Origin of the sequence: Streptomyces sp. NPDC000348 (assembly GCF_042898795.1) — a bacterium.
Lineage (GTDB): Bacteria > Actinomycetota > Actinomycetes > Streptomycetales > Streptomycetaceae > Streptomyces.
The window spans coordinates 115,195-218,419 of the sequence record NZ_JBIAZD010000013.1; the positions used below are offsets into that span (position 1 = coordinate 115,195).

The window sequence follows — 103,225 nt, forward strand, 5'->3', positions numbered from 1 at the left end:
TCCCGAGGACAGGTGCAGGGTCTCGCCGTGGTCGAGCACGTGCGCGGTGTCGGGGGTGAGCCAGGGCTCGCCGGGGAGCCGGAAGCGCAGCGGCAGCCAGTTGGGGAGGTTGACCATGTCCTCGTTCTCGACGCGCCGTCCGGCGACGTCGGAGACGAGCCGGTTGTAGACGCCGGCCGCGTACGTGCCCGGGTAGTGCACCTCGTCCGCGGAACACTCCGGCAGTGCGCCCCGGGTGGCGAAGTATCCGTTGCCCAGGGTGCACAGCGACTCCCTCAGGCGCGCGTCGGCGGGGTCGTACCCCTCGTGCTCCCAGGTCCAGCCCGTCACTGCGACGCTCCTCCCGCCGACGGCCACCACGCGGCCCCGCGCCGCGGCGTTCCGTCCCGGAGCCGTCACCGGCGGCGAGGCCCCCGCCGGTCCCGGAGGGACGGCCGCCACGGCCGACCACCGGAGTACCCGTGGCGGGTGCCCGGCACACACGGACCGGCACAGCCGCCTACCGCTCCCCCACCGGCACGCGCCACAGCAGGGTGGTGCCCCCGTCGGCGGAGCCGGTGACGTCGAACGTGCCGCCCAGCCGTTCCGCGCGTTCGGCCATGTTGCGCAGCCCGCTGCGGCGGCCCCCGTCCGGAACGCCCACGCCGTTGTCCGCCACCGTCAGCCGTACCTCGCGTCCGTCGGTCTCGAGCACCACCTCGGCCCGGTCGGCGCGGGCGTGCCGGGCGATGTTGGTCAGCGCCTCGGAGAGCACGGCCACCAGGTGGTCGGCGACCTCCTTGGAGACGTGGGTGTCGATCAGGCCCTCCATCCGCACGCTCGGGGGGAAGCCCAGCACGGGTGCGGCCTCGCCGACCACCCGTACGACGCGGGCCCGCAGACCGGTTCCGCCGCCGCCCTCGTCGGCGGGCGAGCGCAGGCCGAAGATGGTCGACCGGATGATCTTGATGGTCTCGTCCAGGTCGTCCACGGCCCGCAGCACCCGCTCCGAGGCCCCCTTGTGCTCGATGAACCGGCCGGCGCTCTGCAGCGTCATGCCGGTGGCGAACAGCCGCTGGATCGCCAGATCGTGCAGATCGCGGGCGATCCGGTCGCGGTCCTCGAGCACGGCGATCTGCTCGGCGTCCTGGCGGCGTTCCGCCAGCTCCATCGCCACGGCCGCCTGGGCGGCGAAACCCCGCAGCGGTTCGATCTCCTCGTCCGTGAACGCGTTGCGGCCCGCGGCCCGCACCAGCAGGACGATGCCGCGCACGCCCTCGCCCGACCCGATGGGCACGGCGGCCGCCGGACCGAGGTCCGTGTACCGCTGGGGGCCCGGGAAGACCCGGTCGTCGTGCGCGATGTCCGCGCTGGTGACGGGAGCGGCGCTGGTGAAGGCGCGGCCCAGCAGGCTGTCGTCGACGGGCACGACGAGCCCGCGGTGGGTGTCCGCGCCCTGCCCGAGGGCCAGTTCCACGGTCAGTGAGTCGGTGCCGGCCATGGGCACCGCGACCACGGCGAGGGCGGCCCCGGTGATCTCCCGGGCGCGTTCCGCGATGAGCAGGAGCGCCGCGCCGCGTTCGCTGCCGGACATCAGTCCGTGGGTGATCTCGGCGTTGGCCCGCAGCCACCGCTCGCGCAGCCGGGACTCCTCGTACAGGCGGGCGTTGTCGATGGCGACGCCGGCCGCGACCGCGAGGGTGGACAGGACCGACTCGTCCTCCTCGTCGAAGTCCGCCCCGCCCCGCTTCTCGGTCAGGTACAGGTTGCCGAAGACCTGGTCGCGGACCCGGATGGGAACCCCGAGGAAGGTGTTCATGGGCGGGTGGTGGGGCGGGAATCCGTAGGAGGCGGGGTGGTCGGAGAGTTTCGCCATCCGCAGCGGCTCCGGATGGCGGATCAGCTCGCCGAGGATGCCGTGGCCCTCGGGGTAGTGGCCGATGCGGGCGATCTCCTCCTCGCTGACCCCGACGGTGTGGAAGGCGGACAGCCGCTTGCCGTCCGGGCCGATCACGCCCAGTGCCGCGTACTCCGCGTCGACCAGCGCCGCCGCGGCCTCCACGATGCTGTGCAGCACCTGCTCCAGGTCGAGTTCCCGGCCGACCGAGAGAACGGCCTCCAGCAGACTGCGCACCCGGTCGCGGGTGCCACGGGCCGCGTCGATCCGCGCCTGGAGCTCCTCCAGCAGCTCGTCGAGCCTCAGCTGCGGTAGCCGTACCCGGGCGTCCTCGTCCCGCTCGGAGCCTGCCACCCGTGTGCCTCCCGTCCCCTCGTCCGACGCCGTCGCCCGGCGGCCACCCGGTCGGCGCCCCGGTAACGGTCCGGCAAAGGTGACGGTACGGCATGGGCCGGGCGGCCGGACCGGCGGGGAGCACGGGTGGGCGGCCGGCCCGTCGTACCGGACGGGGCCGGCCGGCCCCGTCCCGCGGCCGCCCTGCGGGGCCGGAGGTCCCCTTCCGGCGGGACGACGGTCCCGCGTCGCCCCCGACGGCCTCCTTACCCATGGTAACGGGCAGGTCGGATTGCTATACAGGTGCTGCCGCCGGTCCGGATCCGCGGCCGATCCGCTTCCCCCGTCCCGCCCTTGGGAGACCTCATGCTGTCCGAAGAGTCCGCCGCAGTGCTGCGGGCCACCCTGCCCGCCGTGGCCGGGGCGCTCGACGAGATCACCACGCGTTTCTACGGCTCGATGTTCCGCGACCGGCCCGAGCTGCTGGACGGCCTGTTCAACCGGGGCAACCAGGCCAGTGGCGCCCAGCGCCGGGCGCTCGCCGGGTCCATAGCCGGTTTCGCCCAGGCGCTCCTCGCCGACCCGGACACCCGGCCGGACGCCCTGCTGTCCCGGATCGCCCACAAGCACGTGGCGGTCGGGATCACCGACGACCAGTACACGATCGTGCACAAGTACCTGTTCGGCGCCATCGCCGAGGTGCTGGGCGACGCGGTGACGCCCGAGGTCGCCGCAGCCTGGGACGAGGTGTACTGGCTGATGGCCGGCGCCCTCATCGCCCGGGAGGCGCGCCTGTACCACGACGCCGGCGTCGAAGCGGGCGACATCTGGCGCCCCTGGACGGTCGTGGAACGCCACGAGGAGACGGACGACGTGGTATCGTTCCTGCTGCGCCCCGCCGACGGCAGGCCCGCCCCGCCGGCCCGGGCGGGCCAGTACGTCAGCGTGAGACTGCGCATGCCCGACGGGGTGCACCAGCTGCGCCAGTACAGCCTGTCCTCGGACCCCGGGGACGAGCTGCGCCGCATCACCGTCAAACGGCTCGCGGGAGCGGACGGCGCACCGGACGGCGAGGTCTCCAACCTGCTGCACGAGCGGACCGGCACCGGTGACGAGCTCATACTGTCCGTGCCCGCCGGCGACGTGGCGCTCGACGAGGCCGACACGCCGCTGGTCCTGGTCTCGGCCGGCATCGGCTGCACCCCGGTGCTGGGCATGCTTGCCCGGCTGGCCGCCACCGGCTCCACCCGGCGGGTGCTCGTCCTGCACGCCGACGGCTCGCCCGCCGAGCACGCCCTGCGCACCGAGACCCGCGAGACGGTGGCCTCGCTGCCCGACGCGGAGGCGGTCTTCTGGTACGAGCGCCCCGGCCCCGAGGAGCCGGACGCCCGAAGCGGCCTGATGGACCTCGCGGGAATCGACGTACCGGCGGACGCGACGGTGTACCTGTGCGGCCCGCTGCCGTTCATGCGGGCCGTGCGCGGCCGGCTGCTCGACGCCGGGGTGCCCGCCCGCTCCATCCGCTACGAGGTCTTCGGTCCCGACCTGTGGCTCCCGGAGGCGGCCTGACCGCCGCGGGCCCTCCGCGCCCACGGCGGCGCGGAGGGCCCGCGGCGGCGGATCAGACCTCGAGCTCGGCCTCGATGCGGCGCAACTGGTGCCGCGCCATGGCCAGATTGGCCCGGCCGCCGTCGAGCACCAGGTACAGGAAGAGACCGTTCCCGCCGCGTCCCTTGAGCAGGCGGATGAGGTGGTACTGGCTGCTCAGGGTGATCAGGATGTCCTCGATCTCCTCGTTCAGCCCCAGGTGTTCCATGGTGCGCAGCTTGGACCGCACGACGTCGGTGTTGCCGGCGGCGGCGACCTCCAGGTTGAAGTCCTTGCCGCCGCCCAGCGTGCCGAGGGCCATGCCGCTGGTGTAGTCGACCAGTGCGACGGCCGTCGCGCCGTCGATGGAGCTGAGGCATTCCTTGAGCGAGGTCTCGGTGTTGGCCATGGGACGTGTCCTTTTCGGTCGTGATGGGTGATTCGGGCCGGCCGCCGGGTCGTGCGGAGGCGTCCGGCCGGAGGAGAGCCGGAGGAGAGCCGGGGGTCAGCCGCCGGGCTGGGGCCGGGGCCGGTGTGCGGGCCGCTGCGGGGTCCGCACCGGGAGGGTGCCGATGGGCCGGACCGGGTCCTGGGCCGGCCCGGGGGGCTCCGGGGCCGCCGGCCGGTCGGCGTGCCGCCCTCCGCCCGGGCCGATGCGGGTGTCCACCAGCTCCGCGATCCGGGCACCGCTGCGCCGCCCCTCCAGGTGCAGCCGGCCCACGTTGACCCGGTCGTCGGCGAGGAGGGTGAGGACGGCGGTGGTGCCGGCCGCGTAGGTCGCGATGTAGCCCCGGCTGCCGCGCACCAGGAGTTCGCGGAACTCCCCGCGGGCGGCGGCGTCCGCCATGCGGTAGGCGACGCCGAGCGCGGCGGCGGTGAGCGCGGCCAGCCCCTCCGGTTCGGTCTCCGGCACGTCGTGGGCGAGGACGAGTCCGTCGACGGTGGCCGCGAGGGAGCCCGCCAGCCGGGGTACGCGGGTGCGGAGCCGACGCAGTTCGTCCAGCACGTCGGTCTCGACGGCCATGAGCAGTCTCCTTTCGGCACGCTGTCGGCGCGCGCGGATCACAGTGCCTCCAAGGCGTCCAGGAGCCGTCTCAGCAGCGCTGCGTCGGGCTCGTCCCACGCCGCGCCGCCCGCGTCGGGGACGGCGTGGACGGGCGTGGCGGGCGGGGGTGGCGCGGGGGTGACCAGTCCGCCGGCGGCCAGGCGGCGCAGTTCGACGAGGGTGTGGAAGGTGCGGTGGGCGAGGGCCGCGGCGATCTGCGCGGCGGTGCGGGCGCCGTCGACCTGGGCGAGGGTACGGGCGCGGCGGGGCGGCAGTTCGGCGGGAGGGGCGCCGGGCACGCGGGTGAGCGGGGCGGTGTCGACGGCCGGGTCGGGCCAGATGCGGTGCAGCAGGTCGCGGCGGCGCCGTGACTCGCCGAGCACGGTCGCCACGGGTACGGGGCGGACCGCGCCGAGCCAGTGCGCGACTCCGGGGCGGAAGCGGAGCGTGGCGCCGTCGTGGGCGAGCGCGAAGTACGCCGCGTCGAACAGGGCGCCCAGATGGCACAGTTCCAGCGCTCCGGTGGTGAGGCGCCCGCTGTCCACCAGGTGGCGGCCGACGCGGTGCACCGCCCCCGCCCGTTCGACCGCGTCCCACCAGCCGGCCGGGGCGACGGCGCCGCTGCGGGTGAGCAGGTCGCCGAGGTCGGGGCTGTAGGCGGACTCGACGTGGACGACGCGTCCGGCCGAGAGGTAGAAGATCCCGGACTCCGTGGAGAGCGCCCCGGTGGCGTGGTCGGCCGCGAGGGTGCCGAGCAGCGCCGGCGCGGTTCCGTCGGTGCACGCCGTGGTCATCCGAGCACCAGCCGGTCCGCCATCTCGGCCAGCCGGATCCGGGCCAGGGCGAGGTTGCCGTCGGCGCGGTCGAGCCAGAGGTACAGGAACACCGTGCTGTCGAAGGTCGTGACGACGAAGCGCAGGAGGTGGTACGCGTCGGCGGTGGTGAGGATCAGGTCGTCGACGGGTGGTTCCCCGCCCGTCCCGGCCCGGCCGCCGCCGGGCGCGAGCGTGCCGCTCTCCATGGCCAGGCGGGCGAGTTCGGCGGTCTCCGCGGCCGTGGCCTCCGCGTCCCCAGCGGGCGCCTCGCCCACCGCCCCCAGGGCGAGGCCGCTGATCCAGTCGGCCACCAGGGCACCGCGCGCCCCCGGCAGACGCATGGCTTCCAGCAGGCTCTCGTCGATTCCGGGCACGCCGGATCCCCCTTCTCGCACGGCTGTACCGCGAACGTGACGCCGACGCTACGGTGTGTGCTCGATCGAGGTGAGGACTTTGGCGTTTTCCGGGGGAATATGCGACAGGGACGGTGCGCCCCTGGTAGGGTCCGGGCTTTTGCCGCCGGAACCGGAGCGGGGGGCGGCCGGGCGCGGGCGGGGGCGGCCCCGACGCGGATGACGGGCCGGCCCCGCCCGCGGGACCCGTGGTGGCGACGACCTCGCCACCGGGACCACGGGTGAACCGCCGTCACCCTGTGCGCGCCGCGCACACCCCGTGCGCGACACGCCGTCGGGCGGAGCCCCGGCTCAACCCTCCGGCCCGCCCCGACGATACTGGCAGGAGCACGCGCCCCCGTTCACGACTGGACCCATGCCGACCTCTTCCTCAGACCACTCCGCCGTCCCTCCCACCGTCTGGCTGGCCCGCGGCCGCCACACCGGCGCCACACCGGACACGGCGCTCCGGCACACCCTGCACTGGCTCAAGGCCGGCCAGGACATCGACGACTTCCTGGAACTCCCCGCCTCCGAGACCGCTCCCGACCTCGTGTTCGAGTCCCGGAGGCGGGTCGCCGGCGGGGTCACCGTGCGCGCCCGGCTGAGCCTCGCGCCCGGCACGGACGCGGGCCGGGACTGGACCCTGGTCGCCGAGGCGGAGCAGCCCTGGGACCCCTCCTGGCCGTCCCCGGCGGGCATGTTCTGGCCGTCGGAGCCGGACACCGGGTGGAACACCGACCCGGTGACGGGGCTGCGGCCGGGCGGGATCAATCCGCTCCCCGAGGACGACAAGGCCGTACGGCGGCTGCTGCGCGACTGCGCGCGCGACGCGTGGCACATCCATGTCGTCGTCCACGAGGCCATGACCACGGACGAGCGCGGCCGGGTGCCGCTCGCCCGCTGGCTGCCGCCGGGCCTGCGGGACCGGGTGGTGGAGCACCGGGCCACGCCCCAGCAGTCGCGGGTGGCGAACTGGGCGCTGCGGGAGTTCGGTGTGGAGGTTCCGCGCGGGGGCGCGGCGGTGCTGCCCGGCGGTCCGCCCCCGGAGGGCTACGACGCCGGCGCCTTCGCCGTACGCGCGGTGTTCCTGGACGGCACGGAACCGGTCGACCTCGTGGCGGCGGTGGCCCGGTACGACGCGCTGCCGCGCGCGCTGCCGGACGGGGCGCGGGAGGCGCTGACGGCGCTGCGGGAGGAGTGGCACCTGCTGACCACGGAGGAGGAACTCGCCCGCGAGCGGGCACTGGTGGCGATGTACGCCGAGGCGCTGGAGGCGATGACGAAATCCCGGGACCTCTACCGTGAGGCGGCGGAACGCGCCCACGAGGCGCTGACCGCGTACCGGGAGTCCGCCGAGTCCCCGGGCTCGGGGCAGTCCCCCGCGCCCCGGGTTCCGTCCCCCTCCCCCTCTCCCCTCCAGCACCTGACCCGCACGCTGGAACGCCTCAAGGCCGGCGCCAGGACGCGCCGCCCCACGGCCGGGGACCCGCCCGCGGAACACCGGCCGGCCGCGACGGACGGCTAGTCCTTCCGGAGCGGCGGGCCGCGGAGGGCGGGGGCGGGTCCCGCGGGCCGGGACGGGGTGGCCGGCGGGGCGTGGCGGGGCCACCTGGGCGATATGACCGGTTCGTCCGGGGAAGGCGACGGAGGGAAGGTGGCCGTGACCGGCCCACAGGGAGGGCCGATGACCATTTCCAGGCGTTCCACCGTCCGCCGCCACTCGGCTGAGCCACCCGGACGACCTGCGGCGATCCGGCGTTTCGCACGGATCCCGCGGGGCACCGGACGCGTGCGCGCATGGCCGGTCCCGGCCGCCATGGCGGCGCCGCGAGCGGGAATCCGCTCAGTGCAGGCTGTGTCGCGGCGGGGCCGCGGCACGGGTCACGGGAGGAGGGCGGTCCGTTGGAGACGACCACCGTGGTGCTCGTCGTCGCCGCGGTCCTCGCGGTCGCGGTGCTGGCCGGCGCCGTCGGCGTCCTGGTCCGACTGGTGCGCACACGGCGTGAGTTGCGTCACGCGGGGCTGCCCACGGGGCCCCGCTGGGTGTTCTGGGGCGCCGTCCTCTATCTGGTGCTGCCGGCCGATCTGCTGCCCGATCCGGTCTACCTGGACGACGTGGGCGTACTCCTGCTCGCTCTGCGCAGCGTGCAGGGTTCCTCCGGCGTCCGGGCTCCCGGAGCACGCCTCCGGCGGGGCGGCCGGCAACCCGCCGACGATTACGCTCCGTGAGGAAACCAACCACTCGTTCGATTCGTATAAGTCTCTGGAAGCCAAAAGAAGTCGGCGGACCAAGCGACGGCGCACCGTGGGCCGTTGCCTGCTCGGCGCAGCACCGACGAGGGAGAGACGATGCAACCGTTCGCGCTCAACTACGCACGTCCGGCGGTGGAGTTGGCCGTTGCCACTCCGTACGCCTATGACTCCGGACTGCAGTTGAACGTACTCGGCGACGGACGGATCGCGGCCTGCGATCACGCGCTGTTGCGCGAGGTGGGGACGACGACGTCCACCGCGGGCTCCAAGACCCACTTCGACGACTGAACGCGGACCGTAGACGATGACCGTCCTGATCCTCACCAGTGAGGAGGATGTGACCGCCGACATGGTGGTCGTCCATCTGAACGGCCGCGGGGTGCCGGTGGTGCGCCTCGATCCCGCCGATCTGACGGGCGGCGTCTCGCTGTCCGGCGAGTACGTCCACGGTCGCTTCCGCGGCCATCTGTCCACCGGTGGAAGGCTGGTGAGCATCGGCGGGCTGCGGTCCGTGTGGGTGCGCCGGCCCGGTGCACCGGCCGGCCGCGCGCCGCAGCCGTCCGCGTGGCTGACCGAGGAGGCGTCGCAGGCGCTCTACGGCATGCTGCGCGGCTGTGACGCGCGCTGGATGAACCATCCGGACGCGGCCCTGCGGGCCCGCCACAAGCCGTGGCAGCTGCGGCTGGCCCAGCGCTGCGGCCTGCCCGTGCCGGCCACAGTGATCACCACGTTCCCGCGCGCCGCGCGGGAGTTCGCGGAGCGCTTCCCGGACCTGGTGGTCAAACCGGTGTCGGGGGCACATCCGCAGGACCCGCCGCGGGCGGTGCCGACCAGCCGGGTGGCGCCGGACACGGACTTCTCCGCGGTCGCGTTCGGGCCGACGCTGCTGCAGCGGCGGATCGCCAAGCGGGCCGACATCAGGCTGACCGCGGTGGGCGAGCGGCTGCTGGCGGCCCGCAAGGCGACGCGGCCGGACGCGGATCCGGAGGAGGTGGACGTGCGTTTCGCCGCTCCCGGACCCCCCTGGGAGCCGGTCGAGGTCCCGGCGCGCACCGCCGATGCCGTACGCATGTATCTGCGCCGGTCCGGGCTGGCTTACGGGGCTTTCGACTTCGCCGAGGACGCCGACGGGACCTGGTGGTTCCTGGAATGCAACCAGTCGGGGCAGTTCGGGTTCGTGGAGGTGGAGACGGGGCAGCCGATCGCCCGGTCCATCGCCGAGTGGCTGTCCCGTCCCATTCCCGACGAGCCCGCCGAGCTCGACGAGGCGGGCAGCACGGTGCGGTGAGGGGACCGTCACCGCGCGGGGCTCAGTGCGACCGCGGCCCCGGCAGCAGGGCGGTGCGCTGCCAGCCGTTGCCCGGGGACTGGGGCCGGTCGAGGCCGGGGGCGTAACCGGGGGACTGCAGGGGCCGCATGACCAGCTCCAGCTCCCTGCTCACGCGTTCGGCCTCACGGCGCACCTGCGCGGGCACGTCGCCGCACTCCGCGATGAGTCGGTCGTAGATGGGGGAATCCTGGAACACCCGTCAACGTGCCTTTCTGCTCGTCGGCCCCGATGCGGGACGCGAGTGCAGAGTCTAGGCGGCCGATCGTGCCGAAGGGGGAATTCCCCGGTACAACGGCCCACAGAACGGATGCTCCGGAAGTGCGGCACGGATCGGGCACACCGGGCGGCCCGGCGGTCAGGCGCCCGTCGTCGAGCCGGGGCGGACGATCATCAGAACGGTGACGGTTGCCCACAGCAGGTTGAACACCCCCGTGAACATGGCGAGTTGCACCGTGCTCTGCCGGTCGGCGGGCCGTCCCCCGCCCAGCTGTCCGACGAGTTCGTCCTGCCGGGGCAGCACGAAGGCGAGCAGGACTCCGGCGGCGGCCGCGGTGAGGCCGATCGAGGTGACGAGCCACCCGTCGTCCAGGACGCCCATCGCCAGGGCGGTGGCGAGACCGAGGACGGGCACCGCGATCCCCACGCGGGCGTAGACCCGGCAGATGCGGTGGAGCAGCGCGACGGTGGCCACGGCCGTCGCGACGGGCCCGTCGCCCTCCGCCGGGACGGCACGGCGCGCGGCCGGCGGGAACATGCTGGCCGCGACGGTGACGGGACCGACGGCGACGATGGCGGCCAGGACGTGGAGGGACAGCAGGAGCTTGGTCACCGGGACTCTTTCCATGGTGGGGACGGCGGTGCCGGGCTCACGTTAGGGGCCCGCCGGGTGATCACCCAGGGGCTGGAACGACAGGATCCAACGGGTTCCCGCCAACCGCGTTCACCACGGCTCACGTGCGCCGCCTCCCCGAAGCCCCGGCTCCGGAGGGTGGCGGGAACCTGACTATCGTGGCGGTCATGCACTCCGTGGCGATTCTGGTTCTCGACGGGGTCGTGCCGTTCGACATGGCGGCACCCCTGCAGGTCTTCGACTGGACGCGGTTGCCGGACGGCCGGCGTCCCTACCGGGTCCGGCTGTGCGCCGAGCGGCCGGAGGTGGCCGCGGACGGCGGTTTCACCCTGCACGTCGAGCGCGGGCTCCAGGCGCTGGCGGACGCCGACACCGTCATCGTCCCGGGCCGCGCCGAGGGCGCGCCCCCTCCCTCGCCCGCCGTGCTCGCGGCGCTGCGGCGGGCCGCCGGGGCGGGCACCCGGATCGCCTCGGTGTGCGTGGGCGCGTTCGTGCTGGCGGAGGCCGGGCTGCTGGACGGACTGCGCGCCACCACGCACTGGGCGGCCGCCGGGCGGCTCGCCCGGGCCTTCCCTGACGTCGACGTGCAGCCGGACGTGCTCTACGTCGACAACGGGCAGATCCTCACCTCGGCCGGCGCGGCCGCCGCGCTCGACATGTGCCTGCACATGATCCGCCGGGACCTGGGCTCGGCCGTGGCCGCGAACGCCGCCCGGATGTCGGTGATGCCGCTGGAGCGGGAGGGCGGACAGGCCCAGTTCATCGTGCACGAGCACCCGCCCGTGCCCCGCGGGTCGGATCTGGAACCGCTGCTGGAGTGGATCGAGGACAACCTGGCGCACGAGGTCACCCTCGAGGCGATGGCGGCGCGCGCCGGCATGAGCGAGCGCACCTTCAGCCGCCGGTTCCGTGAGCAGACGGGCACCACGCCGTTGCAGTGGCTGCTGCGGGCGCGGGTGCGGCGAGCCCAGTACCTGCTGGAGAACAGCGACCACACGGTCGAGCGGATCGCCCGGCAGGCCGGGTTCGGTTCGGCCACGGCGTTCCGCGAGCGGTTCCGCAAGGTCGTGGGCACGACGCCGTACGCCTACCGCTCGGCGTTCGACGGACGCCGCGCCGCCACCGCGGGCAGCGGGTGAACGGGTGAGCGGCCCGGTGGCTCAGACGGCCAGGGGCAGGCCGCCCTCCCCGTCCTCCCCCGGGGCCCGGCCGGTGGCGGGCCGTTCCCCGTCGAGCAACGCGTCGGCCAGGGCGATGGCGTCATGGACGCGGGACGCCCCCGTCATCGCGCAGAGCGCGTCACTGACGTCGTCCAGTTCGCGCGCCGCCGCCGGCGAATGCCGTTCCGCCTGAGCTATCCGCAGCGTCGCGTACCGCGTGAGCAACCGTCTGACGACCTTGGGATCCGGTACGAGCACGAAGCGCCCCTCTCTGGTTTTCGCTGCGTATGCCCGGAACAGGCGGAAGCACGCACCTCATTCCCTCAGTCGACCGCGATTGGCCGAAAACCGTCGCACCCCGACCGGGTGGTCAGGCCACCTGACCGCTGTGCAGCGCCGAGTACGCCCCTCCCCGGCGCAGCAGCTCCTCGTGGGTGCCGATCTCCTGGATCCGGCCGTCCGCCATCACCACGATCCGGTCGGCGCCGCGCACGGTGGAGAGCCGGTGGGCCACCACGAAGGTGGTACGCCCGCGCAGCAGCCGGGCGAGGGCCTCCTGCACCAGCGCCTCCGAGCGGGTGTCCAGTGCCGAGGTCGCCTCGTCCAGCACCAGCACCTTCGGGTCCCGGATCAGCGCGCGGGCGATGGCGAGCCGCTGGCGCTGCCCGCCGGACAGCCGGGCGCCCCGCTCCCCGACGAGGGTGTCGAGGCCCTGGGGCAGCCGGTCGACGAACTCCAGCGCGTTGGCGTCGCGCAGCGCGGCCCGCACCGTCTCCTCGTCGGCGTCGTCCATGCCGTAGGCGACGTTCTCCCGGACCGTGCCGTCGAACAGGATCGACTCCTGGGGCACCACGGACAGGAAGCGCCGGTAGGTGCGCAGGTCGAGGCCGCTCATGTCGGTGCCGTCGAGCAGCAGCCGGCCGGAGGTCGGGCGGATGAAGCCGATGACCAGGTTGAGCACGGTGGACTTGCCCGCCCCGGAGGCGCCGACGAGCGCGATGGTCTCGCCCGGGGCGACATCGAGGGTGAAGTCGCGCACGGCGGGGCGCCCGTCGGTCTCGTACGCGTGGCCGACGCCCTCGAAGGTGATCGCGCCGCGCAGCCGGTCGACCTCCGCCTTGCCCTCGTTGTCCTCCAGCTCGGGGGCCTGGAGCACCTCGCCGACCGAGCGGACGGACTCCAGTCCCTTGGTGACGACCGGGGCCAGCCCCGCCAGCGTGGTCGTGGAGTTGGTGAGCGTGGTCAGGAAGGCGCTGAGCATCACGACGTCGCCGGCGGTGACGCCCCAGACGTCGTAGTACGAGATGAGGGCCGCGCCGGCCAGCACCATCACGCCGACGACGTTGAGGACGACCCAGGCCAGCGAGCCGAACCGGCCGTTGACCAGGTCGAGCCGGTTCCCGGAGGTGAGCAGCCGGTTCAGGGTGCCGTCCATCCGGCGCAGCGCCTTGCCCTCCAGGCCGTGGGCGCGGGTGACCGGGATGAGCCGGGTCATCTCGGTCACCCGGGAGGACAGCGTCTCCACCTCGTGGCGGAAGTGTTCGTTGTGCGTGCGCAGCCGGGACCTGAGCCGGGCGACGAGCAGGGCCGCGGCGGGCACGACGATCAGGAAGACGGGGAGGAACTCGGGGGTGCGGACGGCGATGATGACGAGCCCGCCGGTGAGCACGGTGAGCGCGCCGAGCCCGTTCTCCGCGGTCTGCTGCACCATCTGCTCGACGGTCTCCACGTCCCTCACGACCTTGGCCTGGAGCACACCGGCGCTGACCCGGGAGTGGTAGCCGATGGAGAGCTGCTGCATGCGGGTGCACAGCGCGGAGCGCAGGGCGGTGCCCATGCGGCGGACGCTGCCGTACAGCAGGCGGACGTACAGCACGTGCAGCGGGTAGTTGACCAGCAGGATGAACATGATGACGCCGGTGCTGGTCCACAGCCGGGATATCGGCTGGTGCTGCACGACGGTGTCGATGATGGACGCGGTGATCAGCGGCAGCAGCCAGACGGGGCTGTGCTTGACCGTGAAGACACCGACCGCGGCGGCGAGCCGGCCGCGGTCGGCGCGGAGCAGATAGGCGAGGGTGCGGATCGGGTGCTCGCCGCGGTAGCGGTGGTCGAGCGGTCTTTCCAGCGACGACGCCATGGGCGGTGGTCCTCCCCTGTGGATGTTCTCGGCAAGCGCTTTCTATACCCGCGCGCCAGGAGCGCACCAGGGCGCGCGGGGCCCGCCCGCGGCGTCCGGTGCCCGGGACGGGCGGGGTGGACTCAGACGGCGTCCAGCTCCGCGATCTCCTCGGCCGTCAGGACGAGGTCGGCGGCGCCCACCGAGTCACGGACCGACTCCGGCCGGCTCGCTCCCGGAATGGGGACGACGACCGGCGACCGGGCGAGCATCCAGGCCAGGCACACCTGGTACGCGCTCACCCCGTGCGCCCGGGCGATCCGCGCGAACGGGGCGTGGGCCGAGGCGAGTTCACCGGCCCGGGCGATGCCCCCGAAGGGGCTGTAGGGCAGGAACGCGATGCCCAGCTCCTCGCACAGGCGCAGCTCCGGCTCGCTCGAGCGGAAGGCCGGGGAGAACTTGTTCTGCACGGAGACCAGCCGGCCGCCGAGGATCTCGTCGGCCTGCCGGATCTGCTCCGGGTCGGCGTTGGAGACGCCCGCCGCACGGATCTTCCCCTCGTCCAGCAGCTCGCGCAGCGCGCCGACGGACTCGGCGTACGGGACGCGGGGGTCGGGCCGGTGGAACTGGTAGAGCCCGACGGCCTCCACGCCGAGCCGGCGCAGGGACGCCTCGCACGCCCTCTTCAGGTGTCCGGGGCTGCCGTCCTGCGTCCAGCTGCCGTCGCCGGGGCGCAGATGGCCGCCCTTGGTGGCCACCAGGACGTCGCCGCCCCGGTCGTGGGAGGCCAGGGCCTTGGCGATCAGGGTCTCGTTGTGGCCGACCTCGCCGGCGCGCAGGTGGTAGGAGTCCGCGGTGTCGATCAGGGTGACACCGGCGTCCAGCGCGGCGTGCAGGGTGGCCAGGGAGCGGGCCTCGTCCGGGCGCCCCTCGATCGACATGGGCATGGCGCCCAGTCCGACGGCACCGACCTCGACATCACCGATACGGCGGGTGTGCATGTGCGCGTGACCTCTTCCGGCTGTCGTCCCACGGTCTTGGAAAGCGCGTACCAGCCTGGTCCCCGCGCGGTCCGAAATCCAATAGAAGAAAGCGAACGCATTCAGCAGGCGGGGCGCTGAATCGGGGCCGCCGCCGCGCGGCGGGCACCGGGGCTCGGCGCCGGAGGGCCGGGCGCCCGCGCCTCCCGGCGCCCGGCCGTTGACAGGGCGTCCGGGCGGGGAACACCGTACTGACCGGAGCACGCCGGCGGGGCGTGCCGGGAGACCGGTCCGGCGGCGGTCGCCGCACCGGGAGAGGCGGCGGCATGCGGATCGGACTGCTCGGCACCGGACCCTGGGCGCGGGCGGCCCACGCCCCCGCGCTGAGCGGGCACCCGGACCTCGACCTCGTCGGCGTGTGGGGCCGCCGGCCCGACGCCGCCGAGGAGCTGGCCGATCTGCACGGCACCCGGCCGTACGACGACGTCGACGCGCTCCTCGCCGACGTGGACGCCGTCGCCGTCGCGCTGCCGCCCGCGGTGCAGGCGGAGCTGGCGGTGCGCGCGGCGCGGGCCGGGTGCCATCTGCTGCTCGACAAGCCGCTCGCGCCGACCGTCGCGCAGGGGCGCGCGGTGGTCGGCGCGGCCGAGGAGGCGGGGGTCGCCTCCGTGGTCTTCTTCACCACCCGCTTCCAGCCCGGGCCCCAGGCGTGGATCACCGAACAGGCCCGCGTGGGCGGCTGGTTCACCGGACGCGCGCAGTGGCTCGGGGCGGTGTTCACCTCCGACGGCGACCCCTTCGCCGCCTCTGAGTGGCGGCGGGAGAAGGGCGCCCTGTGGGACGTCGGCCCGCACGCCCTGTCCGTGCTGCTTCCGGTGCTCGGCGAACCGCGGCGGGTGACGGCGGCGGCGTACGGCCCCGGCGACACCGTCCATCTCGTCCTCGACCACGCGAGCGGCGCGTCGAGCAGCCTCACCCTGAGCCTGACCGCTCCCCCGGCCGCGGCCGGCGCCGTGGTCGAGCTCCGCGGCGCGGCGGGCGTCACCTCCCTCCCGGAAGCCTCCGAGGGCGCGGCCTTGGCGCTCACCCGGGCCGCCGACGCCCTCCTCGCCGCGGCCGGTACCGGGGTCCCCCACCCCTGCGACGCGGCGTTCGCGCTCCGGGTGACGGAGATCCTGGCCGCCGCGGAGGCCCGGCTGGAGGACGGGACCCGCTGACGGCGGGCCACTGCCGGGCGATTGCGGAACGGAGCCCTCCCGACGCGCTCCGTGGCTCCTTGGCCCGACCGGCTTAAGCGGCCCTTAAAGGCCGGTTAAGTGATCGTGGGGCCGTCGTCGATCACCGAAGAAACTCCAGGTCAGAGCGATTTCACGGACAAGTCGGACCGTTGGCGGGGGGCGCGGCCGTCCCTACCATCGATGCCGCGCGCCGGTTCCGACGTACCGCCTGAGAGCGCTCTCTCCAGGTCTCCCCCCACGTCGGCGGGCCGGCGCGGTCAGGAACCCGTACGAACCCCCTGGAGATCCCCCACATGACTCCCCGTCACCAGCGCGCCCTCGGCCGCCGCAAGGTCCTCCTCGCCCTCGGCGGAGCCGCCGTGGCCCTTCCCGCGGCGGCGGCGATCGCCCCGCACGCCCTCGCGGACCAGTCCGGCGGGCGGAAGGCCGGCGCGGCAGCGGCGGGGGCCCTGCCGCTGACGATCGTCAACAACAGCGGTTCCTTCGACGACGCGAACGTGCACCTCTACATCGTGGGGAACGCGGACGGCCGTCAGGTCCGGGTCACCCCGGAGGGCACCGTCGCCCCGGTCGCCGCCTCCGACAACGGCCCCGACGGCTTCACCGACTACGCGATCGGCCTGGCCGGCAGCGGCGGGACCGAGCTGTCCCTGCCGTACATGTCCGGCCGGATCTACGTCTCCCTCGGCGCGAAGCTCAAGTTCAAGGTCGTCACGGACGGCAACGGCAACCCGGCGCTGCAGTACCCGGCCGGCTGGGTCGCCTCCGACCCCAACTACGGCGTGCTGCACGACTGCGCCGAGTTCACGTACAACTCCTCGGGCATGTTCTGCAACACGACCATGGTCGACATGTTCAGCGTGCCGATGGGCATCCGGCTCACCGGCGCCAAGGACCAGACGACGGGCACCGTGCGCGAGGGCGGCCGCGCGGCGGCGTTCGCCGCCGTCAGGGAGGTGGAGGCGTTCTCCCGGCTCGTCGTGGACGACACCCGGATCATCGCCCCCGGCCACGGCCTGGACGCCGGTCTGTTCGCCCGGGACTACTTCGCCCCGTACATCGACGAGGTGTGGAGCACCTACACCGGCCGGGACCTCGAGGTGACCACCGACGCCGGTACCTTCACCGGCCGGGTGCGCGGCGGGAGGTTCACCTTCGACGGGCCCGCCCAGGTCTCCTTCGGCAAGCCCTCCACGCGGGACGTCCTCTTCTGCGACGGCGCCCTCGCCGCCCCCAACGACGGCACCACCGGCCCGGTCGCCGCCGTGCTGGGCGCAGGCTTCAACCGCTCGACGCTGCTCAGCCACCCGCGCCAGCCGACCGCCGACGCCTCGGTCTTCTACCGGACCGGGCTCACCAACCACTACTCCAGGGCCGTCCACACCGCCACCGAGGACGGCAGGGCGTACGGCTTCGCCTTCGACGACGTGGCCGACTTCGCCTCGTACATCCAGGACACGGCGCCCACGGGCCTGAGGCTGACGCTCACGCCCTTCTAGGCGGCCGGCGGAGCCAGGTTTCCCGCGGGCCGGGGAAGGTACCCCGGCATCCAGGAGGAGCGGCTCTTCACCGCGGTGCCGCGAGCGTTCCGGATGCACGGCGGGCTCCCGCGTTGAATGGTGGGACATCGGACCCGATGACAGCACCGGGGCCGCTCCAGCGATCCGGACCCGAGGAGCCAGAAGATGTCGACGTCCCAGCCCGATGCGTCCCGGCAGCCCGAGGACCGCGCCACCCCGGACAGCCTGCTCCACGCCCGCACCGGCACCGATGTGTCGCCGGAGGACATCGTCCTTGCCTCGGGCAAGGACCTCACCCCGCACAACCTCGAGTGGGCCAGGCGGAAGCTGGACGAGGAGGGGCCCGCCGCCCTGGACAAGATGCTGCCCTGAGCCCGCGCACACCCGTGCGCGGGCCGGCACGGCACCGCCGGCCCGGTGCGATCGCGCACCGGGCCGGCGGCGCCGTGCCGGGGGTCAGGTTCCGTCCCGCTCCTCCGGGAACGCCGTCTCGTCCTCCACGACGTGCATCGCGGCCTCCTCGGCGCCGGCCGCCCCCGCGTCGATGCCGACGTCCTCGGCGACGGACTCCTTGGTGGTGTCGGGGTGGGCGCCCTCGTCCGGGGCGACCAGGCGTCCGGCGCGGTCGGCGCCCGCCTCCGGGTCGACCGGTTCGCCCTCGCCGCCGGGGAGGTCGCCCACCTCGTCGCCGGCGGGCGCGGACGTGTCCGGCACCTCCTGGGCCAGCCGCTGGTCGAGGGTCTCCCCCTCGTGCTGCTCGGCGGCCGTGGTGCCGTACTTGGTGACGCCGAGCGGTTTCTCCGGCGGGGAGTAGCCCTCGTCGAGGGTGTCGTCGTAGGTCCGCTCGTCGAGGGCGTCCTGCATGTCGAGCGGCGCCGCGTCCTCCTGCTCCTCGTTGCTCCCGGTGGGCTGGTACGCGTCGTCCCCCATCGGCTCGGTGCCCATGTCTTCCTCCCTGTAGCGCTGCGTCGGCCCGTTCGTCCCGGGTGTCGGATCCGCGTTTCCCGTCAGGCGATCTCTAATCCCGCGAGGCCGGGCGGCGGGTGGGGTCACGGGCGTGTCCGGGCGGGGTGGCGGCGGCCGGCCGCGGCCCGCACCCCGCCCGCCGGGCCGTGCCCGGCGGCGTCGCGAGGCGCTTCCGGGGCACCCCACGAGGCCGCCGGAGAGCCCTCCGCTACCCGGCGCGCGGGACACCCGGCGGAGCGCCGGACCCGGGCGCCGGGGCGATGCGGACCTGGAGGTCGCCGAGCCGGTGGACGGGCCAGGATCGGGCGTACCCGGGCGGTGTGCCGCCGGGTCCGGTGAGGGCGGCGACCGGGACGCGGTCCGCGGTCCGCAGGATCTCCCCCTCCGTGGTGTTCTCGTTGTTCCCGGCGGTCGTGCCGGAGGAGCAGCCGGTGTAGTAGCCGATGGGGATCGCCTCGTGGCCGGTGATCAGACAGGGCGGGCGGACACCGAGCCGGTGCAGGCCGTCGGCGGTGCGGGCCCAGTCCCGGCGGCTGTCGGTGTTGCGGTCCACGGTGTGCACCAGGACGGCCAGCTGCACCGTGAGATGACCGGCCAGCCCGAGTGCGACCAGGGTCGCGGCGGCCGGCCGCCACTTTCCGCGCGGTGCCGTGACCAGGTACCACAGCGCGTCGGCGACCGGGATCGCGAGCAGGGCGTAGGCGGGCTGGAGGAAGCGGGGTGCCGCGTACTCGATCATGAACAGGTACGGCAGCGCGGCGGTCGTGGCGCAGGCCAGCGGCACCGCGGTGCGCAGGGTGCGGCGGGCCCGTACGGCGACGACCAGCCCGAGGACGGCGAGCAGCGGCAGGACGAACCACCACAGGGTGATCACCGGGTGGGGCATCGGGCCCGTGCACGGACGGCACAGGGCACGCCCGCCCAGGCTGCGCAGCTGGTCGTCGAGGGCGATGTCCAGGCCGAGCCCGCCCTGGACGCGGGAGGCCTCGGCGAGCCGCTCCCGCAGGCCGCCGAACGCGGTGTACGCCTCGACCACCCAGGGGACCCCTCCCGCCAGCAGACCGCCGGCGAGGGCGAGCAGTGACCGCCCGTGCCGGCCGGCCAGGGCGAGGACGAGGAGCGGGACCGTCACCCAGACGGCGTCGGTGGGCCGCATCCAGGCCATGAGCGCGGCCCCCGCCACCATTCCCCACAGGGGTCCGCCGGACGAGGGGTGCGCGCGGTGGCGCAGGAAGCAGCCGACCGCGGTCAGCGCGCCGATGGCCACCCAGTAGTTGGGCATGGCCTGGGGGCCGTAGAAGAGCGTCACCCACAGGGAGGCGAAGAAGGCGCCGGCGGTGACCAGGACCCGGGTGGGGAACAGGCCGCGCCAGGAGCACAGGGCCAGATGGAGGGCGAGGCCGGAGAGGAGGGCGAGGTGGACGCGCAGCAGCACGGTGGAACCGGACCAGGACGCGACGGGCGCCACCAGCAGGGACACCCCCCGGGAGCGCGGGGCGCTGAAGAAGGCGGCCGGGTGGTGGGAGGTGACCTGGCTGACGTAGACGATCTCGTCCCAGCCGAGGCCGAGCACGGGGCGGACCAGGGCGAGCTGGGCGAGGGTGAAGACGGCGGCGAGGACCGCGAGCGGGCGGGTGCCGCCGCTTCGCGGGAGGCCCGTTCCGGGCCGCCGCTCGCGCCGCCGCGTGCCGGTGAGAAGGGCACCGGTGCCGTCGGTCATCGTCCGTCCCTCATTCCCGCGTGTCATCGGGTCCCGGTTCCACGGGCCTGCGTTCTGAAGGACGGGTTCCAGGAAACCGGCGTTCCGGAGATCACGGACAACTTAACCCGCGTGCGACGGGCCCGCAGGACGGGATGCGGCCCCGCCCCGGGGCCCGCCGCCGGTCAGCGCGGGTGCGGGCCCCGGTGCGGGCTCCGGTGCGGGGGCTGCCCGGGTGCCGGGCGGTGCCGGGGCGGCGGGACGGGGCGCCCTGCGGGGACGCCCTCGCGCACGGTCAGCTCGGTGCCGTGGTGGCGGATGGTCAGCGGCGGGCCGGACCGCAGCGTGTACGTGGCCCGGTCCGCGGTGACCTCCACCCGCAGGGACCGGCCGAGGAACCGCAGGGTGAACGCCAGACGGCTCAGCCTCGACGGCAGCCGGGGGGCGAACCGGAGGCTGCCGTCGTCCCAGCGCATGCCGCCGAACCCGGCCACCAGAGCCGTCCAGGTACCGGCCAGGGAGGCGATGTGCAGCCCGTCCCGGGTGTTGTGCTCGAGGTCCGCGAGGTCCATCAGGGCGGCCTCGGCGGTGTAGGCGTGGGCCAGGTCCAGGTGGCCGGTGCGGGCGGCGAGGACGGCCTGGACGCAGGCCGACAGCGAGGAGTCCCGTACGGTCAGCGGCTCGTAGTAGGCGAAGTTGCGGGCGATCTGCTCCTCGCCGTGGACCTCGTCGAAGAAGGCGGCGCAGGTGTGCATCGCCAGCACCAGGTCCGCCTGCTTGATCACCTGTTTGCGGTAGAGGTCGAAGTAGGGGAAGTGGAGCATCAGCGGGTACTGGTCGGCGCGGGTGCCTGCGAAGTCCCAGCGCTGGTAGCGGGTGAAGCCCGCGTGCTGTTCGTGGACGCCGAGTTCGTCGTTGTAGGGAAGGTGCACGGCCTCGGCGGCGTCCCGCCAGCCGGCGCTCTCCTCCTCGTCGACGCCGAGGGCCGCCGCGGCGTCGGGGTGGCGCTTGCAGGCGTCGGCGGCGGCCAGCAGGTTCGCCCGGGCCATGAGGTTGGTGTACGTGTTGTCGTCGGCGACGGCGCTGTACTCGTCCGGTCCGGTGACGCCGTCGATGTGGAAGACGCCCCGGTCGTCGTGGTGGCCGAGGGAGCGCCAGAGGCGGGCGGTCTCCACCAGCAGCTCCACCCCGGTGTCGCGTTCGAAGCGTTCGTCGCCGGTGGCCTGGACGTAACGCACCACCGCGTCGGCGATGTCGGCGTTGACGTGGAAGGCGGCGGTGCCGGCCGGCCAGTAGGCGGAGCCCTCCGAGCCCTCGATGGTGCGCCAGGGGAACGCGGCCCCGCGCAGGCCGAGTTGGGTGGCGCGCTCGCGGGCGACGGGGAGGGTGCTCTGCCGCCAGCGCAGCGCCTCGGCGGCGGCGTCCGGCACGGTGCAGATCAGCAGGGGCAGCACGAAGACCTCGGTGTCCCAGAAGGCGTGGCCGTCGTAGCCGGAGCCGGTCAGTCCCTTGGCGGGTATCGCGCGCCGTTCGGCGCGGGCCCCGGCCTGCAGGACGTGGAAGAGGGCGAAGCGGACGGCCTGCTGGATCTCCTCGTCGCCGTCGACCTCGACGTCCGCCCGGGCCCAGAAGTCGTCGAGGTAGGCCCGCTGTTCGTCGAGGAGGCCCTGCCAGCCGCTGTGCGCGGCGGCCGCCAGCGCCGCCTCCACCTGGTCGCTCATGGCGGGCCGGGAGCGGGCGCCGGACCAGCCGTGGGCGACGAGCTTCTCCACCCGCAGCCGCTGGCCCGGCTCCAGGACGGAGGTGACGGTCAGCCGGGCCACGTCCACGTTGCTCTCGCAGCCGGTGGTGGTGCGTTCGGGGCCGTCGACGACGTGGTCGGCGGCCACCGCGACTCTCAGGCCGCTGCGCCGGGTGCGGTGCACCAGGCGGAGCCGGTGGTCCTTGGCGAGGTCCTCCTCCGGTTCCAGCGGGGACTTCAGGGCGCGGGCGGCACGCGGGTCGCCGTCCGGTCCGGGCAGGCTCTCGTTGGCGACCAGCTCGGACTGCACCACGACACGGGTGCGGCCGCCGACGGGCTCGACCTCGTAGGCGACGGCGGCGACGGCCCGCTGGGTGAGGGAGACGAGGCGGGTGGAGCGGACCCGGACCGTGGAGCCGGCCGGGGAGGTCCACTCGCAGACCCGCTCGAGGACGCCCCGGCGCAGGTCCAGGGTCCGCTCGTGGCTGACGAGCCGCCCGTAGCGCAGGTCGAACGGCTCGTCGTCGACCAGCAGGCGGATCACCTTGCCGTTGGTGACGTTGATGACCGTCTGGCCGGACTCCGGGTAGCCGTAGCCGGCTTCTGCGTAGGGCAGCGGGTGCAGTTCGTGGACGCCGTTGAGGTAGGAGCCGGGCAGGCCGTGCGGTTCGCCCTCGTCGAGGTTGCCGCGCCAGCCGACATGGCCGTTGGACAGGGCGAACACCGACTCGCTCTGCGCCAGGACGCCGAGGTCCAGGCTGTGTTCGCGCACGGTCCACGGGTCGACGGCGTACGCCCGCTGTGTGATCACTCGTCACCTCCGAGTTCGGCCAGGTCCGTCACGACCCGGTCGGCTCCGTGCGCGTACAGCGCGTCGGTCTGGCCCACCCGGTCAACGCCGACGACGTACCCGAAGTGCCCGGCGCGGCCCGCGTCCATGCCGGCCAGCGCGTCCTCGAACACGGCGGCCCGGGACGGCTCGACGCCGAGGTCCCGGGCGGCGGCGAGGAAGGTGTCGGGCCTCGGCTTCCCGGGCAGCCCGCGCTCGGCGGCGACCACACCGTCGACGCGGACGTCGAAGAGGTCCTCGGCGCCGATCGACCGCAGTACATCACGGCAGTTGGCGCTGGAGGAGACGATCGCGGTGCGCAGTCCGCGGGCGCGGACCGCGGCGAGGTAGCGCAGGGTGCCCTCGTACGCCTCCACGCCGTCGGTGCGGATCCTCGCCAGCAGCAGTTCGTTCTTGCGGTTGCCGAGGCCGTGCACGGTGCGGGCGTCGGGCGGGTCGCCGGGTTCGCCCTCGGGCAGTTCGATGCCGCGGGAGGCGAGGAAGGTGCGGACGCCGTCGGCGCGCGGCCGGCCGTCGACGTACTCGTCGTAGTCGCCGTCGGTGAAGGGCCGGAAGGCGTCGCCGTCCCGTTCGCGGAGGAAGGCGTCGAACATCTCCCTCCAGGCGGCCGCGTGGACGACGGCCGTCCTCGTGACGACGCCGTCGAGGTCGAAGAGGCAGGCGAGGATGTCATCGGGCAGACCCAGATCCGTCATACAGGAGACCGTTCCCCCTGCGGCGCCGGACAGTGAGTGGCGCGGGCCACACGGCGGCACGGCACGCGCGTGCCCGGTGGCACACTCGTGCGTGTGACACCGACCTTCGACGACCTCCTCCGCCGTGCCCGTGCCCTCCCGCGGGGCGGCCGGCGCGCGATCCTCGGCATCGCGGGCGGCCCGGGCTCGGGAAAGTCCACGCTCGCCGGGGAGCTGGTGCGGGAGCTGAACGGCACCGGGGAGCCGTGGGCCGCGCAGGTGCCGATGGACGGCTTCCACCTCGCCGACGCCGAACTGGACCGCCTCGGCCGCCGCGGCCGCAAGGGCGCCCCGGACACCTTCGACGCGGCCGGATACGCGGCGCTGCTGCGGCGGCTGCGCGAGGAGACGTACGACGACGTCGTGTACGCGCCCGGCTTCGAGCGGGTGCTGGAGCAGCCGGTCGCGGGCGCGCTCCCGGTGCCGCCGACGGCCCGGCTGGTGGTGACGGAGGGCAATTACCTGCTGCTGGACACCGGTGCCTGGGCGCGGGTCCGGCCGCAGCTCGACGAGGTGTGGTTCTGCGTCCTGGACGAGGAGGAGCGGCTGCGGCGGCTGATCGCCCGGCACGAGGAGTTCGGCAAGAGCCACGCGGAGGCGGTGGCGTGGGTCGAGCGCACGGACCGGCGCAACGCCGAGCTGGTCGCGTCGACGCGGGACAGGGCCGACCTGGTGGTCCGCCCACCGGAACGGGCTGGACGGGGTGCGGACCGGTGACGCAGGCTCTCCTTCCGTGATCAGAGAAGCCACCGTGCACGACGTCCCCGAGATCCGCGCGATGATCCGCGAACTCGCCGCCTACGAGAAGGCCGCCGATCAGGCCCGCGCCACCGAGGAACAGCTCCGCGAGGCCCTGTTCGGCGCGCGTCCCGCCGCGTCCGTCCTGATCGCCGAGGACGACGGCACCGGCGGCGTCGTGGGGTTCGCGCTGTGGTTCCCGCGCTTCTCGACCTGGACCGGTACGCGCGGGATGTACCTGGAGGACCTCTACGTCCGTCCGCACACCCGGGGCGCCGGACACGGCAAGGCGCTGCTGGCCGCCCTCGCGGCGATCTGCCGGGAGAACGGCTTCGAGCGCTTCGAATGGGTGGTGCTCGACTGGAACGAACCGGCGATCGCGTTCTACCAGTCGCTCGGCGCGGAGCTGCTGGAGGAGTGGACGGTGTGCCGGCTGACCGGTGGCCCGCTGGAGGCACTCGCCGCGCGGGCGGTCCGGCCCGTGGGCGGGGAGCCGGTGCGGGAGTAGGGACCCATGGGGTCCCGCGGCGGGCGTACCCGGTCCGGTCACCGGTGCCGGCCGCCGGACCGCGTCGGAGCGCGCGGTCCGGCGGCCGGTGTCGTGGTACCGCCTCCCGGCCGGCGGGGTCGGCCGCTCCCCCACGGTCCGCCGGCGCCGCCCCGCGCCGTCAGCCGGGCGTCGGCTGCGCCGCGCGCTGGAAGGCGTCGGCGCTCACGTGCGGCATCACGCTGCTCGCCACCCGGAAGCGGCCGTTGGGGACCTCGGCGGACCGGCGGACGTGCACGGCGAGCGGGCCCGCCCATTCGTAGCCGTGGCGCGCGGCGTGCCGGGCCAGCCGGTCGGTGAGCGCCTGTCCCACACGGCTGCCGCGGCGGGTCAGTTCCTCGTGGACGGGCTCGGCCAGCTCCACGTCGTAGGCGTTGGGGACCATCACCCGGCCCGCCCGGCACACCACGGCGTGGCTGTCGCACTCGCGCCGCAGCGCGTCGACGAGTTCGACCGGCTCCCGGCCGAACAGCCGCGCCCACAGCGCTTCCCATCGGTTCTCCAGGGCGTCTTCCAGCGCGCTCAGGGCGCTCATGCTCTCACCTGCTTGACGTGTGATCGGGGGGCGGGGGGCGGTTTAGTGTTCCCGGAAGTCGTCGGGCTTGATCTCGGCCTCCTCCAGCGCCTCGCGCAGCGTGCGGCCGGTGCCGCCCTGCTCGCGCGTCTCCTTGTCCTGCCGCTGCTCGACGTCCTGCCGCTGCTCGACGACGTCGTCGGTGTCCCGGGTCTTCGGCCGGTTCTCCTCGGGGACGGTCATGTCCGGTGGCTCCTGGTGTGTCAGGGGGTTTCTGCTTCGCTCTGTCGGCGGGTTCCCGCCGACGGCGCGGATATCCCCGGTGGGGCGCTCCGGTGTGCTCCGGCGAGCGGCCCGGTCGCCCCTGCGGGTGGGCTATGTTGAACCCTCGTGGGAGACGAAGGAGGCGCACCGGTGCGATCGCCGCAGCAGGCACGCGCACGGGCGGCCGCGATCACCTCGGGGAAGGCGGGCCCGGATCCGGAGGTGTCCCCGACGGCCCAGCTCCGCACGCTGTTCGACCGGCCCCGGCTCTCCCCCGGCCAGCGGCGCATCGCCCAGTACCTGATCGAGCACATCGCCGAGGCCGCGTTCCTGTCGATCACGGATCTCGCGGACCGGGCCGGGGTGAGCCAGCCCTCGGTGACCCGGTTCGCCTCGGCGGTCGGCTTCAGCGGTTACCCCGCGCTGCGGGAGAGGCTCCAGTCGATCACGCTCGGCGCCCGCTCCGGCGGTCCCGCCGAGGAGGTCCGGGGCAACGAACTGCAGGCGGCGGTGGACGCCGAGATCGAGAACCTGGAGAACCTGCGGCGGGACTTCGCCGACGCCGACCGGTTCATCGAGGTCGGCCGCCGGCTGTCCGCGTCCACTCCGCTCACCGTCCTCGGCCTGCGCATCTCCGTCTCGCTGGCCGAGTACTTCGCCTACGCCGCCCGCCGCATCCACCCGGACGTACGGCTCGTGACGCTGGGCGGCAGCGTCGCCTACGACGCGCTGCTGCAGTCCCGGGAGGCGGGTGGCACCTGGGTGCTGGCGTTCTCCATGCCGCGGCACGCCCAGGAGACCCTGACCGCGGTGCGGGTCGCCCGCAGCGCCGGACTGAAGGTCGCGCTGATCACCGATCTGGCGCTGGGCCCGATCGCGGACGAGGCCGACGTCACCTTCGCCACCGGCACCGGGTCACGGCTGGTGTTCGACTCCTACGCCGCCCCGGGCGTGATGTGCGCGGCGCTGCTGCAGGCCATGACGGACGCGGATCCGGAGCGGACGCAGGCCCGGCTCGACGAGTACGAGCACGTCGCCGACGAGCACCAGTTCTTCCTCAGGGACTGACCCCCCCCCGGGAGGCCGTCCCGCGGGAAACGTCCCGTCAAAGCACGCATGAATGTTTTCATACGTCTTGCAAACCAGATGGCATATATAAATACTGCTCACGGATCACGGCCCGGCCGCTCAGCACCGGGCCTCCGCACGGACACCCGAAGGCACCGGCTCCTACCCACTCCGGCGGCCGGGGTGTCCGGCCGGGCATCCCCTGCCCGGCCACCCGTGGCGGCCCCGGTCATCCCCTAGGCCGGGGCCGCCCCACTCCGTCGTCCACCCGCGCGACGCCGTACACCCGGAAGCGATGATCATGCCCCTGACGACCACGCGGCTCGGTCCCGACTGGCCCTGCCAGGTCAAGACCCCCGGCAGCTACGACTGGGAGCGCTCGGCGGCCAAGTGGCTGCGCGAGCTGGTGCCCGCGCGCTACGCGAGCTACCCGGCGTTCGTCCGGCACCCCGTCCTGCTGGCCCGGCACGCCCAGATCCAGGTCGAGCACGAGATCCGGGTGGCGCGCACCGCCCTGCAGACCGCCCGGGCCGACCTGCCCCGGGCCGGACTGCGCGAAGAGGTCATCGAGCACACGATCAAGCTCTACGCGGCCGAGGTCACGCAGCTCCAGCACATCGCCCGCAGCGTACGGGCGGTCAGCCGGGCCCTGGCCGAGTCGGGCCGCTGACCGCGCTCCCCACCGGGACCGCGTGCCGCGCCCCCTGATCCGGGCCGTCCGCGGATTCGGGGCGAACAAGCCGGTCAACGAACCGGGAGACGTGTGCAATGCTCATGGCGTGATGAGCGAGCCCATTGCCCCGGTGGGGTCCGGAGCCGCGCCGGACCTGATGGAACTGGCCAGGGTCGTCGCCCGGCAGCGCGCCGAGATGGACCGGCTGCGCGAGCAGGCCGCGACGTCGGCCGTCGTGGAGCGGGCCAAGGGCGTCGTGATGGCGCTGAGCCGGTGCTCCGCCGACGCCGCCGACGAGATCCTGCGCCGGCGGGCCGAGGCGGCCCGCCGCACCCTGCTGGAGGAGTGCTGGACCACCCTGGGGGAACGGGCGCCCGCCCGGACCGGTGAGCCGGCCGGGGACACCGGGGACGCGACGGCCGGGTTCCCCGAGGCCGACCCGCTCCCGGACGCCGTACGGGCGCTCTTCGCGGCGCTGCCGGTCCCGGCGATGCTGCTGACCCCGCTGCGCGGCCCGTCCGGCGGGACCGAGGACTTCCGCGTCGACGCCGTCACGGGGCGGGCGGCCGGCCTCCTGGGCGGCGCCGGGGGCGATCCGGCCGGGCGGCTGCTGCGGAGGGTACGGCCCGGCCTGGTGGACACACCGGTGTGGCGGGGCTGCCTGGAGGTCCTGGCCGGCGGGGGGACGTACGAGAGCGAGCCGTTCGTCCACCAGCAGGTCGCGGACGGCGTCACCGAGCCGGCCACATACTCCATACGGGTGGCCCGGCTGGAGGACGCGCTGGTCGTCACCTGGGTCCCGCACGCCTCCTCCGACCTGCAGGAGCAGCGGCTCGCCGACCTGCAGCGGCTGGGCAACCTCGGCTGGGCCAACTGGGACCTGACCACGTGCGAGGCGTCCTGGTCGTCCCAGGTCTTCGCGATCCTCGGCCGGGACCCGGCGGACGGGCCCGTCCGGCTCGCCGACCTCCCCGGACTCGCGGTGCCCGAGGACCGTTCCGCGCTGGGCGATGCCGTCGACGCCCTGATGCACGAGGGGCTGCCGCTGGACACCCCGTTCCGGGTCCGCGGCACGCGCGGCGTCCGGCATCTGCGGCTCGCCGCCGAGGCGGTGGCCGGCCCGCACGGCACGCCCGTCGAGGTGCACGGCTTCGTGCAGGACCTGACCGCGCGGCGGCGGGCCGAGCTCGCCCTGGTGGAGACCGAGCGGACCATCCTCACCCAGCACGACGTGCTCCAGGCCGAACGCTCCCTGGTCGCCCGGCTGCAGAACGCCCTGCTGCCGCTGCCCGAGGGGGCGGTCGACCTGGCCGGACTGCGCGTCGAGGTCGCCTACCTTCCCGCCCAGGCCGGCATACACGTCGGCGGCGACTGGTTCAGCGCCATCGAACTGCCCGACGGCGACGCCCTGTTCGTCATCGGTGACGTCGCCGGGCACGGGATCGGCGCCGTGGCCACCATGGCCCAGCTGCGGTTCACCGCCAAGGGCATGGTCATCACCGGCTCCTCGCTGACCGGCGCGCTCGCCGGGCTCAACACCCTGCTGCTGCACTCCCGGGACAGCCACGGCACCGCGACCATGGTGCTCGCCCGCTACCGGCCGGCGCAGCGGAGCCTGGTCTGGGCACAGGCGGGACACACCCCGCCCCTGCTGGTGCGCGACGGCGAGGTGACCTATCTGCGCCGGCCCGGCGGCATGCTGCTCGGCGGAACCACCGCGCCGCGTTTCGAGGAGGCCGAGTGCCGTCTCGAACCGGGTGACCGGGTCCTGCTGTACACCGACGGTCTGGTGGAGCGGCCCCCGGAGAACATCGACGTGGGCCTCGGGCGTCTCGCCGAGGCCGTGGCGGCCCACCCCGGCGACGGCGCCGGGTCCCTGGAGACCCTGCTGGAGGCGATGCTGGAGGGCGAGCGCCGCGACGACGTGTGCGTGCTGGACATCCGGGTGCCGAAGGAGCGGTAGCCACCGGGTCAGCCGCCCGGCCGGCCGGTGCGGGACTCCAGCGCGCGGCGGGTGTCGTCGCCGTGGACGCCGGTCTCGTCGCCCCGGATGCCGTACCGGAGCCGGAAGCGGGCGACGGCTGCGGAGAGGGCGGCGTCGTAGCGGCCGTCGGTGGTGCCGGACCGGTGGACGTCCGGGACGCGCAGCAGCCGCTCCTGGAGTTCGGTCACCTCGGGGCCCGAGTCGCCCTCGCGGAGGAACCCCTGCCCGGCGGGGCGGTCGTGGACGGGTTCGAGGGGCGGTCCGTCGTGCGGCCGTCCCGGCCCGGACGGTGTCGTCACGCCGCTCTCCTTCCGTGCCGCTCCGGAGGCCCGGGGAAGTCGGGCCTGCTGCGCACGGGGATACGTGGCGAGGGGGCCGCGGGTTCAGCCCGCCGTCCCGGCGGCGTCGTGGAGGAAGCGGCGCAGGGAGGCCGTCATGGCGGACACGAACGCCTCCCGGCCGGTGTCGTCGAGGGCGTCGAGGGAGAGATAGGGATTGAGGTCCTCCAGTTCGACCAGCAGCAGTTCGCCGCCCGGCGCGCGGCAGGCGTCGACGCGCTGGATGCCGTGATCGAGGGTGTTCCAGTCGACGAAGTCCCGGGCGAAGTCCAGGTCGTCCCGGCTGGGTTCGTACGGCTCCAGCTGCCAGCGGCGCTCGGTGTGCGGGGCGTACAGGGCGTACTGGAAGTCGTGGTCGACGAAGTAGAAGGAGACCTCGTAGGCGAAGTCGATGTGCGGCTGCACCAGGACGTCCCCGTCGACGAGGCCGCGCACCTCGTCCGCGGGGACGACGCGCAGGCCCATGGAGTCCGCGCCGAGCCTGGGCTTGACCACGTACCGTTCCGTCCCGGGCAGCCGGTGCAGGTCCTCCGGCCGGTCGACGGTGGGGATCACCGGACGGCCGGCGGCGGTCAGGTCGAGCAGGTACTGCTTGCCGGCCATGTCGCCCCTGCCGGTGAGCGGGTTGTAGACCGGTGTGCCGGTCGCGGCGGCACGCGCGCGGAACGCCTCGTAGGCGTCCCGGTACCCCAGTACGGGACCGCTGTTGCGGACCACGACGGCGTCGAAGCCGTCCATCAGGGCGACGGCGTCCCGCGGATTGCACAGGGCGAGGTCGGCGTGCTCGCGCAGCCGGGAGGTGAGGAAGACGTCCTCGTCGCAGTAGCGGCGCCCGCGGGCCGGGTAGGCCAGGTCGGTGACGTACAGGACGCGGGGACGGGCGGGCGGCATACGGGCTCCTCGGGGACGGTGGTGGCCCGATCATAGGAACCGCCCGGAGCACGCCCCTCGGCGGCACCGGGTTCCCTCCCCGGCGTGCACCGCGTGCCGCCGACGGCCCCCCGGTGCTACGTTCCGTGCATGAGCTCCAGCAGTGCGGTTCCCGGCCGCGGGCACAGGGCCGAGAAGCCGCCGATGCGGGACGCCCTGGTCGCGGCGGCGTTCCGGCTGTTCCTGGAACGGGGCTACGAACAGACCACGGTCGACGACATCGTGGCGCTCGCCGGGGTGGGCCGGCGGTCCTTCTTCCGCTACTTCCCGTCCAAGGAGGACGTGGTCTTCCCCGACCACGAGCGGTGCCTGGCCGACATGACGGCCTTCCTGGCCGCGGGCACCGACGACGACGAACCGGTGCACAGGGTCTGCGACGCGGCCCGGCTGGTGCTGCTGATGTACGCCGAGAACCCGGCGTTCTCCGTGCAGCGCTACCGCCTCACCAGGAGCGTGCCCGGACTGCGGGCGTACGAGTTGTCCGTGGTCTGGCGGTACGAGCGGGCGCTGGCCGGATACCTGCGGGCGCGCTTCGCCGGTCTGCGGGACGGCATCCTCCGGGCCGATGTGATCGCGGCGGCCGTGGTCGCGGCGCACAACAACGCGCTGCGCTCCTGGCTGCGTTCGGACGGGAAGGGAGACGCGGAGGCCGCGGTGGACCACGCGCTGGGGCACGTGCGGGCCGCGTTCGGCGCCGGGCCCGCCGCCACGGCGGGCGAAGGGCCCGAGGACGTGGTGGTGGTCGTCTCCCGGCGCGGGGCACCGCTGTGGCGGGTGGTGCAGGAACTGGAGACCGCGCTCGGGCGCGGGTGACCCGGCGCGGACGGTCGCCCGAATTCAAGGGTACGGAGTGCCTTTACGGGTGACACTGAGTGCCATACCCTGTGGCTGTGCACGGTGGCACGACGCGCCGGCACGCGCGTGCCGGGCGACCGCGCACGCGGGATTCCGGCCGAGTGCAGGGAGTTGACCAGCGTGTACCACCACTCAGGAAGCGTCGCTCAGCAGACAGCCGGCTCCGCGGCGGGCGTCCTCGACGCCCGGGGCGAGGACCGCGCGGAGGCCATGCTCTTCCAGCGCTGCACCTGGTGCGGCACCGCCATGTACCACCGGCTGCTCTGCCCGGTCTGCCAGGGCAGCGACCTGCGCACGGAGCGCAGCGAGGGCGCCGGGACGGTCCGCCACTCCACGGTGCTGCACCGCAACACCCCGGCGGCCCGCAACGTGTCCCTGATCGAGATGGCCGAGGGGTTCGTGGTGCGCGGCCGGGTCATGGGGCCGCCCATCGGCATCCACAGCGGCGACCGGGTGCGGCTGTCGACGGCCAAGGACCCGGTGCGGGGCGAGCCGGTCTTCCAGCTGGTCGACGAGCCGTTCCGGGCCTGGACCTGACGGGCCGCCGGGCGCGGTCCGGCACGCGGCTCAGAGGGTGACGCGGATCCCGACCGTGCCGTTCGGCCCCCGGCGCAGCCGGCTGCCCAGGAGGACCAGCCGGCCCATGGGGCCGTACTTGCGGGCGATCAGCTTCCGGTAACGGGCCGTGGTCTCCGGGTCACCGATCTCCGCCGTGGCGGGGACCTGGTCGCCGGTCGGGTTGCCGCGTACGTCGCAGGGGCCGACGAGGACGTCGCCGCGGGCCCGGATCCGCTTCACCTTCCACGAGTCGGCGACGGTCCACACCCCGAGCGCGTCACCGTCCCGCACCACCCACACCGGCGTGGCGACGGGCGTGCCGTTCTTGCGGTAGCTGGTGAGCAACAGGTACTTCCCTGCCCCGAGCCGGTCCCTCAACGCGTCGTCCATGCGGGAAGTCTAGGCGTCCGGCCGGCGTGCGACCAGGACGGACTCCCCCGGCCGGGGCCGGGCGGGGCGTGGGCCGCGGGTGGCCGCGGCACTCGTCGGCCACGGGCGCCGCCCGTGCGTTCCACGGCGTCCGCCGTCCGCAGTCCGCCGTCCGCCGTCCGCCGGAGGGGACCCCGTCCGGGCTGAACGCGCCGGGCCGCGGGCCCGTATGGGAAGAGGGCCGCCGACGCAGGGGAGGCCCTCGCGGTGTGCGCACCGCGCCGCTGAGGTTCGGGAGCCACGCATGAGGCACGCACGACGACGGGTCGTCCGGCGAGTGACACGGCTGGCGGCCGTCGGCGGACTCCTCCTGGGGGCCACGATGGTCACCCACGCCGTCGCCGGTGAGCCCCGCGCGCCCGGCGCGGTTCCGTCCGCCACCGCCGCGGGGACGGCGGCCGGACCGGGCGCCGGCCTGGTGGCGAAGCTCGGCACGTCCCGTACGGCGGGCAGCTGGATCGCCGACGACGGCCGGACGGTGGTCGCGGTCACCGACGAGGAGGCGGCGGCCGAGGTGCGCGGGGCCGGCGCCGAGCCGAAGATGGTGCGGCACAGCATGGACGACTTCAAGTCCGCCACCAGGGCGCTGGGTTCGGCACCGCGCGTGCCCGGGACGGCGTGGGCCGTGGACTACCGGACCAACGAGGTGGTGGTCCGGGGCGACAGCACGGTGTCGGCGGACGACTGGTCCGAGCTGACCGAAGTGGCGGACGGCATCGGCGGTTTCGTCCGCATGGAGCGGAGCGGGGGCACCTTCACCACCCGGCTCAACGGGGCGCGGCCCATCCTGTCGACGGCCGGCCGCTGTTCGGCGGGCTTCAACGTGACCGACGGGAAGCGGGACTTCATCCTCACGGCCGGACACTGCGGGCCCGACGGGTCGGTGTGGTTCGCCGGCGGCCGGGGCAGGCAGGAGGTCGGGACGACGGTCGGCGGCAGCTTCCCCGGGAACGACTACTCACTGATCGAATATGCCGGCGGCCGGGCCGGCGAGGGCGCCGGTGTGGTGGCCGTCGGCGACGGCGAGGGCGTGCGGATCACGGGGGCGGCGGATCCGACGGTGGGTCAGCGGGTGTTCCGCAGCGGCAGCACCAGCGGGCTGCGGGACGGTGAGGTGACCGCGCTCAACGCGACGGTGAACTATCCCGAGGGCACGGTCAGCGGTCTCATCGAGTCGAATGTGTGCGCCGAACCCGGTGACAGCGGTGGCCCGATGTTCTCCGAGGGCGTGGCGCTCGGCGTCACGTCGGGCGGCAGCGGTGACTGCCGGACGGGCGGTACGACGTACTTCCAGCCGGTGACGAAGGCGCTGGCGCAGCTCGGCGTACGGCTCCTCGTGGCGCCCGGGGCCGACGGCGGCTCGGCGGCCCCCTCCCCCGCCCCGTCGAACGCGCGGGGCGCGACGGCTCCGGACGCCGCCTCCCCGGGGTCGTCGACTCCGGTGCGGGGCATCCTCCCGGACCCGTCGACGCTGCTGTCCCGGCTGGCCGACCCCCGCAACGTCGGTCCCGGGCTGCTGGTGATCGCGGGCAGCCTGGTCGCCCTGGTGGCGTCGCGCCGGATACGGGCGGAGCAGGACCGCAAGGCGTACCGGCGTCACTACTCGGCGACCTGGGGCTGAGCGGGCGGGTCCGGTGACGGCGGTCGCCGAGGAGGAGGACGCCGCACAGGACGGACAGCGCGACGCCCGTGACGGCGCTCACCGGGACGACCACGCTCATCGCTCCGTGGCTGAGGGCCGGGGTCAGTGCGAGGAGGGCACCCATCGGGTCACGGGTGCCTCACCGGGGGACGACGATGCCGGGCCGGCCGGCGGCCGCTCAGGCGGCCCTGGCCGGCTGCGGGAGGGCCGAGGCCCACTCCTGGACCAGGCGCTGGTACTCCTCGCGCTGTTCGACGCTCAGTGTCCCGCCCGACCGGAGCCACAGGGCCCGGATCTCCTCGTTGACCTCGTCAGCCGATCGCTCGGAGGAGGGTTCAACAGTGGTGGACATGTCGTGAAGCATACGGGGCCGGACGTGAAGGCGCTGTGAGCAATCGCACGCTTATCGGACATTTCGGCCAGTGTCGCTGATCACGTCCATCTGCCGAGGAAGGTGGGCGAGTTCACACCCGGCCCCGGGGACGCGACCGGGGGCAGGACGCCCGGCGAGCCGGGCGCCCGCGGCGATCAGGTGCCCGGCTTGCGGCCGTACACGTAGACGTCGTCGCCGTTCCTCAGCAGCGACCAGTACTTCTTGGCGGCGGTCTTCGTCATGTTGACGCAGCCGTGGGAGCCGGGCGGGTTCCACATGCTGACGCCGACCGAGTGGAAGGCCTGGCCGCCGTCGAAGAACTGGCTGTAGGGCATCGGCACGTCGTAGATGGTCGAGACGTGGTCGATGTTGCGCCAGTAGATCTTCTTCAGGCCGGTCCGGGTCTCGTACCCGTCGCGTCCGGTGCGGACCGGGACGGGGCCGTGGACGAGCTTCTTGCCGTCCTGGATCCAGCTGAGCTGGAGCGTGAGGTTCACGCAGGCGATACGTCCCTTGTTCGTGGGACATTTGCCCGACTTGTTCGGGTTCTTCCCGACGGCCTTCTGCTTGTTCATCAGGTCCATCACGCCCCAGGTCACGGGGCCGGCGTACCCGATGTTCGGCGTGATGCCGTGCTTGGTCTGGAAGGCGCGGATGGCCTTGCAGTCGGCGGAGGACTGCTTTCCGTCGACCGGGCGGCCGAGGAACTTCTCCACCTTCTTCTGGTACGGGCCCGCCGAGGTGGTGCAGCTCGCGGCCTGCGCCGGTGTCGCGCCGAGCGCGAGTGTGAGCGGAGCCACCAGCGAGGCGACTCCGAGAACGACGGCACTCCGTCTACTTGTGTCCCCCATGGTCCGTTTTGCCTTTCCGCAGAAGTGAGCGCATGGCCTGCGCACTCTGCCAGGTAGACGACCCAACGGGAAAATCGGTTGTACGGACGCGACGGAGTGCAACCGAACGGTGACGTCCGGCCGGGAGGACCCCACCCGACCGGCGGCTACCGCACCGCCTCGCCCGGCGCCCGCCGGAATCCCGGGTTGACCGCCGTGATGCCGCCGTCGACGACGAGGGTGGTTCCGGTGATCCACGCCGCGTCGCGGGAGGCGAGGAAGGCGACGGCGGCCGCGACGTCCTCGGGTTCACCCACCCGGCCCAGCGGGTAGAGGCGCCGGGCCGCTTCCAGTTCCTCGTCCCGGCCCGCCCAGGCGCGGGTGCGGACGGTCCCCGGTGCGACGAGGTTGACCCGGACGCCGCGGGGCGCCGCGTGCCCGGCGAGGGTACGGGTGAGGGAGACCAGGCCCGCCTTGGCCGCGCTGTAGGCGTGGTTGCCGAAGTCCTGGAGGCCGTTGACGGAGCCGACGCTCACGATCGCGCCCCGGCCGGAGGCGGCGAGGTGCTCGAGCGCGGCGCGGCAGCAGCGGTACGCGCCGGTGAGGGTGACGTCGAGGTCCGTGGCCCACGCGTCGTCCGGCCCGTCCTCGAAGCGGGGCGCGTCCGGTGTGCAGTGGGCGGCGTTGTTGACCAGTACGTCGAGCGACCCGAAGGTGCGCACGGCGTGCGCGACGGCCGCCTCGGCCGAGGCCCGGTCGGTCACGTCACAGGCGAAGGCGTCGGCGCCGAGCCCCCGCTCCCGCAGTGCCGACGCCGTCCGCTCCGCCTCGTCGGGGTCCACGTCGGCCACCAGGACCCGCGCCCCCTCCTCGGCGAACCGCGCGGCGGTGGCCGCGCCGATGCCGCGTGCCGCCCCGGTGATGAGAACTCCGTACCCCGCGAAACGTCCCGTGTCCGTCGTCATGGGGGGAAGGTAGCCGCCGGGGCGTTCACGGCGGCAGGGGACGCACGGGATCAGCGGTAGCCGGTCACGTCCGCCGGCCTGCCCGCGTCCTGCACCTCGACGAGGTAGCGCCAGGCGTCCGGGCGGCTGCCGTCGAGGTCGGTGAAGCCGTACTCCCGGGCGAGGCCGCCGCTGGAGAGGGAGGCGCCGTTGAAGCGGGCCACGTCCGGGTCGGCGGCGAGGGCGGTGACGGCCCGTCCGACGTAGCGCGGGGTCTCCGAGACGGCGAAGTGGGGGACGTCGTCGAGGGCGTCGCGCCAGTTGTCCTCGCGTACGCCGAAGTGGTCGAGCATGATCTCCGAGCGCATCCAGCCCGGGGTGAGGGCCACGGCCGTCGCGCCGCGCGGGCCGAGTTCGTGGCCGAGGGCGAACGCCATGCGCAGGACGGAGGACTTGGCGAGGTCGTAGAAGAAGGAGACGCGGTAGTGGTCGCGGTTGTAGTCGGCGGTGCCGTCGGTGACCTCGACGACCAGTCCGCCGGGGTGGCGCAGCAGCAGCGGCAGCGCGTGGTGGCTGGTGACGGCGTGGGTCTCGACGGCGAGGCGGAGCAGGCGCAGGCCCTTGTCCAGGTCGTGCTCCCAGACGGGGGCGTCCCATTCGAAGAGCGTCTCGCCGCCCCAGATGTCGTTGACGAGGACGTCCAGACGGCCCTGTTCACCGGCGATGCGGTCGACCAGTTCCCTCACCTGAAGCGGTTCGAGGTGGTCGGTCGGCACCGCGATCCCCCGGCCGCCCGCCTCGGTCACCAGGTCGGCGGTGTCCTCGACGGTCTCGGGGCGGTCGTACTCGGAGCGGCGCGCACGGGTGGTGCGGCCCGTGACGTAGACGGTCGCGCCCGCCGCTCCCAGTTCCACGGCGATGCCCCGGCCGGCTCCCCGGGTCGCCCCGGCCACCAGCGCGACCCTGCCCTTCAACTGCTCCGACATGTACGGCCTCCCGTCGTCGTCCCTCCGCTGTCGCTTCGAGCGTGACGGGTAAGCCGGACATCCTCTGTCACCTTTTCGCGCCGGTCGTCCGGGCGGGCCGCTCAGTGGCCCCGGGCGATCCATTCCTCCAGGTGCGGGGCCTCCGCGCCGATGGTGGTCGGGTCGCCGTGACCGGTGAGGACCTTCGTCCCGGGCGGGAGGGTCAGCAGCCGGTCCCGGATCGAGTCGATGATCGTCGGGAAGTGGGAGAACGAGCGGCCGGTGGCGCCCGGACCGCCCTGGAAGAGGGTGTCGCCGGTGAACACGGTCGCCAGCCCCGGGTCGTACAGGCAGACCGCGCCGGGCGCGTGCCCGGGGGTGTGCAGCACGGTGAGGTCGGCGCCGGCGGCCTCGATCACCTGGCCGTCGACCAGCCAGGAGTCGGGGTCGCGGTGGGGGTGGGTCTGCTTCCACAGGTGCAGGTCGTCGGGGTGCAGCCAGATGGTGGCGCCGGTGCGTTCGGCGAGGGCGGGGGCGGCGTCGATGTGGTCGTTGTGGGCGTGGGTGCACACGATGGCCGTCAGACGCCGGTCCCCCACCGCCTCGGCGATGGCGTCGGCGTCGTGGGCGGCGTCGATGACGACCGCCTCGTGGTCGTCGCCGACGATCCAGACGTTGTTGTCGACGTCCCAGGTGCCGCCGTCGAGGCTGAACCGTCCCGAGGTGACGAGCCGTTCGATGCGGGTGGTCATCACAGCACCACCACCGAACGCAGCACGTCGCCCCGGTGCATCCGCTCGAACGCCTGCTCCACCTCGTCCAGTCGGATGGTCTCGGTGACGAACGCCCCCAGGTCCAGGCGGCCCTGGAGGTGCAGGTCGATCAGCATCGGGAAGTCCCGGGAGGGCAGGCAGTCGCCGTACCAGGAGGACTTCAGGGCGCCGCCGCGGCCGAAGACGTCCAGCAGCGGCAGTTCGAGCTTCATCTCCGGGGTGGGCACGCCGACCAGGACGACCGTGCCGGCCAGGTCACGGGCGTAGAAGGCCTGCCGGTAGGTCTCGGGGCGGCCGACCGCCTCGATGACCACGTCGGCGCCGAAGCCGCCGGTGAGCTCGCGGATCGCCTCGACCGGGTCGGTCTCGCGCGAGTTGACGGTGTGGGTGGCGCCCATGGAGCGCGCGGTCTCCAGCTTGCGGTCGTCGATGTCCACAGCGATGATCCTCGCCGCTCCGGCGAGCCGGGACCCGGCGATCGCCGCGTCGCCGACACCGCCGCAGCCGATGACGGCGACCGAGTCGCCCCGGCCGACGTTCCCGGTGTTGATGGCGGCGCCGATGCCGGCCATCACCCCGCAGCCGAGCAGCCCGGCCACCTCCGGGGCGACCGCCGGATCGACCTTCGTGCACTGCCCGGCGGCGACGAGGGTCTTCTCGGCGAAGGCCCCGATGCCCAGGGCCGGGGAGAGCTCGGTGCCCCCGGTGAGGGTCATCCTCTGCTTCGCGTTGTGGGTGTCGAAGCAGTACCAGGGGCGTCCGCGCAGACAGGCGCGGCACTTCCCGCACACCGCACGCCAGTTGAGGATCACGAAGTCACCGGGCTCGACGTCGGTGACGCCGTCGCCGACCGACTCGACCACTCCCGCGGCCTCGTGTCCGAGCAGGAAGGGGAAGTCGTCGCTGATCCCGCCCTGCTTGTAGTGCAGGTCGGTGTGGCACACCCCGCAGGCCTGGACCCGGACGACCGCCTCGCCGGGTCCCGGGTCCGGTACGACGACCGTCTCGATCCGTACCGGCTCGTCCTTGCCGGGTGCGATCACGCCGCGTACTTCCTGCGCCATGCTGCTGACTCCTTCATCGGTCGTGCCCGTCCCCCCGACCCTACGCGGGAACGATCGCTCACGCCGCCCGCCGTGCGGCGGTCCCACCCCCGCGACGTAGCCTGGACCTCCGTCCGACGCCGAGGGGGGCGACGTGAGCATCGCAGCAGAGGAATCCGGTCCGCCCGCCTGGCGGCTGCTCCTCGGATACGTACGGCCGCACCGGTGGGCCCTGGCGGGCGGCGCCGTGCTGTCCCTGATGACCGGGGCGACGGGGCTGATGCTGCCGCTGGTGGCCCGGGACCTGATCGACGACCTCTCGGACGACCGGGCGATCACCGGCGCGCTGCTGCTGATGTCGGCGCTCGTGGTCGCCAACGCCGTGCTGGGGGCGCTCGGCTCGTACGTGCTGCGGCGCACCGCCGAGTCGGTGGTGCTCGGGGCGCGGCGCTCGCTGTCGTCGTATCTGCTGCGGCTGCGGATCACCGCCGTCGACCGCAGCGAGCCGGGCGATCTGATGGCCCGCATCACCTCCGACACCACCCTGCTGCGCGAGGTGACCACGGACTCGCTGGTGGGCCTCGGCACGGGCGGGCTGACGCTGATCGCGACCGTGGCGCTGATGGGTTTCGTGGACCCGGTGCTGCTGGGCGTCACGCTGGGGGTGATCGCGCTCGCGGGCACGGTGCTGGGGGTGATCGTGCCGCACATCAACCGGGCGTCCCGGCAGGCGCAGGACGCGGTCGGGGTGATGGGAGCCTCGCTGGAGCGGGTGCTCGGCGCGCTGCGCACGGTCAAGGCGTCCGGTGCCGAGCCACGGGAGGAGCGCACGCTGCACGAGGCCGCGCAGGAGTCGTGGCGGCAGAGCGTGCGCGCCGCCAAGTGGTCGGCCGCGGCGGGGAACACGGCCGGGCTCGCGATGCAGATCGCGTTCATCACGGTGCTGGCGGTGGGCGGCGCGCGGGTGGCGACGGAGGCCATCGACATCGGGACGCTGGTGGCGTTCCTGCTGTTCGTCTTCTATCTGATGTCGCCGATCCAGCAGGTCGTCGGCGCGCTCACGCAGTACCAGACGGGCAGCGCCGCGCTCGCCCGGATCCAGGAGGCGCTGCGGCTGCCCGCCGAACCGGCCGCCGGGCCCGCGCGGTTGCCCGACCCCGGCACGGCACCCGCCGCGCTCGCCTTCGAGGACGTCCGTTTCCGGTACGCCGACGACCTGCCGTACGTCCACCACGGGGTGACGTTCACCGTGCCCGCGCAGGGGATGACCGCGTTCGTCGGTCCGTCCGGCGCGGGCAAGACCACCGTCTTCTCCCTGATCGAGCGGTTCTACGACCCCGACTCCGGAGTGATCACGCTGGACGGCCGTGATCTGGCCGACTGGGAGCTGCCGCGGCTGCGGGCCTCGATCGGCTACGTGGAGCAGGACGCGCCGGTGCTGTCGGGCTCCCTGCGGGACAACCTGCTGCTGGGCAACCCCGAGGCGGACGACGGCACCCTGACGCGGGTGCTGAAGACGACCCGGCTGGACGGTCTGGTGTCCCGGCTGCCGGACGGGCTCGACACCCTCGTCGGGCATCGCGGCACCAAGCTGTCCGGCGGGGAGCGCCAGCGGGTCGCCATAGCCCGCGCCCTGCTGCGCCGCCCCCGGCTGCTGCTGCTCGACGAGGCCACCTCGCAGCTCGACGCGGTGAACGAGGCGGCGCTGCGGGACACCGTCGCCGACGTGGCGCGTACGACGACGGTCCTGGTCGTCGCGCACCGGCTGTCCACGGTGACGGCGGCCGACCGGATCGTGGTGATGGACGCGGGCCGGGTACGGGCCGTCGGCACGCACCGCGAGCTGGTGACCGCCGATCCGCTGTACGCGGAGCTGGCGGCCACGCAGTTCCTGGCGACGGCCGGGTGAGCGGTGCGGGCGGGCACGCGGGCCTGGCTTGCCGTGCCCGGCGGGCCGGAGGACGCTCGTAGGAGAGGCCGTCCCGGCCCGCCGGAGGTCCGGACCGCGGCCCCTCCGAGGAGGTGGATCACCATGGCGACCGCGGCACACCCCGCCTTCGGCACCGACACGCTGCGCCGGGGGATCGAGGCGGACACGCCGGCGAACCTGGTGTCGCTCTACGCGGACGACGCGGAGCTGCGCATCGTGGACCGCAACACCCAGCCCAGTCACCCCAAGGTCCTGCACGGCCGGGACGAGATCGCCGCCGTGCTCGACGACGTCTACAGCCGCGACATGACGCACTCCCTCGAGGCGTGCGTCGTCCAGGGCGATCACGCCGCCTACTGCGAGAGCTGCCGGTACCCGGACGGGACGCGGGTGCTGTCGGAGTCGATGCTCACGCTGCGGGACGGCAGGATCACCGGACAGGTGATGATCCAGGCCTGGGACGAGTAGGCACGGCGGTACGGAGGTGACCGGCGCGTCCGGGCGCCGTACCGCATGACGTCGCCCGTCCGCGCGCCGTACCCGGGCCGGCCGGTGGTGAACGCCGGCTCCGGGCCGGGGACGGCGCCGGTGGACGGGCCCGGGACCACCGTGTGACGGACGCCGGAGCCGGCGTGCCCATGGGCCCGGCCCGGCCGGTCCGTCACCTCATCCGCGGGCCGCGCCGGACGCGGCACGCCGCGTCCGGCGCGGACGCATGCCAGGGCCTCCCCGTGCGGCCGGTGCTCAGCCGTCTGCGCGGGGCGCCCCCGAGCCGTCCGGCCCCGCTCGTCACCCGGAGGCCCGGCGGCATCTGATTTTGTCGTGTACGCGGTCTTGTCGCGGACGGCCCCCTTCCTTACTTTTCAGTAAGTCGATTCCCCGAGCACGCGCTTCCAGATGCTGGAGAGAGCCGTCATGCCGGTCCGCAGAACCAGGCACCTGTACGCCATCGCCGCCGCCCTCGCCCTGACCGTCGCCGCCCCCGCCACGGCCGCCACCGCCGCCGGCCCCTCCCCCGCCGCCCTGCGCGAGGTGCTGTTCGTGGGGAACAACTGGGACGGCACCGCCGATGTCATCGAGTCCACCGGTGACTTCGCGAGGATCGGCCGGATCGACGTCGTCCCCGACAGGGACGAGCGGATGGCCGAGATCAACGCCGACCCGATCCGCTGGATCTACTTCATGGCCATCCGGAACGGCGTCGGCGAGGGCCACGACCAGTTCGTCGACGACATGTACTCCACCCCGGACGGCACCTCGGTGGTGGTCTCCCGGCCGAGCTTCGCCGACGTGGTCTCCCTCGACCTCGCCACCGGACGGATCAACTGGCGCTTCCCGGTGTCGGGTTACCGCTCGGACCACATGGCGGTCTCCCCCGACGGCAAGCGGGTCGCCGTCTCGGCCTCGACCTCCAACACGGTGCACGTCCTGGACATCGGGACCGGTGACGAGCTCGGCTCGTTCAGGACCGGCGACAAGCCGCACGAGAACGTCTTCAGCCGCGACGGCAGGTACATCTGGAACATGTCCATCGGCGAGGTGAACACCGCGCTCGACGCGACCTGGCTGGACTGGACGAAGGGCGACCGCCGTATCACGGTCGTCGACGCGAGCACGTTCCGGCAGGTCAAGGTGATCGACATGCGGGACCGGCTCGACGCCGCCGGCCTCGGGGACCACTCGGACGCGGTGCGCCCGGCCGCGTTCTCCCCGGACGAGTCGAAGCTGTACTTCCAGGTGTCCTTCTTCAACGGCTTCTTCGAGTACGACGTCGCCGGCGACCGCATCACCCGCACCAAGACCCTGCCGGAGAACCCGGCCACCAGCGACGACCGCACCACCTGGGTCAACGACTCGCGCCACCACGGCATCACCGTGAACCCCGACGGCACCAAGCTGTGCGTGGCCGGCACCATGGACGACTACGCGACCGTCGTCGACCGCGCGACCCTCCGGCAGGGGCCGCTCGTCACCGCGTCCAAGCCGTACTGGGCGACCGTCAGCGGTGACGGCAGGTCCTGCGTGGTCTCCGAGAGCGGGGCCGACCGGGTCACCGCCATCGACTTCGCGACCGGCGAGAAGACCGTGTCCGTGCCCGTCGGCGACCACCCGCAGCGGGTTCGCCTCGGCCGTGTGGAGGCCGGCTGGCCGGGCGTGTAGTGCGCGAAGGCGCTCTCCGGTCCGCCCTCGCCCGGGACTCCGCCGTGCGCGGTACAGCGGTGTCGTGCCGGGCGGGTCCTGCCGCAACGCGTCGAGCCGGTACGGCGGTTCCCCGGGGTGTCGGACGATCTCGAGGTTGGCCATCATGCCCATGTCCTCGTGTTCGGCGTTGTGGCAGTGGAAGAGGCAGCGGCCCCGGTGGCCGTCGAAACGGGTGATGACCTCCGCCGTCTCACCGGGCCGCAGCGACACCGTGTCCTTCGGGCCGGCGTCGTGCGGCAGCGGCGCGCGCCCGTCGCGGGAGAGCACCCGGAACCCCGTCCGGTGGAGGTGGACCGGATGGTGGACGTCGGCGGTGAGGTGCCACACCTCGACGGCGCCGCGCCGGGTGCGGACGTCGGTGCGCGACGGGTCGAACGGCTCGCCGTCGATGAACCAGCCGCGCCCCTGTTCCGCGTGTCCGGCGCGGAGGCCGAACCGGCGGACCGTGGTCGCCTGCGAGCGCCGCCGGGCTGGCAGGTCGTCACAGAGCACCTTGGGGATCCTGCTGCGGTCGGGCGCCGCGCGGGCGACGCGGAGGGCCATGACGTCGCGGGCGCGTCCGCTGCCGAGCCGGTTGCGCAGGCGCACCCGGCTGCCGGCCGGCAGGCCCGCGAAGTCGATGACCACGTCGTACCTCTCCGCCGGTGCGATGGGCAGGGCGGCGAGGGTGACGGGGGCGGCGAGCAGCCCCTGGTCGGCGCCGATCTGCAGCAGCTCGAGCCGGCGCCCGTCGTCCGTGACGGCCTCCAGCCGGTGGCGGGCGTTGGAGGCGTTGAGCAGGCGCAGCCGGTGGCGGGCGGCGTCGACCTCGTGGACGGGCCACGGCGCCCCGTTGACCAGGATCACGTCGCCCAGGACGCCGGCCGCGCAGGGCTCGGTCACCCCGGGCCGGTCGCGCAGCTCCGGGTCGAGGGACGGGTAGGCCGGGGACCCGTCGTCGGCGAACGCCCGGTCGGCGATCATCAGCGCCGGCTCCCGCTCGCCGCAGGGCAGGTCCAGGGCGTCCTCGACCGCGTCCCGGACGATGTGCATGCCGGCCAGGCCCCGCCGGATCGCCGGAGCGGTGAAGTCCATCCGGTGGTCGTGGTACCGGAGCAGCGCGGCACGCTGGTCGAGCGGGTACGTGTACTCCCGTGTCACCCGGCTCGTCACCGCACGCGGGTCGTGCGCCGTGCGGGACCCGCCGTGGCGGCGGGACGCGGGGCCGGGCCCGGTGTCCGGGAGGAGGGTCCGAAAGGGCTCGGTGCCGTACGGGACGGAGGGGCGAACCCTCCGGCCCCTTCAGTCCCCCCGGCTCCCCCGATCCCCACCGGCCACAGCGGGACGGCGACCGGGCGGCCCGGAGGAAAACGCGGGAACAGGTGTGTGAGTCCCGGGGGAAGGGGTAATCGCCCGGTACCACCTCCGGTCGTGGGAAGGAGGTCCGTGAGAGCGCAACCCATCGCAGCGTCCGGGCCGTTTCCACCGACACGAAACGGCCCGGACCGTCAGCGCGGAGGGAGCCGGTGGAGTTCCACCTCCGTGAGCCGGCCCCCGGCGACCGTGGCGGTCATGTAGGTGCAGTGGGGCTGCCGGCGGCGGTCCGTCGGCGATCCCGGGTTGAGCAGACGCAGTCCCGTGGGAGCGGTGGTGTCCCACGGGATGTGGCTGTGTCCGAACACCAGCACGTCGACCTCGGGGAAGCGGGCGGCGCACCGGTTCTCCCGCCCCCGCGCCGGGCCCGTCTCGTGGACCACGCCGAAGCGCAGCCCGCCGAGATCCGCGTACGCGGTCTCCGGCAGCCGGGCCCGCAGTTCGGGCCCGTCGTTGTTGCCGTACACGCCGACGAGTCTGCGGCTGCGGCTCTCCAGCAGATCGAGGGTGGCGGTGTCGACCCAGTCCCCCGCGTGGAACACGACGTCCACGCGCGGGAGTTCGTCCAGCAGCGGCGCGGGCAGCCGCTTGGCGCGCTTCGGCAGGTGGGTGTCGGAGGTCAGGAGCAGTCGCACGAGCGGCAGACTAGGCGGCGCCGCGCCCCCGGCGGGACGCCACGCCCCGAGTGACCCGGCGAGCACGCCGGACGGCGGGTGCCGTCGGTCGTCACGGCGGGCCCCGGCGGGGCGCAGCGGGGAACACGGCGGCCGCGGCGCTACGATCGGGCGGCGCGTACCCAGCCCGCACGTTCGACGGCGAGAGACCCGAAGGGCCCAGATCCAGATGCCGGTCAAGGTCAGCGTCATCGTTCCCGTGTACAACCCGGGGACCTACATCGAGGACTGCGTCTCCTCGCTGCAGCGGCAGTCGCTGCCCCCCGACGAGTACGAGGCGATCTTCGTCGACGACGGCTCGACCGACGGCACACCGGCCCGGCTCGACCGGCTCGCCGCCGAGGACCCCCGGATGCGGGTGATCCACCAGGAGAACTCCGGCTGGTCGGGCAAGCCCCGCAACGTGGGGATCGCCGCCGCGCGGGGCGAGTTCGTGATGTTCGTCGACAACGACGACTACCTCGGCGACGAGGCGCTGGAGCGGATGTACGCGTACGGCGTGGCCCACGGCGCCGATGTCGTCGTGGGGAAGATGGCCGGCAGGAACCGCGGGGTGCCGGTGGAGCTGTTCCGCCGCAACCACCCGCGGGCGACGGTCGAGAACGCCCCGCTGATCGACAGTCTCACCCCGCACAAGATGTTCCGCCGGGAGTTCCTCGACCGTATCGGGCTGCGCTTCCCGGAGGGGCGGCGTCGCCTGGAGGACCACGTCTTCGTCACCGAGGCGTACCTGCGCGCGGACAACGTGTCGGTGCTCAGCGACTATGTCTGCTACTACCACATCAGACGCGACGACGCCTCCAACGCCGGCTTCCAGCGCTTCGACCCCGTGGGGTACTTCGGCAACCTGCGGGAGGCGCTCGACGTCGTCGAGCGGTACACCGAACCGGGGCCGGTGCGGGACCGGCTGTTCCGCCGCTGGCTGCGGGTGGAGATGGTGGAGCGGCTGCGGGCCCGGCGGCTGCTGGCGCTGCCGGACGACTACCGCAGGGAGTTGTTCGCGGAGATCCACAAGGTGGTCGTCGAGCGGTTCGGCCCGGGTGTTCCCGCCGGGCTGCAGCCGACGCAGCAGGTCGTCGCCGCGCTGGCCGGGGCCGACCGGTACGACGACGTGGTGGCCTTCGCCGCGTGGGAGGCCGGTGTCGCGCCGGCGGCGACGCCCCTGGGCGTGGAGTGGCGGAACGGCTCGCTGCACATCGGTTTCACCGCCGAGTACACCTCCGCCCGCGAGCCGATGACCTTCCCCGCGGACGCCGCCCGCACCCCGTTGGCCGACGCCCCGAAGAACGTGGAGGAGGCGGTGGCGTGGGTCGGCGCGGAGACCGCGGCCCGGTTCGGGCAGGCCACCGCGGATCTGCTGCTGCGTGAACGGTCCAGCTCCGCCCAGTACTTCCAGCCCGTGGAGTTCACCCGGGAGACGGTTCCCGTCGACGGCGGTGAGCGGGTGCGGCTGGTCCTGCGGGCGACCGCCACCGTCGATCCCGCCGAGCTGCCGGGCGACGGGGTCTGGGACGCGGTCGTACGGGTGAAGCTCGGCGGCTGGACCAAGGAGTGCCGGCTCGGCCCCGCCCCGCGCGCCACGCGCCCCGAGCCGTACCCGGGGGTGGCCGGCCGTCGCGCGGTCCTGCCGTACTGGACCGAGCCGCACGGGAATCTCTCGCTGGACACGGGTGTCAAGGGCAAGCGGCTGGGTCTGGGCGGTGTGCGGCGGCAGGACGTCACCGTCTCCGGGACCCGGCTGCGCGCCCGGCTCCCGCTGCACGCGGCCGGGGAGGCCCGGGTGGGACTCGGGTTCACCGCTTCCGGCAGGACGCTGCACGCGTCCGGGACGCTCACCGGTGCGGCGGACGGGCCGGGCTCCCTGCTGGAGGCCACGCTGCCCGCCGGGTTCCCCCGGGGGATCTGGCGGGTCGCCCTGAGCCCGGACCCCGATGCCGCGCAACCCGCCTGGAGCGGGCTGCCGTTCGCGCTCCGCGCCGCCGGCGGCGGCGTGCGGGTGGTGACCGTCCCGCGTCCCGGCACGGCACGGAAACTGGTGCGTGCCGCCCGACGGGCGCTCGGCGCGGCCCGCGCGAAGGTGTCCCCCCTGGTCCGCCGCGGCCGGTGACCGCGGGCCGGCCGCCCGGTGTCCCGCCGGGGGCGTGCTCCACGGGTCGTGCCCGGCCCGAGGGCACCGGCCCGGCGCCGCTCCCGAAGACCCCGGGGACCGTGGAGGGCGGCGCCGGGCCGGGGCGGAGTGCCTCGGCCCGGCGCCCTCGTACCAGGTCTGCCGCGCCTGCCGCGAAGGGCCTCGCGGCAGGAGGGCTCAGCGGCTGACGCCGACCTGTTCCAGGGCGCGGCGCAGGGGCTCCCAGCCCACGCGCCGCGGCAGGCCGCGGTTGCGGGCCTGGGCGAGGGCGCGCCAGAACCCGGCCCGCAGCAGCGCTTCCGGGGGCACCGCCCCGGCCCGCTCCAGGATCGCCTCGGGCACCTTCTGCGGGTCGGGCACCTTGTACTCGGCCATGATCTCGTCGTACTTGTCGTGCAGCACCGTATTCTCGGGGTCGGCGCCGAAGACGACGAGCTGGCCGGTGGGCTCGGTGTCGACCAGGACGGTCACCAGGTCGGGGCGGTAGCGCGCCAGCACCTCGGTGATCTTGTAGACGTCGCCGGTCCAGGCGTTGGTGTGCCGGTCGCGGGCGGCCTCGTCCACGCTGCGCGGCAGCATGTCGTCGAGGACGATCACACTGGCCCAGTCCGAGTGCTTCTCGACGTTCATGAGGTCGCGCAGGGCGTACTCGAACAGGTGCATGCCGTCGATGAACGACAGGTCGAGCGTGGTGCGGCGCCAGTGACCGATCGGGCTGCGGCCCCGGCGCAGGTTGCGCAGCGGATGCCGGCCGCCCTTGAGGTGGGCCAGCGGATTGTCGCGGGCGAAGAAGTCGTCGCTGGTGGCCTTCACCAGGTGGACGTCGCACTTCAGCTCCGAGACCACCTTGAAGGCGGGGTCGACCGCGATGCTGGGGACGCGTGACAGACGCAGGCTGCGGCCGTCGTTGACGCCGATCTCCAGGTAGTTGCGGTTGGCGCTGACCTTGTGCAGCTCCCGAAGGAACTCATGGCGTTTCACGAAGGGGACTCTCCTTGCGGATGCGGGGCAGTGCTTCGTGCAGGGCTGCGCCCCTCGCGCGGCGCGGGCAGGCAGGTGTCCTGCCCGCGGTCGTGCGCGGGGGCGCTGTGCGGGGGCGCGGGAAGGCCGGTGGCGGGCCGTGTCCGCTCCGGGCCGTTTCGTACCAGGCGGTCTCGCCGGCGCTGGTGGCGACGGTGGGGCGGCGGGCTTCTTGCGGACCGGTCATCGTCCGCAAGAAGTTAGCGCCGTGGACCCCGTGGAGCCAAGCGGTACGCGCGATCATGTGCGCGCCGGGAGGTTCGTGAACGGATCCGCACCGTGCCGCGGCCGCCGGGGACGGGCCGGTGGGCGCTGGGCGCGGGCGTCACCTCGACGTGCCGGCCGATCGACGGGATCTCGGTGCGGCCGATGACGGCGGGGCCGGTGAGGCGTGCGTGAGCCGACGGTCCGCGCCCCCTCCTCCACGACCGCCCGGCCGGACCGGGTCCGGTGGGGCCGGGCCACGCCGATGCCGCCCGGGGCGGATCCCGGGCACGCTCCACGGCGGTGTCGCCCGGTGAGACGACACCGACGGGGCGCCCGTCCTCGACGACGGGGACACGGCGCCCGTCAGGGGCGCAGCACGAACTCCGCCCACACCTGCTTGCCCCCGCTGACCGGAAGGGTCCCCCAGCCGGCCGACACGGCCTCGACGAGGAGGATGCCCCGGCCCCCGGTGGCCTCCCAGCCGATGCTGGTGGGCTTCACGGGGGTGCGGGGCGAGGCGTCTGCGACGGCGAGTCGCAGCCGGTCGTTGACCAGGGTGATGTCGAGACGGACCTGGCCGTCGGTGTGCACCAGGGCGTTGGTGACCAGTTCGGAGACGGCGAGCAGGGCGCCGTCGAGGTCCGCCGTCACCCCCCAGGAGCGCAGGGTGCGCCGGGTGAAGCGGCGGGCGTGCCCGACCGCCTGGGGCACCCGCCACACCGTCCAGCTCTCCCGCAGCGGGCGGGAGGCCATGCCGTCGTAGCGCATCAGCAGCAGGGCGACGTCGTCGCTGCGCGGGGCCTTGCCGAGCAGGGCGTCCGCGACGGGTCCGAGGTGGGCGGGGTCGGCGGCGGACAACTGCCGGGCGAAGCGGTTCATGCCCTCGTCGATGTCGGAGTCGGGGGACTCGACCAGGCCGTCCGTGGTGAGCGCGACCGTCGTGCCGGGCTGCAGCCTGAGCGGGCTCATGGGGAAGTCGCTCTGCCGCAGCACGCCGAGCGGCGGGCCGCCCTCGGCCTCCGCGATCTCGGTACGGCCGTCCGGATGACGCAGCACCGGCGGCAGATGGCCGGCCCGGACGCACCAGGCGAAGCCCTCCTCCATGTCGATGTCGACATAGCAACAGGTGGCGAAGAGGTCGGTCTCCATGTCCATGAGGAGCCGGTTGGAGTGGGAGACCACCACGTCCGGGGGGTGTCCCTCGACGGCGTAGGCGCGCAGCGCGGTGCGCATCTGGCCCATGAGGGTGGCGGCGCCGGCGCTGTGGCCCTGGACGTCGCCGATGACGAGGGCGACGTGGTTGTCCGGCAGCGGGATCACGTCGTACCAGTCGCCGCCGAGCTCCAGACCGGCGGTGCTGGGCAGATAGCGGGCGACGGCGACCGCGCCGGGCAGCCGGGGCAGGCGGCGCGGCAGCAGCTGGCGCTGGAGCATGCCGACCAGTTCGTGCTCGGCGTCGAAGGCGCGGGCCCGCGTCAGGGCCTGTCCGGCGAGGCCGGCGGCGGCGGTGAGGAGGGCGCGTTCGTCGGGGCCGAAGTCGTGCGGGGTGTCCCAGCCGATCAGACAGGCGCCGGCCATGCGGTTCCCGGCGGGCAGCGGCAGCACGGCCAGACCGCCGGGGCCGACCTCGGCGAGGGCGGTCTCCAGCGGGGAGCCCGCCGGCCAGATCCGGGCGCGGCCCTCGCGCAGGGCGGCGGCGAGGGTGGGCATGGTGCGCACGGGCGCGTCGGGCCACTCGGTGCGCCACTCCGCGCGCCACAGCTCGGGCCAGGCCTCCGGTTCCGGTGGGTCGAGGACGGTGACGACGAGCCGTTCGCTCTCCAGCTCGGCGAGTGCGATGCGGTCGGCCCGCAGCGGCCTGCGCAGCGCGGCGACCACGGCCCTGCCCACGTCGCGGACGGTGACCGCGGTGGCCAGCGCGGCGGCGAGGCGCTGGATCCGGGCCACGTCCGTGATGTCGGAGCGCAGCGTGGAGGCGTCGGCCACGGAGCCCACCAGCCGGGCGGAGCGCCCCTCGCCGCCGTGCACCAGTCGGCCGCGCAGCCGCAGCCACTTGGGCGGTCCGGCGGGCTGGAGCACCCGGAACTCCAGTTCGCGGTCACCGATCGTCATGTGGTCGGCCTCGACGACCGACATCAGTGAGGGCAGGTCCTCCGGCACCGTCAGACCCAGCAGGGTCTCCACCCGCCCGTCGAAGTCGTCCGGGTCGAGGCCGAACAGCTCCAGGATCTCCCCGCCGACCCGGACCCGCCCGGTGTCCATGGCGAGGCTGAAGCCGTCGGGCCGCAGGTCGACGCCGTCGGCGGTGGCGGCCGGCGCGGGGAGGGCGAGGGCCTCGGCGACGAGGCCGAGGCAGCGGCGGTCGTCGGCGTCGAAGCCGCCGGCCCGCTCGCCGACCGCGAGCAGGCAGCCGCCTCCGTCGCCGCGCAGCGGCAGCGCCGCCAGGAAGAAGTCACGGCTGGGCACGCGCCGTGACTGCGCCTGCGCGGCGAGGTCGTCCGGGCCCAGCCACACCGGCCGCCCGCGGTGGGCCTCGGCCACCGGGGCGCGCCCGGCGACGGGATAGCTGTCCCGCACCCCGCACAGGGTGCGCGGCACCCCGACGGACTCCGCCAGGTGCAGCAGTTCCCCGTCCGCGCTGGGCGTGTACACGGCGGCGAACGCGGCACCGGCGAAGACGAGGGCCTGCTCCAGGATCCTGCGCACCCGTTCGGGTGACTCGGGGTCGACCGCGATCGCCGTCAGGGCACCTTCCGCACGCAGCGTTCTCGTGCTGCGTCCCGCAGCGCCCTCACCGACCACGTTGGCCATTACAGCGCTTATGGGACACCCGCGCAGCCCCTGTGCGCGTTCGGCGGCCCCGAGGCGCACGGGGTGCGAAGGGCCCCGGACAGTCCTGCGGACCCGGTTCCGGGGCGTACGGGGGGTGCGTCGCCCGGCGGGGCGCACAGGCCCCCGGCGCCCGTCGTGCGCGGCGGCCCGGCAGCGGGGAGATCGGGTCCCGGGGCCGGTGGCGCGGCCGGGCGGGGAGGTGGTCGGCGTGTCCGTGGGACGGTCGTCCGCGCGGACGCCTACGGGTGGGCGGGCACCGGGCGGCCGTCCGCCGCTGCGGTGACGGCGGGGCTGCCCCGCGCCTTCGCGGCCCCGTGGGAACGGGTGGGGCTGAACACGCCGATCCCCGTCTGCGACGCGGTGCGCGAACGGCGGCCGGTCTGGGTGGGCGGCGAGGAGGAGACGGCCGCGGCATCGCCGCGGTGGTGACCGGACGTCGAGGGCCCGCCCGGCCGCGACCGCCAAAGCGGCCTGTCCCGGTGTTCCCGCGCGGGCGACGGTCCGGCCCCGCCGCACGTGGGTGGCGGGGCCGGACCGGAGGGTGTGCTCGGGCGGGGGCGCGTCAGTGGGCCGGGGTCAGGCCGGAGCCGTCCTCGGCGCCCTGCTCCGGTGCGTCACCGGCGCCCGCACCGGCCTCACCGCCGGCCTCCTCGCCCGCCTGGTCACCGCCGGCCTCCTCGCCCGCCTGGTCACCGGCGCCCGCATCGCCGGCGTCCTGCGCGCCGAGGGTCGCGCCGACCGCCTCCAGGGCCGTGGTGACCGGCTGGAAGAACGTCTCGCCGCCCGAGGTGCAGTCGCCGCTGCCGCCCGAGGTCAGGCCGACGGCGAAACCGTCCCGGGTGAACATCGAGCCGCCGCTGTCGCCCGGCTCGGCGCAGACGTTCGTCTGGATGAGCCCGGTGACCGTGCCCTCCGGATAGTTCACCGTGGCGTTCAGGCCGAGCACCTGGCCGTCGGCGAGCCCGGTGGTGCTGCCCATCCGGAACACCTCCTGGCCGACGGTGGCCTCCGCGGCCCCGGAGATCGGGAGGGCCCGGTCACCGAGGTCGACCTCGCCGGGCGCGACGGTGGCGGGATCGTCGTACGTGACGAGCGCGAAGTCGCCCTCGCCGGGGAAGACCGCCTGGTCGACCGTGGCGATCGGCTGTCCGCCCTGCGTGTCGGACCACTGCTCGGCCGCGACACCGCAGTGACCGGCCGTCAGGAACGCCGGGGAGCCGTCGCCCGCGGTGACGTTGAAGCCGAGCGAGCAGCGCGCGCCACCGGAGAAGATGGCGTCGCCGCCGGAGGCGAACGTCCTGAACGTGCCCGCGGACTTCTTGATGGTCGCCATGCCGGAGCCGAGGCTCCGCACGGTGGACTCCAGCCGGTTCCACTTGTCGCCGGTCACGGTGCTGTCCGCGGTGACGAGGATCTTGTTGGTGCGCGGGTCGACGGCCCAGGAGGTGCCCGGGATGGCCGCCTGCGACTTCAGCGTCCGCGCCCCGGCCTCCAGTTCGGTCATGCTGTTGCCGACCTCGCGGACGGCCGCGCCCGCCTTCTTCGCCTGCACGATCACGTTGTTGTCGTCGCCCGGTACGACGTTGACGACGAGCTGCTTGTTCTCGCCGTCGTAGTAGGAGCCGGCGAACGCGTCACCGAGGAGCCCGGCGAGCTGCGCGGCGAGGTCCGAGGCGTCCGTCGCCCTGAGGGTCCTCGGCGCCGCCGCAGCGTCGCCCGACGCGGCGTCCTGGGAGGCGTTCGCGTGGGGCAGCAGGAGCACGGCGGCGCCGAGCGCCACCACACCGCCCACCGCTGTCGCGGCCCTGCGCTTCGGAATTCGCTTGTGACTCAAACTTCTCGACCTCCTGGGGGGACCGGAGTCGCGCCGGTGTTCGGCGGCTGTGGGGCGCCTGGACGGCTGTTGGTACGCGGGGGCCGCGGGAGGCGTTCAATCCCGTCCGATCCGTCACCCGGAGTGAGCACTCAAGGGCTTTTGGTCATCGCCGCGTAGCGGAATACCGGCTTCAGTGAATCTGCACATCGCGTGCCCAACCCGGTCACCGGAGCCGGGGTTCGTCCACGGGCCGGCGGACCGGGGCACGCCTTTGGGGCCGGTGTGCCGGATTCCGGTCACCGGGGCGCAAGTGGCCGGACGGGTCGATGCGGTGGGGCATGTGAAGAAGTCGCCGCCGAGCCGTGCCCGGGTCTGCACGCTTGGACCCCCGCAGGGCGCAAGTTGCCTGGTGAGACGTTTGGTTGAGTGGAAGCCCGCGCCCGTCGCGTGCTTTGATCCATCGCACCGCAAGGCCGCTTCGGGCTCCCGGCGACGGGCGTCCGGCGCCCGCGGTCGCGGCCTTCATCTGTCACCGGAGGGGCCGCTCCCCCCCCTTGTGAAACATCCATACGAAGGGAAGTTCCGCCATGAACTCCACCCCCCAGGTCGAAACCGCCGAGATCTCCGACGCCGACCTCGACAACGTCTCCGGCGGCCTGTCCGTGAACGCCGTGAACACCCTCACGGGCGCGGTGGACGGCATCGCCCCGGTCTCCGGCCTGGTCGACACGGCCGTCGGCACCGTCGAGGGTGTCACCGGCCTGAACACCGCCCCGGTCACGAACCTGGTCGCCGGTCTCTGATCGCGCCCCTGTGCCGCGAGGTCCCGGAGCCGCCCGCCGGCTCCGGGACCTCGCGACGCGTCCACGCTCCCCGAGTCACGTCGCACAGTTCACGCAGGTGGGGGAAGACCCGTGCAGTTCCGCCAACAGGCTCTCGCCAGGCTCCAGTCACCGGAGGAGCTCGACCTGCCGGTGCGTTTCGCGCGCCCGCAGGGCCGGCTGGTGCTGTCCGTGACGGTGGTCGCGATGGCGGCCGCCTCGGTGTGGGCGCTGACCGGCTCGGTGTCCTCCACGGTCGGCGCGCCCGCCGTCCTCACGTACGGGCAGGGCAGTTACGTCCTGCAGAGCCCCGTCGCCGGTCAAGTCACCGCCGTCCTCGCGAAGGAGGGCGAGCGGCTGCCCGCCGGCTCCCCCGTCCTGAAGGTCCGCACCGAGCGGGGCGACGAGGTCGTGCGCACCCTCGACGCGGGCCGGATCACCGCGCTCGCCGTCGGCAGCGGGCAGATCGTCTCCACCGGTGCGGACGTCGCCGCCGTGGAGAAGGTCGCCCGCGCGAAGGCCCCGCTGCAGGCGACGGTGTACGTCCCCGCCGAGAGCGCCGCGGGCATCCCCGCGCACGCCTCCGTCGACCTGACGGTGCAGTCGGTGCCGAGCCAGGAGTACGGCGTGCTGCACGGCGAGGTGAAGTCGGTGGACCGCTCGGCGCAGTCCGCCCAGCAGATCGCCGCGTTCCTCGGGGACGCCCAGCTGGGCGAGCAGTTCACGAAGAAGGGCAGACCGGTGGCCGTCACCGTCGAGCTGGAGAAGTCGCCCGGCACGAAGAGCGGTTACGCGTGGTCCTCCGCGGACGGTCCGCCGTTCGAGCTGACCTCGATGACCCTGGCCACGGGTTCGGTCCGGCTGGCCGACCGGCGTCCCGTCGATTGGCTGCTCCCGTGACCACCGCCCGGGAGACCCGCGGCAGACGCCGTGCCGCCCCGCCGAAGCGCAAGGTGCCCACGTCCCGGGCGAAGACCGTCCGTACGCCCACCGTGCTCCAGATGGAGGCCGTGGAGTGCGGCGCCGCCTCGCTCGCGATGGTGCTCGGCCACTACGGCCGCCATGTCCCGCTGGAGGAGCTGCGCATCGCCTGCGGCGTCTCGCGGGACGGCTCGCGCGCCGGCAACCTGCTGAAGGCGGCCCGCGGTTACGGGCTGACCGCCAAGGGCATGCAGATGGATCTGGCCGCCCTCGCCGAGGTGCCGGCGCCGGCCGTCCTGTTCTGGGAGTTCAACCACTACGTCGTCTACGACGGCATGGGCCGCCGGTTCGGCCGCCGCGGGGTGTTCATCAACGACCCGGGCAAGGGGCGGCGGTTCGTCCCCCTGGAGGAGTTCGACGGCAGCTTCACCGGCGTCGTGCTGGTGATGGAGCCCGGCGAGGACTTCACCCGGGGCGGGCGCAAGCCGGGCGTGCTCGGCGCGATGCCGGCCCGGCTGCGCGGCACGGCGGGCACCATGCCCGCGGTGGTGCTGTCGAGCCTGCTGCTGGTGGCGGTCGGCGCGGCGGTGCCGGGGCTCAGCCGTACCTTCATCGACGAGTTCCTGATCGGCGGCCGGACCTCCATGCTGGGCGTGCTGTTCACGTCCATGGGCGCGTGCGTGCTGCTCACACTGGTGCTGACCTGGCTCCAGCAGGGCAACCTGCTGCGCGGCCGGCTGATCTCCTCCACTCTGTCCAGCGCCCGCTTCCTGCGCCATCTGCTGCGGCTGCCGGTGACGTTCTTCGCCCAGCGCAGCCCGGCCGACCTGGTGCAGCGGCTGCAGTCCAACGACGCGGTGGCCGAGACGCTGGCCCGCGATCTGTCGGCGGCGGGCGTGGACGCGGTGGTGGTCGTGCTGTACGCGGTGCTGCTGTACACGTACGACCCGCAGCTCACGTTCGTGGGCATCGGGGTGGCGCTGCTGAACATCGTGGCGATGCGGATCGTCGTCCGGCTGCGCGCGACCCGTACGGCGAAGCTGCGGGCGGACAGCGCGCGGCTCACCAACACGGCGTACACCGGTCTGCAGTTGATCGAGACGCTGAAGGCGACCGGCGGGGAGGACGGCTACTTCCGCACGTGGGCCGGGCAGCACGCCACCACGCTGGAGGAGCAGCAGCGGCTCGGGGTGCCGAGCGCCTGGCTCGGCGTCGTCGCGCCGACGCTCGCCACCCTCAACAGCGCGCTGATCCTGTGGATCGGGGGCATGCGGGCGGTCGAGGGGCATATCTCGGTCGGTCTGCTGGTCGCCTTCCAGGCGCTGGTCGCCCGCTTCACCGCCCCGCTGACCCGGCTCAACGGCGTCGCGGGCCGGATCCAGGACTTCGCCGCGGACGTGGCCCGGCTGAAGGACGTGGAGAACTTCCGGGCGGACCCGCTCTACGGCCGTCCCGGCACCGGCGGGTCGACCCGCCGGCTGCACGGCCACGTCGAGCTGCAGAACCTCACCTTCGGCTACAACCCGCTGGACGAGCCGCTGCTGACCGGCTTCGACCTGACCGTCGGCCCCGGCCGGCAGGTGGCGCTGGTGGGCGGCTCGGGCAGCGGCAAGTCGACGGTGTCCCGGCTGATCTCGGGCCTGTACGCGCCGTGGGAGGGCGTGATCCGGATCGACGGGCAGCGCATCGAGGACATCCCGCGCGGGGCGCTGGCCGCCTCCGTCTCCTTCGTCGACCAGGAGGTGTTCCTCTTCGAGGGCACCGTCCGCGACAACGTGGCGCTGTGGGACCCGTCGATCCCGGACGAGGCGGTGGTGGAGGCGCTGAAGGACGCGGCGCTGTACGACGTGATCCTGCGCCGGCCGGGCGGCATCCACAGCCCGGTCGAGCAGGACGGCCGGAACTTCTCCGGCGGGCAGCGCCAGCGCCTGGAGATCGCGCGGGCGCTGGTGCGCCGGCCGAGCATCCTGGTGCTGGACGAGGTGACCAGCGCGCTGGACGCGGAGACCGAGCTGGTGGTGATGGACAACCTGCGCCGGCGCGGCTGTGCCTGTGTGGTGATCGCGCACCGGCTGAGCACGGTGCGCGACAGCGACGAGATCGTCGTCCTGGACCACGGCACGGTCGTGGAGCGCGGACGGCACGAGGAGCTGGTGGCGCGCGGCGGCGCGTACGCGGCGCTGGTCAGGGAGCGTTGATATGACAGCCGTGCACGAGAGCCGGGGCGGCGACCTCGTCCTGGGCGCGCTCGGGTCGCTGGGCACACCGGTCGACTGCTCCGGGTTCGGCCGGCTGGACCTGGAGGGGCCCCAGGTGCTGTGGCTGATCGCGTCCGGTGCCGTGGACCTGTTCGCGGTGGACGCCGAGCAGCAGGGCCACTGGCACCATCTGGGCCGCCTCGAGGCGGGCTCGCTGGTACTGGGCCCGGTGGCCGGCCCGGCGCACACGCTGGTGGCGCGCCCGCTGCGGGACTGCGTGGTGCACCGCATCGGACTGCGCGAGCTGTACCGGCCGGCGAGCACCCAGACCTGGTCGTACGACGCGTACGGCAACCCGCAGTACGTGCCGCCGGCGACGAGCCCGCTGGAGTACGCGCTCGCGCTCGGGGTGGGCCGCGGCCTGGCGGTGCTGTTCCAGGCGCCGCTGGCCACGGAGCGCGCCGCCGCGCCCGGCGACGACGACGTCTTCTGGATGCAGGTCCCGCCGGGCAGCGTGCAGTACGGCTCGCTGTACGGGGCGGAGGCGGCGGCCGATCTGCTGATGGACCCGGCGCTGTGGCAGAGCCTGGTCGACCAGCAGTACCGGCTGATGACCACGCTGGACCGGTGGATCGAGCAGCTGGAACACACGCACGAGACGCGGACGGCGGAGGGCATCGCGGCCGGTGAGGCGGTCCGTGCCCGGGCCGACCGGACGCTGCTCGCCGCGATCGGCGAGCGGTCGGGGCGGCGCACGACGGCGGCCGACGCGGACGCCACGTACGCGGCCTGCGAGCTGGTGGCCCGGGCGGCCGGGATCACGCTCGCCGCGCCGGCGCGGTCCGGCACCGGCGGGGACCGGCTCGACCCGGTCGAGCGGATCGCCCTGGCCTCCCGGGTGCGCACCCGTGTCGTACGGCTGGACGGCCGCTGGTGGCGGGACGACGTGGGACCGCTGGTGGGGCACCGGGCCCTGTCGGGGGCGCCCGTGGCGCTGCTGTGGCGGCGCGGCGGCTATGTGGCGGTGCATCCCGCGACCGGCAGGGAGACCCCGGTCGAGAAGGCGAACGCCGGGGAGTTCGAGCCCCGCGCGGTGATGTTCTACCGTCCGCTGCCCGAGCGGCGGCTGAGCCCGCTGCGGCTGCTGCGGTTCTGCATGACGGGTACACGGGGCGATCTGACGGCTCTGCTGCTGAGCGGTCTGGTGACGGTGGCGATCGGGTCCCTGGTGCCGCTGGCGACCGGCAAGGTGCTCGGCGAGTTCGTGCCGCAGGCGCGGACCGAACTGATCGTGCAGGTGTGTCTCGCGGTGATCCTGAGCAGTGTGGTGGCCGCCGCCTTCATGCTGCTGCAGAACCTCACCCTGCTGCGGCTCGAGGGCCGGGTGGAGGCGACCCTCCAGCCGGCCGTGTGGGACCGGCTGCTGCGGCTGCCGACCACGTTCTTCACCGAGCGCTCGACGGGTGAGCTGGCGAGCGCGGCGATGGGCATCAGTGCGATCCGCCGCATGCTGGCCGGGGTGGGTCCGACGGTGGCCCAGTCGGTCACCGTCGGCGCGGTGAACCTGGGGCTGCTGCTGTGGTTCAGCGTGCCGATGGCGCTGGCCGCGCTCGGGATGCTGGTGGTCGTCGCGGGGGTGTTCCTGGGGCTCGGGCTGTGGCAGGTGCGCTGGCAGCGCCGCCTGGTGGTGCTCACCAACAAGCTGAACAACCAGGCCTTCCAGACGCTGCGCGGACTGCCGAAGCTGCGGGTGGCGGCGGCCGAGAACTACGCGTACGCCGCGTGGGCGTCGGAGTTCGCCCGCAGCCGTGAGCTGCAGCAGAGGGCCGGCCGGATCAAGAACCTGACGGCGGTGCTGGGCGCGGTCTACCTGCCGCTGGTCACGCTGGCGATGTTCATGCTGCTGGCCGGGCCGGCCCGCGGCTCGATGACGGCGGCGGAGTTCCTCACCTTCAACACGTCGGTGACGATGGTGCTGACCTCGGTCACCCAGCTCACCGGGGCGTTCGTCTCGGCGGTCGCCGCGCTGCCGCTGTTCGAGCAGATCAGGCCGGTGCTGGACGCCACGCCCGAGGTGGACGCGGCGAGCACCCGGCCCGGACCGCTGTCCGGGGCGGTCGAGGCGCGGCGGCTGTCCTTCCGCTACTCCGACGACGGTCCGCTGGTCCTGGACGACGTGTCCTTCGAGGCACGGCCGGGCGAGTTCGTGGCGGTCGTCGGACCCAGCGGCTGCGGCAAGTCCACCCTGCTGCGGCTGCTCATCGGCTTCGACCGGCCGGTGTCCGGCAGTGTGCTGTACGACGGCCAGGACCTGGCGGCGCTCGACCGGCCGGCGGTGCGGCGGCAGTGCGGTGTGGTGCTCCAGCACGCGCAGCCGTTCACCGGGTCCATCATGGACGTGATCTGCGGGAGCGAGCCGTACACGCCTCAGGAGGCGATGGCGGCCGCGGAGATGGCGGGACTGGCCGAGGACATCAGGCGGATGCCGATGGGGCTGCACACCCTCGTCTCGGGCAGCGGCGCGGTCTCCGGCGGCCAGCGGCAGCGGCTGATGATCGCCCGGGCGCTGATCCGCCGGCCGCGGATCCTCTTCTTCGACGAGGCGACCAGCGCCCTGGACAACGAGACGCAGCGCACGGTCATCGAGAGCACCAAGGCTCTGCGGGCGACCCGGATCGTCATCGCGCACCGGCTGTCGACGGTCCTCGACGCGGACCGGGTGGTGGTGATGGAGGGCGGCAAGGTGGTCCAGCAGGGTCCGCCCGGCCAACTGCTCGCCGACACCGGCGGGCGGCTGCACGAACTGGTGCGGCGGCAGCTGGCCTGATCCGGCGGGCGCCCCCGCGGCGCGCGTCGGCGTGGGGTCACCGCCCGGTCACGCCTGTGGCGCGTCTTCGCCCCGCGCGGGGGCCCCTCCGTTCCTCCGCGCGGGAAGTGGGTACCCACGGGCCATGCGAACCAGCGTGATGGATGTCGGATCGAAGACCGTCAGACTCGTCGTGGCGGACACGGCGGGCGGGGCGCCGCTGCCGGTGCACACGGCGAAGTGGCCGCTCAGGCTCTCCGAACAGGTCACGCCCGGTGAGCCGGTGCCGGAGCAGGCCGTGGAGCGCCTGGTGGACGCCGTCGCCGCGGCGGACCGGACCGCCGAGCGGTGGGGCGCGTCGGGCCCCCTGGCGTTCGCGACCGCCGTGGTGCGCAGCGCCCCGAACCGGCAGGAGGTGCTGAGCACGGTCCGGGCCCGGACGGGCGTCGACCTGTGCACGCTGCCCGGCGAGGTGGAGGCCGAGCTCACGTTCCTCGGGGCCCGGCGCTGGATGGGCTGGCGCTGCGGGCCGCTGGCGCTGCTCGACATCGGCGGGGGTTCGCTGGAGGTCGCCTTCGGGCGCGGCCGGCTGCCCGACTTCGTCGCCTCGCTGCCGCTGGGAGCGGGGCGGCTCACCCACGAGTACTTCGCGGACGCGGACCCTCCCTCCCCGGAGCAGGTGCGGGCGCTGCGCCGGCGGGTGCGCCACCAGCTGCGGGACGTGGCGGCCCGGATCCGCTGGGAGGGACCCCGTACGGCGGTGGCCACCTCCCGCACCTTCCAGCAGCTGGGGCGGCTGTGCGGGGCCGCGCCCGGCCGGCACGGTCCGTTCGTGGAGCGGGAGCTGTCCTGCGCCGACCTGCGGGGGGCGATCGACCGGCTGGCCGCCCTGCCCGCCGCCGAACGCGCCCGGCTGCCCGGGATCTCCGCCCCGCGCGCCGCGCAGAGCCTGGCGGGCGCGGTCGTGGGGCACACGGCGATGAAGCTGACCGGTCTGGGGACGGTGACGATCTGTCCCTGGGCGCTGCGCGAGGGGGTGCTGTTGCGCCATATCGAGGACGGCCCGTCCTGGTGGGCGGAGATCACCCGCCGCCACGAGAAGGAGATGGCGGACGCCGGCCCCGTACCACTGCGCATCGCCACCGCGCGCGGCTGACCAGGACGTACGTACGACGGAAGGAGAACCCGTGTCCGAGCGGGAGGACCACGGGAAGCCCCGGACGGCCGCCGAGGAGGTGCTGCACGAGGTCGAGGAGGCCGGGCGGCGCACCGAGCACTCCGCCGGGCGGCGCCACCACCGGGGCGAGGCCGCGGAGGCCGTCACCCCGAACACCGAGGCGCAGGAGGAGTCCCGGGGCGACTAGCGGATTCCCTACTGCGGCGGCGGGCCGAGGGGCTGCGCCGCCAGGGCCCGCGCGACGCCCAGCAGGTTGGCGGCCATGGCGCGTCCCGTGCTGCGGGACCAGTCGTGGCCGCTTCCGCCTTCCAGGAAGCTCGGTCCGGGGCCGGGACCCTGGTTCCAGTAGGTCCACGCCTGGCCGGGGATGGTGTAGCCGATGTCCTGCAGGCCGCCGGTGATCTCGCTGATCACATGGTGCGCGCCGTCCTCGTTGCCGGTGACGACGACTCCCGCGACCCGGTTGTAGGCGACCGGCCGGCCGTCGTCGTCCGTCTCGGACAGCATGGCGTCCATCCGCTCCAGGACCCTCTTGGCGACGGACGACGGCTGGCCCAGCCAGGTCGGCGAGGCGATGACGAGGATCTCGGAGGCGAGGAGCTTCTCGTGGACGCCCGGCCAGTCGTCGCCCTCGTGCACGGCCTCGCTGACCACGCCCGGAGCGATGTCCAGGTCCACCGCGCGGACGACGTCGACCTCCACGCCCTCCTGCTTCAGCCGCTCGATGACGGTCCCGGCCAGCGCCTCGGTGTTGGAGGTCTCCGGTGACTTCTTGAGGGTGCAGTTGATCACTAATGCCTTCATGTGGACAGGGAGTACCCCGCGGGCCGCCGGTTGCCACGCGGATGCGGGTGTCCCTGGGCCGTCCGGGTACACGGGGCGCATGGAGCACACGCGTGAAGAACCCCGGCTGCCCGCACCGCGCGGCCCCCTGAGCAGAGCCGTCGAGCATCATCTGCGGGGCACCGGCCCGCTGCCCGAGGACGAGGAGATCGCCGCCGCCCCCGTGTACGGCGACGACTTCCAGCTCGCCCTGTACCTGTGCTACGAGCTGCACTACCGCGGGTTCGCGGGCGTGGCGGCGGACCTCGAATGGGACCCGGAGCTGCTGCGCGTCCGCGCCGCCCTGGAGCACCGCTTCCTCACCGCGCTGCGCGCGGACGCCCGGCGGCACGACGGCGTCGAGGAGGCGCTCGCCGGAATCCTGGTGGAACCGGTGGACGGCACGGGCGTCAGCCACTTCCTGCGCGACAGGGGTGAGCTGTGGCACGTCCGCGAGTACGCCGCCCAGCGGTCCCTGTACCACCTGAAGGAGGCCGACCCGCACGCCTGGGTGCTGCCCCGGCTGTGGGGGCGGGCCAAGGCGGCGATGGCGGCGGTCGAGTTCGACGAGTACGGCGGCGGCCGCGCCGACCGCGTGCACGCCCGTCTCTTCGCCGACCTGATGACGGACCTGGGACTGGACACGACGTACGGCCGTTATCTGGACGCGGCCTGCGCCGAACTCCTCGTGACGGTGAACCTGATGTCCCTCTTCGGACTGCACCGCTCCCTGAGGGGCGCCCTGGTGGGCCACTTCGCGACGGTGGAGATCACCTCGTCGCCCGGCTCGCGGCGGCTCGCCGAGGCGATGCGCCGCACGGGGGCGGGGCCCGCCGCCGAGTACTTCTACGACGAGCACGTGGAGGCGGACGCGGTGCACGAGCAGGTGGTGCGCCACGAGGTCGTCGCCGGGCTGCTGGAGGTGGAGCCGCATCTCGCGGCGGACATCGCCTTCGGCGTCGACGCCACCGTGTTCGCCGAGGACCGCCTCGGCGAGAGGCTGCTCGCGGACTGGGGCGCCGGCCGGTCGTCGCTGCGCACCCCCCTGCCCCAGGAGTTCACCCATGCTTCTTGACGGCGGGGGTACCCGGCGGTCCGTGAGTCCAATGGCGCCACCGGGCGTGTACGCCCCTCAGGAGGACACCGAGCTGCTGGCCGGTGCCCTGTCCGACGAGCCCGTCCCCGCGGGCGCGGACGTTCTCGACGTGGGAACGGGATCCGGCGCGCTGGCGGTCGAGGCCGCCCGGCGCGGCTGCCGGGTGACCGCGGTCGACGTCTCCCGGCGGGCGGTGTGCGCGGCGCGGCTGAACGCACTGCGGGCCGGCGTGCCGGTCCGGGTCCGGCGCGGCAACCTGTTCGCGCCGGTGCGGGGCGAGTCGTTCGATCTGATCCTCACCAATCCGCCGTACGTTCCGGCGCCCGGCGGCGGCGAGCCGCCACGGGGCGCGGCCCGGGCCTGGGACGCGGGCGGTGACGGACGGCTCGTCCTGGACCGGATCTGCCGGGAGGCGCCCGCCCTGCTGCGGCCGGGCGGTGTCCTGCTGCTGGTGCAGTCGGCGCTCAGCGGCCCCGAGCCGACGGTCGGCCTGCTGCGGGCGGCCGGGATGAAGGCCGCGGTGATCCGGCGCCGGCGCATCGCCTTCGGCCCGGTGGTGCGGGGCAGGGAGCGCTGGCTGCGGGAGCGGGGGCTGCTGTCCGGGACCGAGGACAAGGAAGAGCTGGTGGTGATCCGTGCCGAACTCCCCGTCTGACACTCCGCGTCGCGTCACCGTCCGGCGCAAGGGCCCCCTGCTGGTGGAGGGCCCGGTGGAGGTCGAGCTGGAGGACGGCACGGTCGTCGCCTCCGACCGCTTCCGGGTCGCCCTGTGCACCTGCCGCCGCAGCCGGCGGTATCCGTGGTGCGACACCAGCCACCGGGACCGGGCCTGAGCCGTCGGGCTCCGTGCGTGAGGCCCGGAGGCCGGCGGGCGGCCCCACTCCGCCCGCCGGCCTCCTTGTGCGGGATCGCACGTTCCGCGGGAGGGCCGGCACTCCCCACTCCGCCGGCCGCCGCGCGGTCACGGGAAACCGTGCGATCCCGGTCTCAGAACGCGAAGACGCCCGAACCGTGGGCGTTCATCACGCACGCGTTGGAGAAGGTCCGTTCGTAAGAGACGCGCTGTCCCCGCCACACCCCGTCGACGGTGACGAACACCGGGTCGTACTGCTTGGTGCAGAAGACGCCCTCCCGCATGGTCAGGGCGTCGAGGTCGCCGCTGAGGCGGTCCATCTCCGCACAGGCCGCCCCGGCGGCCGGGTGGGTGCCGGAGGGACCCGGGGCGCAGGCCAGGGTGACCGCGCGCTCCGGCGCCACGGTCGTCGCGCTGTCGCCGTGGCCCGTGGTGAGCACCAGGGCCGAGGGGGCGTAGAGCGCGGAGGGGGCGGTTCCCGGGGCGGCCGGTGCCACCCCGGACAGGGGTGCGCAGACGGCGGCGGCCGTGAGGCCGAGGGTGGTGGCCCAGCGCGCGGTGTTCCGCATTGTGTGCATCCTTCCGCTCGTGTCGACGAGTCGCCGGCTCGTGCTCGGTCGGTGCCGAACCGGCGTGCCGGAGTCTGCCGAGTCGGCGCCGGAACTTCACCTCGGGCATGCGGATTTCGGTAACCTTGCGTATTGAATCAGTGGCGTGAAGTCACGGAGCGCGCAGGGCACGCCCCTGTAACCGCACGGACACCGCGCGTGCAAAGTGGCCAGATGGCCGGAATACGGCCGCTCGGTAATCGGCCTGAAACATTCCGATTCCGCTCTCGGCGGACCGTTCCCCGACGCCTTGTGTTCATGAACGGGGCGAGCAATCGTCATTACATGATTACGGCAGAGCAGCGAGAGCAACTGCGGGGCTGGTTCACCGGCCGGCTCCCCGAGGGTCTCTTCGAGGAGCTGACCGAGATCACGGTCGACCGCGAGGAGATCACCGTCATCGGCCGCGTCCCCGGCCCCCGGCCCGCGGAGGGCGCCTCGCCGGCCGAGCGGGAGGCGGCAGTCGAGGGCCGCGTCCAGGAGTTCCGGGAACGCACCCGGGACGACCGGATGGCGGTCGCCCGGGACGCCGAGCACCGCTTCGGCCGGAAGGTCTCCTGGGGCGTGGAGTGCGACGGGCGGCGCATCCTGTTCACGCACGTGGCCGCGCCCGTCATGACCCGGCTGCGCCAGCCGGAGCGGCAGGTCCTCGACACCCTCATCGCGGGCGGGGTGGCCCGCAGCCGCAGCGAGGCGCTGGCCTGGTGCGTGCGCCTGGTCCAGCGGCACACCGACGACTGGCTCACCGAGCTGCGCGAGTCGCTGGAACACGTCCGGCGGGTGCGGGACCGGGGGCCGGACACCGATTCCGGGGAGGCGGAGCCCGGCGCCGGAGGCGGGTGAACGCCGTTGTCAGTGGCGTTCGTTACGGTGCGGGAATGACTCGATTCGTCTTGGTGGCAGGTGCCTGGCTCGGAGCGTGGGCGTGGGACGAGGTGGCGGCCGAACTGCGCGCGGCCGGGCACGAGGCGCATCCCCTGACGCTCTCCGGGCTCGCCGAGAAGCAGGGGGTGCCCGCGGGCCGGCGGACGCACGTGCGGGACATCGTGGACGAGGTGGAGCGGCTCGGTCTGCGGGACGTCGTCCTCGTGGGGCACAGCTACTCCGGCGTACCGGTCGGCCAGGCGGCCGAGCGGATCGGTGACCGGCTGCGGCGGGTGGTGTTCGTCGACGCGAACGTGCCGGTCCACGGGGAGTCGTTCCTGCAGGGCTGGCCGAGCGACGACGTCCGGCGGGCGATCGACGCCAACGGCGGGTTCTGGCCTCCCCTGGAGGCCGACGACTGCGCGGGCCAGGGCCTGACGGACGAACAGACGGCCCGCTTCCTCGCCGGAGCGACCCCGCACCCGGGTGCCACGCTCACCGAGCCGGCCGTGCTGGAGCGCCCGCTCGGCGATCTGCCGGCCACGTACGTCAAGTGCCTGCTGGACGGGGAGGAGCCCCCGCCGGCCGCGGCGGAGCTGCTGAAGGGCGACACGTGGGAGCTGGTGACGATGGACACCGGGCACTGGCCGATGTTCTCCCGGCCGCGCGAACTGGCCCGGGTGCTGCGGGAGGCGGCCGCCGACCGCTGATCCACGGCCGCCCGGCGCTGGACGCACCCGGGGCATACCGGCCAGTATGCTGCGGGACGGCGCGGCTCGAGGAGACAGGGCGGGGCGGATGGCGAAGCACTGGGCCGACTTCCAGTACGAGATCTACCTGAACGGGATGACGGGTGCCGTGCCCCGGCTGCCGACCGATCCGACCCGGCTGGAGGAGCTGACCGAGCAGCGGCTGGGTCCGGGGCCGGCCGGGTACGTCGCGGGCTCCGCGGGTGACGGCAGCACCGCCCGTGCCAACCGGGCCGCGCTCGAACGCCGCCGGATCGTGCCGCGCATGCTGCGGGACGTGCACGAGCGTGATCTGTCGGTCGAGGTGCTGGGCCGCGCGCTGCCGGCGCCGTTGGCGCTGGCGCCGGTCGGGGTGCTGTCGATCATGCATCCGGACGCCGAGTCCGCCGCCGCCCGCGCGGCGGCCGCGCAGGGTGTGCCGTTCGTGCTGTCGTCCGCGTCCAGCACGCCGATGGAGCAGGTCGCGGAGGCGATGGGCGAGGCGGAGCGCTGGTTCCAGCTGTACTGGCCGAAGGACGTGGAGGTGGCCCGGAGCTTCCTGAACCGGGCGAGGGCCGCCGGGTTCACGGTGCTGGTCGTCACGCTCGACACTCCCCTGCTGTCGTGGCGGCCGCGCGATCTGGACCAGGCGTACCTGCCGTTCCTGCACGGTGTGGGCACCGCCAACTACTTCTCGGACCCGGCGTTCCGGGCGGGGCTGGCCAAGCCGGTGCACGAGGACCCGAACGCGGCGGTGATGCACTTCGTCGGCATGTTCGCCGACCCCGCCAAGTCCTGGCCGGATCTGGCGTTCCTGCGGGAGAACTGGGACGGGCCGATCGTCCTCAAGGGCGTGCTCCACCCCGACGACGCGCGGCTCGCCGCCGACGCCGGGATGGACGGCGTGGTGGTGTCCAACCACGGCGGGCGTCAGGTGGCCGGGGCCGTCGCCGCGGCGGACGCGCTGCCCGGCGTGGTGGAGGCCGTCGGCGACCGGCTCACCGTGCTGTTCGACAGCGGGGTGCGCACCGGCGACGACGTCTTCAAGGCCCTCGCCCTCGGCGCGCGGGCGGTCCTGCTGGGCCGTCCGTACGTCTACGGGCTCGGCCTCGACGGACAGGCGGGGGTGGAGCACGTGATCCGCTGCCTGCTCGCCGAACTCGACCTCACCATGGCCCTGTCGGGCCACGCCACCCCGTCCACGATCGGCCCCGACGCCCTCACCGGGGCGACGGGCTGACCCGCCCCGGCGCACACCACCGCCCGGCCCGCGCCCCGGCACCACGGCGCGTGCCGGGGCGGGGCGGACCCGGGCCGGATCCCCGCCCCGGCCGGGGGTCTCACGTCACCGACTCGGCCAGTCCCGCGTGCCGGGCCCGCGGGGTGTCCGTGCCGCTGATGGACAGGGAGGCCGTGGCCGTCCGTACCGGTTCGGGGGTCCAGCGCTGGTCCACGGTCCGGTCGCGCACCTTGACGACGATGTCGGCGTTCGCGTCAGGGGCCGCCGGGGTGAGGGCCAGTTGGACGTCCCAGCGGGGCACCAGCTCACCCTGCACGGTGAGGTCGTACCGCACGTCGTCGCCCCGCCGGTCGCCGGGGTCGGCGCAGGTGCCGAGGACGACGACACCGGCGTCCTTGTGCGAGTCCAGGCACAGACCGGGGTCGGCCACGCTGCGCAGCAGCCCGTCGTCCTCGTACGTCCACTGCTGGGTCCAGGCCGATGAGCAGTCCGCCAGCCGGGTCCCGGAGCCGTCCCGGGGTCCGCCCCGGGTGTCGAGGCACAGGCCGGAGGCGATGTTGCGCAGCCGCGTCCGCCCCGGTGCGGCGGGGAGCCCGGCGGCGCCGGGCGGCGACGCGGACGGCACGGCCGCGCGGCCGCCCGCCGTTCCGGTGGAGCCCGTCGGGTCGGCGGCACCGCCGTCCGGGGTGGAGGACCCGGCGATGAGGACGCTCACCAGCACCCCGGCGGAGACCGCGCCGAGGCCGGTGAGCAGGGTCCTGGTGGAGCGCACCGGATCCGGGAGGGCGAGGCCCGCCAGCCGTTCGGGGACGGGGATGCGGGACAGCACGCGGTGCCGGCCGCTGCCGGGCCGCCCGTCCCCGCCCCGGCGCCGGCGCCGGGCGGCGCGTCCGCCGTGCGGGCCGGGCGTCGCGCGCCCCGGGCGCGAGTCGAGGTAGCGCCGGGCCCCCCACCCGAGCACCGCCTCGGCGATCAGCGTGCCCAACCCGCCTTCGAAGTGGCTGAGTTGTTCGGCCGCGTTCCGGCAGTGGCGGCACTCCGCCAGATGCTGCCGGACGTCCGGCAGCAGGGCCCCGCCCCGCCGGATGGGGACGTCGAGGAGACGGTTGTAGAAGCGGCAGTCCTTCGTCGGCGCCAGTTCCTGATGAGCGTGGACACATCCTTGACGGAATTTCTCACGTGCCTGTTCGAGTGCGCCCGACGCGACGCCGGGTTCCATGCCGAGCAGACCGGCCGGCACGGAAATCGGCTCGGCCTCGACCTCGACGTGCCAGAGCAGACAGCGCGCGGGGGCGGGCAGCGACCGGAATGCCCGCTGGGCGAGTGTGCGGTTTTCCGGAGTCATGGTGGTCGCCGTGCGCATGCCGCGCCCGCCCGCCGGTTTCCGCAGCCCTGGCATGACTCCGGCTATTCGGTCGTCCGCGGCCCACTCGCGGACCGTGTCCCGCACGCCCACCAGCAGCACCGGCCGGAGCGCGACGGCCGATTCGCCGACGGCGACCCGGTCCAGGACCCGGTGCAGGGCGGCCGCGGTGACCATGGCGGCGAGCTGCCCCGACGAGGCGAGGCAGACGGCCGCGTAGTCGTGCATCGACTGCCAGTGCCGTGCCGACAGCAGCGCGACGGAAGAGGCGGCCTCGCCTTCCGGACGGCCCCGCAACCGGACGGCGAGGAACTCGTCGGATTCCCCCGGGTCCCCGCCGGGCGGCGGATACGGAGGGCGAGGGGGGTGGGGGGTGTGCACTGAGATGGTTCCTTCCCACAGCGCATGTGACTTTCCAGGGTTTCCGCCGCCGAAAAGGAGACCGCTCGGTGCGTACCTCTTCGGCGCGGCGCAGGGGGCGGAAATTCACCGGCGGCGCATCGGACCCGGTTCATCAACTCGCGTGCCGCCCCCGGCCTTCACCCCCCGCACGGGTGGCTCACTCTCGCACAACCCGCGCTCGGCCAACAAGGCGCACGGACGACATCCGGGCGTTGACAGAAAGTCAGAAGGGAAACACGGACCGCGGCCCTCACCACGGTTTTTCGGCCCGGGTTTTCGCGCCGTTCGCAGCCGGTGCGCCCCAGGGGTGCCGGGGCCCTTTTCCGCACCTCGTGTGAACTCCGCGCCCGCGCCGGCGGCGCGCGCTCCCGGCACATGCCGGAGTGCGGTCGACCGGTCACGGCCCTTCGGGGCCCGGCGCTCCGCGCGGCCCGTCCAGGCGCGGTCTCAGATCTGCCAGGAGCGCAGCCGGTCGGCCGCGCCGTAGACGTCCGTCTCGCCGGAGATCAGGTCACGGGCCAGATCGACCAGGGCACCGTAGGGCGGGTCGATGCCGACCCCGCTGACGAACATGTAGGCGACCGCCGCGGCACAGGCGAAGCGGGCGTTGGCCGAGGGCAGCGGCCGGAGCACGGCGAGGGTGTGCAGCAGGGCCGCCGCCCGCCAGGCGGGGTCGGAGTCGACTCCCAGCCGGGGCGGGTCCACGCGATGGCGGGCGACGGCCGCGACGAGGGCGGAGAAGTCGTTGACGGTGGGCTGGTCCGGGAGGACCTCCTCGTGCCGCTGGAGCAGCCAGGGCACGTCGATGTGGAGCACGGGTGCCATCGGTCAGGCGGCCCGCCCCTCGCTCCCGGCGGAAGGTTCGTCGTCCGGGAAGGCGGCGGCGAATTCGTCGGCGTGGGAGGCGAAGAACCGGCGGAAGGCCTCCGCGCCCTCCTGCAGGGCACGGTGGCGGGCTATGTCCGCCGCGGCCGCCTCCCGCACGAGCGCCTTCATGGACGTACCGCGTTCCTTGGCGATCTGCCGCAGGTCCTCGAGCTCGCGGTCGCTGAACTCCACGTTGAGAGCTGGCATGCCCTTACGGTACCGCTCGGGTACTGAATCGTAAATACGCGCAGGTCAGGGTGTACACATAGGGGTACCGGCAGGGGCGGCGGCCACGTGGCCGCCGCCCCTGCCGGGAAGGGCGTCAGCCCTGGTCGGCCACGAAGGAGGCCATGCGGGTCAGGGCCGCGTTCCAGTTGATGGTGTGCTCGTTGGTGGACCAGGACTGGATGTCGTCGATGAAGCAGAACTGACCGACGCAGCCCTGGAGTTTCGACTGGGCGAAGGGGTCCTGGATGCTGGAGTTGGGTCCGCCGGAGAGCGTGCCGGCGGGCGGGTTGGGCAGGTTCGGGTCGAGCTGACGGGCGTACCAGCGGCTGTGCTGGTTGTGCGCGTTGACCTCGCCGTAGCCGGTGACGTACGAGATGTTCAGGGCGTTGCGGCCCAGGATGTAGTCCATGCTCTGCAGCGCGCCGTCCCGGTACTTCGAGGCTCCGGTGAGGTCGTAGGCGGTGGCGAGGACCACCGCGTTGTTGAGGACCTGGTGGCTGGAGCCCCAGTCGTAGACGTTGCCGGCCGGTGCGTACGGCATGCCGTACGGGTGGGCCTTCAGCGTGGCCAGGTAGCCGTCGGCGCCCTGGACGACGGAGCGGCGGACCTTGTCCCGGCCGGGCAGCCGGCTGGGCACGGTGGCGAGGTCGAGCCGGCCGGCCGCGGCGGTGCGCGCCCAGTCGAAGCCGGTCGGGCCGAAGATGTCGGCGGTGTGCACCGGGGAGTTCAGGACGTACTCCTCGAACTGCCGCTCCCCCGTGGTGAGGTACAGCTCGGCCGCGGCCCAGTAGAACTCGTCGGACACGGTGTCGTCGGGGTAGGCGCCGCCGCCGACGCCGTCGTCCGGGTCGGCGAGGAGGTCCGGGTGGGCGAGGGCCGCCGTCCATGCCTTGCGGGCCGCCGCCAGGGCCGTGGCCGCGAACTCCTTGTCGTGGGGGCGGTAGAGCCGTGCCGCCTGGGCGGCCGTGGCCGCGAGGTTCAGGGTGGCGGCGGTGGTCGGCGGGTGCAGTTCCCGCTTCTGCGGGTCGTCACTGGGCAGCAGCGGCAGCCCGGTCCACTGCTCGTCGTGGATCTTGTGATGGGCCATGCCCGCCAGCGGCTCGCCGTCGGGCACCTGCATCTTCAGCAGGAACTCCAGTTCCCAGCGGGCCTCGTCGAGGATGTCCGGGACCTTGTTGCCGCTCTCCGGGATGTCCAGCGTCCCGTCGCCCAGCCTGTCCGCCTCGCCGGTGCGGGCGTGCCGGGCGCGCTCGTAGGTGCTGAGCACCTCCCAGGTGCTGATGCCGCCGTTGACGACGTACTTGCCGTGGTCGCCGGCGTCGTACCAGCCGCCGGTGACGTCGAGGGTGTAGTCGCAGACTCCGGGCCGGCAGGGCACCCGGCCGTCGCCCCGGTTGGGGGCCACGTCCACGTGTCCGGCCGGGCGGCCGTAGCCGGGGCGCAGGTCGTCGCGGATCGCCGTGCCGCTGCGCTGGGTGTAGTAGTACTTCGCCGAGTCCAGCCGCAGCCGTTCGTACGCGCCCGCGTCGATGTCGAAGGGCCGGCTGGTCTCGCCGTCCACGACCAGGGTGTAGCCGGTCCCCCGCTTGCGGTAGGAGCCGAAGTCGAGGGAGTGGACGTTCTGTCCCGAGGAGCCGTCGGTGCCGCGCGGCACGGTCCAGCCCTGCCGCACCACACGGCCCCCTTCGTCCTCCAGCCGCCAGGGCAGCCGCTCGGTGGCGTCGGTGACCAGGGTGGCGTTCTTCGGTCCGGAGGGCAGGTAGGCGACCTGGTTGACCCGGACGCGGGGCCCGGTGTCGGGCTGGTACGGCTCGGGGGCGACCCCGCCCAGCAGGGACACGTCGTCCACGCAGAACCGCCAGGGGTCCGCGCTGCCGCCGAGCTGGAAGCCGACCTGGGCCCGCGCGGTGTCGACGGGTGAGGTGAAGGTGTACGCGTAGGTGTCGCCCGAGACGCTGAGCTGCGGGGACACCTCGTAGTAGGTGTCGTACGGCTCCACCTGCAGGCCGACGACCGCGCGCACGACGTGGCCCGCGGGCGAGCCGGTCGCGCTGAAGGAGAGGCGGTACGACTCGCCCTTGACCAGGGTGAGGTCGTTCTGGCCGACGGACGCGTCCCAGCGGTTGGTGGTGCCTCCGGGGACGTCGGCGCACAGGCGTCCCTCGGACGGGCCCGCGGTGACGTTGGCGGAGGCCCACCAGGGGTCGGTGCCGGTGTCGAAGGTTCCGTTGCGGACCTGCTCGACCTCGTCGGCGCCGGCCGGGGCGGCGGGCAGCGCGGTGAGCGCGGCCGCCAGCAGGCCGGTGAGGGAGAGCAGGGCGGTGCTGCGTCTGTTCACGTCTGGGCTCCTCTTGGGGGAGGTGCGGGGGCGCGGAAGCACGGATGGGAGCGCTCCCATTCCCGTGCGCAGAACATGGTTGTGGCAGGTGTGACATCCCGTCAACGGTCGGGACAGGACTGGCGGCGGTCACCCGGAGCGGAGGTTCGCAGTCCGCGCCGGGCCACGACCCACTAGGCTGGAACTCAGGCGATGCACCGGTTCACGGTGAGTGTGCGCGATGGAGTGGCGACGATGAGGCCGGACGACCCGTTCGACGATGCCGTGACGGCCCGGGCCGTCATCGCCGCCGACGGCACGCTCGCGCGGTGGAGCGAGGGCGCGCGCCTGCTGCTGGGACACACGGCCGAGGAGGTCGTCGGCCGCCCGGCCGCCGACCTGCTGGCCGGGGGTCCGAACCCGTCCCTGCTCCCGGCCACCCGCTGGAGCGGCACCCTCGCGCTGCGGCACCGCGACGGCGGCACCGTCACGGTGTGGGTGCTCGCCCACCACAGACAGCCGGCGGGCGGCGCTCCGGGGGACTGGCTCGCCGTCACCCCGCTGGACACCACGGACCAGGAACTGCCCGACGACCCGCTGGTCAGGACGGCCGTGTTCCAGTCGCCCTGCGCCACGATGGTCTTCGACGAAGGACTGCGCCTGCGCGGGATCAACGACGCCATGGCCCACCTCCTCGGACTGCCGGCCCCCCACCTGCGGGGCCTCAGGCCCACCGACATCGGCGGCCGGCCGCAGCACGCCGAACTCGAGCGGCAGCTGCGCCAGGTGCTGAGCACCGGCCGGCCGCAGGACATGCAGACGCACATGAAGGCCACCGCCGAGAGCCACGCACACGCCTGGCTGGCCCGGCTCGCGCCGCTCACCGACCCGTCCGGCCGGGTGCGGGGCGTCTGTGCGACGGCCCACGACTTCACCGAGCAGTACCGGGCGCGGGAGCGGCTGCAACTGGTCAACGAGGCCAGCATCCGCATCGGCACCACCCTGGACGTCACCCGGACGGCGCAGGAACTGGCCGAGGTGTGCGTGCCCGCCCTCGCCGACTTCGTCAGCGTGGACCTGCTGGAGCCCGAGGAGCCCGGGGGCGAGCCCACCGGCCCGCTGACCACGCCGGTCTCGCTGCGCCGGGTCGCCCATCGCTCCCTCACACCGGGCAGTCCCGAGTCGGTCGCCCGCACGGGCGAGGTGGTCGTCTACCCGGCCACCTCGCCCCAGGCCGACTCGCTGATCGCCGGCCACAGCGTCGTGGCCTCGGTGCCCTCCGGCGACCTCGACCCGTGGCTCGCGGTGGACGAGGTCCGCGCCCGGCAGGTCCGGGAGTTCGGCGTCCACTCCATGCTGTCCGTCCCGCTCCAGGCGCGCGGCACGACCCTCGGAGTGGCCGCCTTCACCCGCTTCGCCCGTCCCGAGCCGTTCACCCACGACGACGTGCTGCTGGCCGAGGATGTCACCGCGCGCGCCGCCGTCTGCATCGACAACGCCCGCCGCTACTCCCGTGAACGCGAGACCACCCTCGCGCTCCAGCGCAGCCTGCTCCCCCGCGCCCTGCCGCGCACGGCCGCCGTGGAGGCGGCCACCCGCTATCTGCCGGCCGCGCGCTCCGGTGTGGGCGGCGACTGGTTCGACGTGATCCCGCTGTCCGGGATGCGGGTGGCCATGGTCGTCGGGGACGTCGTCGGGCACGGGATCCAGGCGTCCGCGACCATGGGCCGGCTGCGCACGGCGGTGCGCACCCTCGCCGACATCGATCTGGCGCCCGACGAACTGCTGACACACCTCGACGACCTGGTCCTCCACCTCTCGCACGAGTCGGGCGGCGACCCGGCGTCGGGCGAGGTCGGCGCGACCTGCCTGTACGCGGTGTACGACCCGGTGTCGCGGCGCTGCACCCTGTCCCGGGCGGGGCACCCCGCGCCGGTGCTGATCCCGCCGGGCGGTCCGGCCCGGCACCTCGATCTGCCCTCCGGGCCGCCGCTGGGCCTGGGCGGGCTGCCGTTCGAGTCGGTCGAGCTGGAGCTGCCCGAAGACGCGGTGCTGGCGTTCTACACCGACGGGCTGGTCGAGTCCCGCGAGCGGGACACCGAGGTCGGCCAGGCCCTGCTCCGCGAGGCGCTGTCCAACGCCGCCGGCCCGCTCGACGAGACCTGCGACCGGGTCCTGCACACCGTGCTCGCGCCGGGCGGCGCGACGGACGACGTGGCCCTGCTGCTGGCCCGTACCCGCGGTCTGCCGTCCGCGCAGGTCGCCACCTGGGACATCCCCGCCGATCCGGCGCTGGTCGCCCCCATCCGCAAGCAGGTCCTCGACCAACTGGCCACCTGGGCGCTGACCGAGGCGTCGTTCACCGTGGAGCTGGTGGTGAGCGAGCTGGTCACCAACGCCATCCGGTACGGCGCCCCGCCCATCCGGCTGCGGCTGATCCACGACACCTCGACGCTGATCTGCGAGGTGTCCGACACCAGCCACACGGCGCCGCATCTGCGCCGGGCCAAGACCTGGGACGAGGGCGGCCGGGGCCTGCTGCTGGTCGCCCAGCTCACCCAGCGCTGGGGCAGCAGGCACACGGCCGACGGCAAGACCATCTGGTCGGAACTGACCCTGGTGGACGAGATGTGACATGGGGTGAACCATGGTGAACGGGTCACGGCACGCGACGGCGGTGGCGGCGGGTGCGCTGGTCCTGCTGGGCACGCTGGCCGCCTGCGGCACCGAGAGCGGAACGGCGGGCGCCACCCCGCGGCCCTCCGCGTCCGCCGGACGGACCGCCGGGGACTCCCCGCGCGGCACCGTCCCGGGCGACGCCGCCGGTTCCGCGAACGACCGGTCGCCGGCCTCCGCCGGGCACACGGACCGCTCCGCGTCCCGGTGCCGCACCGCCGAACTGAGCGCCGCCGTCGGCCGTATGGACCCGGGCGCGGGACAGCGCAACTTCCCCGTCGTGCTGACGAACGCCTCCTCCCGCACCTGCACCCTGTACGGCTATCCGGGCGCCGCCTTCGTGGACGCGGCCGGCGGGCAGCTGGGCCGGGACCCGGAGCGCACCCCCGGCGACCCGGCGACCGTCACCCTGGCGCCGGGCGCCAGTGCCTGGGCGGGGCTGCGCTACGCGAGCCCCGGCGTCAGCGGCGCCCGCGCGGCCACGCCGGCAGCGCTCCTCGTCACACCGCCGGACGAACGCGACCCCCTGAAGGTGCCGTGGAAGGCCGGTGCGGTCCCGGTGTCCGGCAACGCGTCCTCGGTCTTCCTCACGGTGCTGGAGCCGGGCACCGGGCCCTGAGCGGACGCGGGACGTACGGCTGCCGGAGCTCCTCGCCGGCCGGTTCGGGTTCGACGGCGACCACGGCGTCCCGGTGCGGTGGGCCCCGGAGGCGCCGACGACGGGTGCGGTGGGCGTGGCCTGGTGGAGCGGCCGGGCGAGGGCGGCTCGGGCGCGCGGTCCTCCTCCCGGTACAGGTTCCGCCGAAGACGTCGGACGGCAGGACCGGGGCCCGGTTCGGATGAATCCGGCGTGCGGTGGTGTTGCAGGAGTGATCGACTCGACCGCAGTACACGAGAACGACGGGATGGATGCCATGCCTCTCCAAGGCGAGTACGACCCCAGTCCCACGCAGTGGGTGCGCGACCAGGTGGAGCTGTACGAGAGTTCCGGCGGCACGGAGGGGACGACCCTGCAGGGCAGGCCCGTCATCGTGCTGACCAGCCGGGGCGCGAAGAGCGGAAAGCTGCGCAAGACCCCGTTGATGCGGGTCGAGCACGAGGGGCGGTACGCGGCGGTCGCCTCGCTGGGCGGCGCCCCCCGGCACCCGGTCTGGTACCACAACGTCAAGGCCGATCCGCACGTCGAGCTCCAGGACGGGCCGGCCAAGTGGGACATGACGGCCCGTGAGGTCACCGGGGAGGAGAAGGCCGAGTGGTGGAAGCGCGCCGTCGCGGCCTTTCCGCCGTACGCCGACTACCAGGAGAAGACGGACCGTGAGATCCCCGTCTTCGTGCTGGAGCGGCAGGAGCGGGGCTGACGGACAAGGGTCCGGCGGGCGGAGGGAGGGATCTCCGCCCCGGTGCGCATGAAGCACCGGCCGCCGGGCATCCGTGCCTCAGGCCCCGCCGCGTTCCCCCGTCGCGGCGGGGCTTTCCCATGCCTCCCGCGCCTCCGGGGCCCCCCGTTCGGTGACGTCGAGGAAGATCTGTTCCGCCTCGGGCACCTCACGGGCGATGGACCGCTTGATGCGTACGGCGACCTCCTCCACCCGCTCGCTGTCCATACCGGGCACCAGGTCGACGCGGGCGGCCACCAGGGCGGTGTCCAGGCCCGTCTTCATGGTGAAGAGCGCCTCCACGCTGTCGATCTCGGGCTGCTCGCACAGCAGTTCCCGGATCCGGCTGCTCGCCTGCGGGTCGGCGGCCTCGCCGATCAGCTGGTCGCGGGCGTCACGCCCGAGCCGGAAGGCCACGTAGACCAGCAACGCCCCGATGGCGAGCGAGGCGGACGCCTCCCACACCACCTGCCCGGTGATCATGTGCAGCGCCATGCCCACGATGGCCAGGGTGACGCCCACCACCGCGGTGCCGTCCTCGGCGACCACCGTGCGCAGCGCCGGATCACGCAGCCCGTTGTCCAGGCCGCCCTGCGCGCGCACCTGGTACAGGGCGCGCAGCAGCGAGCCGCCCTCGGCGAGCAGGGCGACACCGAGCACGATCAGCCCGGCGACATAGCCGCCCAGATCCTCCTCGCTTCCGCTCCTGAGCGCCTCGACGCCCTGGTAGAACGAGAAGCAGCCGCCCATCACGAAGATCCCGACGGCTGCGAGCAGCGACCAGAAGAACCGCTCCTTGCCGTAGCCGAACGGGTGACGGCGGTCGGCCGGTCGCCGGCTGCGCCGCAGCGCGGCCAGCAGGAACACCTCGTTCAGACTGTCGGCGACCGAGTGCGCTGCTTCCGACAGCAACGCGGGGGAGGACGCGGCCAGTCCGCCGACGGCCTTGGCGACGGCGATCACCAGATTGGCCGCGAGCGCCACCAGCACGGTGATCCGGGTTCTGCGATCCGATCGAGTAGTCACGCTCGGCCGATTGCCCCGGTCGGCCCAGGCCACACCGTGCCGTCGGCGGAAAACGGGGAACGCGGTCACAGGAACATCCGCACGGCGACAAGGAGAGCACCATGGGCCGCGACGACGGGGGCGGCGGCAACAGTTCGTACGGCAGGAAGAAGTTCAAGAGGTCGAAGGCCCACTTCTCGGACCGGATCACCGCGGACGGCCGGGACGGCTGGCCGGTGGCGGCCGGGCGCTACCGGCTCGTGGTGAGCCGGGCCTGTCCGTGGGCGAGCCGGGCGCTGGTGTCCCGGCGGCTGCTCGGTCTCGAGGACGCGCTGTCCCTGGCCGTCACGGATCCGCTGCAGGACGACCGGAGCTGGCGCTTCACCCTGGATCCGGACGGCCGCGACCCGGTTCTGGGCATCCGGTACCTGAGCGAGGCGTACGACCGGCGGGAGAGGGGCTATCCGGGCGGGGTGAGCGTGCCGGCGGTCGTGGACGTGCCCAGCGGGCGGCTGGTCACCAACGACTACCAGCAGATCACCCTGGACCTCGCCACCGAATGGACGGCCCTGCACCGCGAGGGGGCGCCCGACCTGTATCCGCCGGCGCTGCGCGAGGAGATCGACGCGGTGACGGACGACGTCTTCCGGGACGTCAACAACGGCGTGTACCGGGCGGGCTTCGCCACGGACCAAAAGGAGTACGAGGCCGCGTGCACGGCCCTGTTCCGGCGGCTGGAGCTGCTGGCGGGGCGGCTGGAGCGGCAGCGGTACCTGGTCGGCGACACCATCACCGAGGCGGACATCCGGCTGTTCACCACCCTGGTGCGGTTCGACGCGGTGTACCACGGCCACTTCAAGTGCAACCGGTGGAAGCTGACGGAGAACCGGGTGCTGTGGGCGTACGCCCGTGACCTCTACCAGACGCCCGGCTTCGGCGACACCGTGGACTTCGACCACATCAAGCGGCACTACTACGAGGTGCACACCGGCATCAACCCGTCCGGCATCGTGCCCCTCGGTCCCGACCTGGCCGGCTGGACGGCGCCCCACCACCGTGCGGAGCTGGGCGGCCGGCCGTTCGGGGACGGCACTCCGCCCGGCCCGGTGCGGGCCGGCGAGGAGGTGCCGGCGCCGGGGCGGCCCTGACCGCCCCGGCCCGGCGTTCCACCGACCGACATCCCATCGACCGACGCTCCGTCAACCGACGAGAGACGAAGAAGCCGACCTAGGAGATCGACGTGGCGAGGAAGAGCAAGAAGGCGAAGAAGAAGCTGCCCATGGCGTACAAGCCGATCGGCTTCGTGCTGGGCTGGACCAGCGGCACCGTGGCGGGAATGGCGTTCCAGAAGACCTGGAAGGTGATCCGGCACGAGGACAACGCGCCGGACGCGCTGGACCGCGACCGCCGCTGGGGGGAGATCCTGCTGGCCGCGGCGATCCAGGGCGCCATCTTCGCGGTGGTGCGCAGTGCCGTGGACCGGGCCGGCGCCAAGGCCATCGAACGTTCCACGGGCACCTGGCCGGTCCCGGACAAGGGCGGCCGCGACTGACGCGTGCGTACGGCCGGCCCGCCGTCCCACGACGGCGGGTCAGCCCTGTTTGGGCGCCGTCGGCGTGCCCCGGCGGACGGTGAAGGAGTGGCCCGCCGGGTCGGCGTAGCCGCGTTCCCCGGTGGGTCCCGAGGCGTCGCCCGTCTCCACCGGGCGCCCGCCGAGGCCCACGATCAGACGTTCCACCGCGTCCAGGTCGTCCACCACGAACTCCAGGTGCGCCTGGAGGGAGTTCTCCGGGCGGGGCCAGCTCGGGGCGGTCGCGTTGACGTCGCGGCGCAGTGCCAGGCGGAAACCGCCGGCGGCCCGGATCTCCACCCGGTTGACGTGGGCGTCGACGTCCTCCGCCCCCAGCAGCTCCTTGTAGAACTCGGCGAGTTTCTCGGGTTCGGCACAGTCGAGCACCACCACGCCGGCCGTCACCAGGGTCATGTCTCCTCCGCGGGAGTCCGGGGCGCGGGGCGCTCCTGCCCCGCCCTGTAGGTGACGCCTATCCCCGCTCGCCGGATTCAACCGGAGTCCGCGGCAGGCGACTTCCGGAGGGCGCCCGAGCGCAGGCGCCCCGACTTCCCCACCCGGCAACAGAGATCGACGACCGTCACGGTGTAGAGTTTTCGATCTTGGGCATCCTCGTACCGCTTTTCGATTCAACTTCCTTACGAGAAAGCCTGGTTCGAGTGCGCGGACGGTCGTCGCCACGGCCGCCCGCTCGCAGCACGGGGGGACTCTGCGTTCCGTCTCCCGAAAGGAAACACATGTCTCAGGACGTCCGGTTCGATCTCCCCTTCGACACCCCCGTCAGCGGCCATCTGGAGTACGCGCGGGCACGTCATCTGCGCTGGGTGTGGGAGATGGGGCTGGTCCGCAGCCGGGACGGCTTCGAGGAGTACCGGTCCTGGGACCTGCCCCAGGCCGCCGCCCGTACGTATCCGTACGCCTCGGCGGAGGACATGGTCGTCCTGATGAACTGGTTCTCCCTCGCGTTCCTCTTCGACGACCAGTTCGACGCCGGACGGCCCGACCGCGCCGAGCGCATAGCCGAGGTGGCCCGGGAACTGATCGTGACCCCGCTGCGGCCGGCGGGGAGCACGCCCAGGGTCGCCTGCCCCATCACCCTGGCCTGGGCCCAGGTCTGGGCACACCTCTCGGATGGCATGTCCCTGACCTGGCAGACCCGGTTCGCGGCCTCCTGGGGGAGATTCCTGGTGGCGCACTGCGAGGAGGTCGACCTGGCCGCCCGGGGGCTGGCCGGGACGCTCGGCCTGGACGAGTACGCGGCCTTCCGGCGCCGTACCGTCGGCATCCACCACAGCATCGACGCGGGCGAGCGCAGCCGCGGCTTCGAGGTCCCGGCGCAGGCGATGGCGCATCCGCTGATGGAGCGGCTGCGCGATCTGGCCGCGGACACCATCGGGTTCATGAACGACATCCACTCCTTCGAGCGGGAGCGCCGCCGCGGCGACGGCCACAACCTCATCGCCGTCCTGCACCGGGAGCGGGGCTGCTCCTGGGAGGAGGCCGCCGCCGAGGCGTACGGCATGACGACCGCCCGTCTGGCGGAGTACGTCGAACTGGAGGCGCGGGTGCCGCGGATGTGCGACGAGCTCGGGCTGGACGCGGACGAGCGCGACCGGGTGCGCCGGGGTGTGGAGGCCGTCCAGCACTGGATCAACGGCAACTACGAGTGGGCGCTGACCACCGGCCGGTACGCGGCGGCGAAGGAGGGCCCCGTGGCCACCGCGGAACAGGCCGGGCGGGGCTCCGTGGACGATCTGCTGACCGTGTGAGGCGGCCGTGCCGCCCGGCCGCCGGGGCCGGGCGGCGACGTCACCCGCCGAACTCGACGGGCAGGGCGTCCAGCCGGGACTCCCAGGTGGAGGCGGTCGAGCTGAGCTCCTCCGGTTCCACCGCCAGCCGCAGTCCGGGCAGCCGGTGCAGCAGGACGTCGACGGCGATCTCGATGAGGGACTGCCCGATGTTCTGTCCGGGACATTCGTGCGGGCCCGAACTGAACGCCAGGTGCGCCTGGTTGCCCTGGACGGACACCCCGGCGTCCGGGCGGATCTCGGGGTCCCGGTTGCCCGCCGCGAGCCCCAGCACCAGCAGATCGCCCTCCTGGACGCGGTGACCGCCGAGTTCCAGGTCGCTCGCGGCGAAGCGGCCCGGCAGGACGGCCAGCGGCGGGCTGTCCCACATGACCTCCTCCACCACCTCGGAGACGTTCAGCCTGCCGCTGATCAGCCCGGAGAGCCGCGCGGTGTCGGTGAGGACCAGTTGCAGCACCCGGGCCAGCAGATTGCTGGTGGTGGTGTGCGCGGCGATCAGCACCAGACGCAGATGGCTGACCACCTCGTCCTCGTCGAGCCCGGCGTGGTGCTCCAGCAGGGCGGTGGCGAGGTCGCTGCCGGGCTCGGAGCGTTTGCGCACCACGAGTTCGCCGAGGATCTCCTGGATGCGCGCGTCGTGGGCGAGGGCGTCCTCGCCGCCCTTCAGGACCTGCGCGCAGGACTCGACCAGGTCACGCCCCTCCGCCTCGGGCAGCCCCAGCAGGCGGCCGAGCACCAGCATCGGCAGGTAGTCGGCGTAGTCGTGCACCAGGTCGGCGCGTCCGGTGTCCGCGAACGCGTCGATCTGCTTGTGGGCGTAGTGCGTGGCGTGCCGGCGGACGCCGCGGCCGGCCGCCGCCTGGAGGGCGTCGGTGACGGCCGCGCGGAGCCTGCGGTGCGGTTCTCCGTCCTGGGAGACGCAGTCGGGACGCCAGCCGAGCATCGGGATCAGCGGGGAGTTCTCGTCGACGCGGCCGTCGATCCGGTCCCGCCAGATGCGGGCGTCCCGGGTGAACTGGCGGGGGTTGTCCAGCACCCGGCGGGCGTCCCGGTAGCCGAGCACCAGCCAGGCCGGCACCTCGCCCTCCAGGAGCACGGGCGCCACCGGGCCGTGTTCCTTGCGCAGCCGTTCGTAGATGCCGGCCGGGTCGGTGGCCGCCTCCGGCCCGTACAGCCGGACGGGCTCCGCTCCGTGGTGGGCGACGGGGCAGCCGCGGGGGGTGCCGGGGTCCTTCATCGGGACTCCACGGCGACGGCCGAGCGTTCCCTCAGGTGCCGGATGAGGGCGACCAGCACGTCACGGCTGGAAGCGCGGTCACGGGCGTCGAAGGACACCACCGGGATGTGCGCGGGGATGTCCAGGGCGTCCCGTATCTCGTCGACCGGGTAGTCCTTGGAGTCGGGGAAGACGTTGAGGGCGATGACGAACGGCACCCTCTGCCGTTCCATCTCCTCGATCGCCCGGAAGCTGGAGGCCAGCCGCCGGGTGTCCACCAGGACGACCGCGCCCAGCGCCCCCTTGAACAGCCCGTTCCACAGGAACCAGAACCGCTCCTGGCCCGGCGTGCCGAACAGGTACAGCACCAGGCTGTCGTTGAGGCCGATCTTGCCGAAGTCCAGGCTGACGGTGGTCTGCGACTTGTCGGCGACCCCGATGAGGTCGTCGACCCCGGCGCTGGCCTGGGTCAGTGTCTCCTCGGTGGTGAGCGGTCTGATGTCGCTGACCGAGCGGACCATGGTGGTCTTCCCGGTGCCGAAGCCGCCGGCGATCATCACCTTCACCGAGCGGATGTCCCCGCCACCGTGCGGGCCGGGCCGGTCAAAGCCTTTCAAGTCCACTGAGTACCTCCTCAAGGAGCGCGAGGTCGGGCCCGCGGCCGGCGACGTGCGCCGGGATGGGGTCACGGGCTTCGATCCGGCCCGCGTCCAGCAGGTCCGACAGCAGCACCGCGAGAATGTTGAACGGCAGCCCCAGGTGGGCGCCGAGTTCGGCGACCGAGAGCGGCTCACGGCAGCGCCGGACGATCTCCTCGTGCTCGTGCTGCAGGCCCGGGACGGGACCCGGGCGGGAGACGACGAGGGTCGCCACGTCGAGGCCGGCCGCCGAACCGCCCGGTCCGCTGCGCCCCCGGGTGAGGACGTAGTAGCGCTCGAGACCGGACGGGTCCGCCGGCCGGCGGGGAGCACTCATCCAGAGTGCTCCTCCAGGCGCGGAGTGGTCCCGAGGAGTTCGCCCATCCTGCGGGCGAGGTCCCTCATCTGGTGTCCGAGCAGGCCCTGGTCCAGGCCCTCCCGGGCGAGGACGCCGAGGTAGGTCTCCACCCCGGCGCGGACCACGAAGAGGTGGCCGCCGTCGACCTCGATCATCGCCAGCCGCAGCTGTCCCGCGTAGGCGGGGAACTGCTCGGCGACCGGCTGGGCCAGGGCCTGCAGGCCGGCCACCACCGCCGCGAAGCGGTCGACGTCGTCGGGGTCGTCCGCCCCGTAGGAGGTGATGGCCTTGCCGTCGCTGGAGGCCACGAGGGCGAAGCGGATCTCCTGGATGCTCTCGACGAGGTCGCGGAGCGCCCAGCTCACGTCGGTTCCCTGCTGCGTCATGTGGTCTGGTCGCTCTCTTCGGTGCGGTGCTCGGTGGACTCACGTCCGGTGGGGGTGTCACGGTCGCCGGCCGTCCGGGGCGCCGGGTCGCCGGCGCGTCCGGCGGCGGCGAAGGCGGCGAGGCCGGTGAAGGAGGCGTCCGGCGGTACGGCGGCCACGGCGGTGCCCGTCGCCGGTGCGGCGGGCCGCGGGGCGTCCGCGGCGGTCCGCCTGCCGCTGCGGCGGCGGGGCAGTCCGCCGGGGGTGGTGTCGGCGGAGCCGTCCGGGGCCGGCTCGGCGCCGGTGGCCGGCGACGCCGGGCCGGGCGCGGCTGCGGGCTCCGTCACGGCGGTCGCGGGCAGCGGGCTGAAGTACTTGTGCGGTACGACGACCACCACGGAGGTGCCGAGCCAGGGGGAGTCCGCGAAGGTGACGCGGATGCCGTAGCGGCGGGCGAGGATGCCGACGACCCGCAGGCCGATGTTGGCGTCCTCGGTGATGCCGCCGATGCCCGCCCCGGGCGCGGTGCCCGCGAGGGCGTGTTCGGCCGCGCGCTTCTTCTCCTCGCTCAGGCCCTTGCCGGAGTCCTGGATCTCGATGCCGACGCCGTTGGGGACCTCGCGGCCGGAGATCACCACGGGTTCGGAGGGCGGCGAGTAGCGGGCCGCGTTGTCGAGCAGATGGGCGAAGATCAGCGTGAGGTGGTCCACCAGTCCGCCGTCCACGCCGAGTTCGGGGAGTCGGCCCGGCTGGACGCGGTGGAAGTCCTTGATCCGGCCGATGCCGCCGCGCACCACGCTCAGCAGCCGCTGCGGCTCCTGCCACTGCCGGCCGGGCCGGTCGGAGCCGCCGAGGACGCCGATGCTGGCGGCCAGGCAGTCGGCGGGGCCGATCTCCTGGTCGAGTTCCATCAGCCCCCGGGCGACGGCGGGCAGCCGGCCGTGTTCGCCCTGCATCTCGTGCAGCCGGCCGCGGAGCTTGCTGGTCAGTACGTGGATGCGGTTGCCGATGCTGATGACGGCCTGTTCGGCGGAGGTGGAGCGGTCGAACTCCTCCTCCAGGCCGATCAGCGCGGTGCGCAGCAGCTTGCGCAGTTCGGCCTGGAGGTCGGCGCCGGCCTTCGCGCACCGGTCGATGCCCGGCAGCAGGTCGTCGATGGCGTCACCGGCGCGCAGCCGTCCGATCGCCTCCGGGAGCTGCTCGTCGGCGAGGCGGGCGACCGCGGACAGCTGCTGGGCCAGCTGCTCCCGCCGGGCCTCGGTCTCCTCGGCGAGCCGTGCCTCGTAGGTCCTGGCCTGCTCGGCCAGCCGCTCCTCGAACTCCCGCTCCCGGTCGGCTCGTTCCGCGGTGAACCGCTGTTCCTGGTCCGCCGTCCGCCGCTGCCACCGGCGGGTGTCCTCGGCCTGCGATGCGCGGTGGGCGTCCTCCGCGCGCAGCAGCCGGACCCGGTACCGGAGCACGAGCCGTACGCACACGGAGCAGGCGGCCGTCGCGGCGGCGCCGAGGGCGGCCGTGGTGATCCGGTCCGAACTCATCGACGCGGCGGCGACCGTCCCGCCGCCGAGGCCGAGCGGCATCAGCCACCACCCGTACCGGGCGACGGGGGCCCGCGCCGCCGGCGGCGGAGTGGCGAGTTCCATCTGCGTCCTTCGAAGCGACATGGGGGTGTGCAGGGGGAGGCGCGCAACGAGACCGCACTCACACGTACGCACCACGAAGCGACCCGTCGCGGTGTCGGTCAACTCGCGGCGTCGACAAGGAGCTTATCGGGTCGGCAGCCTTGTGGATCACGTTCGGCCGCTGCCCGAAGTGAGGGCTCCGTCACGCTCCGGCGAGGGCTTCCGGGGCCGGCCGACCGGTTCGAAAGAACTCGGTCGCAATTCGAAGACATATGACAATCGAACATGCTCAAATGCAGTCGACCGAAGGTAACTTGCAGGGTGTGGACCGGAGTTGTGACCGGTCCGCTCCCCGTTGCACGGAGCAGGCTGGAGGAGATGACGTGGTGCGGCACGAACCTGCACCGCCGACCCGGCACCTGCGCGTCCGCCACGACCGGGGACACACGGTGCTGGAACTCCGCGGTGAGATCGACATCGCCGCGGCCGCGGAGCTCGTCCCGCATCTGGACGCGGCGACCGCCGAACCGGACGCCCGGATCGTGATCGACCTGACCCGCGTCGAGTTCTTCGACCTCTCCGGGCTGCGCCTGCTGTACCGGGCCCGGCGGCGGATCGCGGACGGCCCCGGCCGGCTGCACCTCGTGTGCGCCCATCCGCTGACCCTGCGCATGCTGCGGATCACCGGCACGTCCCGGCTGCTGCCGCCGTGGCCGACCCTGGACGCGGCCCTGGAACAGCCCGGGGCCGCCTCCGGCCCGGCCTGACCACCGGGTCCGCGACCCGGCGCCCACCATGCGCCCCCGCGTGCTCCCGGTGCGGTCGCCCCTCCCCCAACTTCCCTGTCTGTTCCGGTAACTGAGGGGCATCCGGTCAGGAGAAAGGAGGGCCGTCGCCATGACGACTCCCGCGAAGGGACCGATCGCGCGCGTACCCGGATGGGTGAAGGCGCTCGGCGCGGTGGTGCTGCTGCTCGTCGTGCTGTTCGCCGGGATCCGGCTGAGCGTGCTGCCGGGCCTGAAGGACCTGTTCGGCACGGAGACCGAGGACCGCTCCGGGCCCGCGCTCCTGGAGTCCATCCAGGACCTCAGCCGCTACGACGCCGCCTCGGGCAACTTCCAGGTGGTGGTGGACCTGGAGAAGGACGCGAAGTTCCTGCCGGACGCCATCCGCGGCAGCCGCACGCTGTACGTGGGCGCGGGCACCGTCGACGCCTACGTCGACCTCGGGAAGCTGGACGGGGACGACGTACGGGTCGACGAGGACCGCACGTCCGCCACGCTGCGGCTCCCCCACGCCCGCCTGGGCAAGCCGGCCCTGGACCCCGAGCGCTCCTACGCCGTGTCCAAGCAGCGCGGGCTGTTCGACCGGCTCGGCGACCTCTTCTCAGACAACCCGGGCAGCGAACAGGCCGTCCAGAAGCTGGCCGTGCGGCACATCGGCGACGCGGCGCGGGAGAGCGGGCTCACCGCCCGGGCCGAGTCCAACACCACGGAGATGCTCGAGGGGCTGCTGCGCTCCCTGGGCTTCGAGGAGGTGCGGGTCAGCTACGGCGACTGACCCGCACAACCGGGGGTAACCGCCGTACCACACAAGGAAGTTGATGACTGGAGGACCGAATGGCCCGCGCCGTCCCACGTCCGCGCTCCCTGCTCCCCCGGCGTCCGCGACCGTCCGGGCGCGGCGCCGCGGAGAGCGGCCCGGAGCGTCCGCTGCCGTTGCTTCCGCGGTTGCTGGTGATGCTGTGCGCCTTCGTGTTCATGGTCGTCTTCGCCGTGGTCCTGGCCCGCCTCACCCTGCAGCCCTCCCCCGCCTCGGAGGCGCTGACCCACACCAATCTGCATCCGGGCCGCTCGCTGAGGGCCTATCTGGACCAGCCCGCGCTGCGTGACGCCGTGCGGCAGATCGGCGGCAACATCCTGCTCGGCGTGCCCTTCGGCGTGCTCGCGCCGGTCGTCGCGCCCCGCACGCGCGGCTTCCTGCGGGTGCTGGTGCTGACGGCCGTCGTGATGCTGCTGGTGGAGTTCGCGCAGGGTGCCCTGGTGACCGGGCGCGCCTTCGACGTCGACGACGTCATCCTGAACACCGGCGGGGCGCTGATCGGCTACCTGCTCGTGGGCCGCCGTCTGAGCCGGGCCGTGCACGCACGCCGCCCGAAGGCCTGACCCCCAAAAGCCGTCGCTGCGGCGGTCAGGGCCGCTCGTGCGCCCGTGAGGCCCCGCGCAGGGTCCAGGTGAACTTGTCGCCGCCCACCCAGCGGACCGTGTCCGGGTCGTCCAGGTCGTGGACCGTGATCCCGAACGCGGCGGCGGCGTGCAGCACGTCGGTGACGGTCTTCGCCTCGCCGACCACCTGTCCGTCGATCTCCACGATCCGGAAGGGCGGCGTCCCGGGCTGCACCCCGAGCACCACGATCCGCGGGTGCGACATGTACGGGCTCGCGCTTTCGGTCATGCATCGAGGGTAGAGCGCAAACGGCGCGAACGCGGCGTGCGGGCGCGCCCTCGCTCAGGGCCGCCGCCAGTCGTCGCTCGTCAGGTGCGATCCGGCCTGCGGGCCCATCCGGAGCATTCCGCCGTCCACGCTCCAGGAGGCACCGGTGACGTACGAGGCGTCGGGTCCGGCGAGGAAGGCGATGACCGCGGCGACCTCACGGGCGTCGCCGGGCCGTCCGAGCGGGACGCCGGGGCGGCTCTCGGTGTGCGGGTCGGTGTCCTCCTGGCCGGTCATGGGCGTGGCGATCTCGCCGGGGGCGACCGCGTTGACGGTGATGCCGTGCTCGGCGAGCTCCAGCGCCATCACCTGGGTGAGCAGCCCGAGGCCGCCCTTGGCGGCGCAGTACGGCGCGGCGCCCACCCGGGGCTGGTGCTCGTGCACGGACGTCACGTTGACGATGCGGCCCCCGTCGCCCTGCCGGATCATGTGCCGCGCCGCCTTCTGCCCGCACAGGAACGGGCCGATCAGATCGACGTCGAGGACCTCGCGGACCTTGGACAACTCCAGGTCGAGGAAGGGCGTCATCGTGCCCGTGCCGGCGTTGTTGACCAGCACGTCGACGCGGCCCAGGCGCTCGCACAGCTCGTCGACGGCGTCCGCGGCGGCGGGCAGCCGGGTGAGGTCCATGGGGGCGACCTCGGCCCGCCGTCCGTGCGCCCGGCACTCCCGCGCCGTCTCCTCGGCGCCCTCGCGGTCGCTGTGCCAGGTGATGCCCACGTCCAGGCCGGCGGCGGCCAGGCGTACGGCGGTGGCCCGGCCGATCCCGGAGTCCGCGCCGGTGATCACGGCGACCCTGCTGCTCGGGGTGGTGGGGACGGACATGGCGGGCCTCCTGGTCGGCGACGGCGGTGCGAGGCATCGCAGTACCCCGCGCGTGCGGGACCAACCCCCGCGTCCGCCGTACGGCGGTACCGCGGCCCGCACGCGCTCGGAGCCGGGCGGGGAGCAGGCGCGTGCGCGGGCGGGAGCAGGCGCGTGCGCGGGCGGGAGCAGGCGCGTGCGCGGACGGCGGCCGGGACGCCGGGGGACGAGGCGGACCGGGAAGGGGCAGGGCGCGGGAGGCCGCCGTCCGGTCGGCGGACGGCGGCCGGGGGCGGACGGCGCCCTCCGGAGTGGTGGACGGCTGAGGTGGTACCCGTACCGCCCGCGAGGAGACGAAGGGACCACGCATGGAACGGGCGGCCGTGTTCGACGTCGACGGCACTCTGGTCGACACCAACCATCTGCATGTGACGGCCTGGTGGGAGGCCTTCCGGCAAGCGGGCCACCGGGTGCCGATGCACGCCGTCCACCGGGCCGTGGGGCTGCCCTCCTCCGACCTGGTCGCCCATCTGCTGGGCGAGGACCGGGACACCGGCCTCGACGACGAGCTGAGCGCGGCGCACAAGGCGCTGTACGGGCAGTACTTCGACCGGCTGCCCGCGCTGCCGGACGCCGGCCGGCTGCTGAAGCGGCTGCACCGGGACGGCTGGACGGTGGTGCTCGCCACCTCGGCGAGCGGTGCCGAGCTGAGCGCGCTGCGCCGGGCGATCGACGCGGACGAGGCGATCGGCGCGACGGCGAGCGCCGACGACGTGACGGAGGGCAAACCCGCGCCGGAGCCCGTCGAGCACGCCCTGGAGCTGGCCGGGGTGCCCGCGGAGCGGGCGGTGTTCGTCGGTGACACGGTGTGGGACATGCGGGCGGGCAGCCGTGCCGGGGTGCGCTGTGTGGGCCTGCTGTGCGGCGGCATCCCGCGCGCCGACCTGGAGGAGGCGGGCGCGGAGGAGGTCTACGCCGACCCGGCCGGTCTGCTGGCGTCGCTGCCGGACAGTCTTCTGGCATGAGATCCCCCGCGGCCGGGATACCCACGGGGCATGACGAGTGTGAGGGAAGAGATCGGGCAGGGCGATGCCGCGGGGCGGGTGGCTCCGGTGGCGCGGGTGCGGGAGGCCGTGCGGCGGGACGCGCGGTCCGTCGGCCGGGCGGCGCGGGCCGCGTGGCGGGGGCCCGGACGGGAGCGGGACCTGCTCGTCCAGTCGCTGAAGGCCGCCGGGGCGGCGCTGCTGGCCTGGCTGCTGGCACAGGTGTGGCTCGGCGACCCGATGGCCCTGATGGCGCCCTGGGTGGCGCTGGTCCTGGTGCAGGCCACCGTCTACAGCTCGATGATGCAGGCGGCGCGGCAGTTCACGGCGATCTGCGTGGGAGCCCTCGTGGCGTCGGGCGCGCAGGCGGTCACCGACGACACCACGGGCGCCCTGGCGCTGTCCGTGCCGGTGCTGATGCTGCTGTCGAACTGGCCGCGCTTCGGCGACCAGGGCATCTACGCCGCCACCACGGCCGTCTTCACGATCGCCACGGGAACGGTGAGCGCGGTCGCCGTCGGGCACCGGCTGGGACAGGCGGCGCTCGGCGCGGTCGTCGGCATCGCCGTCAACGCGCTGGTCCTGCCGCCGATCCATCTGCGGGACGTGCGGGAGAACCTGGCGGCGCTCGCCCGCGAGACGGGTGACGTGCTGCACGCCGTCGCCGGGGATCTGCGCGGGGGCGAGTGGGACGCGCAGACCGCAGCGGGCCGGCTCGACGCCGCGGCGCGACTGCAGGACCGGCTGGAGGCGCTGCGCTCGGCCCGCGGCTGGAGCAGGGAGAGCCTGCGGCTGACCTCGGGCGTCCTGCGCGCCCTGTACCGCGCGCCGACCGCGGCGCTGCCGCCGGAGGACGAGGACGAGCGGTTCAGCCGCGTCACCGGACATGTCACGGCGCTGACCCGCACGCTCGCGGTGGCCGTCGACGAGAACCGCACGCCCGCCGCGCCGGACGCCCCGGTGCTGGTCCGCTACGCGGAACTGCTGGAGCTGATCGGCGACGTCTGCCACGCGGAGGCCGGCCGGCTGCTGGACGGCGGCACGCGTGCGGACGCCCTCCTGGACGAGCGGACCGAGGCGGCGATGCGGGACCTGCACGGAGAACTCCAGGACGAGCTGCGCGAACAGGCCGGACGGGGCGCCGCGCGGACGGCCGTCCTGGGCACGCTGGTCCTCCAGGCCGAGAACCTCTGGGCCGAGCTCGACAACGGTGCCCGGGACCGGTGACACACGTCACGCCCGCGAGCGGCCGGACGCGGAACACCCGGAGGCGGTCCTCCGTTGAACCGACCGTGGGTGCGGACGGGACAGTGTCCCCGGGCCTCACCATTCGCCCACAGGGACGATCGTTCGGCTGAAGCCCTGTGGAGCCCCTCGCCGAGAGGCGACCGCCGTCCGCGCCCACCACCGAGCCGCCCCGGCCGTGATTCCCCCGTCGCGGTCGGGGCTTCCTCCTGCCCCGCTCCGGGCGCCGTCCGGCTCCGGGAGCGCTCCCCCCCTCCGCAGCGTGACGGGCGCGGCCGGCGCCGGAGCCGGGGAGCGGGCGGTCGACCCGGAGCAGGCCGCCCGTCCGGGGAAACCCCCGGCCCGTCCGGCGGGCGTGAGCGCCTCCGGCCGAGGGGTACTCGGCCCGTTCCGCGGAGCAGCCGGCCGAGAGGAGCGGGAAGGTGAGCAGCACAGCGGGCATGAGGGTCGTCGTCACGGGCGCCACCGGCAACGTCGGGACCAGCGTGGTGCGGATCCTCTCGCAGGAACCGGAGGTCGGCTCCGTACGGGGCCTGGCACGGCGGATCCCCGACCTGTCGCCGCCGAAGACCGAGTGGTCGGCGGTGGACCTGGCCTCGGACCGGTCCGATCTCGTCGGGGAGTTCACCGGCGCGGACGCGGTGATCCATCTGGCGTGGGCGTTCCAGCCGACGCACGATCCGGCGAGCACCTGGCGCACCAACGTGCTCGGCGGCATGCGGGTGTTCGACGCGGTGGCCGAGGCGGGGGTGCCGGCGCTGGTGCACGCCTCGTCGGTCGGGGCATACTCGCCGGGCCCGAAGGACCGCGCGGTGGACGAGTCGTGGCCGACGCACGGCTGGCCGGACGCCGCGTACTGCCGGGAGAAGGCGTACCTGGAGCGGGCCCTGGACACGTTCGAGCGGGATCACCCGGGGACGCGGGTGGTACGGATGCGGCCCGCGTTCCTCTTCAAGCGGGAGTCGGGGAGCGAGCAGCGCCGCATCTTCGGCGGCCGTTTCCTGCCGGGTCCGCTGGCGCGGCCCGACCTGCTGCCCGTCCTGCCGGACATCCCGGGGCTGCGGGTGCAGGCGCTGCACACCGACGACGCGGCCCACGCCTGCCGCCTGGCCGTGCTGTCCGCCGGGGCGCGGGGCGCCTTCAACCTCGCCGCGGAGCCGACGGTCGACGCGGACCTGCTCGGGGAGATGCTCGGGACGCGCCGGGTGCGGCTGCCCCGTACCGCCGCCCGCTCGGCGGTCGCCGCCGCCTGGGGGCTGCGCCTGCTGCCCGCCTCGCCGCATCTGTTCGACGCCGTGCTGAGGCTGCCGCTGATGGACTGCACGCGTGCGCGCGAGGAGCTCGGCTGGCGGCCGGAGCACACGGCGACGCAGGTGGTGGAGGAGCTGCTGCTGGGAGTGCGGCAGGGCGCCGGGGAGGACACGGAACCGATGCGGGGCCGCAAGGTCGGCTGAGCACCGGGTTTCACCGGTCCCGGCGGAGGTACCCGTGAGGGTCCGCACGAACGAAGGGAGAGCGTCGTGACCGACCACCGCCTCGAAGGGCCCGGTGAGAACGGCGCCGGTGTTCCCCGCGACCTGCCGGACCAGCAGGCCGGCGCCGGCGAGGACCCCTGGGAGGTCGCGCCAGGCGCCGCGGAGCGGCAGAGCGGGCACGAGGCCGGCGAGCCGGAGGAGCCGGACTCCGGCGTCCCCGACACGGACGAGGCCGGCACGGGCCGGCAGGGCGCCCCGCACTCGGCGTCCGGCAACCCCGAGCAGCCGGTACCGGACGAACCCTCCGCATGACCGGCCCGCGCGGGCCCTGGCGCGGGGTGCGTTCCCGCAGGGCCGTGTGCCAGGCGGGCGGCGGGGACCGCGGGGCCGGGTCGGGGCGGCGGCCCCCGCGGGCGAAGAAGTCGGCGAGCGGCAGGATCGCGGCCCCGACGGTGACCGCGTCGGGGCCGAGCCGGCCCGGTTCGATCGTCACCTTCCCGGCCGGGTGGCGCGGCGCGTACGGCAGGGCGTGCCGGCGTACGGACGGCAGGAAGCGGGGGCCGAGCCGGACGTCGGCCAAGCCTCCCATGAGGATGCGCTCGGGCTGGAAGAGGTTGATCAGGTCGGACAGGCCCGCGCCCAGGTGCCCCGCGGCCTCCTCCAGCACGACGAGCGCGACGGGGTCGGGATCGCCGTCGTCGGCCGGGTGTCCACGAGACCGTCGGCGACCGGGTCCGCGACGACGTTGCTCACCGACCCGGAGCCGAGTCCGGTCGCGGGGCCGGGCTCGAAGCGGCTCAGCGGGCCGTCGAAGTACAGCCGCTGCGGCACGGCCGTGCGGTCGGCCCGCCTCAGATCGCGCACCGTGCGCCCGTTCCGCCCCGTCATGCGGCTTCTTCCAAGACCCTTCCCGACCTGCCACGTACCGCCGGGGCACGACTCGGCGCGACCTTCCCCCTCCCCTTATTTCATGATGTGAACTAACGGAGGCCGCCGGCGTCGTCCAACGCGGCCTCCAGTTCCGGGGCGACGGTGGCCCGGATCCATCGTTCGTGCTCGTCCCCGGCCGCCCGCGGAATCGTCTCGACGATCATGATCAGGTAGAGGTAGGCACGGTAGAGGGCGAGGCGGACGCGGGCCGCCGCGTCGAAGGCGACCCGGCCGCCGGCCTCCTCGTACCCGGCGAGGAACGCCCGGTCCGTCCTGATGTCGCCGAGCAGGGCGAGGGAGACGAAATCGGCGAGCGGGTCGCCCCAGAACATGCGCTCCCCGTCGATGAGCCCACCGATCCGGGCCTCCCCCGCCGCCGTGCGCTCCACCAGGATGTTGCCCGGCCAGAGGTCGAAATGGACGAGTACCGGCACGGTGACCTCGTCGAGCGCCCCGGCGGCGGCACGGATCACGGCGGCCACCTCGTCGACGGGGCGCGGCAGCCGGGCGCCGTGGTCGCGGGCGTCGGCGAGCACGGCGTCGGTCATCGCGGTGAACGCGGTCCGCCAGTCGGGGGCGAGCGGGCCGAGGGCGCCGGACGGGTAGCCGAACCCCGGCCCGGTCACCCGGTGCAGCCGGGCCACCTGGCGGCCGAGCTCCGCACGCAGCTCCGCGCGCTCCCCGCCGGCCGGCTCCGCCTGCGTCCAGGGCTCGCCCGGACAGACGGTCATCAGCAGGTACGGTGCGAAGGTGCCGCCGCCGGCGGACACGGCGCGCGGGGCGGGCACGCCGGCCTCGGCGGCTCCGGCGCAGAAGTCCGCCTCGGAGACGAGCAGGCGCCGCTCGTACCGGAGACCGGGGGTGGCGGGCGCGGGCGGGACCTTGAGCACGTACCGGTCGCCGTCGGTGAGGAGGAGTTCCTCGACGGTGTTGTAGGTGCCCCCGCTCAGCGGGCGCACCCCGGCGAGCGCGTCGGGCGGCAGCCCCGCCCCCGCGAGCACCCGGCGGGCCCGCGCCCAGGAGTCCCCCATCGTCCCCACCCCTCCCTCGGCGACCGAGGTACAGCGTACGGAACGCACGCGGGCGCGGCTGCGGAAAAATCGTTGGCCCGCCCCGGCGCGGGATATCTACCCTGACCCAGAAACCTAGACCCTCTAGGTTTCGAAAGAGCACGCCAGGAGACGCCCCCATGAAAGCACTCACCGAGCAGGACATCCGCGGTTCGTTCATCAACTGCTCGAAGGGGGAGGCCAAGCGGCTGGCCGTACCACGCGACCTGGACGAACGCCCCTGGGACGATCTCGACTTCCTGGGCTGGCGCGATCCCGGCGCGCCCGACCGCAGCTATCTCGTCACCGAGCGGGAGGACCGTCTCGTCGGGGTGGCCATGCGCTTCCAGCCCGCCCGGCGCGGCTTTCTGCACCGCAGCATGTGCTCCCTGTGCCTGACGACCCATCCGCGCGGCGGTGTCGCCCTGATGACCGCGCGCAAGGCGGGCCCGGCCGGCCGTGAGGGCAACTCGGTCGGCGCCTACATGTGCACCGACCTCGCCTGCTCCCTCTATCTGCGCGGCAGGAAGGTCCCGAAGACCGGTGCCCGCTTCGAGGAGAGCCTCACCCTGGAGGAGCAGATCGCCCGCACCCGGGGCAACCTGTTCGCCTTCCTCGACAAGCTGTAGGCGCGGCCCGTCCGTCCCCCGGGGGACTGCCGTCGCAGGTGAACACGTTCGTTGCGCCCGGGGAAGGGGAACCGTCCGAGGATGCAAGTGGTACGTGAGATGACAGCGCCGGCCGTCGAGTTCGTCAGGCGGCGCCGGGACCCGGTGACCGTGCAGATGGTGCGGTCGGCGGCCGCGGCGACCGTCGCCTACGTCATCGCCCTGCGGCTGAGTCCGGAGGCCGCCCCGCTCACCGCGCCCCTGACCGCGCTGCTCGTCGTCCAGGTCACCCTGTACTCCACCCTCACCACCGGAGTGCGCCGGGTGAACTCCGTGGTGGCCGGGGTGGTGGTGGCCATCCTCTTCAGCCTGCTGGTGGGTCTGACCTGGTGGAGTCTGGGCCTGCTCATCCTGGCGTCGCTGGTCGTCGGCCATCTGGTGCGGGTGGACGAGTTCGTGCCCGAGGTGGCGATCAGCGCCATGCTGGTGCTCGGGGTGACCACGCACGGGGACACCGCCTGGGCCCGGATCGTGGAGACGCTGATCGGAGCGTTCGTCGGGATGGGGTTCAACCTCCTGCTCGCCCCGCCCGTGTGGGTGGAGGAGGCCGGCGAGTCGATCGAGGGGCTGGCGCGCCGGGTGCGGCAGCTGATGCTGCGGATCGGCGAGGAGGCCGCGGGCCGCCCGCCCGCGGCGCGCGCGGCGGCCCGGCTGCACGAGGCCCGCCGCCTGGACCACGACATCAGCGAGGTCGACGCGGACCTCCGGCAGGCGGAGGACAGCCTGCGGCTCAATCCGCGGGTGCGCGAGGGCCTGCTGCACCGGGTGGTGCTGCGCACCGGCCTCGACACGCTGGAGATCTGCACGGTGGTGCTGCGGGTGCTGGCGCGCACCCTGACCGACCTGGCCAAGGAGCGCGAACCGGAGCGGCTGTTCGAGCCGGAGACGGGCGCCGCCTTCGCGGAGCTGCTGTCCGAGATCGCGGACGCCGTGGTCAGCTTCGCGGTACTGGTGACCACGAGCGTGAGCGCGAACGCGGAGTCCGCGGAGGAGCGGCTCGCCTCCGAGCTGCGGCAGGCGGCCGCCACCCGCGACAAGCTGGCCCGGCTGCTCTTCGAGGAGGCCCGGCGCGACCCGCGCCAGTGGCAGCTGCTGGGCGCCGTGCTGACCGAGGTCAACCGCATCCTCGACGAGATGGACACCGAGCACCGCACGCGTCGGCTGTTCGAGGAACTGGACCGCCACTCGCAGGCACAGCGCGAGCGGCTGCCGCGGCTCACCCGGATGCGGGAGCGGCTGCGCCGGGACCGCCGTGGCGCCTCCCACCGTTCCCCGTGACGCACCCGGCCGAAGGCGCCCGGGTGACCGGGCGCCCTGGGGTCAGCCCTCGCCGTCCGTGCGCTGCCGCTGCAGCGCACGGGGGCAGGAGGCGGCGCTCGCCTGGGCGAGTAGCACGTGCATGCGCTCGGTGAGCTGGGAGACGTCGTCGGCGGGCGCGTGGAACGGCAGGCGTACGTCACCGTCCGCGCGGAGACGTTCGATGCGCAGGGTCAGTCCGTGCCGGTCGACGGCGAGCGGCTGGACGCGGACCGCTCCGTGCAGGCTGCCGTGGTCGACCAGCCGGGTCAGCCGTTCGACCGCGTCGGCGTGGCAGTCGGCGAGGTGGGTCAGCAGCCGGGCCTCGGCGGTGGCGAGCCGGTCGGGCTCGGCGGCGGCGAACTCCTCGACGTCGACGACCAGGGCGCCGGACGGCTGCCGCAGCACCACGCGCGTGGGCCGGAGGACGAGGTGCCCGTCCCGTACGGCGAACCAGCCGGCCAGCCACAGCCGGGCGCGGATGCGGTTGCGCACGGGGACGGGTGCCACGTCGGCGAACTCCAGCACGGCGGACGGCTCGCCGCGGGGCGCGCAGATCGCGGCGGCGAGCAGGGCGCTGTCCTCGGGCACGTGCAGCAGCACCCCTCCGTCGTCGGTCACGGAGTGCGCGCCGACGAGCTCCTCCCGGACGCCCTCCGCGGTCACCGCGCAGGACCACGCGGCGGCGAGCACCGAGCGGGCCCGCTGCGCCGCGCCGGGCGCGGCCGTCCAGCCGTGCGTGTCGTCAGCCATCCCCGAACCTCCTCTTAGGTAAGCCTTGCCTAACCTACCGAAGATCGGGGTGCGCGCCAACCCGGGGGCGTGATCCTCACGGGACCTTCAGGGCGCGAGGACGCCCAGCAGGGCGCGTGCGCACAGGTCGCGCACCTGTTCACGGTCCGGCTCCGCGTCGCGCAGCCACTCCAGGCAGACCGCCGTGGTGAAGGCCAGCCAGCCGCGCACGGCGAGCCGGGTGTCCGGCCGCGCCTCGAAGGCGGGTCCGAACTCGGGGTCAACGGCGAGCGCGGCCAGGATCTGCCGCTCCTGCGCGGCCAGGGCCTGCCGGTAGACCCGGCGCACCGCCCGGTCCCCCGCCGCGTCGGCACGGTGGAAGGCGCGATAGCCGTGCGCGTGGGTCCGGACGTACTCCAGATACGCGTCGAGACCCGCCGTGAGCTGCTCGCGCACCGGGCGGCCGGGGACCGCCGCCGTCAGGCGGAGCATCCGCTCGCTCTCGCGCTCCACCACGGCCGCGAAGAAGTCCCGCTTGGTCGGGAAGTAGTGGTAGAGCAGCCCCCGCGACACCCCGGCGATCCCGGCGACCTGCTCGATCCACACGTCGTCGTAGGGACTCTCCGAGAACAGCCGCGCGCCGACCGACAGAAGCTGCTCCCGGCGCTCCGCGGTGCTGAGCCGACGGCGCGTGTGCCCGCCCTGGTTCACGGCCATTCCCGCACTTTACTTGACGCCGGTTCAACAACCGGACCAGACTGAGGCCGCGTTATTGAACTCGCGTACAACACGTCGCACGCGCACGCCGGGTCGAAGGAGATCGCGTCATGGCGGAGACGACGACACGGGCCGTACCACCGAGGGGCTTTCGCGGCGCGGAGCGGGACTGGCCGGAGCTGCACCGCATCCCCCGCCCCCCGTACCGCCTGCCGCTGCTCGGCGACGTCGTCGGGGCGGGCGGGCGCACGCCCCTGCAGGACTCGCTGAAGTACGCCCGCCGCCTGGGGCCGATCTTCCGGCGGAACGCCTTCGGCAAGGAGTTCGTGTTCACCTGGGGCGCCGGGCTGGTGGCCGATCTGGCCGACGAGTCGCGGTTCGCCAAGCACGTCGGGCTGGGCGTCGCCAATCTGCGGCCGGTCGCGGGCGACGGGCTGTTCACCGCGTACAACCACGAACCCAACTGGCAGCTGGCGCACGACGTGCTGGCCCCCGGGTTCAGCCGGGAGGCCATGGCCGGTTACCACCCGATGATGCTGGCCGTGGCGGAGCGGCTGACGGAGCACTGGGACCGTGCGGCGGCCGGGGGCCGGCCGGTGGACGTGCCCGGGGACATGACCAAGCTGACGCTGGAGACGATCGCGCGGACCGGGTTCGGGCACGACTTCGGGTCCTTCGAGCGGCCCCGTCCGCACCCGTTCGTCACGGCGATGGTCGGGACGCTCACCCACGCCCAGCGGCTGAACAGCGTTCCCGCGCCGCTGGCCCCGCTGCTGCTGCGCCGCGCGAGCCGCCGCAACACCGCCGACATCGCGCGCCTGGACCGCATCGTCGACGAGGTGGTCCGAAGCCGGCGGGCCGAGGGCGGCGGGGACGGTGACCTGCTGGACCGGATGCTGGAGACCGCGCACCCCCGGACCGGGGAGCGGCTGTCACCCGAGAACGTCCGCCGCCAGGTGATCACTTTCCTCGTCGCCGGCCACGAGACCACCTCGGGCGCGCTCTCGTTCGCCCTGCACCACCTCTCCCGGCACCCCGGCGTCGCGGCCCGCGCCCGCGCCGAGGTGGACCGCGTCTGGGGCGACGCGGCGGCACCCGGCTACGAACAGGTCGCCAGGCTGCGCTACGTCCGCCGGGTCCTCGACGAGTCGCTGCGGCTGTGGCCGACCGCGCCGGCCTTCGCCCGGGAGGCCAGGAAGGACACGGTGCTGGGCGGGGAGCATCCGATGCGGCGCGGTGCCTGGACGCTGGTGCTGACGCCGATGCTGCACCGGGACCCCGGGGTGTGGGGCGCGGACGCCGAGCGGTTCGACCCGGACCGCTTCGACGCGCCGGCGGTGCGGGCTCGTCCGCCGCACGTGTTCAAACCCTTCGGGACGGGGGCCCGGGCGTGCATCGGGCGGCAGTTCGCGCTGCACGAGGCGGTACTGGTGCTGGGGTTGCTGCTGCGCCGGTACGAGCTGCGGCCCGACCCCGCTTACCGGTTGCGGGTCACCGAGCGGCTCACGCTGATGCCGGAGGGATTGCGGCTGTGGCCGGAGCGCCTGGCCGCGGCGCGGGGTCGGGCAGGGCCTGATTCCGTCTGAGGCGCGTCGCCGCGGGCGGGGGGTGGGTCGCGCGGCCCGGCGCTCACGGGGTGCTGTCGCGCCCACCCGTGCCGCCATGGGGGTGCCTCCCGGGTCTTCGAGGCACTGGAGGAGGCACGACTGCCTGCGGGAACGGCGGCCGTCACCGCCCGCGGGGGCGGGGTCAGTGTTCCGGTGGCTCCAGGCGTTCGAGGCGGTCGGGATCGGCCAGGACGTACATGCCGGTGATGCGGTCGTCGGTGATGGTGACCGACAGGACCGAGTGGACGCGGCCGTCCACCACGCTGAGCAGGCCCAGCGCGTCGTTGACCAGGACCGTCCGGGCCACCGCGGTGTACCGGGCGAACAAGAGCGCCGACTCGGCCACCGTCTTCGCACCCCGGAGGATCCTGGAACCGGCCGCCCCCCGGACCAGGGCGCCCGCGTCCGCCCGCAGCACCACGTCCGGATGGAGGACGGCGACCAGCGCCTCGAAGTCACCGCCGCGCGCGGCGGCCATGAACGCTTCGAGCACCTGCCGCTGCCGGCCGGGATCGGGCTCGGAGGAGGGGGTCGCGTCCCGTACCCGGCGGCGGGCCCGGCCGGCGAGCTGCCGGGTCGCGGCCGGGCTGCGCTCCACGACCGGGGCGATGTCGTCGAACGGCACGGCGAACAGGTCGTGCAGGACGAACGCCAGCCGCTCGTCGGGCTTCAGCGTCTCCAGCACCACCAGCATCGCCACGCCCACCGAGTCGGCGCGCAGCGCCTCCTGTTCCGGGTCCGCCCGGGAGAGGGGTCCGATCACCGGGTCCGGGACGAACGTCTCGTCCATCGGCTGCTCGCGGCGCGCGGCGCGCGAACGCAGCAGGTCCAGGCAGATCCGGCCGGTCACGGTGGTCAGCCAGCCGCCAAGGTTGCCGATGTCGCCGGTGTCGGTGCGGCCCAGCCGCAGCCAGGCCTCCTGGACGGCGTCCTCCGCCTCGGTCAGCGAGCCGAGCATGCGGTAGGCGACCGCCTCGAGATGCCCGCGGTGCTCCTCGAAGCGCTCCGCCAGCAGGTGCGCGTCGTCGGCCACGGGGCTCACCGGGGGAACAGCTCGAAGGCGACCGCGGGCCGGTTCCCGAACCGCTTCCCCGTCTCCTCGGCGAAACCGGTCAGCAGACCGCGGGCGTACGCCTCCGGGTCCTCGTCGGTCAACGCCTGGATGTAGGTGCGGTGTTCGAGCAGCGACGCGATCGCACGCTCCAGCCCGTCCGTCGCGTCCACCGCGTGCGTGGGACGGTCGGAACCGGCCACCGCCACCCAGCGGACGCCGTTCCACGGTTCGAGGCCCCGCTCGACCAGCTCCGGGAAGATCCAGCGGTTGCCCGCGTCGCCGGCCGCGTCGAGCGTGGCCCGCCCGACGGCCACGTGGTCCGGGGTGTTCCAGTGGATGCCGCCCCAGGTGTCCCGGTGGTTCAGGGTGATCACCAGCTCGGGCCGGTACCGGCGGATCGCGGCGGCGATGTCCCGGCGCAGCGCGGGCCCGTACGCGACGACCCCGTCCGCGTGGTCGAGGAAGTCGACCTCCGACACACCGACCACGGCCGCGCTCGCCCGCTGCTCCCGCTCCCTGAGCGGGCCGCACTCCGCCGGCTCCAGGGTGTCGATGCCCGCCTCGCCCCGGGTCGCCAGGACGTAGGAGACCTCGCGGCCGGCGTCGGTCCAGGACGCGATCGCCGCCGCGCAGCCGTACTCGAGGTCGTCCGGGTGGGCCACCACGGCCAGGGCACGCCGCCAGTCGTCGGGCACGGGCGGGAGTTGACTGATCGTCGGCTCGGTCATGTCCGCAGACTAACCCGCCGCACCGGCATCACCGGGCCCCGCTCACACCTCGTCGCGCGCCAGGGCGAGCAGCCGGTCCAGGACGCGGGGACCGCCGGCCCGGACACCGTCGTGCTCGAACTCGTCGGTGACCCAGGTGCGCAGGCCCCGGACGGCACGGGCCGTCCGCAGGGAGTGGGCGGTGTCGACGTACATGTCGTCGTGGTAGACGGCCGCCGCGACCGGGACCTCGTTGACGGCGAGGCGCGCCGGGTCGTACAGGGGCGTCCAGTCGGTGCGCGCGGCGAGCAGTTCGGCGGTCTCGCGCAGCGGGCGCAGCGCGGGGTCGCAGTCGAACATCCAGGGGTGGATGGTCTCTCCGGTGAACAGCAGCGGTTCGTCGCCGGCGAGCGTCTTGGCCGCGTCGAACCGCGGGAACTCGGCCCGCACGCGCTCGGCGGACCAGGCGGTGGGCCGGGCGTCCTGGCCGTAGATCGCCTCGTGGATCAGCGCGTACAGCGGATGTCCGGCGTACGACAGCAGGCCCTGCGCCTGCTCCTGGAAGGCGTCGGAGAGGGCGGGGCCGCCCGGGGTGCGGACGAAGGCGTCCTCCAGGAGGTGGTGCAGCCGGTGGCTGCCCTCGCTGCCGCCGAGCATGATGCCGAGGGACTGGAACGCCTCGACGGTGAACCGGTAGCCGTTCGGCAGGACGACCTCGTGGGTCAGGAGGTGCTCGGCGATGCGGCGGGCGCGTTCGACGTCCTGCGGGTAGCGGGCGTAGTGGGCGGCGACCTTGCGTTCGACGCGCGGGTAGGCGGCCCGGTAGACGTCGTCGGCGTGGGCGTCGAGGGAGGGCAGTCCGCCGGTGACGAGGGCGGTGTCCAGGCCCTCGGGGGCGGTGGAGAGGTAGGCCACGGTGCAGAAGCCCCCGAAGCTCTGGCCGAGGACGGTCCAGGGGGCGCCGCCGGTCACCTCCGGGCGGATGGCCTCGCAGTCCCGCACGATCGAGTCGGCGCGGAAGCGGGTGAGGTAGTCGGCCTGTTCGGCGGGGCCGCCGCGCAGCGGGAGGGTCTGGCGGCTGGCGGGGGTGGAGTGGCCGGTGCCGCGCTGGTCGAGGAGGAGGACGCGGTACTCCTCGAGGGCGCGGCCGAGCCAGGCCGGCTTCCCGATGAAACGGTTCGCCCCGAAGCCGGGGCCGCCCTGGAGGTAGAGCAGCCAGGGCAGGTCCCGGCCGGCCTTGTCACCGGCGACGACCTCACGCGCGTACAGCTCGATCGTCTCCCCCGAGGGGTCGTCGTGATCGAGGGGCACGGTGAACCGGCGGTCGGTGAGGACCACTCCGGGCTGGCGGTAGCTGACGGACAACGGGGCTCCAGGGACGAACGGATTGTCGGACCGTGACCCAGTTCAGCACATGTTCGTCCGGCCACCGAGCCCGGGATCATGAAATCCTTTCCGGGCGTCCGTCAGCGGACCGCCAGACTGGAGCGCCGGACCACCAGTTCCGGGCGGAGGACGACCCGGCGGTGCTCGTGCGGCCCGGCGGCGCTCCCGCTCTCGGTCTCCTCCAGCAGCAGCTCGGCCGCCAGGGCGCCCATGGTGACCGCGGGCTGCCGTACCGAGGTCAGCGGCACGGCCGCCGCGGCGGCGAACTCGATGTCGTCGTAGCCGACGATCGCGAGGTCGTCGGGAACGCCGACACCGGCCGCGTACATCGCCTGGAGCACACCGAGGGCGAGCAGGTCGTTGGCGCAGAAGACGGCGGTGGGCCGGTCGGCGAGTCCGAGGAGGCGGGCGCCCGCGTCGCGTCCGGCGGCGACGTCGAGCCGCTCGGTGGGCAGTTCGCGCAGGCAGTCGGGGCCCAGTCCGGCCTCGGCGAGGGCGTTCAGGGCGCCGGTGCGGCGGTCCCGGACCTGGTTCAGTCCGGGCGGGCCGCAGACGTACGCGATGGAACGGTGCCCGGCGTCGACGAGGTGCCGCACGGCCAGCGCGCCGCCCGCCACGTCGTCCACGGAGACCGAGCACTCGGTGGTGCCCTCGGCGACCCGGTCGACCAGCACGAAGGGGATGCCGTGCCGGCGGAACGCCTCGATGTTGCGGCCGGTGGCGTCCGCCGGGGTGAGCAGTACGCCCCGCACCCGCTGTTCGGCGAAGAGGGAGAGGTACTCGGCCTCCTCGCCCGGGTTCTGGGCGCTGTTGCAGACCATCACGCCGAGCCCGGCCTCGCGCGCGGCGCGTTCGGCGCCGCGCGCGACGCGCCCTCATTAACTTTGTGTCCAAAAAGGGGCGGGGACTCCCCGACATTGGGGGCGGGCCGGGCGCCCCCGACGCGGCGCCGGGCG

Annotated in this window: 101 protein-coding genes and 4 pseudogenes (1 of these 105 cut by a window edge); 50 read left to right on the forward strand and 55 right to left on the reverse strand. The window is 73.9% G+C overall.

Going from position 1 to position 103,225, the window contains the following annotated elements:
• Both ACFY3N_RS24630 and ACFY3N_RS24635 read right to left on the reverse strand, forming a co-directional pair.
• Positions 1-330, reverse strand: partial view of a glycoside hydrolase family 65 protein gene (locus ACFY3N_RS24630; protein ID WP_390818879.1) — the start only. Its footprint begins 2,040 nt before the window's first position; the window shows 330 of its 2,370 coding nt (coding positions 1-330); it begins with the start codon at positions 328-330; the stop codon falls past the left edge of the window.
• Between the two features lie 169 nt (positions 331-499).
• Entirely contained in the window at positions 500-2,230 is a 1,731-nt protein-coding gene (locus tag ACFY3N_RS24635; RefSeq protein WP_390818880.1) for a GAF domain-containing protein, read from the reverse strand.
• 345 nt (positions 2,231-2,575) lie between these two features.
• Between ACFY3N_RS24635 and ACFY3N_RS24640 the strand changes: the two genes are divergently transcribed.
• Positions 2,576-3,778 carry a globin domain-containing protein gene (locus tag ACFY3N_RS24640; protein WP_390818881.1) on the forward strand — a complete coding sequence of 401 codons (1,203 nt, stop codon included), beginning with the start codon at positions 2,576-2,578 and terminating at the stop codon, positions 3,776-3,778.
• Positions 3,779-3,830: 52 nt separating this feature from the next.
• Here ACFY3N_RS24640 and ACFY3N_RS24645 read toward each other — a convergent pair whose 3' ends face one another.
• From ACFY3N_RS24645 to ACFY3N_RS24660, 4 genes are all read right to left on the reverse strand, one after another.
• Positions 3,831-4,205, reverse strand: coding sequence for a hypothetical protein (locus tag ACFY3N_RS24645; RefSeq protein WP_390818882.1), 375 nt, complete (start codon positions 4,203-4,205; stop codon positions 3,831-3,833).
• Positions 4,206-4,301: 96 nt separating this feature from the next.
• Complete coding sequence (locus ACFY3N_RS24650) at positions 4,302-4,820, reverse strand: roadblock/LC7 domain-containing protein (RefSeq protein ID WP_390818883.1); 519 nt, start codon at positions 4,818-4,820, stop codon at positions 4,302-4,304.
• 38 nt (positions 4,821-4,858) lie between these two features.
• Complete coding sequence (locus tag ACFY3N_RS24655) at positions 4,859-5,635, reverse strand: hypothetical protein (RefSeq protein WP_390818884.1); 777 nt, start codon at positions 5,633-5,635, stop codon at positions 4,859-4,861.
• Complete coding sequence (locus ACFY3N_RS24660) at positions 5,632-6,030, reverse strand: hypothetical protein (RefSeq protein ID WP_390818885.1); 399 nt, start codon at positions 6,028-6,030, stop codon at positions 5,632-5,634. The genes ACFY3N_RS24655 and ACFY3N_RS24660 overlap by 4 nt, the downstream gene beginning before the upstream one ends.
• Before the next feature lie 394 nt (positions 6,031-6,424).
• Between ACFY3N_RS24660 and ACFY3N_RS24665 the strand changes: the two genes are divergently transcribed.
• The 4 genes from ACFY3N_RS24665 to tgmB all read left to right on the forward strand — a co-directional run bounded on the left by ACFY3N_RS24665 (position 6,425) and on the right by tgmB (position 9,592).
• On the forward strand, positions 6,425-7,576 hold the full coding sequence (locus ACFY3N_RS24665) for a hypothetical protein (RefSeq protein WP_390818886.1): 1,152 nt from the start codon (positions 6,425-6,427) through the stop codon (positions 7,574-7,576).
• A gap of 377 nt (positions 7,577-7,953) precedes the next feature.
• Positions 7,954-8,280 (forward strand): YkvA family protein, encoded by a 327-nt coding sequence (locus ACFY3N_RS24670; protein ID WP_390818887.1) that lies wholly within the window; start codon positions 7,954-7,956, stop codon positions 8,278-8,280.
• Between the two features lie 120 nt (positions 8,281-8,400).
• Positions 8,401-8,592 (forward strand): putative ATP-grasp-modified RiPP, encoded by a 192-nt coding sequence (gene tgmA / locus ACFY3N_RS24675; protein WP_004935783.1) that lies wholly within the window; start codon positions 8,401-8,403, stop codon positions 8,590-8,592.
• Positions 8,593-8,608: 16 nt separating this feature from the next.
• Complete coding sequence (tgmB, locus tag ACFY3N_RS24680) at positions 8,609-9,592, forward strand: ATP-grasp ribosomal peptide maturase (RefSeq protein WP_390818888.1); 984 nt, start codon at positions 8,609-8,611, stop codon at positions 9,590-9,592.
• A gap of 22 nt (positions 9,593-9,614) precedes the next feature.
• On the opposite strand, the gene ACFY3N_RS24685 is transcribed toward tgmB, so the two are convergent.
• Together ACFY3N_RS24685 and ACFY3N_RS24690 are read right to left on the reverse strand one after the other, a co-directional pair.
• Positions 9,615-9,830 carry a hypothetical protein gene (locus tag ACFY3N_RS24685; RefSeq protein ID WP_073934139.1) on the reverse strand — a complete coding sequence of 72 codons (216 nt, stop codon included), beginning with the start codon at positions 9,828-9,830 and terminating at the stop codon, positions 9,615-9,617.
• 159 nt (positions 9,831-9,989) lie between these two features.
• Positions 9,990-10,463, reverse strand: coding sequence for a hypothetical protein (locus tag ACFY3N_RS24690; protein WP_390818889.1), 474 nt, complete (start codon positions 10,461-10,463; stop codon positions 9,990-9,992).
• Positions 10,464-10,651: 188 nt separating this feature from the next.
• On the opposite strand from ACFY3N_RS24690, the gene ACFY3N_RS24695 reads away from it, so the two are divergent.
• On the forward strand, positions 10,652-11,623 hold the full coding sequence (locus tag ACFY3N_RS24695) for a GlxA family transcriptional regulator (protein ID WP_390818890.1): 972 nt from the start codon (positions 10,652-10,654) through the stop codon (positions 11,621-11,623).
• A 21-nt stretch (positions 11,624-11,644) separates the two neighbouring features.
• Here the strand turns inward: ACFY3N_RS24695 and ACFY3N_RS24700 are convergent, their stop codons facing one another.
• From ACFY3N_RS24700 to ACFY3N_RS24710, 3 genes are all read right to left on the reverse strand, one after another.
• Positions 11,645-11,902 (reverse strand): DUF5133 domain-containing protein, encoded by a 258-nt coding sequence (locus ACFY3N_RS24700; RefSeq protein ID WP_390818891.1) that lies wholly within the window; start codon positions 11,900-11,902, stop codon positions 11,645-11,647.
• A 112-nt stretch (positions 11,903-12,014) separates the two neighbouring features.
• Positions 12,015-13,784, reverse strand: coding sequence for an ABC transporter ATP-binding protein (locus ACFY3N_RS24705; protein ID WP_390818892.1), 1,770 nt, complete (start codon positions 13,782-13,784; stop codon positions 12,015-12,017).
• A 122-nt stretch (positions 13,785-13,906) separates the two neighbouring features.
• Positions 13,907-14,764 carry an aldo/keto reductase gene (locus ACFY3N_RS24710; RefSeq protein WP_390818893.1) on the reverse strand — a complete coding sequence of 286 codons (858 nt, stop codon included), beginning with the start codon at positions 14,762-14,764 and terminating at the stop codon, positions 13,907-13,909.
• 305 nt (positions 14,765-15,069) lie between these two features.
• Between ACFY3N_RS24710 and ACFY3N_RS24715 the strand changes: the two genes are divergently transcribed.
• The 3 genes from ACFY3N_RS24715 to ACFY3N_RS24725 all read left to right on the forward strand — a co-directional run bounded on the left by ACFY3N_RS24715 (position 15,070) and on the right by ACFY3N_RS24725 (position 17,873).
• Positions 15,070-15,960, forward strand: a complete 891-nt coding sequence (locus tag ACFY3N_RS24715) for a Gfo/Idh/MocA family protein (RefSeq protein ID WP_390818894.1) — start codon at positions 15,070-15,072, stop codon at positions 15,958-15,960.
• A 314-nt stretch (positions 15,961-16,274) separates the two neighbouring features.
• Entirely contained in the window at positions 16,275-17,480 is a 1,206-nt protein-coding gene (locus tag ACFY3N_RS24720; RefSeq protein ID WP_390818895.1) for a glycoside hydrolase family 64 protein, read from the forward strand.
• A 186-nt stretch (positions 17,481-17,666) separates the two neighbouring features.
• Positions 17,667-17,873, forward strand: coding sequence for a hypothetical protein (locus ACFY3N_RS24725; RefSeq protein ID WP_390818896.1), 207 nt, complete (start codon positions 17,667-17,669; stop codon positions 17,871-17,873).
• Positions 17,874-17,957: 84 nt separating this feature from the next.
• On the opposite strand, the gene ACFY3N_RS24730 is transcribed toward ACFY3N_RS24725, so the two are convergent.
• The 4 genes from ACFY3N_RS24730 to ACFY3N_RS24745 form a co-directional block, all read right to left on the reverse strand.
• Positions 17,958-18,446: a DUF5709 domain-containing protein gene (locus tag ACFY3N_RS24730; RefSeq protein ID WP_390818897.1), complete on the reverse strand. Its 489-nt coding sequence runs from the start codon at positions 18,444-18,446 to the stop codon at positions 17,958-17,960.
• A gap of 229 nt (positions 18,447-18,675) precedes the next feature.
• Positions 18,676-20,187, reverse strand: a complete 1,512-nt coding sequence (locus ACFY3N_RS24735; RefSeq protein WP_390818898.1) for a hypothetical protein — start codon at positions 20,185-20,187, stop codon at positions 18,676-18,678.
• Positions 20,188-20,351: 164 nt separating this feature from the next.
• Positions 20,352-22,718, reverse strand: a complete 2,367-nt coding sequence (locus tag ACFY3N_RS24740; protein ID WP_390818899.1) for a glycoside hydrolase family 65 protein — start codon at positions 22,716-22,718, stop codon at positions 20,352-20,354.
• The gene (locus tag ACFY3N_RS24745) at positions 22,715-23,452 is read right to left on the reverse strand and encodes an HAD family hydrolase (RefSeq protein WP_390818900.1); all 738 of its coding nucleotides are present in this window, start codon (positions 23,450-23,452) and stop codon (positions 22,715-22,717) included. Before ACFY3N_RS24745 ends, ACFY3N_RS24740 begins: the two co-directional genes overlap by 4 nt.
• Positions 23,453-23,545: 93 nt before the next feature.
• On the opposite strand from ACFY3N_RS24745, the gene ACFY3N_RS24750 reads away from it, so the two are divergent.
• Complete coding sequence (locus ACFY3N_RS24750; protein ID WP_390818901.1) at positions 23,546-24,208, forward strand: nucleoside/nucleotide kinase family protein; 663 nt, start codon at positions 23,546-23,548, stop codon at positions 24,206-24,208.
• A gap of 16 nt (positions 24,209-24,224) precedes the next feature.
• Positions 24,225-24,737, forward strand: coding sequence for a GNAT family N-acetyltransferase (locus ACFY3N_RS24755; RefSeq protein ID WP_390818902.1), 513 nt, complete (start codon positions 24,225-24,227; stop codon positions 24,735-24,737).
• 160 nt (positions 24,738-24,897) lie between these two features.
• Here ACFY3N_RS24755 and ACFY3N_RS24760 read toward each other — a convergent pair whose 3' ends face one another.
• The gene (locus tag ACFY3N_RS24760; RefSeq protein ID WP_390818903.1) at positions 24,898-25,311 is read right to left on the reverse strand and encodes a DUF3662 domain-containing protein; all 414 of its coding nucleotides are present in this window, start codon (positions 25,309-25,311) and stop codon (positions 24,898-24,900) included.
• A 42-nt stretch (positions 25,312-25,353) separates the two neighbouring features.
• Positions 25,354-25,533 carry a hypothetical protein gene (locus ACFY3N_RS24765; protein ID WP_390818904.1) on the reverse strand — a complete coding sequence of 60 codons (180 nt, stop codon included), beginning with the start codon at positions 25,531-25,533 and terminating at the stop codon, positions 25,354-25,356.
• A gap of 171 nt (positions 25,534-25,704) precedes the next feature.
• Here ACFY3N_RS24765 and ACFY3N_RS24770 point away from each other — a divergent pair, with 171 nt between their 5' ends.
• The 3 genes from ACFY3N_RS24770 (at position 25,705) to ACFY3N_RS24780 (ending at position 29,258) form a co-directional block, all read left to right on the forward strand.
• Positions 25,705-26,622 (forward strand): MurR/RpiR family transcriptional regulator, encoded by a 918-nt coding sequence (locus tag ACFY3N_RS24770; RefSeq protein ID WP_390818905.1) that lies wholly within the window; start codon positions 25,705-25,707, stop codon positions 26,620-26,622.
• 295 nt (positions 26,623-26,917) lie between these two features.
• Positions 26,918-27,292, forward strand: a complete 375-nt coding sequence (locus ACFY3N_RS24775) for a hypothetical protein (RefSeq protein WP_390818906.1) — start codon at positions 26,918-26,920, stop codon at positions 27,290-27,292.
• Positions 27,293-27,404: 112 nt separating this feature from the next.
• Positions 27,405-29,258, forward strand: coding sequence for a SpoIIE family protein phosphatase (locus ACFY3N_RS24780; RefSeq protein WP_390818907.1), 1,854 nt, complete (start codon positions 27,405-27,407; stop codon positions 29,256-29,258).
• 8 nt (positions 29,259-29,266) lie between these two features.
• On the opposite strand, the gene ACFY3N_RS24785 is transcribed toward ACFY3N_RS24780, so the two are convergent.
• Positions 29,267-29,578: a peptidoglycan-binding protein gene (locus ACFY3N_RS24785; RefSeq protein WP_390818908.1), complete on the reverse strand. Its 312-nt coding sequence runs from the start codon at positions 29,576-29,578 to the stop codon at positions 29,267-29,269.
• Positions 29,579-29,662: 84 nt separating this feature from the next.
• Positions 29,663-30,508: a hypothetical protein gene (locus ACFY3N_RS24790; RefSeq protein ID WP_390818909.1), complete on the reverse strand. Its 846-nt coding sequence runs from the start codon at positions 30,506-30,508 to the stop codon at positions 29,663-29,665.
• A 129-nt stretch (positions 30,509-30,637) separates the two neighbouring features.
• Between ACFY3N_RS24790 and ACFY3N_RS24795 the strand changes: the two genes are divergently transcribed.
• Together ACFY3N_RS24795 and ACFY3N_RS24800 are read left to right on the forward strand one after the other, a co-directional pair.
• Positions 30,638-31,360, forward strand: a complete 723-nt coding sequence (locus tag ACFY3N_RS24795; RefSeq protein WP_390818910.1) for a TetR family transcriptional regulator — start codon at positions 30,638-30,640, stop codon at positions 31,358-31,360.
• A 162-nt stretch (positions 31,361-31,522) separates the two neighbouring features.
• On the forward strand, positions 31,523-31,939 hold the full coding sequence (locus tag ACFY3N_RS24800; protein WP_390818911.1) for a Zn-ribbon domain-containing OB-fold protein: 417 nt from the start codon (positions 31,523-31,525) through the stop codon (positions 31,937-31,939).
• A 30-nt stretch (positions 31,940-31,969) separates the two neighbouring features.
• On the opposite strand, the gene ACFY3N_RS24805 is transcribed toward ACFY3N_RS24800, so the two are convergent.
• A complete protein-coding gene (locus ACFY3N_RS24805) occupies positions 31,970-32,350 on the reverse strand; it encodes a PPOX class F420-dependent oxidoreductase (RefSeq protein WP_390818912.1) in 381 nt (126 codons plus the stop codon).
• A gap of 283 nt (positions 32,351-32,633) precedes the next feature.
• Here ACFY3N_RS24805 and ACFY3N_RS24810 point away from each other — a divergent pair, with 283 nt between their 5' ends.
• Entirely contained in the window at positions 32,634-34,010 is a 1,377-nt protein-coding gene (locus ACFY3N_RS24810) for a S1 family peptidase (RefSeq protein WP_390818913.1), read from the forward strand.
• Between the two features lie 199 nt (positions 34,011-34,209).
• Here ACFY3N_RS24810 and ACFY3N_RS24815 read toward each other — a convergent pair whose 3' ends face one another.
• From ACFY3N_RS24815 to ACFY3N_RS24840, 6 genes are all read right to left on the reverse strand, one after another.
• Positions 34,210-34,395, reverse strand: a complete 186-nt coding sequence (locus tag ACFY3N_RS24815; protein ID WP_390818914.1) for a hypothetical protein — start codon at positions 34,393-34,395, stop codon at positions 34,210-34,212.
• A 164-nt stretch (positions 34,396-34,559) separates the two neighbouring features.
• Positions 34,560-35,255 (reverse strand): L,D-transpeptidase family protein, encoded by a 696-nt coding sequence (locus ACFY3N_RS24820; RefSeq protein ID WP_390818915.1) that lies wholly within the window; start codon positions 35,253-35,255, stop codon positions 34,560-34,562.
• A 146-nt stretch (positions 35,256-35,401) separates the two neighbouring features.
• A complete protein-coding gene (locus ACFY3N_RS24825; RefSeq protein ID WP_390818916.1) occupies positions 35,402-36,199 on the reverse strand; it encodes an SDR family NAD(P)-dependent oxidoreductase in 798 nt (265 codons plus the stop codon).
• 50 nt (positions 36,200-36,249) lie between these two features.
• A complete protein-coding gene (locus tag ACFY3N_RS24830) occupies positions 36,250-37,164 on the reverse strand; it encodes an SDR family oxidoreductase (protein WP_390818917.1) in 915 nt (304 codons plus the stop codon).
• Positions 37,165-37,265: 101 nt separating this feature from the next.
• Positions 37,266-37,895, reverse strand: coding sequence for an MBL fold metallo-hydrolase (locus tag ACFY3N_RS24835; protein WP_390818918.1), 630 nt, complete (start codon positions 37,893-37,895; stop codon positions 37,266-37,268).
• The gene (locus tag ACFY3N_RS24840; RefSeq protein ID WP_390818919.1) at positions 37,895-38,980 is read right to left on the reverse strand and encodes an S-(hydroxymethyl)mycothiol dehydrogenase; all 1,086 of its coding nucleotides are present in this window, start codon (positions 38,978-38,980) and stop codon (positions 37,895-37,897) included. Before ACFY3N_RS24840 ends, ACFY3N_RS24835 begins: the two co-directional genes overlap by 1 nt.
• 133 nt (positions 38,981-39,113) lie before the next feature.
• Between ACFY3N_RS24840 and ACFY3N_RS24845 the strand changes: the two genes are divergently transcribed.
• The 3 genes from ACFY3N_RS24845 (at position 39,114) to ACFY3N_RS24855 (ending at position 43,049) form a co-directional block, all read left to right on the forward strand.
• The gene (locus ACFY3N_RS24845) at positions 39,114-40,868 is read left to right on the forward strand and encodes an ABC transporter ATP-binding protein (protein ID WP_390818920.1); all 1,755 of its coding nucleotides are present in this window, start codon (positions 39,114-39,116) and stop codon (positions 40,866-40,868) included.
• 123 nt (positions 40,869-40,991) lie between these two features.
• Positions 40,992-41,357, forward strand: a complete 366-nt coding sequence (locus ACFY3N_RS24850; protein ID WP_390818921.1) for a nuclear transport factor 2 family protein — start codon at positions 40,992-40,994, stop codon at positions 41,355-41,357.
• 447 nt (positions 41,358-41,804) lie between these two features.
• Positions 41,805-43,049, forward strand: coding sequence for a YncE family protein (locus tag ACFY3N_RS24855; RefSeq protein ID WP_390818922.1), 1,245 nt, complete (start codon positions 41,805-41,807; stop codon positions 43,047-43,049).
• A 141-nt stretch (positions 43,050-43,190) separates the two neighbouring features.
• Here the strand turns inward: ACFY3N_RS24855 and ACFY3N_RS24860 are convergent.
• Positions 43,191-44,165 (reverse strand): annotated as a pseudogene (locus ACFY3N_RS24860) (multicopper oxidase family protein); the annotation flags it as partial.
• A 413-nt stretch (positions 44,166-44,578) separates the two neighbouring features.
• Positions 44,579-45,079, reverse strand: coding sequence for a metallophosphoesterase family protein (locus ACFY3N_RS24865; RefSeq protein ID WP_390818923.1), 501 nt, complete (start codon positions 45,077-45,079; stop codon positions 44,579-44,581).
• A gap of 208 nt (positions 45,080-45,287) precedes the next feature.
• On the opposite strand from ACFY3N_RS24865, the gene ACFY3N_RS24870 reads away from it, so the two are divergent.
• On the forward strand, positions 45,288-47,225 hold the full coding sequence (locus tag ACFY3N_RS24870; RefSeq protein WP_390818924.1) for a glycosyltransferase family 2 protein: 1,938 nt from the start codon (positions 45,288-45,290) through the stop codon (positions 47,223-47,225).
• A 198-nt stretch (positions 47,226-47,423) separates the two neighbouring features.
• On the opposite strand, the gene ACFY3N_RS24875 is transcribed toward ACFY3N_RS24870, so the two are convergent.
• Both ACFY3N_RS24875 and ACFY3N_RS24880 read right to left on the reverse strand, forming a co-directional pair.
• Positions 47,424-48,227 (reverse strand): class I SAM-dependent methyltransferase, encoded by an 804-nt coding sequence (locus ACFY3N_RS24875; protein WP_390818925.1) that lies wholly within the window; start codon positions 48,225-48,227, stop codon positions 47,424-47,426.
• Between the two features lie 609 nt (positions 48,228-48,836).
• Entirely contained in the window at positions 48,837-51,284 is a 2,448-nt protein-coding gene (locus tag ACFY3N_RS24880; RefSeq protein WP_390818926.1) for a SpoIIE family protein phosphatase, read from the reverse strand.
• Between the two features lie 199 nt (positions 51,285-51,483).
• Between ACFY3N_RS24880 and ACFY3N_RS24885 the strand changes: the two are divergent.
• Positions 51,484-51,728: pseudogene (locus ACFY3N_RS24885) on the forward strand (PAS sensor protein); the annotation flags it as partial.
• Positions 51,729-51,867: 139 nt separating this feature from the next.
• Here the strand turns inward: ACFY3N_RS24885 and ACFY3N_RS24890 are convergent.
• Positions 51,868-53,139: a S1 family peptidase gene (locus ACFY3N_RS24890; protein ID WP_390818927.1), complete on the reverse strand. Its 1,272-nt coding sequence runs from the start codon at positions 53,137-53,139 to the stop codon at positions 51,868-51,870.
• Between the two features lie 569 nt (positions 53,140-53,708).
• Here ACFY3N_RS24890 and ACFY3N_RS24895 point away from each other — a divergent pair.
• The 6 genes from ACFY3N_RS24895 (at position 53,709) to ACFY3N_RS24920 (ending at position 61,231) form a co-directional block, all read left to right on the forward strand.
• Positions 53,709-53,924: a type A2 lantipeptide gene (locus tag ACFY3N_RS24895; RefSeq protein WP_085572576.1), complete on the forward strand. Its 216-nt coding sequence runs from the start codon at positions 53,709-53,711 to the stop codon at positions 53,922-53,924.
• 111 nt (positions 53,925-54,035) lie between these two features.
• On the forward strand, positions 54,036-54,842 hold the full coding sequence (locus ACFY3N_RS24900) for an HlyD family efflux transporter periplasmic adaptor subunit (protein ID WP_390818928.1): 807 nt from the start codon (positions 54,036-54,038) through the stop codon (positions 54,840-54,842).
• Positions 54,839-57,061 (forward strand): NHLP family bacteriocin export ABC transporter peptidase/permease/ATPase subunit, encoded by a 2,223-nt coding sequence (locus ACFY3N_RS24905; RefSeq protein WP_390818929.1) that lies wholly within the window; start codon positions 54,839-54,841, stop codon positions 57,059-57,061. The genes ACFY3N_RS24900 and ACFY3N_RS24905 overlap by 4 nt, the downstream gene beginning before the upstream one ends.
• A 1-nt stretch (position 57,062) precedes the next feature.
• Positions 57,063-59,888, forward strand: coding sequence for an NHLP bacteriocin export ABC transporter permease/ATPase subunit (locus ACFY3N_RS24910; protein ID WP_390818930.1), 2,826 nt, complete (start codon positions 57,063-57,065; stop codon positions 59,886-59,888).
• A 124-nt stretch (positions 59,889-60,012) separates the two neighbouring features.
• Positions 60,013-61,023 carry a Ppx/GppA family phosphatase gene (locus ACFY3N_RS24915; RefSeq protein WP_390818931.1) on the forward strand — a complete coding sequence of 337 codons (1,011 nt, stop codon included), beginning with the start codon at positions 60,013-60,015 and terminating at the stop codon, positions 61,021-61,023.
• A 31-nt stretch (positions 61,024-61,054) separates the two neighbouring features.
• A complete protein-coding gene (locus tag ACFY3N_RS24920; RefSeq protein ID WP_390818932.1) occupies positions 61,055-61,231 on the forward strand; it encodes a hypothetical protein in 177 nt (58 codons plus the stop codon).
• An 8-nt stretch (positions 61,232-61,239) separates the two neighbouring features.
• Here the strand turns inward: ACFY3N_RS24920 and ACFY3N_RS24925 are convergent, their stop codons facing one another.
• Positions 61,240-61,848 carry a flavodoxin family protein gene (locus tag ACFY3N_RS24925; protein WP_390818933.1) on the reverse strand — a complete coding sequence of 203 codons (609 nt, stop codon included), beginning with the start codon at positions 61,846-61,848 and terminating at the stop codon, positions 61,240-61,242.
• A gap of 79 nt (positions 61,849-61,927) precedes the next feature.
• Here ACFY3N_RS24925 and ACFY3N_RS24930 point away from each other — a divergent pair, with 79 nt between their 5' ends.
• From ACFY3N_RS24930 to ACFY3N_RS24940, 3 genes are read left to right on the forward strand one after another with little or no spacing between them, the layout of a single operon-like run.
• On the forward strand, positions 61,928-62,941 hold the full coding sequence (locus tag ACFY3N_RS24930; RefSeq protein WP_390818934.1) for an iron-containing redox enzyme family protein: 1,014 nt from the start codon (positions 61,928-61,930) through the stop codon (positions 62,939-62,941).
• Positions 62,942-62,972: 31 nt separating this feature from the next.
• Positions 62,973-63,617 carry a HemK2/MTQ2 family protein methyltransferase gene (locus tag ACFY3N_RS24935; protein ID WP_390818974.1) on the forward strand — a complete coding sequence of 215 codons (645 nt, stop codon included), beginning with the start codon at positions 62,973-62,975 and terminating at the stop codon, positions 63,615-63,617.
• Positions 63,598-63,795 carry a CDGSH iron-sulfur domain-containing protein gene (locus ACFY3N_RS24940; RefSeq protein WP_030226631.1) on the forward strand — a complete coding sequence of 66 codons (198 nt, stop codon included), beginning with the start codon at positions 63,598-63,600 and terminating at the stop codon, positions 63,793-63,795. Before ACFY3N_RS24935 ends, ACFY3N_RS24940 begins: the two co-directional genes overlap by 20 nt.
• A gap of 154 nt (positions 63,796-63,949) precedes the next feature.
• Here ACFY3N_RS24940 and ACFY3N_RS24945 read toward each other — a convergent pair whose 3' ends face one another.
• The gene (locus ACFY3N_RS24945; protein WP_390818935.1) at positions 63,950-64,384 is read right to left on the reverse strand and encodes a subtilase-type protease inhibitor; all 435 of its coding nucleotides are present in this window, start codon (positions 64,382-64,384) and stop codon (positions 63,950-63,952) included.
• 324 nt (positions 64,385-64,708) lie between these two features.
• On the opposite strand from ACFY3N_RS24945, the gene ACFY3N_RS24950 reads away from it, so the two are divergent.
• From ACFY3N_RS24950 to ACFY3N_RS24960, 3 genes are all read left to right on the forward strand, one after another.
• On the forward strand, positions 64,709-65,266 hold the full coding sequence (locus tag ACFY3N_RS24950; protein ID WP_390818936.1) for a hypothetical protein: 558 nt from the start codon (positions 64,709-64,711) through the stop codon (positions 65,264-65,266).
• Between the two features lie 35 nt (positions 65,267-65,301).
• Positions 65,302-65,997 (forward strand): alpha/beta fold hydrolase, encoded by a 696-nt coding sequence (locus ACFY3N_RS24955; RefSeq protein ID WP_390818937.1) that lies wholly within the window; start codon positions 65,302-65,304, stop codon positions 65,995-65,997.
• Positions 65,998-66,085: 88 nt separating this feature from the next.
• A complete protein-coding gene (locus tag ACFY3N_RS24960) occupies positions 66,086-67,255 on the forward strand; it encodes a lactate 2-monooxygenase (RefSeq protein WP_390818938.1) in 1,170 nt (389 codons plus the stop codon).
• Between the two features lie 100 nt (positions 67,256-67,355).
• Here the strand turns inward: ACFY3N_RS24960 and ACFY3N_RS24965 are convergent, their stop codons facing one another.
• The 4 genes from ACFY3N_RS24965 to ACFY3N_RS24980 all read right to left on the reverse strand — a co-directional run bounded on the left by ACFY3N_RS24965 (position 67,356) and on the right by ACFY3N_RS24980 (position 72,453).
• A complete protein-coding gene (locus ACFY3N_RS24965) occupies positions 67,356-68,999 on the reverse strand; it encodes an RICIN domain-containing protein (RefSeq protein ID WP_390818939.1) in 1,644 nt (547 codons plus the stop codon).
• A 468-nt stretch (positions 69,000-69,467) separates the two neighbouring features.
• Entirely contained in the window at positions 69,468-69,845 is a 378-nt protein-coding gene (locus tag ACFY3N_RS24970; protein ID WP_390818940.1) for a toxin Doc, read from the reverse strand.
• Positions 69,846-69,848: 3 nt separating this feature from the next.
• Complete coding sequence (locus ACFY3N_RS24975; RefSeq protein WP_390818941.1) at positions 69,849-70,094, reverse strand: hypothetical protein; 246 nt, start codon at positions 70,092-70,094, stop codon at positions 69,849-69,851.
• Positions 70,095-70,209: 115 nt separating this feature from the next.
• Positions 70,210-72,453 carry a glycoside hydrolase family 9 protein gene (locus ACFY3N_RS24980; RefSeq protein ID WP_390818942.1) on the reverse strand — a complete coding sequence of 748 codons (2,244 nt, stop codon included), beginning with the start codon at positions 72,451-72,453 and terminating at the stop codon, positions 70,210-70,212.
• Between the two features lie 234 nt (positions 72,454-72,687).
• On the opposite strand from ACFY3N_RS24980, the gene ACFY3N_RS24985 reads away from it, so the two are divergent.
• The 3 genes from ACFY3N_RS24985 to ACFY3N_RS24995 all read left to right on the forward strand — a co-directional run bounded on the left by ACFY3N_RS24985 (position 72,688) and on the right by ACFY3N_RS24995 (position 76,466).
• Positions 72,688-75,066: a SpoIIE family protein phosphatase gene (locus ACFY3N_RS24985; RefSeq protein ID WP_390818943.1), complete on the forward strand. Its 2,379-nt coding sequence runs from the start codon at positions 72,688-72,690 to the stop codon at positions 75,064-75,066.
• Between the two features lie 13 nt (positions 75,067-75,079).
• A complete protein-coding gene (locus tag ACFY3N_RS24990; protein WP_390818944.1) occupies positions 75,080-75,727 on the forward strand; it encodes a DUF4232 domain-containing protein in 648 nt (215 codons plus the stop codon).
• A 295-nt stretch (positions 75,728-76,022) separates the two neighbouring features.
• A complete protein-coding gene (locus ACFY3N_RS24995) occupies positions 76,023-76,466 on the forward strand; it encodes a nitroreductase family deazaflavin-dependent oxidoreductase (protein ID WP_390818945.1) in 444 nt (147 codons plus the stop codon).
• Between the two features lie 78 nt (positions 76,467-76,544).
• Here ACFY3N_RS24995 and ACFY3N_RS25000 read toward each other — a convergent pair whose 3' ends face one another.
• Entirely contained in the window at positions 76,545-77,510 is a 966-nt protein-coding gene (locus ACFY3N_RS25000) for a cation diffusion facilitator family transporter (RefSeq protein WP_390818946.1), read from the reverse strand.
• 101 nt (positions 77,511-77,611) lie between these two features.
• Here ACFY3N_RS25000 and ACFY3N_RS25005 point away from each other — a divergent pair, with 101 nt between their 5' ends.
• Both ACFY3N_RS25005 and ACFY3N_RS25010 read left to right on the forward strand, forming a co-directional pair.
• Positions 77,612-78,637, forward strand: a complete 1,026-nt coding sequence (locus ACFY3N_RS25005; protein WP_390818947.1) for a glutathione S-transferase family protein — start codon at positions 77,612-77,614, stop codon at positions 78,635-78,637.
• Positions 78,638-78,729: 92 nt separating this feature from the next.
• Positions 78,730-79,041 (forward strand): DUF4235 domain-containing protein, encoded by a 312-nt coding sequence (locus tag ACFY3N_RS25010; protein WP_390818948.1) that lies wholly within the window; start codon positions 78,730-78,732, stop codon positions 79,039-79,041.
• 39 nt (positions 79,042-79,080) lie between these two features.
• Here ACFY3N_RS25010 and ACFY3N_RS25015 read toward each other — a convergent pair whose 3' ends face one another.
• Entirely contained in the window at positions 79,081-79,473 is a 393-nt protein-coding gene (locus tag ACFY3N_RS25015; protein ID WP_390818949.1) for a VOC family protein, read from the reverse strand.
• Between the two features lie 323 nt (positions 79,474-79,796).
• Here ACFY3N_RS25015 and ACFY3N_RS25020 point away from each other — a divergent pair, with 323 nt between their 5' ends.
• A complete protein-coding gene (locus ACFY3N_RS25020) occupies positions 79,797-80,828 on the forward strand; it encodes a 7-epi-alpha-eudesmol synthase (RefSeq protein WP_390818950.1) in 1,032 nt (343 codons plus the stop codon).
• A gap of 40 nt (positions 80,829-80,868) precedes the next feature.
• Here ACFY3N_RS25020 and ACFY3N_RS25025 read toward each other — a convergent pair whose 3' ends face one another.
• The 5 genes from ACFY3N_RS25025 to ACFY3N_RS25045 are packed head-to-tail and all read right to left on the reverse strand — an operon-like array spanning position 80,869 to position 85,084.
• Complete coding sequence (locus tag ACFY3N_RS25025) at positions 80,869-82,104, reverse strand: cytochrome P450 (protein ID WP_390818951.1); 1,236 nt, start codon at positions 82,102-82,104, stop codon at positions 80,869-80,871.
• Entirely contained in the window at positions 82,101-82,706 is a 606-nt protein-coding gene (locus ACFY3N_RS25030; RefSeq protein WP_390818952.1) for an ATP/GTP-binding protein, read from the reverse strand. Before ACFY3N_RS25030 ends, ACFY3N_RS25025 begins: the two co-directional genes overlap by 4 nt.
• The gene (locus tag ACFY3N_RS25035; protein ID WP_390818953.1) at positions 82,687-83,058 is read right to left on the reverse strand and encodes a DUF742 domain-containing protein; all 372 of its coding nucleotides are present in this window, start codon (positions 83,056-83,058) and stop codon (positions 82,687-82,689) included. The genes ACFY3N_RS25030 and ACFY3N_RS25035 overlap by 20 nt, the downstream gene beginning before the upstream one ends.
• Positions 83,055-83,465: a roadblock/LC7 domain-containing protein gene (locus tag ACFY3N_RS25040; RefSeq protein ID WP_030821389.1), complete on the reverse strand. Its 411-nt coding sequence runs from the start codon at positions 83,463-83,465 to the stop codon at positions 83,055-83,057. The genes ACFY3N_RS25035 and ACFY3N_RS25040 overlap by 4 nt, the downstream gene beginning before the upstream one ends.
• On the reverse strand, positions 83,462-85,084 hold the full coding sequence (locus ACFY3N_RS25045) for an ATP-binding protein (RefSeq protein WP_390818954.1): 1,623 nt from the start codon (positions 85,082-85,084) through the stop codon (positions 83,462-83,464). Before ACFY3N_RS25045 ends, ACFY3N_RS25040 begins: the two co-directional genes overlap by 4 nt.
• Before the next feature lie 365 nt (positions 85,085-85,449).
• Between ACFY3N_RS25045 and ACFY3N_RS25050 the strand changes: the two genes are divergently transcribed.
• The 3 genes from ACFY3N_RS25050 (at position 85,450) to ACFY3N_RS25060 (ending at position 87,228) form a co-directional block, all read left to right on the forward strand.
• On the forward strand, positions 85,450-85,830 hold the full coding sequence (locus ACFY3N_RS25050; protein ID WP_390818955.1) for an anti-sigma factor antagonist: 381 nt from the start codon (positions 85,450-85,452) through the stop codon (positions 85,828-85,830).
• Positions 85,831-85,960: 130 nt separating this feature from the next.
• Positions 85,961-86,623 (forward strand): DUF4230 domain-containing protein, encoded by a 663-nt coding sequence (locus tag ACFY3N_RS25055; protein ID WP_390818956.1) that lies wholly within the window; start codon positions 85,961-85,963, stop codon positions 86,621-86,623.
• A gap of 59 nt (positions 86,624-86,682) precedes the next feature.
• Positions 86,683-87,228 (forward strand): VanZ family protein, encoded by a 546-nt coding sequence (locus ACFY3N_RS25060; RefSeq protein ID WP_390818957.1) that lies wholly within the window; start codon positions 86,683-86,685, stop codon positions 87,226-87,228.
• A 25-nt stretch (positions 87,229-87,253) separates the two neighbouring features.
• Here ACFY3N_RS25060 and ACFY3N_RS25065 read toward each other — a convergent pair whose 3' ends face one another.
• Both ACFY3N_RS25065 and ACFY3N_RS25070 read right to left on the reverse strand, forming a co-directional pair.
• Positions 87,254-87,517 (reverse strand): hypothetical protein, encoded by a 264-nt coding sequence (locus ACFY3N_RS25065; RefSeq protein WP_390818958.1) that lies wholly within the window; start codon positions 87,515-87,517, stop codon positions 87,254-87,256.
• A 54-nt stretch (positions 87,518-87,571) separates the two neighbouring features.
• Entirely contained in the window at positions 87,572-88,381 is an 810-nt protein-coding gene (locus ACFY3N_RS25070) for an SDR family oxidoreductase (RefSeq protein WP_390818959.1), read from the reverse strand.
• Between the two features lie 347 nt (positions 88,382-88,728).
• Between ACFY3N_RS25070 and ACFY3N_RS25075 the strand changes: the two genes are divergently transcribed.
• The 4 genes from ACFY3N_RS25075 (at position 88,729) to ACFY3N_RS25090 (ending at position 92,435) form a co-directional block, all read left to right on the forward strand.
• Positions 88,729-89,385, forward strand: a complete 657-nt coding sequence (locus ACFY3N_RS25075; protein WP_390818960.1) for an HAD family hydrolase — start codon at positions 88,729-88,731, stop codon at positions 89,383-89,385.
• A 30-nt stretch (positions 89,386-89,415) separates the two neighbouring features.
• Positions 89,416-90,630 carry an aromatic acid exporter family protein gene (locus ACFY3N_RS25080; protein WP_390818961.1) on the forward strand — a complete coding sequence of 405 codons (1,215 nt, stop codon included), beginning with the start codon at positions 89,416-89,418 and terminating at the stop codon, positions 90,628-90,630.
• Between the two features lie 440 nt (positions 90,631-91,070).
• Positions 91,071-92,102: an SDR family oxidoreductase gene (locus ACFY3N_RS25085; RefSeq protein WP_390818962.1), complete on the forward strand. Its 1,032-nt coding sequence runs from the start codon at positions 91,071-91,073 to the stop codon at positions 92,100-92,102.
• A gap of 66 nt (positions 92,103-92,168) precedes the next feature.
• The gene (locus ACFY3N_RS25090; RefSeq protein ID WP_390818963.1) at positions 92,169-92,435 is read left to right on the forward strand and encodes a hypothetical protein; all 267 of its coding nucleotides are present in this window, start codon (positions 92,169-92,171) and stop codon (positions 92,433-92,435) included.
• Between the two features lie 22 nt (positions 92,436-92,457).
• Here the strand turns inward: ACFY3N_RS25090 and ACFY3N_RS25095 are convergent.
• The 3 genes and pseudogenes from ACFY3N_RS25095 to ACFY3N_RS25105 all read right to left on the reverse strand — a co-directional run.
• Positions 92,458-92,832 (reverse strand): annotated as a pseudogene (locus ACFY3N_RS25095) (ROK family protein); the annotation flags it as partial.
• A complete protein-coding gene (locus ACFY3N_RS25100; protein WP_390818964.1) occupies positions 92,742-93,011 on the reverse strand; it encodes a hypothetical protein in 270 nt (89 codons plus the stop codon). The pseudogene ACFY3N_RS25095 and the gene ACFY3N_RS25100, both read right to left, overlap by 91 nt.
• Positions 93,012-93,103: 92 nt before the next feature.
• On the reverse strand, positions 93,104-94,084 hold the full coding sequence (locus tag ACFY3N_RS25105) for a phosphotransferase family protein (protein WP_390818965.1): 981 nt from the start codon (positions 94,082-94,084) through the stop codon (positions 93,104-93,106).
• Positions 94,085-94,242: 158 nt separating this feature from the next.
• Between ACFY3N_RS25105 and ACFY3N_RS25110 the strand changes: the two genes are divergently transcribed.
• Positions 94,243-94,731, forward strand: coding sequence for an FBP domain-containing protein (locus ACFY3N_RS25110; RefSeq protein WP_390818966.1), 489 nt, complete (start codon positions 94,243-94,245; stop codon positions 94,729-94,731).
• A gap of 81 nt (positions 94,732-94,812) precedes the next feature.
• Positions 94,813-96,048, forward strand: a complete 1,236-nt coding sequence (locus tag ACFY3N_RS25115; protein ID WP_390818967.1) for an aromatic acid exporter family protein — start codon at positions 94,813-94,815, stop codon at positions 96,046-96,048.
• A 42-nt stretch (positions 96,049-96,090) separates the two neighbouring features.
• Here ACFY3N_RS25115 and ACFY3N_RS25120 read toward each other — a convergent pair whose 3' ends face one another.
• Positions 96,091-96,819 carry a DUF2470 domain-containing protein gene (locus ACFY3N_RS25120; protein WP_390818968.1) on the reverse strand — a complete coding sequence of 243 codons (729 nt, stop codon included), beginning with the start codon at positions 96,817-96,819 and terminating at the stop codon, positions 96,091-96,093.
• Between the two features lie 87 nt (positions 96,820-96,906).
• The gene (locus tag ACFY3N_RS25125) at positions 96,907-97,515 is read right to left on the reverse strand and encodes a TetR/AcrR family transcriptional regulator (RefSeq protein WP_390818969.1); all 609 of its coding nucleotides are present in this window, start codon (positions 97,513-97,515) and stop codon (positions 96,907-96,909) included.
• Positions 97,516-97,625: 110 nt separating this feature from the next.
• On the opposite strand from ACFY3N_RS25125, the gene ACFY3N_RS25130 reads away from it, so the two are divergent.
• Positions 97,626-99,101 (forward strand): cytochrome P450, encoded by a 1,476-nt coding sequence (locus ACFY3N_RS25130; RefSeq protein WP_390818970.1) that lies wholly within the window; start codon positions 97,626-97,628, stop codon positions 99,099-99,101.
• A gap of 163 nt (positions 99,102-99,264) precedes the next feature.
• Here ACFY3N_RS25130 and sigJ read toward each other — a convergent pair whose 3' ends face one another.
• The 4 genes and pseudogenes from sigJ to ACFY3N_RS25150 form a co-directional block, all read right to left on the reverse strand.
• Positions 99,265-100,164, reverse strand: a complete 900-nt coding sequence (gene sigJ, locus ACFY3N_RS25135; protein ID WP_390818971.1) for an RNA polymerase sigma factor SigJ — start codon at positions 100,162-100,164, stop codon at positions 99,265-99,267.
• Positions 100,161-100,904 (reverse strand): PIG-L deacetylase family protein, encoded by a 744-nt coding sequence (locus ACFY3N_RS25140; RefSeq protein WP_390818972.1) that lies wholly within the window; start codon positions 100,902-100,904, stop codon positions 100,161-100,163. The genes sigJ and ACFY3N_RS25140 overlap by 4 nt, the downstream gene beginning before the upstream one ends.
• Positions 100,905-100,946: 42 nt before the next feature.
• A complete protein-coding gene (locus tag ACFY3N_RS25145) occupies positions 100,947-102,248 on the reverse strand; it encodes an alpha/beta fold hydrolase (RefSeq protein ID WP_390818973.1) in 1,302 nt (433 codons plus the stop codon).
• A gap of 101 nt (positions 102,249-102,349) precedes the next feature.
• Positions 102,350-103,138: pseudogene (locus ACFY3N_RS25150) on the reverse strand (substrate-binding domain-containing protein); the annotation flags it as partial.
• Positions 103,139-103,225 lie beyond the last annotated feature (87 nt).

Bases quoted from the DNA above. Each gene is read 5' to 3' on its own strand.
- ACFY3N_RS24645 (WP_390818882.1), bottom strand. From the start codon at position 4,205: ATGGCCAACACCGAGACCTCGCTCAAGGAATGCCTCAGCTCCATCGAC.
- ACFY3N_RS24985 (WP_390818943.1), top strand. From the start codon at position 72,688: ATGAGGCCGGACGACCCGTTCGACGATGCCGTGACGGCCCGGGCCGTC.
- ACFY3N_RS24830 (WP_390818917.1), bottom strand. From the start codon at position 37,164: ATGTCGGAGCAGTTGAAGGGCAGGGTCGCGCTGGTGGCCGGGGCGACC.
- ACFY3N_RS24945 (WP_390818935.1), bottom strand. From the start codon at position 64,384: ATGCGGAACACCGCGCGCTGGGCCACCACCCTCGGCCTCACGGCCGCC.
- ACFY3N_RS24795 (WP_390818910.1), top strand. From the start codon at position 30,638: ATGAGCTCCAGCAGTGCGGTTCCCGGCCGCGGGCACAGGGCCGAGAAG.
- ACFY3N_RS25110 (WP_390818966.1), top strand. From the start codon at position 94,243: ATGAAAGCACTCACCGAGCAGGACATCCGCGGTTCGTTCATCAACTGC.
- ACFY3N_RS24850 (WP_390818921.1), top strand. From the start codon at position 40,992: ATGGCGACCGCGGCACACCCCGCCTTCGGCACCGACACGCTGCGCCGG.
- ACFY3N_RS24640 (WP_390818881.1), top strand. From the start codon at position 2,576: ATGCTGTCCGAAGAGTCCGCCGCAGTGCTGCGGGCCACCCTGCCCGCC.
- ACFY3N_RS24745 (WP_390818900.1), bottom strand. From the start codon at position 23,452: ATGACGGATCTGGGTCTGCCCGATGACATCCTCGCCTGCCTCTTCGAC.
- ACFY3N_RS24820 (WP_390818915.1), bottom strand. From the start codon at position 35,255: ATGGGGGACACAAGTAGACGGAGTGCCGTCGTTCTCGGAGTCGCCTCG.
- ACFY3N_RS24665 (WP_390818886.1), top strand. From the start codon at position 6,425: ATGCCGACCTCTTCCTCAGACCACTCCGCCGTCCCTCCCACCGTCTGG.
- ACFY3N_RS24935 (WP_390818974.1), top strand. From the start codon at position 62,973: ATGGCGCCACCGGGCGTGTACGCCCCTCAGGAGGACACCGAGCTGCTG.
- ACFY3N_RS25035 (WP_390818953.1), bottom strand. From the start codon at position 83,058: ATGAGTGCTCCCCGCCGGCCGGCGGACCCGTCCGGTCTCGAGCGCTAC.
- ACFY3N_RS24720 (WP_390818895.1), top strand. From the start codon at position 16,275: ATGACTCCCCGTCACCAGCGCGCCCTCGGCCGCCGCAAGGTCCTCCTC.
- ACFY3N_RS24925 (WP_390818933.1), bottom strand. From the start codon at position 61,848: ATGAAGGCATTAGTGATCAACTGCACCCTCAAGAAGTCACCGGAGACC.
- ACFY3N_RS25105 (WP_390818965.1), bottom strand. From the start codon at position 94,084: ATGGGGGACTCCTGGGCGCGGGCCCGCCGGGTGCTCGCGGGGGCGGGG.
- ACFY3N_RS25120 (WP_390818968.1), bottom strand. From the start codon at position 96,819: ATGGCTGACGACACGCACGGCTGGACGGCCGCGCCCGGCGCGGCGCAG.
- ACFY3N_RS24990 (WP_390818944.1), top strand. From the start codon at position 75,080: ATGGTGAACGGGTCACGGCACGCGACGGCGGTGGCGGCGGGTGCGCTG.
- ACFY3N_RS24810 (WP_390818913.1), top strand. From the start codon at position 32,634: ATGAGGCACGCACGACGACGGGTCGTCCGGCGAGTGACACGGCTGGCG.
- ACFY3N_RS24760 (WP_390818903.1), bottom strand. From the start codon at position 25,311: ATGAGCGCCCTGAGCGCGCTGGAAGACGCCCTGGAGAACCGATGGGAA.
- ACFY3N_RS25025 (WP_390818951.1), bottom strand. From the start codon at position 82,104: ATGAAGGACCCCGGCACCCCCCGCGGCTGCCCCGTCGCCCACCACGGA.
- ACFY3N_RS24950 (WP_390818936.1), top strand. From the start codon at position 64,709: ATGATTACGGCAGAGCAGCGAGAGCAACTGCGGGGCTGGTTCACCGGC.
- ACFY3N_RS24790 (WP_390818909.1), bottom strand. From the start codon at position 30,508: ATGCCGCCCGCCCGTCCCCGCGTCCTGTACGTCACCGACCTGGCCTAC.
- ACFY3N_RS25015 (WP_390818949.1), bottom strand. From the start codon at position 79,473: ATGACCCTGGTGACGGCCGGCGTGGTGGTGCTCGACTGTGCCGAACCC.
- ACFY3N_RS24910 (WP_390818930.1), top strand. From the start codon at position 57,063: ATGACAGCCGTGCACGAGAGCCGGGGCGGCGACCTCGTCCTGGGCGCG.
- ACFY3N_RS24995 (WP_390818945.1), top strand. From the start codon at position 76,023: ATGCCTCTCCAAGGCGAGTACGACCCCAGTCCCACGCAGTGGGTGCGC.
- ACFY3N_RS25075 (WP_390818960.1), top strand. From the start codon at position 88,729: ATGGAACGGGCGGCCGTGTTCGACGTCGACGGCACTCTGGTCGACACC.
- ACFY3N_RS25055 (WP_390818956.1), top strand. From the start codon at position 85,961: ATGACGACTCCCGCGAAGGGACCGATCGCGCGCGTACCCGGATGGGTG.
- ACFY3N_RS24765 (WP_390818904.1), bottom strand. From the start codon at position 25,533: ATGACCGTCCCCGAGGAGAACCGGCCGAAGACCCGGGACACCGACGAC.
- ACFY3N_RS24825 (WP_390818916.1), bottom strand. From the start codon at position 36,199: ATGACGACGGACACGGGACGTTTCGCGGGGTACGGAGTTCTCATCACC.
- ACFY3N_RS24725 (WP_390818896.1), top strand. From the start codon at position 17,667: ATGTCGACGTCCCAGCCCGATGCGTCCCGGCAGCCCGAGGACCGCGCC.
- ACFY3N_RS24870 (WP_390818924.1), top strand. From the start codon at position 45,288: ATGCCGGTCAAGGTCAGCGTCATCGTTCCCGTGTACAACCCGGGGACC.
- ACFY3N_RS24655 (WP_390818884.1), bottom strand. From the start codon at position 5,635: ATGACCACGGCGTGCACCGACGGAACCGCGCCGGCGCTGCTCGGCACC.
- ACFY3N_RS24775 (WP_390818906.1), top strand. From the start codon at position 26,918: ATGATCATGCCCCTGACGACCACGCGGCTCGGTCCCGACTGGCCCTGC.
- ACFY3N_RS24650 (WP_390818883.1), bottom strand. From the start codon at position 4,820: ATGGCCGTCGAGACCGACGTGCTGGACGAACTGCGTCGGCTCCGCACC.
- ACFY3N_RS25070 (WP_390818959.1), bottom strand. From the start codon at position 88,381: ATGTCCGTCCCCACCACCCCGAGCAGCAGGGTCGCCGTGATCACCGGC.
- ACFY3N_RS24805 (WP_390818912.1), bottom strand. From the start codon at position 32,350: ATGGACGACGCGTTGAGGGACCGGCTCGGGGCAGGGAAGTACCTGTTG.
- ACFY3N_RS24855 (WP_390818922.1), top strand. From the start codon at position 41,805: ATGCCGGTCCGCAGAACCAGGCACCTGTACGCCATCGCCGCCGCCCTC.
- ACFY3N_RS24730 (WP_390818897.1), bottom strand. From the start codon at position 18,446: ATGGGCACCGAGCCGATGGGGGACGACGCGTACCAGCCCACCGGGAGC.
- ACFY3N_RS24960 (WP_390818938.1), top strand. From the start codon at position 66,086: ATGGCGAAGCACTGGGCCGACTTCCAGTACGAGATCTACCTGAACGGG.
- ACFY3N_RS24880 (WP_390818926.1), bottom strand. From the start codon at position 51,284: ATGGCCAACGTGGTCGGTGAGGGCGCTGCGGGACGCAGCACGAGAACG.
- ACFY3N_RS24970 (WP_390818940.1), bottom strand. From the start codon at position 69,845: ATGGCACCCGTGCTCCACATCGACGTGCCCTGGCTGCTCCAGCGGCAC.
- ACFY3N_RS25040 (WP_030821389.1), bottom strand. From the start codon at position 83,465: ATGACGCAGCAGGGAACCGACGTGAGCTGGGCGCTCCGCGACCTCGTC.
- ACFY3N_RS24955 (WP_390818937.1), top strand. From the start codon at position 65,302: ATGACTCGATTCGTCTTGGTGGCAGGTGCCTGGCTCGGAGCGTGGGCG.
- ACFY3N_RS25130 (WP_390818970.1), top strand. From the start codon at position 97,626: ATGGCGGAGACGACGACACGGGCCGTACCACCGAGGGGCTTTCGCGGC.
- ACFY3N_RS24735 (WP_390818898.1), bottom strand. From the start codon at position 20,187: ATGACCGACGGCACCGGTGCCCTTCTCACCGGCACGCGGCGGCGCGAG.
- ACFY3N_RS24780 (WP_390818907.1), top strand. From the start codon at position 27,405: ATGAGCGAGCCCATTGCCCCGGTGGGGTCCGGAGCCGCGCCGGACCTG.
- tgmA (WP_004935783.1), top strand. From the start codon at position 8,401: ATGCAACCGTTCGCGCTCAACTACGCACGTCCGGCGGTGGAGTTGGCC.
- ACFY3N_RS24930 (WP_390818934.1), top strand. From the start codon at position 61,928: ATGGAGCACACGCGTGAAGAACCCCGGCTGCCCGCACCGCGCGGCCCC.
- ACFY3N_RS24715 (WP_390818894.1), top strand. From the start codon at position 15,070: ATGCGGATCGGACTGCTCGGCACCGGACCCTGGGCGCGGGCGGCCCAC.
- ACFY3N_RS25140 (WP_390818972.1), bottom strand. From the start codon at position 100,904: ATGACCGAGCCGACGATCAGTCAACTCCCGCCCGTGCCCGACGACTGG.
- ACFY3N_RS24835 (WP_390818918.1), bottom strand. From the start codon at position 37,895: ATGACCACCCGCATCGAACGGCTCGTCACCTCGGGACGGTTCAGCCTC.
- ACFY3N_RS24895 (WP_085572576.1), top strand. From the start codon at position 53,709: ATGAACTCCACCCCCCAGGTCGAAACCGCCGAGATCTCCGACGCCGAC.
- ACFY3N_RS25020 (WP_390818950.1), top strand. From the start codon at position 79,797: ATGTCTCAGGACGTCCGGTTCGATCTCCCCTTCGACACCCCCGTCAGC.
- ACFY3N_RS25065 (WP_390818958.1), bottom strand. From the start codon at position 87,517: ATGACCGAAAGCGCGAGCCCGTACATGTCGCACCCGCGGATCGTGGTG.
- ACFY3N_RS24695 (WP_390818890.1), top strand. From the start codon at position 10,652: ATGCACTCCGTGGCGATTCTGGTTCTCGACGGGGTCGTGCCGTTCGAC.
- ACFY3N_RS24840 (WP_390818919.1), bottom strand. From the start codon at position 38,980: ATGGCGCAGGAAGTACGCGGCGTGATCGCACCCGGCAAGGACGAGCCG.
- ACFY3N_RS25080 (WP_390818961.1), top strand. From the start codon at position 89,416: ATGACGAGTGTGAGGGAAGAGATCGGGCAGGGCGATGCCGCGGGGCGG.
- ACFY3N_RS25115 (WP_390818967.1), top strand. From the start codon at position 94,813: ATGCAAGTGGTACGTGAGATGACAGCGCCGGCCGTCGAGTTCGTCAGG.
- ACFY3N_RS25005 (WP_390818947.1), top strand. From the start codon at position 77,612: ATGGGCCGCGACGACGGGGGCGGCGGCAACAGTTCGTACGGCAGGAAG.
- tgmB (WP_390818888.1), top strand. From the start codon at position 8,609: ATGACCGTCCTGATCCTCACCAGTGAGGAGGATGTGACCGCCGACATG.
- ACFY3N_RS25060 (WP_390818957.1), top strand. From the start codon at position 86,683: ATGGCCCGCGCCGTCCCACGTCCGCGCTCCCTGCTCCCCCGGCGTCCG.
- ACFY3N_RS24915 (WP_390818931.1), top strand. From the start codon at position 60,013: ATGCGAACCAGCGTGATGGATGTCGGATCGAAGACCGTCAGACTCGTC.
- ACFY3N_RS25045 (WP_390818954.1), bottom strand. From the start codon at position 85,084: ATGGAACTCGCCACTCCGCCGCCGGCGGCGCGGGCCCCCGTCGCCCGG.
- ACFY3N_RS24975 (WP_390818941.1), bottom strand. From the start codon at position 70,094: ATGCCAGCTCTCAACGTGGAGTTCAGCGACCGCGAGCTCGAGGACCTG.
- ACFY3N_RS24815 (WP_390818914.1), bottom strand. From the start codon at position 34,395: ATGCTTCACGACATGTCCACCACTGTTGAACCCTCCTCCGAGCGATCG.
- ACFY3N_RS24705 (WP_390818892.1), bottom strand. From the start codon at position 13,784: ATGGCGTCGTCGCTGGAAAGACCGCTCGACCACCGCTACCGCGGCGAG.
- ACFY3N_RS25100 (WP_390818964.1), bottom strand. From the start codon at position 93,011: ATGACGGGGCGGAACGGGCGCACGGTGCGCGATCTGAGGCGGGCCGAC.
- ACFY3N_RS25125 (WP_390818969.1), bottom strand. From the start codon at position 97,515: ATGGCCGTGAACCAGGGCGGGCACACGCGCCGTCGGCTCAGCACCGCG.
- ACFY3N_RS24710 (WP_390818893.1), bottom strand. From the start codon at position 14,764: ATGCACACCCGCCGTATCGGTGATGTCGAGGTCGGTGCCGTCGGACTG.